Here is an 81,041-nt window from a genome sequence, read left to right on the forward strand (position 1 = left end):
TCGGCGAGTACGCCGCCGAGCAGCTCACCGCGGCCGGTACCGACCGTGCCGACACCGAGCGCCGCCACCTCGTCCACTACCGCGAACTGGCCCGCACCTCAGAGCCGCTGCTGCGCGGCCGGGGCCAGCGCGCGGCCGCAGACCGGCTGGCCTCCGAGTACGAGAACCTGCGCACCGCCCTGCGCCGAGCCGTCGCCGCCCGGGACGCCGACGAGGTGCTGTGCCTCGTCCACTCCCTCGGCTGGTACTGGCACATGCACGACCTGCGCGCCGAGTCCCGGCACTGGGCCGAGGCCGCCGCGGCCCTCGGACCCGACCCGTTCCTGCCGCCCTTCGTCCCCGCCGAGCCCGTGTACGAGCGGCTCGTGGACAGCCCGCCCCCGTACAGCGGCGAGCTGCTCGCCGAGGCCTGGCGCGCGGTCCACCTGGTCCGGCTGGCCGCCCGCGACCAGACCAACGAGAACTGGAACACACCGGAGGTGCGGGCCCTGGTCGAAGGGGTGATCGCCGTCTACCGGCCCGGACTCCCGCAGACCTGCCGGACCCCCGCATCCCTCTGGATCTACGCGGTCATGATCCTGGGGGATCCGGGGTTGCTCAAACGGGTCATCGACGAGACCGTCGAGGCCGCCCGCGCGCTCGGCTACGGCTGGGAGCTCGGCTCGGCCCTCCAGTTGCGCGCCAACGTCCTCGCCAACCGCGCCGACTGGGCCGGCGACGCCTCCCGCGACGCCGAGGAGAGCCTGGCCGTCTTCCGGGAACTCGGCGACGACTGGGGCTGCGCCGAGGCACTTTCCGCGCGGGCCGAGGCCCGCGAGAAACGCGGCCAGTACGACCTGGCCACCCAGGACTACCGGGCGGCGATCGAGCACGCCGAACGGCTCGGGGCCAAGGCGCAGGTGACGGTGCTGCGGGTGCGGATGGCCGGGAACCTCGCCGAGATGGGCCGGCTGGAGGAGGCCGAGACCATCCTCGGCGGGATCGTCGCCGCCGTGCAGGACTACGGCAACGAGGCCATGCCCGCCGCCCGGATGTTCCTCGCCGGAGTCCTCGGCCGCACCGGCCGCAGGGACGAGGCCCGCGCCCAGATCCAGACGCTGCGCGACGAGTTCGCCTTCGGCGCGTACGCCCTCTTCGACGGCTTCCTGCTCGGCACGATGGCCTGGCTGGACAACGAGGACGGCCGCCACGAGGAGGCGCTCGTCCGGCTGCGGCAGGCCTTGGCCGCGGTGCAGGACCCGCTCGCCGCGATGGTCGCCCCACAGATGAGGGCCGTCTACCTGATGACCGCGGGCCTCTCCCTGGCCTCCCTCGGCGGCCGGCGGCGCATGTACGACGCGGCCCGGCTGCTCGGCGCGTACCGGACGCACCTGCCGCCCGCGCACGTCCCCGTCACCACGGAACGCGCCGACGCCGCCCGTGCCGAGGAGCTGGCACGGGCGGCGCTGGGCGATGCCGCCTACGAGTCGGCGTACGCCGAGGGCGGCGGCCTCACCCTGGAGGAAGCCGCCGCCCTGGTCTGACCCGGCCCCGGGTCAGGGGCCCGTCCGGGACGCGATCCGAACGGACCGGCCGACCCGGATCAGGTCTTCTGGCGGAACTTGCGGACCGCGAGGGGCATGGTGACCGCCGTGATGGCGAGCGACCAGCCCAGCGTCATCCACACGGAGTTGCCCACGGGAGTGCCGTTGATCAGGGCGCGCGCCGCATCGGCGAGGTTGGACAGCGGGTTGTAGTCGGTGAAGGACTGCAGCCAGCCCGGCATGGTGGTCGGCGGGGCGAAGATCGAGCTGCCGAACTGCAGCGGCATCAGGACCAGCATCGCCATGCCCTGGACGGCCTGGGCCGTCTTCATCGTGAGACCGAGCAGGATGAAGATCCACATCAGCGAGGCGCCGAAGACGGCGGACAGGCCGATGGAGTAGAAGAGGTCCAGCACCGAGCCCTTGATCGACAGGCCCAGGATGAAGCCCACGGTCAGCAGGATCGCGATGGCGACCAGCATCCGGCCGACCTCGACGACGATCTTCGCGAGGAGCACGGACGACCGGGCGATCGGCATGGACCGGAAGCGGTCCATGACCCCCTTCTTGAAGTCGTCGTTGACGCCGGTGCCGACCGCCATCGAGATGTTCATGCCCATCATGGCCATCAGGCCCGGGATGACGTAGTTGACGTACGCCTCCTGGTTGCCCTTGCCGGAGATCGCACCGCCGAAGACGAACACGAAGAGCAGGGTGAAGATGATCGGCATGAGCACGGCGTCGAACATCGACTCCGGGTCCTGCTTGATCTGGAGCGCGTTGCGGCGCACGAGCGCGCCGATGTGGCGCAGGTTGGCCCGCAGGCCGATCCGGCCCTCTCCGGGCAGGGCGGCCGCACCGGCCGCCGGGGCGGTCGCGGCGTCGGCCGGCTTCGTCGTGGTTACGGTGCTCATGCCGCGACCTCCTCGGGGGTCTCGATGGTGGGCTTCTGGCCGGTGATCGACAGGAACACCTCGTCCAGACTGGGCAGGTACGTGCCGAGGTCGGCGATCGCGTACCCGCGGGCGGCCAGCAGGCCGACCACGGCGGTCAGCTGCTCGTCGCTCAGGATCGGGACCAGCAGCACGCCCTCGTCCGGGACGGCCTGCGTGCCCGCCACCCCGTCGAGACCGGCCTCGGCCAGCGAGCGGGCCATGCCCGGCAGGTCGGCCGCGTCCACGGGACGGATCTTCAGGGTGCGGCCGCCGACCCGGGCCTTCAGCTCGTCGACCTTGCCGTTGGCGATGACCTTGCCGCGGTCGATGACCGTCAGCTCGCTCGCGAGCTGCTCGGCCTCCTCCATGTACTGGGTGGTGAGCAGGACGGTGGCCCCCTCGGCGACCATCCGCTGCACCTCGTCCCACACCTCGTTGCGGGTGCGGGGGTCCAGACCGGTGGTCGGCTCGTCCAGGTACAGCACGGCCGGGCGGCCGATCATGGAGGCGGCCAGGTCGAGCCGGCGGCGCATGCCGCCGGAGTAGTGCATGGCCGCCTTCTTCGCGGCCTCGGTGAGCGAGAAGCGCTCCAGCAGCTCGTCGGCCCGCGACCGGGCGTCCTTGCGGGACAGGTCCAGCAGCCGGCCGATCATGTAGAGGTTCTCCCAGCCGGAGAGCTTCTCGTCGACCGAGGCGTACTGGCCGGTGAGGCCGATGGTGCGGCGCAGCTGCCGCGGCTGGCGGACCACGTCGTAGCCCGCGACCGTCGCCGTGCCGGCATCCGGGGTGATCAGGGTGGACAGGCAGCGGACCAGGGTGGTCTTGCCGGCGCCGTTCGGGCCGAGGACCCCGAGGACCGTGCCCTCGCGGACGTCCAGGTCGACCCCGTCGAGCGCCTTGGTGTCGCCGTAGTGCTTCACCAGCCCCCGCACTTCGACGGCGTTGGTGTTCTTGTCGTTTCGCGTCATGTCCACCATGGGACCAGGCGCCACTGACAAAGCACCGACAGCCGACCGACAGGCGGCCGACACGAAGACGACAGCCCGCCGACGTCACGTCGGCGGGCTGTCAATTCCTCACTTCACGACGGGCACGCCCGTCAGTGGAAGGCGTGCTCCGCCTGCGGGAACGTTCCGCCGACCACGTCCTCGGCGAAGGCCTTCGCCGCGTCGTTCATGGTCTGGCGGAGGTTCGCGTACTGCTTGACGAACTTCGGCATCTTCCCGCCGGTCAGGCCCATCATGTCGGTCCACACCAGCACCTGCGCGTCGCACTCCGCGCCCGCGCCGATCCCGACCGTCGGGATGTGCAGGGACCGGGTGACCTCCGCGGCCAGCTCGGCCGGAACCAGCTCCAGCACCACCGCGAACGCACCCGCGTCCTGCGCGGCCTTCGCGTCGCGCAGCAGCTGGTGCGCGGCCTCGTCGCCGCGGCCCTGCACCCGGTAGCCCATGGCGTTGACGGACTGCGGGGTCAGGCCCAGGTGGGACATGACGGGGATGCCGGCCTGCACGATCAGCTCGGTCTGGGCCAGCGAGCGCTCGCCGCCCTCCAGCTTCACCGCTCCCACTCCGGCCTCCTTGACGAGGCGGGTGGCGCTGCGCAGTGCCTGGACGGGGCCCTCCTGGTACGAACCGAACGGCATGTCGCCGACGACCAGCGACCGGCTCGTGCCGCGCACGACGGCGGCCGACAGCATGGTCATCTGGTCCATCGTCACCGGGACGGTGGTGTCGTAGCCGAGGTGGCAGTTGCCCATCGAGTCGCCGACGAGGATCACCGGGATCCCGGCCTCGTCGAAGACGGACGCGGTCATCGCGTCGTAGGCGGTGAGCATGGGCCACTTCTCGCCGCGTTCCTTGGCGAGGGTCAGGTCGCGGACGGTGATGCGCCGGGTGCCCGTGCCTCCGTACAGGGTCGGGGAGGCCGCGGCTGCGGGTTCGCGGGCAGGCGAAACGGCGTGCGTCATTGCAACTGCTCCTTGTGTCATCTCGAGGCGCCCTTACGGCGTCCCCGGACTCACCCACCATGGTGGCATCCGCGTGGCCAAACGCGGAAGTGCCGCGGGGAGCGCGCCGTGCGCGGAGTATGCAATGTGCGCGTTTCGTGACAAGCGGAAAGAAGCGGAACCCGTGCCGCACGGCCGTTCGTCCTCCGGGACGTACGGCCGCGTCAGGCGGTCGTGACGTAGGGCACGGAAGGCTCCGGTCATCGCCTAGGGTCAAGGGGCGGGGACGGAGCGCGAGCACGGCAGTGAGGGCAGTGGCATGGCACAGGCGTACAAGACGGAGTCGGGGAACGGCGGCTCGGAGCCCGAGCCCTCCGCGTCCCGCTTCCGGCGCCGGCTGGCCGAACTGCGCAGAGACCCCGGAATCTGGCGGCGCGGCTGGGTGCTCGCCGCGATCGCGGTGCTGATCTGCCTGGTCATGGTGTTCCACGCGGAGCTCCCCAACGACGTGGGCAACCTCGGCAGCCTCACCGAGACCTTCCTGCCCTGGCTGGGGCTGGCCGTCCCGCTGCTGCTGGTCGGGGCGGTCCTGCGCAAGTCCGCGACCGCGCTGATCGCGATACTGCTGACGGCCGCGGTCTGGGTGAACCTCTTCGGCGGCCTGGTCACCGACAAGTCGGGCCCCGGCGGCAACCTCGTCGTCGCCACGCACAACGTCGACGCCGACAACCCCGACCCGCGCGGCACCGCCGAGTCGATCGCGAAGTCCGGGGCCGACGTCCTGGCCCTGACCGAGCTCAAGGGCAGCGCCGTCCCCGTCTACGAGAAGGCCCTGGCGGGCACGTACAAGTACCACTCGGTCGAGGGCACCGTCGGGGTGTGGAGCAAGTACCCGCTGTCCGCCAGCCGTCCGGTGGACATCAAGCTGGGCTGGACCCGGGCCATGCGCGTCACCGTGGACACCGCGAACGGCAAGGTGGCCGTCTTCGTCGCCCACCTGCCCTCCGTCCGGGTCAAGCTGAACGCCGGCTTCACCGCCAACCAGCGCGACAACAGCGCGGACGCGCTGGGCGCGGCGCTCGCCGCGGAACCGCTGAAGAAGGCCATCCTGCTCGGCGACCTCAACGGCACCATGAACGACCGCGCGCTGTCCGAGGTCACCTCGCAGATGCGCTCCACGCAGGGTGCCGCGGGCGACGGCTTCGGCTTCAGCTGGCCCGCCCAGTTCCCGATGGCCCGGATCGACCAGATCATGGTCCGCGGGATCGAACCGGAGGCGTCCTGGACCCTGCCGCGCACGGGCAGCGACCACCTGCCGGTCGCGGCACGGGTGACGGTCGCCCCCTAGGCCGCGGGACGACCGGGTGAGCGGTGCCGCCGCAGGCACCGCCGCCGTCCCGGCGCGGGACGGCGGACGCCCGGCCGGCAGGAGTGAGGAGGGGGCTCGCCGCCGATGCGGCAGGGCCCCCTTCCCGTCCGGGCCGGGCGCAGCGGCTACGCCTGCTCGCGCCAGCCGTTCGTGATGGGCAGCCGGCGGTCCTTGCCGAAGCCCTTCGCGGAGATCTTCGTGCCCGGCGGGTACTGGCGGCGCTTGTACTCCGCCGTGTCCACCATCCGCAGGGTCCTGGCGACCAGCTCCCGGTCGAAGCCGGCCGCCACGATCGCCTCCATGCCCTGGTCGCGGTCCACGTACAGCGCCAGGATCGCGTCGAGCACCGGGTAGTCCGGCAGCGAGTCCGTGTCCACCTGGCCCGGGCGCAGTTCGGCGCTCGGCGGCTTCACGATCGAGTTCTCCGGGATCGGCGGGGTCTCGCCGCGCTCGGCGGCGGCCCGGTTGCGGTACTGCGCGAGGCGGAAGACGTCCGTCTTGTAGACGTCCTTGATCGGGCCGTACGCACCCACCGAGTCCCCGTACAGGGTGGAGTAGCCGACGGCCAGCTCCGACTTGTTGCCCGGGGCCAGCACGATGTGGCCCTCCTGGTTGGAGACCGCCATCAGCATCGTGCCGCGCAGCCGGGACTGGAGGTTCTCCTCCGCCAGACCGGTCAGGCCCAGCGCACCCATGTACGCGTCGAACATCGGCTCGATCGACACGGTCCGGAAGTTCAGGCCGGTCCGCTCGGCCAGCTCCGCGGCGTCGCCCTTGGAGTGCTCCGAGGAGTACTTCGAGGGCATCGAGATGCCGTACACGTTCTGCGCGCCGATCGCGTCGCAGGCGACGGCGGCGACCAGCGCGGAGTCGATGCCCCCGGAGAGCCCGATCAGGACGGAGCGGAAGCCGTTCTTCCTGACGTACGCGCGCAGGCCCACGACCAGCGCGTCGTAGATCTCCTCGTCGTCGTCGAGCCGGTCGGCGTAACCGCCGGTGACGACCGCCTCGGGCGCCTCCGCGGGCTCCTCGGAGAGGATCACCCGGTCGATCCGCAGCCCGTCGTCGACCACGCCCTCGGGGGCGTCGGCCCGCGCCGCGGGCAGGTCGAGGTCGATCAGCACACAGCCCTCGGAGAACTGCGGGGCGCGGGCGATGACCTCGCCGTCGGCCCCGACGACGATCGAGTCGCCGTCGAAGACCAGCTCGTCCTGGCCGCCGATCATGGCCAGGTAGGCGAGGGTGCAGCCGGCCTCCTGGGCGCGCTTGCGGACCAGTTCGAGCCGTGCGTCGTCCTTGTTGCGCTCGTACGGGGAGGCATTGATCGAGATCAGCAGCCCGGCCCCGGCGGAGCGGGTGGCCGGGACGCGGCCGCCCTCCTGCCAGAGGTCTTCGCAGATGGCCAGGGCCACGTCGACGCCGTGCACCCGGATCACCGGCTGGGTGTCGCCGGGCACGAAGTACCGGAACTCGTCGAACACGCCGTAGTTGGGGAGGTGGTGCTTGGCGAAGCGGAGGACGACCTCGCCGCGGTGCAGCACCGCGGCCGCGTTCTCCGGGGAACCGGCGGGGCGGCCGAGCCGGGGCGCGGTCCCCTCCGTACGGTCGAGGTAGCCGACGACGACCGGGAGCTCGCCGAAGCCCTCGTCCGCGAGCCGCCGCGCCAGATCGCGCAGGGCGGTGCGGGAGGCCTCGACGAAGGACTCGCGCAGGGCGAGGTCCTCGACGGGGTACCCGGTCAGCACCATCTCCGGGAACGCCACCAGGTGGGCGCCCTGCTCGGCGGAGTGCCGGGTCCAGTGGACGACCGAGTCGGCGTTGGCGGTGATGTTGCCGACGTGCGAGTCGATCTGATTCAGAGCGAGGCGAAGTTGAGGCACGGGGCCCAGTCTAATCGTCTTTCTGACGCGATGTCCTGGGTCCCGTGTGTCTTCGCGGCTCAGCCGACCGGGCCGGCGTACTTCACGGAGGTGAGGCCGATGCCCGGGGAGATGTCCGCGGTGATGTTCTTGGTGCCCTTGGGCAGCTCGAACGCCACGACGCCGCCGGCGGACTGGCCGGGCATGATGGCGCCCTTGATCAGCTTGGGCACGCCGCCGCTGCCGTCGTAGACCGTCTCCGCGGTCATGCCCTGCTCGTCGCGCACGTTGGGCATGGCGAAGAGGACCTCGTACGGCTCCGTCGAGCCGTTGGTGATGGTGAGCGTGATCTGGATCGCGTTCTCGGAGCGTTCGCGGGCGACGACGCCCTTCGGCTCGTACTCCTTCGGCGCCGAGAGGCTCACCTTCAGGCCGTTGTCGTAGGTGAAGGTCTCGCCGAAGGGCAGCGGGCTGGTCAGGCCGGGGACCTGGGAGGGCTTGGACGGCTGCGGGGTCGTCGACGGCGGCCTGCCGGGGGAGAGCCCGTCGAGGTCCCGGCGCTGCTGGCGCTGTTCCGCGCGGCGGTCGGCGGCCTTCTCGAAGACGAGGCCGGTGAGGAAGAGGCCGCCGACCGAGGCGATCAGGGCGACCACGCCGAGGACGGTGCCGACGATGGACAGCGTCTTCTGCGGGGCGCCCTTGACGGCGCGGACGATGGCGCCGATGCCCAGGCCGACGGCGACCAGGCCGAGGAGGAAGCCGGCCCAGAAGAGGAGGGGGACGAGGCCGATGAGGATGCCGAGGCCGCCGACGATCGCGGCGGAGACGGCCAGGCCGTTGCTGGTGGCGGGGGCGGGCTGCGGGTACGCCGGGTAGCCGGGCACGCCGTAGCCGGCACCGGGCTGGGCCCACGGGTTGCCGGGGAAGGCACCGGGCGCCGTGGGCGCCGTGGGCGCCGTGGGGGCGCCGAAGCCGGGGCCGGGGGGAGCGGGGGGCACGGGCATGGGCGGGGCGAACGCCGATGCGGCGGGGGCCGGGGCGGCGGGGAAGGCGGCCGGGGTCTGCTCCGGCGACGGGGGCGCGGCGGGGTTCTCGGCCGACGAGGGGCCTGCGGCCGAGGTCACCTCCGGCGACGGGGTCGTGGCCGGGGTCTTGGCCAGCGAGGGGCCTGCGGCCGGTGTCGCCTCGGGCGGGGTAGCGGCCGGAGTCTTCTCCGGCGAGGGCCCTGCGGCCGGGGTTTCCTCCGAGAGGGGCGCGGCCGGGGACGGGCCCGCGGTCGGGGGTTCCTCCGGGTGGGGGGAGGCCGGGGGCTTCTGCAGCGACAGGGCCGCAGTCCGGGGCTCCTCGGACAGGGCCGCGGCCGGGGTCGCCTCCGGCGGGGCCGTGGTCGGGGGGGTCTCGGGGGTCTTTTCGGGTGACGGTCCCGGCGCCGGGGCCGGCTCCGGTATGGGCGTCCCGGCCGGCTCGGTCGGCGTGTCGGACGGGTTCGGCGGGGTGCTCATACGGGCGGAGGCGTCCTTTTGCTCGTGTCGCGTGCAGTCGTGATCACCACAAGCCTGCCACGACCCCGGTGGCACCCCGCCACCATTTCCCGGCGCGCGGAACTCAGCGCTCGTAGCCGAGGACCGTCATCATCCCGGACTCCGAGTGGTACACGTTGTGGCAGTGCAGCATCCACAGCCCGGGATTGTCGGCGTCGAAGTCCACCGTCAGCCTCCCGCCCGACAGGATGATCGAGGTGTCCTTGCGGGCGCCCGCGTCGCCGCCCAGGGCGAAGGTGTGCCCGTGCAGGTGCACCGGGTGCCACATCGGCGTCTGGTTCCTGAACTCCAGCCGCACCCGCTCGCCCGCCTTCACCGGATGCCGCTGGTCGGGGGTGAACGGGGTCCCGTCGAAGGCCCAGTTGAAGCGGGTCATCGAGCCGGTCAGCCGGAGCGGGATCGTACGGTCCGGTGTGCGCACGGGCAGCGCCGCCGACGCGGTGGCCCTGAGCCGGTCCGCCAGCAGCGGGGCGGTGGCCAGCTCGGCCGGTCGCGTCGCGGCGGTGGGGGCCGTCCCGGACCCGGTGCGCAGCACGGCGAGCGCCGATGCCGACCCGCCCTTGCCCTCGGCCAGTGCGGTGAGCGGGAACACCCCGTCCTGCGCGGTGACCAGGACGTCGTACCGCTCGCCCATGCCCAGCAGGAGGCAGCCGGTCTTCGCGGGCTCCACCGGGTAGCCGTCGGTGTGGGTGACCGTCAGTTCGTGGCCGCCGAGGGCGATGCGGAACGGGGTGTCCCCGCCCGCGTTGACGATGCGCAGCCGGATCCGGTCCCCGGGCCGGGCGGTGAACTCGGACGGGGCGTCCGCCGCCCTGCCGTTGATCAGGTAGTACGGGTAGTCGACGTTGCCCACGTCCTTGCCGAGGACGTCGCTCTCCCCGAGCATCCGCACCCGCGAGGGCCCGGTGCCGGCGCCCCGCGAGGCGGACTGCGTGGCGGCGGGCGCGGCGGGCGTCGTGCCGGCGGGCGTCGTGCCGTGGCCCGTGTGGCCGCCCGCGGACTGGCCGTTCGCGCCGCGGAGTTCGGCGAGCACGGCGTCCGGGGTGGAGCCGTCCACCCCGTCGAGCCAGTCGTCCAGGACCACCACCCATTCCTTGTCGTACGAGAGGGGCTCGTCCGGGTCCTCGACGATCAGCGGCGCGTACAGCCCGCGGTCCTGCTGGACCCCGGTGTGCGGGTGGAACAGGTACGTCCCCGGGGTCGGCACGGCGAACCTGTACGTGAAGGAGCCGCCCGGCGCGATGTCCCGCTGGGTCAGCCCGGGAACCCCGTCCATGTCGTTGCGCATCGCCAGGCCGTGGCAGTGCAGGGAGGTGGCCTCGGGGAGGTTGTTGGCCAGGGTCAGGGAGAGGGTGCCGCCGGCGGTGGCCCGTACCTCCTTGCCGGGGACCTGGTCGCCGTACGTCCAGGAGCGGAAGACGTGTCCGCCGCCGAGGTCCACGGAGGTGGCGGTGGCGGTGATCCTCACCTCGGTCAGCGGCCCGGTGGCCTTGCGGGCGGCCTCGACGGCCTGCACCTCGGGGCCGGCCGGGTCGACGTAGTCGGCGGGGGCGGCGGCCCCGGCGGGGCCGCGGTTCGCACCGTCGCTCCCGGCGTCCCGGTCGGCGGCGGTACGGGCGCAGGCGGAGAGCAGCCCGGAGCCGGCGAGGGCGGCGGAGGCGGCGGAGGCGCCGAGAACGGCGCGGCGGGAGGGGAAAGAGCGCACGGAAGTACCTCGTTGGTGTCGTGAGGGGGAGGGGCGGACGCGTCGGCCGCCGCCCCGGGCGTGCGGGCGTGCGCGGGCATGCCGGGGCGGCGGCGGGGCCCGGCCCTAGGCGTGCGGGCAGGCCGGCCGGTCGAGGAGTGCTCGGGGTCCGCGGGGCGACGGCGGGTCGGGTCCTGCGTCGGACCGGTCCGGCACGCGGGCCGCACCCCCGAGCGGCGCGGTGTCGCGGGAGCCGGCCGGTCCGGCGTCGAGGAACAGCACGACGGGCCCGGTGGGCACGGCGGGGCACCCGGATCCGGAGTCGTCGGTCGGGGCGCCGTCGGGCTCGCCGTCCGTGGGCGGGCCGGGCGGCCCGGGTGGGCCGGACGGGCCCGCCGAGGCAACGGAGTGGGCGGCGGGTGCGTCCTCCGAGGCATGGGACTCAGTCGGATGGCCCAGGGCGTTCATGGTCACGATGCCCAGCAGGAGCGCGGCGAGCAGCAGCGGCCGGGGCCACGGGGCAGCTCGCTGGGCTCTGCTCGTCATGCCGGGAACCCTACCCCGGGTGGGTATCCGATCCACGGATCGACCCCCGGATCTGCATAGGATTAGTCACACTATGTCCACCAATGGCCCCCCTCCGCGCCGCCGGCCCGGCCCGCCGACCGGCCCTGCCCCCGCCCCCGCGCCGGGTCCCGCGCCGGGCGCCCCGTCCCGTACGTCCGGGCGGGTCTGGCCGCCGGCCCTGCTGGTGGCCGTGCTGATCGGGCTCGGCGCCGCCGCCTACACCGCGTGGGTCCTCGAAGTCGTCCTCTCCACCGGCCTCAACCCCATCGAGACGTACGTGAGCGAGCTGGCCGCCCAGGACCAGCCGCTCGGCGGCCTCTTCAGGGCCACCGACTTCTGCGCCGGCCTGCTCGCCTTCGCGGGCGGGCTGCTGGCCCTGCTGCGGCTGCTGCGCGGCATCGAGTCCCGCCGCCCGTGGGCCGTCGCCGGGTGGGCCGGGGTCACCCTCTTCGGGGCGGCCACCGCAGCCGACGCCTGGCTGCCGCTGAGCTGCACGCCCACCGCGGACCCGGTGTGCGCGGCCCGGGAGACCGCCGGGCTCGTCCCCGCCACCCATCAGGCCCACGCCGTCAGCAGCAGCCTCGCGATGACCGGGGCCCTCGTCGGGATCGTGGCCCTCACCGTGGGGGCCCGGCGCTACGGACGGCTCGCCCCGCTGGCCCGCTACGGCCCGGTCCTCGTCGTCCTGGAACTCCTCGCCACCGCGTGGACCCTGACCGCCATCGCACTGTTCACGGCCGGCCGCGGGACCTGGGCCCTGGGCGCCGGGCAGCGGCTCCAGGTGCTGTTCGTGGCGCTCTGGCTGGGCCTGCTCGCCTGCTCCGTGTACCGGGAGCGCCGCACATGAGCGGCGCTCCGGGACGCTTCGTGCGGGTGGACGGGGTACCGCTGCACGTGGTGGTCGAGGGCCGGGGGCCGGTGTGCGTGCTCAGCGCCGGGCTGGCCATGGCCTGGTTCGACTGGGACGAGGTCGCCGCGCTGCTCGTCGCCGCCGGCCGCACAGTCGTCCGCTTCGACCGCCCCGGCCACGGCCTCAGCGCCCCGGCCGCCGAGCCGCCGACCGCCGCCGGCGAGGCCCGCCGCATCGCGGGCCTCCTGCACGCGCTGAGCCCGGACGGCACCGCCGCCGGAGTCACCGTCGTCGGGCATTCCATCGCCGGATTCCACGCCGAGGCCTTCGCCCGGCTGTACCCCGAGCGCACCGCCGCCCTGGTGCTGGTCGACTCCAGCGTCGAGGAGGCCCCGCGCGCCCTGCTGCCCGCGGGCGTGCGCACCGGCGCCGCCCTGGCCCTCGGCCGGTTCCTGACCGCCGCGGGGCTGCCCGCCGCGCTGGGCCCGCTCGCCCGGCGGGCCGTCGTACGGGCCTCGCGGACCGGCGGGGGCGATCCCGCCGCACGTGACCTCGTACGCCGCTGCTACCGCACCGGCCGCGTCTGCCGGGGGGTGCTGCTGGAGAACTCCCGCTACACCGACGCCGCCGCCGAGGTCCTGGCCCTGCGCGCGACGCACCCGCTGACCGCGCCCACGACCGTCCTCGCGGGCCACGACGGCAGTACGGGCCGCGGCGCCCTGCGCTGGCTCGCCCGCCAGGCGGAGCTCGCCGACCGGCTCGGCGCCCGCTTCGAGGCCGTCGAACCCGCCGGACACCTGGTCATGCTGGACCGCCCGGACCAGGTGGCCCGGGCGGTCGTCGGGGGTGTCGCCAGAGGTGGAGCCCCGGCGCGGCCGCCGGGGCTCCGTACGGTCACCCGCAGGGATCAGCCCCGGGCGTAGACCTTCTCCGCCCAGCCGGCTATCTGCTCGTCCGACAGGTGCTTGGCCAGGTCGGCCTCGCTGATCATGCCGACCAGCTTCTTGTTCCTGATCACGGGGAGCCGGCGGATCTGGTGGCTCTGCATCTCCTCCAGCACCTCGGAGACGTCCGCGTTCGCATCGATCCAGCGCGGTGTGCCCTGTGCCATCTCACCGGCGGTGACCCTCGAGGGGTCGTGCCCCTTGGCCACGCAGCCGACCACGATGTCTCGGTCGGTCAGGATGCCGCAGAGCCGTTCCGTCTTGTCGCTGATGGGCAGTGCGCCCACGTTGAGGCGGGCCATCAGCTGAGCGGCCCGGTCCAGGGTCTCGGTGGCGGGGATCCACTGGGCCCCGGCGTGCATGATCTCTCCGGCGGTCGTCATCGCGTAAACCTCCCAAGCGCCGTGTGCGGCACGGGCGCGGGTGCCCCGCCGCGGCGTCCCCATCGTCATTCGGCCGTTCGGCCCACGCGACCCGGCACGGGGAGCGCACGCCCGTACGGGTGACAGGACGCCTCCCACCACCGTACGGGCGCGCCCCGTCACCCGCGCGGCGCGGCCCCGCGCTTCGCCAGCATGTCCGCCATGAGGGTGAGCTCCGCCTGCTGCGCGTCCACCATGCCCTGGGCCAGCTCGCGCTCGACCGGGGTCGTGCACAGCTTCGCGCAGCCCTGGGCCATCGCGACGCCGCCCTTGTGGTGGTCGGTCATCAGCTGGAGGTAGAGCACCTCGGCGTCCCGGCCCTGGGCGGCGCCCAGCTGCGCGAGCTCCTCCTTGGTGGCCATCCCCGGCATGAGCGCCCCGCCCGGCTGCACGGCCCCGTGCCCGGAGTGCCCGTCGCCGTGCCCACCGTGCCCGTCGCCGCCCATCCAGGACATCGGGGGCTCGTCGGCCAGCACCTTCGGCAGCCCCCACAGGTCCAGCCAGCCGAGGAGCATGCCCCGCTGGTTGGCCTGGGTGTTGGCGATGTCGTACGCGAGGGTGCGCACCGGCTCGTCCTGGGTGCGGTCGCGCACCACGAAGGACATCTCCACCGCCTGCTGGTGATGCACCGCCATGTCCCGGGCGAAGCCCGCGTCGGGCGAGCGCAGCCCGGGCACGGCGGCGGCCGGCGCCGCCGGGCGGTCGTCGCCGTTCGCGGCGGCGGCCATCGTGGCCACCGCCGCGAACAGCAGCGCCAGCAGCACGGCCGTGCCCGAAACCCAGTACGTGCGGGGGATCCGGGCCCTGCCGCCGGTCGTGTCCGTCACTTGGTCAGGCCGTTCGTGCAGGCGGCGCCCGGCTCGGGGGTCTGCTCGCCCTGCACGTACTTGGTGAAGAACTGCGCCACCCGGGGGTCGTCCGCGTTCTCCACCGTCAGCTGCTTGCCCCACGCGCTGAGCATGATCGCCCCGGCCTGCTCCTTGACCGGGCTCATCAGCGAGTACGGGGTCTTCTCCACCCGCGCGGTGAGCTTGTCGAGGTCGGCCTGGGCGGCCTTCTCGTTGTACGTCACCCAGACGGCGCCGTGCTCCATGGAGTGCACGGCGTTCACGTCGGGGACGGCGGCCTTGTAGACGTCGCCGTTGCAGTTCATCCAGCGGGGGTGGTGGTCGCCGCCGACCGGCGGGTTCATCTCGTACTTCACCGGGGTCTCGACGTGGGTGCGGCCCAGCTTCTTCGCGTCCCAGACCTGCTCGCCCTCGACGGGCTTCTTGCGGATCTCCTGCTGCTCCTTGAGGAGCTTCTCCGCGGCCTGTGCCTTGCGCTTCTCGGTCTGCTTCTGGTCGATCAGCACCCAGGCGCCGAAGCCGACGAGTCCGGCGACGATGACGGTGGAGACGGTGATCGCGATGGCCTTGTTGCGCCGCTCGCGCGCCTTCTCGGCACGGCGCATCTCGGCTATCCGCGCCTGGCGGGAGTTCGGGTCGGTGCTCTGGTTGGTCCTGCTGGCCATGTGCCCTGGTTCCTTTGGCTGAGGGGGGTGGATGGAGCGCGAAAAACCGGACCCGTCAGGTCCGCAGCACCTGGAGCACATGGAGGTCGGGGGAGCGCGCGAGCGGCTCGGCCGGCCGCACCCACTCCGCCCCGACGCCCCGGGCGGGGGCCTGCGGCCCGCCGCCGGCCGGCACCGCGGCGGGCGGCGGCGCGGGCAGCACGCCCGGCACCGCATGCGAGAGGGGCGAGCAGCCGGGCAGGTCGTACGGGGACTCGCAGACGGCGTGCGGCCGCGCCTCGGCCACGTGCTCGGCCCCGGGCCGCGAGCAGAGGAACAGGACCCCCACCAGCACGGCGACCACGACTCCGACCAGCACCGCGACCAGCGCGCCGGACATCGCCCGGAACGCCGCCGAAGGAGCCGCCGGACCCACGGCACGCCGAAGCGGCGGACGTCCACGACGCCCCCGCTGCGTGTACTGCCGGCCCCCCATGGGCGCAGATGGTAATGCTCATGTCGGGCCGGAGGTCAGTGCGGGGGTGTCACGACCTTTCGGGGGTGCGTAATGTGGCGGAAACCACCACTGGCGATACTGGGCCGGCCCGACTGTGTCCCGCTCCTCGAGGAAGTGGTGCACAGGCCGTCTGAACTGCGAGGATGAAGGCATGGACAAGCAGCAGGAATTCGTCCTCCGGACGCTTGAGGAGCGCGACATCCGCTTCGTGCGCCTGTGGTTCACCGATGTACTGGGCTTCCTCAAGTCCGTCGCGGTCGCCCCCGCCGAGCTGGAGCAGGCCTTCGACGAGGGCATCGGCTTCGACGGCTCCGCCATCGAGGGCTTCGCGCGGGTCTACGAGTCCGACATGATCGCCAAGCCGGACCCCAGCACCTTCCAGATACTGCCGTGGCGCGCCGAGGCCCCCGGGACCGCCCGGATGTTCTGCGACATCCTGATGCCGGACGGCTCCCCGTCCTTCGCGGACCCGCGCTTCGTGCTCAAGCGCATCCTGGCCAAGACCTCCGACCTGGGCTTCACCTTCTACACCCACCCGGAGATCGAGTTCTTCCTGCTCAAGGACAAGCCCCTGGACGGCACCCGCCCGGTGCCGGCGGACAACTCCGGCTACTTCGACCACACGCCGCAGAACGTCGGCATGGACTTCCGCCGCCAGGCCATCACGATGCTCGAATCGATGGGCATCTCGGTGGAGTTCAGCCACCACGAGGGCGCCCCCGGCCAGCAGGAGATCGACCTCCGCTACGCCGACGCGCTCTCGACGGCCGACAACATCATGACCTTCCGCCTGGTGATGAAGCAGGTCGCCCTCGAACAGGGCGTCCAGGCCACCTTCATGCCGAAGCCGTTCTCGGAGTACCCGGGCTCCGGCATGCACACCCACCTCTCCCTCTTCGAGGGCGACCGCAACGCCTTCTACGAGTCGGGCGCCGAGTACCAGCTCTCGAAGGTCGGCCGCTCCTTCATCGCGGGCCTGCTCCGCCACGCGGCGGAGACGGCGGCGGTCACCAACCAGTGGGTCAACTCCTACAAGCGCATCTGGGGCGGCTCCTCCCGCACCGCCGGCTCCGGCGGCGAGGCCCCCTCGTACATCTGCTGGGGCCACAACAACCGCTCGGCCCTGATCCGCGTCCCGATGTACAAGCCGGGCAAGACGGGCTCCTCCCGCGTCGAGGTCCGCTCGATCGACTCGGGTGCCAACCCGTACCTCACGTACGCCGTCCTCCTGGCGGCGGGCCTCAAGGGCATCGAGGAGGGCTACGAACTCCCGGCGGGCGCCGACGACGACGTCTGGGCCCTCTCCGACGCGGAACGCCGCGCGATGGGCATCGAACCCCTCCCGCAGAACCTCGGCGAGGCCATCTCCCTGATGGAACGCAGCGAACTGGTCGCCGAAACCCTCGGCGAGCACGTCTTCGACTTCTTCCTGCGCAACAAGAAGCAGGAGTGGGAGGAGTACCGCTCGGAGGTCACGGCCTTCGAGCTCCGCAAGAACCTGCCGGTGCTGTAACCCCGGCTCAGAGCCCCTTCGGGTGGCACACGAAACTCCGGGCCGGTGGTCGTCGACCACCGGCCCGGAGTCGTTTCACCGGCCCTGGGCCGCCCGTGGGCCGTCCGGCGCGTGGCCGGGGCGGTCCCGGCGTGGTGTCGCGCGGGGGCGGTTCAGCGGACCGCGCGGTGCCAGGTGGGGGTGGTCGGGGTTCTGGGGGTGGTCGTGATGTGGAGGTTCGCGTCCAGGCCCAGGACCGCCGTCGTCGCGCCCGAGAGTTCCAGGACCGCGCCCGGAGCGCCCGCGTAGAGCATGGCGGACTCCGTCCACGCCGGCGGGCCGCCGAGGCCCGTGGTGCCGATCGTGCCGGTGTCCGCGCGGCCCGAGATGAGGCGGCCCGCGACGCCGACCGCGCCGTAGCCGGCCCGGCCGCCCGCCTCCGTGACGCTGGAGACCTGGGGCTTGCCGGGGGTCGCCGTGACCAGGGCCGTGCGGACGACCCCCGAGTCCGGGCGGCGGAAGTACAGGCGGACGCCCGCGCCGTCCGGGGCCGCCGTCAGCGGGACCGTCGTCGCGGGCAGGCCCGTCTCGAAGGGGCCGACCAGCGGGGCGGCCGGGGTGGGCTGGGTCCAGGCCAGCACCGACTTCGTGGTGGTGGCGTACACGTGGCGCCGCCCGGCGGAGTCGACCGCCGTCACCGGGTCGCTCTGCAGGTCCTCGCCGCCCAGGCGGTGCCACTCGGAGAAGCCGCCGTCCGGCCGCTGGGTCGCGGAGCGCAGGGTGCGGCGGGAGTCGCGGACGTAGACGGTGACGCGCCCGTTCGCGTCGACGGTGGCCGAGGGGGAGCTGATCGAGGAGGTGCCGTCCTCGTCGGCCCGCTCGGGGGTACCGAGCGACTGCCAGGGCCCGAACGGGCCGTCGGGCGCGGACTGGACGGCGTACACGACCTCGCGCCGGTACTCGACGGGCGCAGGCCCCAGCGTCGTGCGGGTGGCCAGGACCGCGACGCGCCCGTCGGGGAGGCGGGTGGCGGTGGCGCCCGGGTCCATGCCCGTGCCGGGGAGGAGTACGGGGCCCGTCCAGGCGCCGGCCGGGGTCCGCGTCCAGTACGCGGTCTGCCCGTCGAGGGTGGCGAACGCCCAGAGCCGGCCGGGCGTGCCCTCCGTCACCCAGGAGGTGAGGTCGCCGCGGCTGTAGCGCAGCGACTGCGCCCAGTTCTTGCCGGTCGGATTGCCCGCGACCTTGCGGTCGCCGCAGCCGGAGGGGCTGCCGCAGTAGTTCTCGCCGTCCTGCCAGGCGTAGGTCTTCAGGAACGCGGTCTTCGAGTCGGCGGTCTGCGGGTCCAGCGCGTGCGGGAGGGTGCCGTTGTGGTAGCCGAGGTAGTTCTGCACGGAGAAGCGCGGACGGTCCTTGACCCGCTCGGCATAGGCGGACGCGGCGGCCTGCACGAAGCGGGCGCCGTACATGTGGTCCTGGTGGTCGGTGTACCGGCCGTTGTCCCCGTACCGGCCGGGCGTCGGGTCCTGCATCCGTATCGTCGTCGGCCTGTACTTCTCCAGGACCCCGGATATCGCCTGTATCAGCTGGTCCTTGGTGTACGTGAACTGCTGCTTGACCGGGGTTCCGGAGGTCAGCTGGGAGGCCAGCGCCGGTATCCGCCCGTTCCACAGGCCGCGCAGGCTCTCGGGGGTGTCCCCGCCGGTGCTGCGGGCCTCGCGCAGCTGCAGCCACACCAGGTTGACCTGCGGCTTCGCTATGAGGACGTCGAGCTCGGCCTGCCCGCCACCGGCCGTGGGCACGACCGTACGGCGCCATGCGCTGGTGCGGTCCCCGGTGGCCATCTGCGCGTACGCGGAGCGTATGCCGTTCTGCCGGGCCTCCGCGTAGTGGGCGCGGTCGGCGGGCTGGTCCGGGTCCTTGGCGGCGCCGCCGTTGGCCCGGTTGACGCCGTCGGCCTCGCCGGAGGTCAGGTAGGCGGTGGTGACCGGGGTGCCGGAGAGCAGCGAGCGGACGAGGTCGGGGTTCATGAAGAAGAGGTCGTCGTCGGGGTGGGCGACGATCTGGACGACCGATCCGGCGGTGACGCTCGCGGGCAGCACGACGGCGGAACCCTTGTCCTGGGTGGCCTCGGCCGGCGTCTGCTGGGCGGCGGTCACGGCGAACACGCCGGTGGTGCCCGCGGTGAGCACCGCGAGCGCGGCCGCGAAACGGCGACGGGTGATGGGCATCGGTCACGCCTTGGGGGGTCAGGTCCGGGCGGAAGAACCGCTGATCAGTCAGAGAGAGTCCAAATCGGGGGACTTGGTTCACCGATTCCGGGAATGACTGCCACTTTCCGAAGACGACCGGACGCGATTGCCCCTTGTGTAAGCTTTCGCACCCCTATGTGACCTCAATGCGGACGCCGTTGTTCCATCCTGCGGGTCAATTGGTGTGGTTGATATGCGTTGTTGATCGGGTTTTCGTGACGGAATCGCCCGGAGTCAGGGTTCTGTCGCCATCGGGTGATTCCTACGGAGCCGTGTTGCGCGGACCCACCGGCTGCCACGGCGCCAGCCGCGCGTCCGGGGCGTCCGCCGACGAGGTCACGTACAGCCGCGCGTCGAGCCCCACCACCGCCAGGCTCACCATGTTCCTGCCGGTCATCGTCGAGGACGGCGCGCCCACGAACATCAGCGGCGACCGCTCCCACGGCCGGCCCCACCCGACGTCCGAGCCCAGCTGTCCGCCCGCCGAGCGGCCCGCCAGCACGTTCCCGCTCGCCGTGACCGCCCCGAAGCCCTGGAGCCCGCCGAGGTCGGTGAGGTTGTTCACCTTCAGCCCGCCGTCCCCGGTGACGAGCGCCGTGCGGACGTTGCCCGACCCGGGCTTGCGGAACCACAGCCGCACCCCGCCCTCGCGGCCCGCCGCCGTCAGCGGGAGCGTGGTGTCCGGCAGGCCGGTGGCCGTGGCCGGGCCCAGCGGGGCGCCCGGCTTGGGCTGCGCCCAGCCCAGCACCGTCTTGGAGGTCGTGGCGAACACCATGCGCCGCCCGGCGCCGTCGGTCGCGGTGGCCGGGGTGCCGTGCAGGTCGGCGCCGCCGTACCTCTCCCACGGGCCCCAGCTGCCGTCCGCCCGCTGCACCCTGCCGCGCAGGGTGCCCGCGCCGTCGCGGACGTACGCGGCCGGCCGCCCGGTGCCGTCGACCGAGACGGCGGGGGCGCTGATGTCGGAGGTCCACGTCTCGTCGGCGGTCTCCGGTGTGCCCAGCGACTGCCACTCCCCGAACTCCTCGGAGCCCGGCGCGCGTTGGACGGCGTACACGACCTCGCGCCGGTAGTCGGCCGGCTTCGTGCCGAAGGAGGTGCGGGTGCCGAAGGCGGATATCCGGCCGTCCTGGAGGGTGACGGTGGACATGCCCGGGTCCATGCCGGTGCCGGGCAGCAGGGTCGGGCCGGTCCAGGGGCCGACGAGGCCGGCGCGGTGCCAGACCGCGACCTGCCCGTCGAGCACCTTGAAGGCCCACAGTCCGTGGTCCTGGTCGGAGGTCAGCCAGGAAGTGCTGTTGCCGCGGGCGTAGTTGACGGTCTCCGTCCACCGGTTGCCCGCCGGCCGGTCGGCGACCTTGAGGTCGCCGCAGCCGGCGGTGCTGCCGCAGTGGTTCTGCCGGTCGAGCCAGGCGTACGTGCCCAGGATGTCCAGCTTCTCCTTCGCCTCGCCGGGGTCCAGGGCGCTGGGGAGGGAGCCGTTGAAGTAGCCGATGTAGTTCTGCACGGCGAAGTGCGGGCGGTCCTTGACGTCCTTCGCGTACGCGGCGGTGGCGAGCTGCACGAAGCGGGTGCCGTAGAAGTGGTCCTGGTGGTCCGTGTACCGCTTGGTGTCGGGGAAGCGGCCGGGGGTCGGGTCCTGGGCGCGGACGGTCGTCGGCTTGTACTGCTCGAGCACGCCGACGAGGGTCTGGACGACCTGCTCCTTCGTGTACGTGAACCGCTGCTTGACCGGGGTGCCGGAGGCGAGCATCGACTCCAGGCGGGGGACCGTGCCGTCCCACAGGCCGTGGAGGCTGTCGGCGACGGGGTCGTAGACGCTGCCCGCCTCGCGCAACTGCAGCCAGACGAGGTTGACGTGGGGCTTGGCGACGAGGACGTCGACCTCGGCGTGGGCGCCGCCCCTGGTCGGCACGACGGTGCGCTTCCAGGCGCTGGTGCGGTCGCCGGTCGCCATCTGGGCGTAGGCGGCGCGGATGCCGTTCTGGCGGGCCTCGGCGTAGGCGGGCTTGTCGGGGCGGGTGCTCTTCTCCTTGGCGGCGCCGGCGTTGATGCCGTCGGCTTCGCCGGAGGTGAGGTAGACCGAGGTCACGGGGTGGCCGGCGGTTATGGAATAGCGCAGGTCCGGGTTCATGAAATAGAGGTCGTCGTCGGGGTGGGCGACGATCTGGAGCACCCGCCCGGGATCGGGCGCGTCGGCCGGCGCCGCGGGGGCGACGGCCCTGCCGTCGGACGGGGTGGGGTGGTCGAGCCGGTCGAGGGCGTCGTTGCCGCGGAGCACGAGCATGCTGCCGGCGAGGGTGGCGGCGACGAACACGACGACCTTGACGAGGCCGGCCCAGCGGTGCCGGTGGGGGCGCTCGCCCCCGACGGGCCCGCGGCCTGCGTGCCCGCGGGCGTCCCTGCCGCCGCGCCCGCTGCGGTTCCCGCCACTGCGGACGTGAGCATGATCACTGGCGTGCGACGCCGCGGGCTCGCCCCCGCGACGGGCGGCCCGGCGCCCGCGGGGCGCCGCCGTCGTCCTGCCCTTCGCCCGCCGCCCGCGAGGGGGTTCGGCACCGGCGCGGCCCGCCGACGCCTCGGAGTGCCGGGAACCGGCCACCGCCCCTGCGTCGTATTCGGAGTACGGGCCGGCAGCCGGACGCTCGTGCACAGGGCTCCTCCTGGCCTGGTGGCGGGGAGCGGGCCCCAAGTGGAACTAAACATTCAGATAATCAGATAAGTCGCCCCATGATACGTCCGCGATCTTCCCGTGCCCCGAACGCCGCTCCGGCTAGGCTCGCCCCAGGCAGACGGCGGCAGGCAGCGGCAGCGGCAGCGGCGGCAGCGACGACCCAGGAGGCGGCGGGATGACAGTCCCGGGACGCAGGAGCAGCACCTTCATCCAGCTGCTGCGCAGCGGTTTCACCGACCCCCAGAGCGCCGCCCGGCTGCTGGAGGACGACGCGCTGGCATCCGTACGCTCCGATCCGGTGCTCCTCGACGCACTGGGAGCGACCGCCGACCCCGACCTCGCGCTCCTCGGACTCGTCCGGCTCGCCGAGGCGCAGACCCCCGACGAGCGGCCCCTGCTCCTCGACACCCTCGTCGCCGCGAAACCCCTGCGCGACCGGCTCCTCGGCGTCCTCGGCGCCTCCGAGGCGCTCGGCGACCACCTCGCCCGCCACCCCCGCGACTGGCAGGCCCTGGTCACGTACGAGGCCGCCGACCTGCACCCCGGGCTCGCCGACTTCGAGCGCGGGCTGGCCGACGCCCACGACCCCGTCGGCCTGCGCGTGGCCTACCGCCGCTGCCTGCTCTCCATCGCCGCCCGCGACGTCTGCGGCACCATCGACGTCGCCGAGACCGCCGCCGAGCTCGCCGACCTCGCCACCGCCACCCTCCGCGCGGCCCTGCGCATCGCGAGCGCCGCCGCACCCGAGGACGCCGCCCAGTGCCGGCTGGCCGTCATCGCGATGGGCAAGTGCGGCGGCAACGAACTCAATTACGTCTCCGACGTGGACGTGATCTTCGTCGGAGAGGCCGTCAACGGCACCGATGAGCACAAGGCCCTCCAGGCCGCCACCCGCCTCGCCTCCCACCTCATGAGGATCTGCTCGGAGACCACCGTCGAGGGCACCATCTGGCCCGTCGACGCCAACCTCCGCCCCGAGGGCCGCAACGGCCCCCTCGTCCGTACCCTCTCCTCCCACCTGGCCTACTACCAGCGCTGGGCCAAGACCTGGGAGTTCCAGGCCCTCCTCAAGGCCCGCGCCGTCGCCGGCGACCCCGACCTGGGTGCCGAGTACGTCGACGCCATAAGCCCCCTGGTCTGGCAGGCCGCCGAACGCGAGAACTTCGTCGCCGACGTCCAGAAGATGCGCCGCCGCGTCGTCGACAACATCCCCGCCGCCCAGGTCGACCGCGAGCTCAAACTCGGCCCCGGCGGCCTGCGCGACGTCGAGTTCGCCGTCCAGCTCCTCCAGCTCGTCCACGGCCGCCACGACGCCACCCTGCACTCCGGCACCACCCTCGACGCCCTCCACGCCCTCGCCGCCGGCGGCTACGTCGGCCGCGCCGACGCCGCCCAGCTGCACGACGCGTACCGCTTCCTTCGCGCCATGGAGCACCGCATCCAGCTCTACCGGCTGCGCCGCACCCACCTCGTCCCCGAGGACGAGAACGACCTGCGCCGCCTCGGCCGCTCGCTCGGCCTGCGCACCGAACCCGTCGCCGAACTCAACAAGGCCTGGAAGCGGCACGCCTCCGTGGTCCGCCGCCTGCACGAGAAGCTCTTCTACCGGCCGCTGCTCGACGCCGTCGCCCAGCTCACCCCCGGCGAGACCAGGCTCTCCCCGCTCGCCGCCGGCCAGCGCCTCGAAGCCCTCGGGTACGCGGATCCGGCCGCCGCCCTGCGCCACCTCGAAGCCCTCGCCTCCGGCGTCACCCGCAAGGCCGCCATCCAGCGCACCCTCCTGCCCGTGCTCCTCGGCTGGTTCGCCGACTCCGCCGACCCGGACGCCGGCCTGCTCGGCTTCCGCAAGGTCTCCGACGCCCTCGGCAAGACCCCCTGGTACCTGCGCCTCCTGCGCGACGAGGGCGCGGCCGCCGAGAACCTCGCCCGGGTCCTGTCCGCCGGACGCCTCGCCCCCGACCTGCTGATGCGCGCCCCCGAGGCCGTCGCCCTGCTCGGCGACCCCGAAGGCCTGCAACCCCGTACCCGCGAGGCCCTGGAGCAGGAGGTCATGGCCGCCGTGGGCCGCGCCGACAGCGCCGAGGCCGCCGTCACCGCCGTGCGCGGGGTCCGCCGCCGCGAGCTCTTCCGCACCACCGCCGCCGACATCATCGGCTCGTACGGTACGGAGGACAGCCCGGCCGAGGAGGACCACGGAGCCCTCGTCGACCGGGTCGGCGGAGCCGTCTCCGACCTCACCGCGGCCACCATCGCCGGGGCCCTGCGCGCCGCCGTCCAGGACCAGTGGGGCGACACCCTGCCCACCCGCTTCGCCGTCATCGGCGTCGGCCGCTTCGGCGGGCACGAACTGGGCTACGGCTCCGACGCCGACGTCCTCTTCGTCCACGAACCGCGCGAGGGCGTCGACGAGCAGGAAGCGGCGAAGGCCGCCCAGAGCGTCATCGCCGAAATGCGCCGCCTGCTCCAGCTCCCCACCGCGGACCCGCCACTGCTCATCGACGCCGACCTGCGCCCGGAGGGCCGCTCCGGCCCCCTGGTCCGCACCCTGTCCTCGTACGCCGCCTACTACCGCCGCTGGTCCCTGACCTGGGAGAGCCAGGCCCTGCTCCGGGCCGAACCGGTCGCCGGCGACGCCGACCTGGGCGCCCGCTTCATCGACCTCATCGACCCGCTGCGCTACCCGATGGAGGGGCTCGGCGAGGACGCCGTACGCGAGATCCGCCGCCTCAAGGCCCGCATGGAATCGGAACGCCTGCCGCGCGGAGCCGACCCCACCCTCCACACCAAACTCGGCCGCGGCGGCCTCAGCGACGTCGAGTGGACCGTCCAGCTCCTCCAGATGCGGCACGCCTGGTCCGAACCGGGCCTGCGCACCACCCGCACCCGCCGGGCCCTGGCCGCCGCCCACGCGGCCGGCCTGATCCCGACCGAGGAGGCCCAGATCCTCGACGAGGCCTGGGTCCTGGCCACCCGGGTCCGCAACGCGGTGATGCTGGTCCGCGGCCGCGCGGGGGACACCTTCCCCTCGGAAGCCCGTGAACTGTCGGCGGTCGGCCGCTACCTCGGCTACGCGGAGGGCACGGTCGGCGAAATGCTGGACGACTACCGCCGCATCACCCGCCGGGCCCGCGCGGTGGTGGACGACCTCTTCTACGGGGCGTAGCACAGGTCACGCGCCTGAGGGCGCTCCGACACGCGCCACCCTGTGTAGCCTCCACGGGTGAAACCGATCGAACGCACAGCCGACGGACGTCGTGCGTCGGCCGCTGCGCAGAGCGGCCCCGCCGCGACCGCGTCGCGGCTCGGCTGGCTGGACGCCCTGCGGGGCATCGCTGCCCTGTCCGTCGCGATGCACCACCTGAAGCTGCCGCTCCGCTGGGTGCCCCACGGCACCCAGGTGCCGTACTACCTGGATCCGGGCGTCTTCGGCGTCCTGCTGTTCTTCCTGGTCAGCGGCTACATCATCCCGGCCTCGCTGGAGCGGCGCGGCGACGTGCGGGGGTTCTGGATCGGCCGTGCCTTCCGGATCTACCCGGTCGTCATCGTCACCTTCGTCGCCGCCCTGCTGATCCTGCCCCGCAAGTACGGGGTGGTGGCGGGCTGGGCGTTCGACCATCCGCTGCTCTCGGTCGCGGCGAACGGGCTCATGCTGCAGGACCTCATGGGCGTCCCCAACGCCCTCGGCGTGCTGTGGACCCTCACGTACGAGATGGTCTTCTACTACTTCGTCACGGCACTCTTCGTGCTCGGCTGGCACCGCAGGAGCGCGCCCATCGCCGTCGGCTTCGCGGCGGTGGCGCTGGTGCTGGGCGGCTGGATCGCCCTCGGCACGCTCTCCGTCGACCTGTCGGCCACCCGGCACCTGGTCCTCGCCTGCGCGACCGTCGTGGTGATGGCGATGGCCTGCATCATGACCGGCAGGCAGGCCCTCATCAAGGGCGGCGGGCTGCTCCTCGGAGCCCTCGGCCTGGTGCTGATCATCCTCAACAGCCGCTCCGCGGCGTTCGAGACCATGATGATCTTCGCGACGATGTTCTCCGGCACCGTGCTGTACCGGCTGGAGCACGGCCAGATCGAACGCACCCAGGCTCTCCTGTCCTGCGGCTTCGTCGTCGTCTGCGGCTTCCTCACCGGCTACATGTACAACCACGGCTGGGCGCACGCGCAGACCTGGACCGACTCCTGGATGGCGTGGTCGTTCGCCTACCTCGCCGCGTGGGCGGTCTTCGCCGCGGGCATGCTGCTCCGCAAGCGCCGCTTCCCACGCTGGCTCAGCTGGTTCGGCGCGATCAGCTATTCGCTCTACCTGCTGCACAACCCCGTGATCCACGCGATGAACTGGATGCTGGCGGGACACGGCCCCGTCCAGAGCTGGACGGGCCGGGCCCTGCTGCTGACGGCGTTCACGGCCGCACTGACGGCTCTGAGCTGGCTCGGCTACCGCCTGGTGGAGCTGCCCTTCCAGAACCTGGGCCGCCGCGTACTGAAGGCGGTGGCGCGCCGGGCCCCGCTGGAGGCGCCCGCACCGGCCGAGGACCGGACCGCTACGCCATTGGCCGCAGTGCCTGCCCAGGCGTCACGGGTGAGTGAAAACGAGCCGGTCCTTTCCGGACGGGACTGATCCGCAGACGGGTGGGGCGGGCCCTCGCCGCCGACCCCTGTGCGGCGGCGAGGGCCCGAGTCCCGGCTGTGGGTCCGGCTACGGGATGGGCTTGTCGTAGTACTTGTCGCTGTCCGAGTCGTAGATCTCTTTGCCCTGGGCGTCGTAGCCCTTGATCTGGGGGGCCCGGGTGACGCGCTGTTCCAGGGTTCCGGTGGCGGCGAACCAGCCGTGGTCGAGGGCGGCTTCAGCGGTGGCGTCGCCGTAGGTGACCGTGACGCGGGCGACGCGGGAGTCGACCGTGCCGATGCTGCCCCAGCGGTAGGGGAGCTTCCAGGGGCCCTCCGTGCTCAGGCGCTGGAGGTAGAGCTTGCCGCCGTTCATGTCCGGGACGACGGGCCGGTCCCCGGGAGTGCCGTCCTTGCCGACGGAGGTGTTCAGGCCGCTCGCCTTGTCGTCCTTGATGGTGCAGATGAGGCGGATGGGCACCGGGGTGTCCTTGACCGCGACGATGAAGCGGCCGTCGCCGGGGCTGTTGTCGTTGCCGGTGCTGCGGTGTGCGAGCAGGATCCGGTAGTCGGCGGCCTTGCCCAGGTCCTGCCGCGGCGCCCCCTGCGGACTGGGGTGCTCCGCGTCCATGGCGAGGCACTGCTCCAGCCCGGTGGCCGCGTCCTGGAGGGTGATGCCGTCGGCGAGCTGGCCGGGGGTGGCGGGCGCGGCCGGACCGGCGGGCGGCGCGGGGGACGCGGGCGGTGTGGCCGGCGCAGGGCCGCTGTCCGCCACCGCCGCCCGGTCCGACGGGCCGCTGCCGGTGAGGGCGAGGGCCGTGGCCGGTACGAGGGCCAGCACGAACAGGGCCGCCCCGGCGACGGCCAGCCGGCGCCGGCGCTGCTCCGCGCGGCCCTGCCGGACGATCTCCGGATACGGGACGGTGCCGGGGCGCACGGCTTCCGCGTCCAGGGCCATCCGGTCCCGCAGGTTCAGTTCGAAGTCACCGTGGCCGTTCACAGGACCGCCCTCTCCTTCGTCGTGGTGTGTGTGGCGAACTGGTCCAGGCCGGGGCAGGCGCGCAGTTTCGCCAGGGCCTTGGAGGCCTGGCTCTTGACGGTGCCGGGAGAGCACCCCAGGGCGTCGGCGGTCTCGGCCTCGGAGAGGTCCTCCCAGTACCGCATCACCACGACCGCCCGCTGCCGCGCGGGCAGCCCCGCCAGGGCGTCCATCAGCACGCTGCGCTCGTCGGCCCAGGCCACGGCGTTGTCGCGCACCGACGTGTCCGGCACGCTGTCCGTGAGCCGCTCCGCGACCCGGCGCTTGCGGAACCTGTCGCTGTTGCAGCTGACCAGCATCCGGCGCACGTACGCCTCCGGACTGTCCATGCGCGACACCCGCCGCCACGACCGGTACGCCTTCGCGAGCGCGGTCTGCGTCACGTCCTCCGCGTCGTGCGGATCACCGGTCAGCAAGTACGCGGTGCGCACGAGGTGAGTCCAGCGTGCGGCCACGAACGACTGGAAATGAGCTTCTTGCTCGGCGTGCATCGCCACCCCCTTCGCCCTCTTGACCACCTCCTGCTCGGATTCGGTTGCCCGGAGGGGCGGAGAGATCCGGGTGTCTCGCGGAACCTCTGCGTCAGTCTGCGTGTAGCAGGCACAATTCCTGCTGACCGCTGGACAGCCTCCGCACCACCCTCACCCCATGGAGCAGTTGGTGTCGTCGCAGGAAATCGAGATAACGATCACCGCGCAGCAGGCCCGCTTCGGCGTGATCCTCCAACACACCTTGCCGACGGGCCCGGCCCGCCTCCGCATCCCGCCCTGCCGGGACGGCGAGCTGGTCCGGGTCAGGGTCGGGAGTGAGGAGCTGCCACTGCGGATCCGGGTAGCCGGGGCACGGGCGGCAGAAGCGGCCGGGGCGCGGGCGCAGCAGCCGCCGACCGTGGCCACGCCCGTGGTGAGCGGCCCGGCGGCGTCCGGGCCGCCCGCCGTGCCTCCCGGGCAGACGCCCAAGTCCGGGGCGCGCGGGTGCCTGGTGGCACTGGGGGCGGCAGCGGCCCTGCTCGTCGGCTACGCCCTGCTGAACAGCGCCTTCGGGGGCGTGGACGGGGGCGACGGGAAGGCGGCCTCCGGTACCCGGACGCCCTCGTACTCGCCCTCGTATTCGCCCTCGTATTCGCCTTCGTACGCTCCCTCGTATGCGGCGAGTCCCGACCCCACCTACCCCGCCACCCCCACGTACCGGGAGACCGAACCGGCCGCCCCCGCCTCCCCGACCGACGCCGCCCCCAGCCCCTTCGACCGGGGAACCTGCCTCAACGGGGAACTGCCGGACTCGACGACGGCCCAGCGCGTCAGCGGCGTGGAGGAGGTCTCCTGCTCGGCGTCCGACGCGCACTACCGGGTGATCGAGAGCATCCCGATGACCTCGGACCTGAACCGCTGCAACGACAACCCGAAGACGGAGTACGCGTTCTCCTACCGCTACACCCTGAACGGCAGCGTCATCAACCAGTACGTCTACTGCCTCGTCGGGATCGGCTCGTACGCCCGGTGACTACTGCGCGGACTCCGGCCGGTACGTGCACACGTGCACGCCGGTGCCGCTGACGACGGTCGAGACGAGCTCGAACGCGCGGAGCAGACCGTCGGCCGGGTAGATCGTCTTGCCGCCGCCGAGGAGCACCGGCACGATCATCAGCCGGAGTTCGTCGACCAGCCCCTCGGCCAGCAGGGTCCGGGTGAGGGACGCGCTCCCCATGACCACCAGGTCGCGCCCGTCGGAGTCGCGGAGCTTCCTGATCTGCTCCAGCGCCTGGTCGCCGGGGACGAGCGTGGTGTTGTTCCACGTCAGCTCGTCCTCGCGGAGGGTGCTGGACACGACGTACTTGGTGACGCCGTTCATGTGGTCGGCGAACGGGTCGCCGGCCCGGTCGGGCCATGCCGCCGCCATGCCCTGCCAGGTGCGGCGGCCGAACAGCAGGGCGTCGGTCTCGGCCGACCACTCGGCCAGGGTGCCGCCCATCACCTCCGGGTCGAAGAACGGGTGGGACCAGCCGCCGTGGGCGAACCCGCCGTCCTGGTCCTCCTCCGGGTGGCCGGGAGCCTGCACGACGCCGTCCAGGCTGATGAATTCACCGATCGCCACACGCATGGATGTCTCGCTTCCTGACCTGTCGAGCTCGTTCGCGACATGGGAAAAGCTATGTTGCGTTCAGCGGTTGGGCAATCAAACTGCCGCCCAATGGGGCAGTCAATGCAGGTAGATTGGTTGGGATTGTTGCAATGGGCTTGCCGTTGAATGCAAAGCCGGAGAGACGGGCTTTGCAATGACCCTGATGTGAACGCATGCTGTCAGCCTGAAACCGGAGCGTTGCAGGAGGTGCACCCCCGTGCCCGGAGGCAGGCTTACTCAGGAGGACCGGCGGCAGATCGCCGCCGGACTGGCAGAAGACCTCTCGTACAACGAGATCGCCAAGCGGCTCGGCCGGCCGGCGTCGACGGTCACCCGCGAGGTGATGCGCAACGGCGGCCCCAACGACTACCGGGCCGACCGGGCGCAGCACGCGACCGCGCGACGGGCCCGCAGGCGCAGGCAGCTGACGGCCTCCCACGCGGTGCAGGCCGCCGCGCCGTCCGATCCGTACGGGCGCGACCCGGAGACCCTGCGCGACTTCGAGCAGCGGTTCAGGGAACTGCTCGTCGACACAGGGCTGCCGCGGATGACGGCCGGCGTGCTCGGCTGCCTCTACACCACGGACACCGGCAGCCTCACGGCCGGCGAACTGGCCGAGCGGCTGCGCGTCAGCCCGGCGTCGGTCTCCAAGGCCGTCGGCTACCTCGCGGCGCAGGGCCTGATCAGGCGCGAACGCGACGCCGGAGGCCGGCGCGACCGGTACGTCATCGACGAGGAGATCTGGTTCCACTCGCTGGAGGAGAGCTCCCGCCTGAACTCCGCACTCGCCGCCGTGGCGCGGGAGGGCGCGGGCCTCCTCGGAGCCGACACCCCGGCGGGCGGGCGGCTCGACTGCATGGGCCGGTTCCTCGGCCATGTCGGGGAGGACATGGGGAGGGCGGCGCAGCACTGGCGGCAGGTGTTCGCCGCGCGGCGGTCCACTGACCCGGTGTGAGTCCGTGGACCGCCCTTGCCCGTTCCGGTGGGCCTACTCGGCGTCGTCCTCGGCCCGGGTGTGGGCGACCAGGGCGTTGGCATGGCCGTGGCCCAGGCCGTGCTCGGACTTGAGCCAGCCGACGAGCTCCATGTGCCTGGTCAACGGGGAGGAGCGGATGAGCTCCTTCCATTCCGAGATCGGACGGCCGTACTTCTTCTCGATGGAGGGGAAGTACGCGGCGCCCTGCAGTGAGTCCGACATGTCGTCCGTGTCTTTCGTTCGGTGTGCGTGGGTGCGTGCGTGCGTATGCGTATGCGTGTGGGTGCCGGTACGGCTACCGGTGCGTCAGCCGGGCGGTCACCGCGGCGAGTCCGACGAGGCCGAGGGCCGCTCCCGCCGTGAAGGACAGTACGGAGGCGGCCGACCCGGCGAAGCCGGCGAGGACGGCCACCGGGAGCGCGCGGCAGGCGATCGCCCAGCCCCGCTGCCGCCCGGCGGCGAAGCGGCGGGCCAGGACGAGGAAGGCGGCGCACAGCGCGAGGTAGCCGATCACGCCGCCGACCATGTGGACCGCGCCGTGCGCGCTCAGCGAGGGGGTCGCGGAGTCGGGCGTGCCGACCGGGAAGCCGGCTCCGGGGTCGGCCGGGAACACCGCGCTGACCAGGAACGAGGCCCGAACACCCCGACCAGCCAGGGCGCCGCACGATGGCCGGGGCCCGCGGTGAGCGAGCGCCGCATCCCGATGGCGCCGGTGATCAGCAGGGTGCCTGCGACGAGGAAGTCGGCGATCTGGATCCAGCCCGGGTCGCCGAGGCTCAGCTGGCTGATGGCGTTGCGCGTGAAGTCGAAGCCCTCCCGCGCGAGGCCGTGGGTGATCCCCACGGCCAGGAACAACGGGCCCGCCACCGCCGCGCACGCGAGCAGCCCCCGCGCCGCGGTGCCGGTGCCGGTGGCGGCCGCGGAGGTGGCGGCCGCGGAGGCGGAGGGGCTGATCGTGTGGGTCATGGCATGCCTTCCTCGGTCGCCGCTCCCGCCCGGTGGCCGGGCGTGCGGCGCTGGAGTCTCGTCGCATGTATGACCGGACGGTCCCGCCGAACTCATCGACCCGTGGAAGTGACGTGGGTCACGTAGCAGGGGGTGTCGCCGTGAGCGGTGGTGCGGCGGCGGGCCCGAGGTGCGGCGCAGTGGAGGCCGGTCCGACCGGTAGGCCGCGGGCCGGCGTCTCAGAGGCCGTTGCCGCAGGCGGCGGTGCCGCAGCTGCTCTCCGTTCCGCAGCTGCCCGTGCTGTCGCAGGTGCTGCTGTCGGAGCTGCCCCAGTCGAGCTGGCGGGCGGCGGCGCGGTCCCTGCCGGACGCGGCGACGAAGGCCGCGACGCCCGCCGCGACGCCGACGACGGTCAACGCGACTGTCTTCTTCTGCTGCAGGGTCATGCCGACCTCCAGGGCGGGTTCGGGGTACCCAGCACCCTGCCCCGCCCCGGAGGTCCCGACACGTCCTACTCGCCGCGCAGCGCCGCGAAGACGGCCCGGGTCGGCGTGCCGTCCCGGTCCCGCCACACGGCCGTGACATGGGTGGCCGCCGGGGCCGCCGGGGCGTGCGGGTTCAGGACGCGGGTGACGGAGAGGGCCGGGCCGTCCTCGCCCGGGGCCACCAGGACCGTCAGGTCCGGGGTGTCGCTCGCGCTCTGCGCCTGGGCGACCGCCCCGCCCCGCAGCAGCGCCCGGAGTTGGGCCCGCAGGACCGGGTCCCGGGTGCCGTCGTAGATCCAGCGGGTGCCCAGCACGCCGTGCTCCGAGGTGCCTACCAGGGCCGCTTCGCCGCCGGGCAGCGGGGCGCCGCGGTAGGTCAGGGGGACGTGGTACGTGACCGGGGCGGCCGGGTCCGCCGTGTCGGTGACCACCATGAAGTCGATGCCGACCTCGCCCTCCGGGTCGTCGAGCCGGAAGCCGCCCGCCTTCGCCAACTCGGGTGCCCGGCCCGGCCGTCCCGCGTACCAGGGCTGCAACGGCAGCCAGGAGGCCAGGAGTTCCAGCTTGCCGGGGTTCATGGTGGTGCGGTGGACGACAGCCATGCGGACGGGCCTCCAGGGGAACCGGAAAGATCGTTCCCCGCACCCTACGACTCCGCGGCGCCGCCCTGCAGGGTGCGCGCGTACGAGAGGAACGCCGCCAGGCCGACTTCGAAGGCCGCGTCCGCCCGCCGCCCCGGGCCCACCGCCGCCAGGGCCCCGGCCAGCAGCGGGGTCTGCGCCGTCGGCTCCCACATGGCCTCGGGGGCCGCGAGGTCCAGCGCCGAGCCCAGGACCAGGTTCTCCAGGGCGGTCAGCAGCGGCATCACGTCCGGCTCGGCGAAGCCGGCGCCCCGCAGCAGGGCCACCGCGTGCTCGTACTGGGCGAGCACCCTCGGGGCCCGCACCGGGTTGGTCATCAGCAGCGGGATGGCCCGGGGGTAGGCGGCGAAGGCGGCCCGGTAGGAGCGTGCCCACCCCTCCAGGGCGTGATCCCAAGGGGACAGGGCCAGGGCGTCGTCGGCGATCCGGTCGCACACCAGCTCCCGTATCAGCTCGATCACCCCCGCCCGGCCGTCCACGTGGTGGTAGACCGAGCCGGTCTGCACGCCGAGCGCCCGCGCGATCTGCGGAACGCTGAACTCGCCCTGTTCCGAGACGAGTTGCAGGGCCGTCGTGGCGATCCGCTGCCGGTCGAGCAAGGGGGTGCGCGGCCGTGCCATCGGTTTTCTCCCACCGTGAGGTCGTCAGGTCTTCCCGTACTCCGGAAACGGAGGCTACATTGCCGAAAACCGAAAGCCTTTAGGTTTCTGCCTCCCCAGCAGAAGGGCCCCGCCTTGCCCGAAAGCACCTCCCCGCCCGAGCTCCGCAGCGCCGCGCTCGGCACCGCCGACATCTCCTTCTTCGTCGTCTCCGCCGCAGCCCCCCTCACCGTCATGGCCGGCGTGGCCCCCGTCGCTATCCTCCTCGGCGGCATCGGCGCCCCCGCCGGGTACCTCCTCGCCGGGATCACCCTCGCCGTCTTCGCCGTCGGCTTCACCACCATGAGCCGCCACGTCCGCAGCGGCGGCGCCTTCTACGCGTACATCACCCGCGGCCTCGGCCAGCACGCCGGCATCGGCGCCGCCCTGCTCGCGCTGATCGGCTACAACGGCATGGAGATCGGCGTCTACGGCCTCCTCGGCACGACCACCGCCGACACCGGCCGCGCCCTGTTCGGCCTCGACGTCCCCTGGCTGCCCGTGTCCCTCGCCGGGCTCGCCCTCATCTGGTACGGCGGCTTCCGCTCCATCGACTTCGGCGCGAAGCTGCTCGGGATCCTGCTCGTCGCCGAGACCGGGTACTCGTCCGGCTCCCTCGCACCTGGCGCGGTCCGCGCCGCTTGGCGCGATGCTCGCCACTCTCTGCTACCGTATGAACACCCGGCAGCGACAACCAAGTTGCCGGAGTACGGCAGGTCACCGACCTGCCCGGCGGTCGGGAGGATCGTCGCAGGACGGACGCAAGTGCTGTCACACCTGCCGGGGCAACCCAGGTGGGAATCTCCCCTCTTATGGGTGGGAGAGAACTCCAAGCCTTCATCGTCTGGACAGCATCAGACTCTTGGCGTCGTGGGGGTCCTGCGGTCGACCGCAGACCCCAGCGGCCTTCTTCACCGCGATCACCACCTACGTCGGCGCCTGGGCGGCGGACCTGATGCACGTCTTCATCGTCACCAGCGTCATCGCCTCCCTCCTCGCCTTCCACAACGCCATCAACCGCTACGCCCTCGCCCTCGCCGAGGAGGGCGTCCTGCCCGCCGCCCTCGGCCGCGTCCACCCCCGCCACCGCTCCCCGTACCGGGCGGGCATCGCGCAGACCGTCCTCGGCGCGGTGGTCGTCCTCGGTTTCGCGCTCGCCGGCGCCGACCCGTACCAGCAGCTCCTGCTCTGGGTGAACACCCCCGGCATGATCGCCCTCATGGCGCTGATGCTGCTCGCGGCCGTCGCCGTACCCGTCTACTTCCGCCGCACCGCGCACACCGAGGGGCCCTGGCGGACCGTGGTCGCGCCCGTCGCCGCCGCGGTCCTGCTCGCCGTGGCCATCTTCCTGGTCGTCTCCAAGGTGGAGCTCTTCACCGCGGCCTCCGCCACCGTCGACACCGTCCTCGTCGCCCTCGTCCCCGCCGTGTTCCTCCTCGGCCTGGCCCTCGCCCAGCGGCTGAAGACCCGCCGCCCCGAGGTCTACGCCCGCTTCGCCGAAGAACCCCCCACCACCGAAGGAGCAGAGCAGTGCCCGCTGCCGACACCGTCCTCACCGGAGCCCGCGTCCGCACCCTCGACCCCGCCCGCCCCGAAGCCGGTGCCGTAGCCGTCCTCGGCGGCGAGATCGTGGCCGTCGGCGAGGACTCCGACGTACGGGACTGGCGCGGCCCCGGCACCGAGGTGATCGACCTCGGCGGCGCCACCCTCACCCCAGGCCTCACCGACGCCCACAGCCACCCCGTCTGGGGCCTCGAGATGGCCACCGGCACCGACCTGTCCTCCGTACGGGACCTCGACCAGCTCCGCGCCGCCCTGCGCGGCGCCGAACGCAACAAGGGCTGGGTCGTCGGCCACGGCCTCGACCACAACGCCTTCGGCGGCCGCCCCGTCGACCGGGCCCTCGTCGAGGACGCCCTGGACGGCGCCCCCGCCTTCCTGCGGCTCTACGACGGCCACTCCGCGCTCGCCTCCGGCGCGGCCCTCGCCGCCGCGGGCATCACCGGGCCCCGCGCCTTCGCCCAGCGTTCCGAGATCGTCTGCGACGCCGGGGGCCGCCCCACCGGCCACCTCGTCGAGCACGCCGCGATGGAACTGGTCAGCCGCCTGGTGCCCAAGCCCTCCAGCGCGCAGCGCCGCGCCGGACTGGTCGGACTGCTCGGCGACATGGCCGCCACCGGCCTCACCGCCGCCCACGTCATGGACCTCGGCGACGGAGACGTCCCGGCACTCCTGTCGACCGTCGAGTACGAGGGCCACCTGCCGCTGCGCCTGAAACTGGCCCCCTGGTGCATGCCGGGCGCCGACGACGACGCACTCGACGAGCTGATCTCGCTCCAGCGCCTCCAGGGCCGCAACTGGCAGGTCGGCGGCGTGAAGTTCTTCATGGACGGCACCGTCGAGGGAGGCACCGCCTGGCTGGAGCACGCCGACTGCCACGGCCAGGGCACCGACGCCTTCTGGCCCGACCCCGAGGCCTACGCCCGCGCGGTACGGGTCCTGGACGCCGCCGGAGTTCGTACGGCCACCCACGCCATCGGCGACGCGGCGGTCCGGCACGTCCTGGACACCGTGGAGGGCATCGGCGCCCGGGCCCGGATGCGGCACCGGATCGAGCACATCGAGACCGTCCCCGACGACCAGCTGAACCGCTTCGCGGAGCTCGGGGTCATCGCCTCGATGCAGCCGCCGCACGCCGGGTACACCCGGGCCGACCACACAGACGAGTGGTCGAAGCGGCTGGGGGAGGAGCGGGCCGCACGGGCCTGGCGCTGCCGGGACCTGCGCGACGCGGGAGCCGTCCTCGCGCTGGGCTCGGACTGGCCGATCGCCGACTTCGACGCCCGCCAGGTGCTGGCCACCGCCCGCAGCCCGCTCGGCGCGGCCTCGGCGGGCCGGGCCCTGACCGGACTGATGGCCCTCGAGGGCATGACCTCGCACGCGGCGCTCGCGGCGGGGGAGGAGGAGGTGGCGGGCCGGATCGCGGCCGGCTTCCGGGCCGACCTGACGGCGTTCTGGCCGGACCCGGTCACCGCCGACCCGCAGGAGCTGGCGGAGACGCCGATCCGGCTCACGATGTCCGGCGGGCGCATCACCCACCGCTGAGCGTCAGCGGGCGCTTCCGAAGTCCTGGGTCCAGTAGGAGTTCGGCTGGGCCAGGCCGATGCCGATCTCCTTGAAGGAGCAGTTCAGGATGTTCGCCCGGTGGCCGGGGCTGTTCATCCAGCCCTCCATGACCTTCTCGGGGGTGCTGTAGCCGTAGGCGACGTTCTCCCCGTACGAGCTCCAGGCGTATCCGGCGCGGGTGATGCGCGCGCCCGGGTCGGATCCGTCGGAGCCGGTGTGGGACATGTTGGAGTGGGCGGCCATGTCCGCGCTGTGAGCCTGTGCCGCCTGCGTGAGCTTGGAGTTGAGGGTGAGGGCCGGGCATCCGGCGGCGGCGCGCTCCTGGTTGACGAGCGCGAGGACCTGGCCGGTGGCGCCGGAAGGAGCCGGGGCCGAGGTCTTCGGGGGCGCGGGGGCGGGTGCCGGCTGCCGGGTCACGGTGGGCGGCTTCGTCGGATCCGGCTTCGGCTTCGGGGCCGCGGGCGGGGTCGTCTGTACGACGGGCTGCGACGCGGACGCCGTGGGGCTGGGCGAGGCGGAGGCGCTCGGCGAGCTGCTCGGGAGCGGAAGGTCCACGGGCGCGGCGGAACCGGGGGTGGCCGAGGGCGTCGCGTACTGCCACGAGCCCCCGTCGTGCTGGCTCCCGGCCCGGGTCCGGCCGGAGTCCTGCATGTCCCAGCACGCATAGGCGACGGTGGGAACACCCACGATTCCCAGTACGCCGACGGCTATGACCGCTTTCCTGAAGGGCTTCTTCTTCCGATGCTTCTGCATGCCGTGACCTCACTCGTGGGGCTGGAGGAGCCGCCATTCTTAAAAGGCCGCCAACGGCCTGGCAAGTTTCCGTTCCCGCACCACCCGGAGCATGCGAATCGCGGCTTGAAACGAGCCGGTGATCGTGCATGGTCACGATCTGATCACTGCCCCAACCGCCTGATGGATTCTCAGAAATACCCGTGACCAGGCAGGTCGGGGGAGAGCCCGCCGGTACCGCAGATTCCGTTCCCGCAGGAGAGGGGAATGTCAATTCCAAACGGGACAAACGATGAAATGTCGATGGCGTGGAACCGTTCGCGGGGGCGCCGCGTCGACGTGTGCGCCGTGACGCATGTCACGCAGGGATGCGGAACCGTCAGTGCATCGCGGGCAAGGTCATCGAGCCGCTTCCACGACTCGTGAAGGGGCCGAACCGGTCAGCGCGAGGTCCCGACGCTGTAGACCCAGACGGGGAATGGGTCGCTCTCCGGCTCGCTGTCGGCCAGAAACCCCTCGACGACCGGACGGAGATCGTCGCAGGCGGCGTAATTCCCACGGAACGGCAATGCATCGGGGGCCACGGAACCAGTCGAGCACCGCAGCTGCCCGGCCTGCTCGTCGTGCCATACGTAGAAAGTGGCCACCCCGGCAAACCCCAGTTCGCGAACACGGCCCCGGATGGCGGCGGCAGTCCGCTCGAAGGCGGCCACCACCTCGGAAACGGACAGCGACTCCCTGTCGCCTTCCGCCGCGCTCAGCCACCAGGTGTTGGTGTCCAACTCCATCTGCCGGTCAGCCGGCTCGAGCACCAGGGGTTCGTCCGCCACTTCGGCGATCCACGTCAACAGCATCACAGCAGTATCGACGGCCTCGACCCGCACACCCGTTGTCGGCGGTGGCCGCTACCGTCACCCCGGAATCGATCAAGAAGGCCGGACGGGGTGTGGCAGGGGTGGACATGGAAGCCGAAGGCGTCGGCGTCGTCGATGTCGTGGAGGTGCTGTACTGCGAGGGCTGGGATCCGGAGGCGAGGGCGGCCGTCGCCCCCCTCGCGGAGGCCGAGGCCCGTCGGCGGGACGGGAACGGCGAACCGTACGCGGTCTTGCTGTCCCACCAGGGGCGGCCGAAGGCCCTGTTCCAGGTGGACTGGCGGCACGCGTACCTCGGGCTGTTCCTCTTCGACGCCCACGGGCGGCGCACCGTCGCATACGAGTACCGGCAGCTGGAGCCGGGCCGGCTGCACCTGAACCGCTTCCGGCAGTGGGGACACAGCAACGACACCGAGCCCGAGTTCCCGAAGCCCGGTGTGCGGTTCGAGCTGACGGTCCGCCCGGACGGCAGGGGCCGCCGCACTCTGGACACCGGAGCTTCGCTGCAGATGGGCACCGACGTCCCGGCCGAGCACCGCACGGTGGCCAAGTCCGAGTTCGGCGCCTGGACGGCGTACATCGACCTGCGGGCGCTGGGGCCGGGCAGTCCGTCCGTCGTGGTGTCGGAGCCGTCGAGTGCGGATGCTCCTGCGCCCGGGGACGGGGACGGAGCCGGAGCCGGGGCCCTGTGGTCGGCCCCGATGCCCTTGCGGCCGGAGGGCCTCGAGGAGCTCTTCACCCCCGGCGTCCGCCTGGCCTGTGGCGAGGACCGCACCGCGCTGATCGGGGAACCCGCCCCGGCGGGCCTGCTCCACCTGCCCACGGGTTCGCTGGCCGCGAGGGACCCGGGCGTCCGGATCTGGGGCGAGGACGACCTGGGGTTCACCGTCACGGTGCCGCCCGGCGACTACCCCGTCCTCGTCTCCACGATGCGCTGGGAGCAGGAGGACTGGGACGGCGAGACCCCGGCCGCGATGGTGCGGATCCTCGACGAGCCGACCGTCGGCTGGGAGCTCGCACTGATGGAGGGGCAGGACGGCCGTCTCCTGGGCGAGGGGCAGTTCTACGGGTTCGGCGTCGACACGGGCACGGCCTGCTTCATGGACGCCTCCGGCCGTGACGCGCTGCCGGAGCTCTACGAAGGGGCGGAGCCGGCGTTCGAGGAAGGCGTCCACTCGTGCACGGTGGCCGATCCGGCGAGCGGTACCAACCTGATCGCCTTCCCGAGCGGCTTCGGGGACGGGAGCTACCCCGTGTGGATCGGCCGCGCTGCCTCGGGAGCCGTCACCTGCTTCGTGGCCGACATGCTCGTCCTCCACGGAGCCGAGCCCCTGCCGCCGACGGTCCGGACGCCCGCCCCCTACTCCCCGCCGTTCCAGGGCCTGATCGACGACCGGCGGGAGGCCCCGTTCACGGACCCCGGCGCCACCAGCGAGTTCATCGCGGGACTGATCGGCGAACTCGTCCGCTTCCGCCGCGAACGGGACGCGGTCCGATAAGCCCGGGGACGGGGGCCTGTCCGGCGGTTCTCGCCGGACAGGCCCCCGTCCCGACGGGGGAGCTCAGCGCTTGAGCGTGAAGGTGAAGTCGCCGGAGAGCCTGCCGCTCAGCCGGACCGCCGAAACGAGCTTCCCCTCCTCGATCAGCCTCTCGACCTCGGCCCGCGGCAGGCCGAAACCGTCGGCGATCAGCCGCACCGGCCGGACGGGAATCCGCGCCGCGAAGCGGACCGACACGTCGGCCACCTCACGGTCCAGATGATCCGATCCGCCCGTGTCGAGGCGCCAGGCCCCGTCCCAGTCGAGGGCGATGCGATTGCGGCGCTGCACGACCGGATCCCGGAGCAGCTCGGCAGCCAGGCCGGGGTCGTTGGCGTGCATCCGGTCCAGCAGCTCGGGACGTACGGAGCGCACGTTCGTGCGCTCGAAGACCGTGAGCTTCGCCGTGTCCCCGCACCCCGTGCAGAGCACGAGGAGCCAGGCGTCGAGGAGCTTGTGGTTCGCGTTGACGCGGAACTTTCCGTTCGCGCGGAATCGCTCGGACGCGCCGCACGTGTGGCAGCGGCGGAGGACGAGCGGCAGGCAGGTGGGTATGACAACCCAGTTGTTGAGCACAGAAGTACACCGGTTTCAGTGAGAAATCCGCAGCAAGAAGCAGCACGGCGCACAGGTGCGACGCGCGACCAATCAGCACTTGGGGTTTCACACGGTGTACAACGGCACGTCCTTGCCCAGACGACTCGGTCCCGCAGCACGGTAGGGCGTGCAGCGGCACCGTTCCACTGGTTTTCGCGGGCTCCGATTTCGATCGGCTACCGCCGGGCCGGGACGTCCTTCAGGCGACGGCGGTCTCGGAGGCGCAGTCGGCGCAGTGGGCCGGGGTGGTGGAGCGGATGCCGCGCCCGCAGTCCTCGCACGCACGGAGCGGGAGGATCGCGCGGTCCGGCCGCACCGCGCCCCCGGCCGGGGAGTCCGGCAGGCGGGGCGGTACGAGTTCCCGCAGGCGGTGGGCGAGCAGCGCCGCCGGGGAGTGGATCGGCGTCAGCGGCAGCGAGTTCGTGAGCGCGGCAGCCACCGCGCTCGGGACGAGCCCCCGCTCCAGCCACACGGCCGCGGCGGGCGCCAGCCGCACCGTGTCCCGCTCGGACAGCACCAGCCGCGGATCGCGCAGCCGCAGCCGGGCCAGCAACTCCCGTGCTTCGAGCTCTGCCTGCGGTACGGGGGCGTCGGGGTCCGGGTCCGGGGCCGGTTCGGGCTCCGGGTCCGGAGTCGGGACCGGCTCGGACGCCCGGGCCGCCGGAACGCGCAGCGCGCGGGCAGCCTCCGCGAACCTCGCGGGCGGGTTGTTGTACGAGACCGTGCAGGTCACGACACGCCCGGATGGGAGCCGCTCCCGAAACCGCGCCAGGTAGCCGTGCTCCTCCAGCTCGCGCAGGGCGGCGGCGATGCGGACCTCGCCCTCCGGGAAGCGGGCGGCGAGGGCCTTGATGGTCACGTTGGCGCCCGGCGGCAGCGACTGGATGTGCGCGGCCAGCCCGATCGCCGTCAGGCTCAGCCGGCGGTGCTGGGCGAGATGGTTGCCGATCTTGACGTACGCGCGGTGATGGGCGTGGTTGATGTGTCGGATGCCCGACGGGACGCGCGAGGGCGCGCTAAGCTCCTGGTCAGCCATGGAAGGGTGTTGTCCTTCTCGATGGTCAGGCCCTCGGCGGGATTGCAGTCCCGCGCGGGGGCCGAACGCGTTTTAAGGTGTGTTGAGAGTCAGACTGCCCGGCGAATTGTCATATGCGCCAGCCCGGTTGGGGTGATTCACCCGACCGGGTGAGAGGGGAGGGGGAGGTGTGGAGAGGTCATTTCCCCCGGTTATTTAGTCCTTATGCGTCGTGCATGACCGGGCCTCGGCCCACCGGGTCGTGGAAACCTCGATCCGGTGAAATCGGACTCCCCAAAGCCATTTCCGCCCATACGGTTTTCAGCGGCGCGGGCCCGTGGTCGGTGCCCCAGCACATCGCCAAGGCGGACACCAAGCGCCAGCCCCCGCCCCGACTCGGCCTCGTCCTCCGGCACTTCGGCCAGTGCGGGCGGTCCGGCCTCCCGCCGGGTGTCCGACACCTCGATACGGAGCGTAGGCCCGGGCGCGAGGACCAGCGCCAGCCGGAAGTCCAGCCCGCGCACCCTCCCGTGCGTCACCGCATTCGCGGCGAGTTCGGCGACGACCTGTGCGGCGTCTTCGAACGGAAGCCGATGTTCTGCGAGTTGGGCCACCGCGAGCGCACGGGCGGCGCGTGCTCCGCGCGGGGTGGAGGGGAGCGTGGCGACGAGGCAGATTTCCTGATTCACGTGACTCAGCGTGGCCATCCGTGCGTAACCTGAACAGAGTTGAGGGTGCTGTGTACGACGGTTGTCCAAGCGGGTCCCGCGGTGTCCTCCCGGTCCATACGGAGGTGGCATGAACAATGACGGCGCCGACGAGTCGAGCTGGGAACTCGACCCGGACGACGAATCCGGGGCGGTCATCGCCACGGTGGGACGCCAGCTGAAAATGTGGCGTGAGGCGGCCGACCTCGACCGTTCCAAGTTCGGAGAACGGATGGGTTACGGTCCGAACCTGATCTACAAGATCGAGCGCGGCGCGCGGATTCCGCGTCCGGAGTTCCTGGAAAAGGCGGACGAGATCCTGGAGGCGGGTGGGAAAATCGCCGCCATGAAGGCGGATATCCAGCGGGCGCGGTATCCGAAGAAGGTCCGGGATCTGGCCAAGCTTGAGGCCGACTCGGTTGAGCTGGGGGCCTACGGGAACCACAACCTGCACGGGTTGCTGCAGACCGAGGAGTACGCGCGGGCGCTGTACGAGATGCGGAGGCCCGCCTACTCGCGGGACGAGGTGGAGCGGTACGTGGCGGCCCGAATGGCTCGCCAGGAGATCTTCCACCGGCAGCCGTCACCGGCGCTGAGTTTCGTGCTGGAGCAGGTCACACTGGAGCGGACGCTCGGCGGGCGGGACATACTCCGCAGGCAGTTGGAGCACCTGCTGGACGTGGGCAGACTGCGCAACGTCGAGATTCAGGTGATGCCGACGGACGCCGAAGACCATGCAGGCATGGGGGGCCACCTTCAGGTGCTGAAACTGCGGGACGGATCGGCGGTTGGTTACGTCGAAGCGCAGCTGCCGAGCCGCTTGATCACCAGTGTCAATGAGATCCAACTCCTCGAACTCCGGTATGGGATCATCCGTTCACAGGCTCTCAGCCCACGGCAGTCGAGAGTCTTCATCGAGAAAGTGCTGGGAGAGACATGAGCATCAAGCCCTCGGTCGGCGGCCCTTCCGCACTGGAGTGGGTGAAGAGCAGCTACAGCGCCAGTGACAGCAACGAGTGCGTCGAGGTCGCCTGGACCAAGAGCAGCTACAGCACCAACGACGGCCCCGACTGCGTGGAAGTCGCCCGGACGGCCGGGTCGGTCCTCGTCCGCGACTCCAAGCGTCCCGAGGCCGCCCGCCTGGCCCTCACCCCCGCCGCCTGGACCGGCTTCGTCGCCCACGCAGCGTTCGCGCACTGACACGACCGGGCACCGGCGAGCTCACGGCCGGGCCTGCTCGCGTACGTAGGCCTCCGTGAGGAGGTCGCAGGTGCACCAGTCGCCGCTGCACGGGTTCGCGTGCTCCGAGCCGTACGGGCCGAGTCCGGCCATGAGGTCGAGGATCTCGGCGCGCTCGGTGGAGGTGAGGGCGGGGGTGTCTGTCAGCCGCTGCCAGTCCGCCGGTACGTCGTCCAGGTCGGCCACGTGCCGGCCGCCGACGAAGAGGGTGAGGAGCGGATGCTCGGGGAAGTCGTTGAGACGCAGGACCCACCACCGTCCCTCGACCCGTGCCGCGTGGGGGAAGACTCCCGAGCCGGTGGAGTGCCAGGGGACTCCCGGCGGGAGCCGGAGCGGGGATGCGTTCGACATGCGGACCGTCCTCCCCGCGCCTACCGCCGCACCACGCGCGCGCAGGCGACGGCCAGGGCCTCGACCCGTCCGCCCGGCTCGGCGCGGGTGGCGCTGCGTACCAGGTGCAGCACGTCTTCGTGGCCAGGAGAGGGCTTCCGGTCCCGCCCGTACGTCGTCCACACGGCTGTGTGATCCATGGGCCGGATCCTCGCAGCCTCAGGCCCGGGTGCGGAAGCGGTTCAGGAGTTCCGAGGCCGGGTGCGGGCCCGCGTGCTCGGGGTGGCGGGGCAGACGGTGCGGGAGCGAGCCGTACCAGGCCCGCGAGACGAGGTAGCCGAAGGTGAGGCAGAGCATGCCGCCCACCGCGTCGAGCCAGAAGTGGTTGGCGGTGGCCACGATGACGACGAGCGTCGCCGCCGGGTAGAGCAGGCCCAGGATCCGGGCCCAGGGGGCCGAGGCGACCGCGAAGATCGTCAGCCCGCACCAGAGCGACCACCCTATGTGCATCGAGGGCATGGCGGCGTACTGGTTCGACATCTGCTTGAGGTTGCCGGAGGCCATCGAGCCCCAGGTGTGGTGGACCACGACCGTGTCGACGAAGTCCTGCCCGCTCATCAGCCGCGGCGGCGCGAGCGGGAAGAAGTAGTAGCCGAGCAGCGCCACGCCCGTGGTGGCGAAGAGGATCAGGCGCGTGGCCGCGTAACGCCCCGGATGGAAGCGGTAGATCCACACCAGTACGCCGATGGTCACGATGAAGTGGAGCGTGGCGTAGTAGTAGTTCATGCCGACGATCAGCCACGTCACCGAATCGACGGCGTGGTTGACGGACTTCTCCACGGCGATGCCGAGATCGTGCTCGACGCGCCAGATCCAGTCGGCGTTCGCGAGGGCGGCCGCCTTCTGCTCGGGCACCGCGTTGCGGATCAGCGAGTACGTCCAGTAGCTGACCGCGATGAGCAGGACCTCGAACCAGATCCGCGGCCGGCGCGGTGACCGCAGCCGGGTGAGCAGGGCGCGGTCGGACCCCGGGCGGGTCTCACTCTCGGTCACGTTGGGTGACGAGACATCCGTCCGGGTTTCCAGTGTCTTCACGCTCGCTTCACCCATGGGATAGGAGTCTGCCAGATGCGCTCTCGCCTCCGATCATCCCTCGGGACGGTCTTGGCCGCAGCCTCTCCGCCCTAGGGACGACCCCGCCCCCGGGCCTGTCCCGGACCGGAGGCCGTGGAGCCGCGCACCACAAGCTCCGGGAGGAAGACGAATTCGCTGTGCGGGGCCGGCGTACCGCCGATCTCCTCCAGCAGCGTCCGGACCGCGGCCTGCCCCATGGCCTGCACGGGCTGCCGGATGGTGGTCAGCGGCGGGTCGGTGAACGCTATGAGGGGGGAGTCGTCGAAGCCGACCACCGACACGTCCTGCGGGACCCGCAGGCCCTGTTGCCGGGCGGCCCGGATCGCGCCGAGCGCCATCATGTCGCTCGCGCACACGACCGCCGTGCAGCCCCGCGAGATCAGCGCGGAGGCGGCGGCCTGGCCGCCCTCCAGGGTGTAGAGGGAGTGCTGGATCAGCTCCTCCACCTCGGCCTCGTCGAGCCCGAGCCGCTCCTTCATCCCGAGCCGGAAGCCCTCGATCTTGCGGAGCACCGGCACGAACCGCTTCGGTCCCACCGCCAGCCCGATCCGGGTGTGGCCGAGCGCGGTCAGGTGGGTGACGGCGAGCTGCATCGCGGCCCGGTCGTCGGGGGAGACGAAGGGCGCCTGCACCTTGTCGGAGAAGCCGTTGATGAGGACGTACGGGACGCCCTGCCCGCGGAGTTGGTCGTAGCGGCCCATGTCGGCAGTGGTGTCGGCGTGCAGACCGGAGACGAAGATGATCCCGGAGACCCCGCGGTCGACCAGCATCTCGGTCAGCTCGTCCTCGGTGGATCCGCCGGGCGTCTGCGTGGCCAGGACCGGGGTGTACCCCTGCCGGGTCAGGGCCTGGCCGATGACCTGGGCGAGCGCCGGGAAGATGGGGTTGTCCAGTTCGGGGGTTATCAGCCCGACGAGCCCCGCGCTGCGCTGGCGCAGCTTCACGGGCCGCTCGTAGCCGAGCACGTCGAGCGCGGCCAGCACGGACTCACGGGTGCCCGCGGCCACACCGGGCTTGCCGTTGAGCACGCGGCTGACTGTGGCTTCGCTGACCCCCGCCTGGGCTGCGATGTCGGCTAGCCGTGCGGTCACGGGATTGGACTGTACCGGCTCCCACCTCACAAAGCCCACCACGTGCACGAATCCAGGGGAAGACGGACCGTGCGGCCGTCCGTCTCGACCGGGGCGCTGGACAGTACGGGCCGTCCGGGCGCCGGCAGTTCCACGGGCTCCGGGCGGGTGTTGAGGGTGCACGCGAAGCCGGGCCGGGTGAAGAGGAGCACGCCCTCCGGCGCGGGCAGCCAGGTCAGCGGGCCGGCCTCCGGTGCGCCGAGGCCCGGCAGGGCGCGGCGCAGTTCCAGGGCCGCGCGGTAGAGCTCCAGGGTGGAGTGCGGGTCGCCGGTCTGGGCGGCCACGCCCAGGCCGCCCCAGCCGGCGGGCTGCGGCAGCCATGCGCCGCCGGGCCCGAACCCGTACGGAGGTTCCGTACCGGCCCACGGCAGCGGCACCCGGCAGCCGTCGCGCAGCCCGTCCTGTCCGGCGGCTTCCGCCTCCGGCGAGGTCCCCGAGCGTCGCCCGGGTGCCCGCGGGGTGCCGTCGGGCTCCGGGCGGAGCCCGGTTCCGGCGTGGGCCCCGCCCTCCGGGCCCGACCCCGGTTCCTGCCGACGGCGCCCGCGGCGGAAGGCCGGGTCCCGGCGGGCCTCGTCCGGGAGGTCCGTGACCTCGGGCAGGCCGAGCTCCTCGCCCTGGTAGACGTACGCCGATCCGGGCAGGGCCAGCATCAGCAGGGCGGCGGCCCGGGCCCGGTCGAGGCTGCCGTAGCGGGTGCGGTGGCGTACGACGTCGTGGTTGGACAGCACCCAGGTGGTCGGGGCGCCGACCGAGGAGGTGGCGGCCAGGGACTCGTCGATGACGGTGCGCATCGCGGCCGGGTCCCACGGGCAGTTCAGGAAGCGGAAGTTGAAGGCCTGGTGCAGCTCGTCGGGGCGGACGTAGAGGGCGAGCCGCTCGGAGGTGGGGGCCCAGGCCTCGGCGACCCCGATGCGCCCGCCCCCGTAGGAGTCGAGGAGGCGGCGCCAGGAGCGGTGGATCTCGTGGACCCCGTCCTGGTCGAAGAAGGGGAGCGGCTCGGTGCCGATGAGGGTGGCCTGGGCGCCGCGGCCGATGTCGGGCATGCCCGGGGCCTTGACCATGCCGTGGGCGACGTCGACGCGGAAGCCGTCGATGCCGAGGTCGAGCCAGAACCGCAGGACGGAGTCGAACTCCTCCGCGACCTCGGGGTGCTCCCAGTTCAGGTCGGGCTGCTCGGGGGCGAAGAGGTGCAGGTACCACTCGCCGTCCGGCAGCCGGGTCCAGGCGGGGCCGCCGAAGACGGACTCCCAGTCGTTGGGCGGGAGCTCGCCGGAGGCTCCCCGGCCCGGGCGGAAGTGGTAGCGGGCGCGGGCACCGTCCCCCGGCCCGGCGCGCAGGGCCTCCCGGAACCAGGGGTGCTCGGCGGAGGTGTGGTTCGGGACCACGTCCACGATCACCCGCAGCCCGAGCGCGTGCGCGGCCGCGATGAGCGCGTCGGCGTCGGAGAGGTCCCCGAAGAGCGGGTCGACGGCCCGGTAGTCGGCGACGTCGTAGCCGCCGTCCGCCTGCGGGGAGACGTAGAAGGGGGTCAGCCACACCGCGTCGACCCCGAGGCGGGCCAGGTGCGGGAGGCGCTCGCGGACCCCGCGCAGGTCCCCGATGCCGTCCCCGTCGCTGTCGGCGAAGGAGCGTACGTAGACCTGGTAGATGACGGCATCGCGCCACCAGCCGCCGTCGGCGGCCGTATCCGCGGTCGCCTTGCTGGAAGCACTTGCAAGCCGGGAGGCGGTCAGCTCATGGGTCATATCGGGGTCAACGCGAGTACACGCCCCGTGGTTGCGGGCCCGGAGGCTCGAAGGTGACTCGAACTAACAGCAAGCAGAGGCAACCGTACGGACACACGGATGTAACGATCAGCTCGTCTTGCAGAAAATTGCCGCAAGCTCTTTCGGACGGCTTTCAGGCTTGTTACGTTCCCTGCAACTCGGGACCGCACGGGCGCGGCCGGGATCCATCGAAGGAGTTCATATGCGGCGTGGCATAGCGGCCACCGCGCTGGTCGCGACCCTGGCGCTCGCGGCTACGGCTTGCGGCGGCGACACCAAGGGCGACGGTGGCGAGACCAAGGCCGGCGGAGAGCTGTCCGGCACGGTCACCTGGTGGGACACCTCGAACGAGGCCGAGAAGGCCAGCTTCCAGAAGATCGCCGAGGCGTTCACCGCGAAGCACCCGAAGGTCACCGTCAAGTACGTCAACGTCCCCTACGGCGACGCGCAGAACAAGATCAAGAACGCCTTCAGCAGCGGTTCCGACGCCCCCGACGTGATCCGCGCCGACGTCGGCTGGGTCGCCGACTTCGCCTCCCTCAGCTACCTCGACGAGGTCCCGGCCGACACCGCCAAGAAGGTCGACGCCGAGTTCCTGAAGCAGGCCGCGGCCAGCGGCAAGTTCGAGGGCAAGACCTACGCCGTGCCGCAGGTCATCGACACCCTCGGCCTCTTCTACAACAAGAAGATGCTCGCCGACGCCGGCGTCCAGCCCCCCACCACCCTGGAGGAGCTGAAGACCGCCGCCGCCGCGATCAAGGGCAAGACCGGCAAGGCCGGCCTCTACCTGCGCGGCGACGACTCCTACTGGTTCCTCCCGCTGATCTACGGCGAGGGCGGCGACCTCGTCGACGCCAAGAACAAGACCGTCACGGTCGACAACGCGGCGGGCGTCAAGGCCTTCAAGACCGCCCGCGACCTCGTCACCTCGGGAGCGGCGCTCACCAACGCCACCGACGGCTGGACGAACATGCAGACCGCCTTCAAGACCGGGGAGGTGGCGATGATGATCAACGGTCCGTGGGCCGTCGCCGACACCTACGCCGGCGACCAGTTCAAGGACAAGGCCAACCTCGGCATCGCCGCCGTCCCGGCCGGCTCCGTCAAGGCCGGCGCCCCGCAGGGCGGCCACGACCTCGCCGTCTACGCCGGTTCCAAGAACCGCGAGGCCGCGCACGCCTTCGTCGAGTACATGACCTCGCAGGACGTGCAGGTGCAGTCCGCCAAGGAGCTCAGCCTGCTCCCCACCCGCACCGCCGCCTACGACCAGCCGGACGTGAAGGCCAGCGAGATGGTCGCCTTCTTCAAGCCGGCCGTGGACAAGGCCGTCGAGCGCGCCTGGATCCCGGAGAACGGCTCCCTCTTCGAGCCGCTGAAGGTCGAATACACCAAGGCGATCACCGGGGCGTCCAGCCCGGAGGACGCGGCCAAGGCGGCCGGCGTCGAGTTCCGCAAGATCCTCAAGGGTTGGAAGTAGTAGATACAGATGGCTGCTCACACCAGCCAGTCGGTGGCGAAGGCCGCGGGCGACGAGATCGGGAACACCGACGTCGCCCGCGGCCGGAGCCGCAGGACTGACAGCAGGAACACAGGTGGTCTGGGGCGCGCCCTCGCCACCCACTGGTACGCCTGGGCCATGGTCGCCCCGGTGGTGCTCGTCCTCGGCGTGATCATCGGCTGGCCGCTGGTCAATGGCATCTACCTGTCGCTGACCAACGCCAACGAGCGCAACGTCTCCCGCACCATCGGCGTCCGCCACATCGAGGCCTCGTACGAGTTCGTCGGCCTCGACAACTACACGGCCGTCCTCAGCGACCCGGTGTTCCTGCAGCGGCTGGTGTGGACCGTGCTGTGGACCGTCGGCTGCGTGTCGATCACCTTCGCGCTCGGCCTGGTGCTGGCCAACATGCTCAACCGGGAGTTCCGCGGCCGCGCCGCCTACCGGATGGCGCTGATTCTGCCCTGGGCCGTCCCCGGCTTCGTCTCCGTCTTCGCCTGGCGGTTCCTCTTCAACCGCGACAACGGCATCCTCAACAAGGTCCTCGACGGCGGCGGCATCGCCGCGATCCCGTGGCTCGACGACCCGACCTGGGCCAAGTTCTCGGTCATCGCCGTCAACGTCTGGCTCGGCGTCCCCTTCATGATGGTCGCCCTCCTCGGCGGACTGCAGTCCATCCCCGGCGAACTCTACGAAGCCGCCGAGATGGACGGGGCCTCCGCCTGGCAGCGGTTCCGGCACATCACCCTGCCCGGGCTGCGCGCGGTGAGCATGACGGTGATCCTGCTCTCCACCATCTGGACCTTCAACATGTTCCCGGTGATCTTCCTGCTCACCCGGGGCGGACCGGGCGACTCCACCGAGATCCTGGTGACCCAGGCCTTCCGCGAGGCCTTCATCACGAGCCCCCGCGACTTCGCCGTCTCCGCGACCTGGGGCGTGCTGATCCTCCTGCTGCTCATGATCTTCGCGCTGGTCTACCGGCGCTCGCTGCGCAAGCAGGGAGAGGTGTGGTGACCGTGACCACGAAGTCCACCGCCGGGACCGCGGCCCCGGCCGCCCAGACGTCTTCGGCTGCGAAGCCCGGCCCGACGAACCCCGCCACCGCCCGGGGCCGGGGCCGCCGGTCCCCCCTCGCCTCCGTCGGCCTGCACGCGACCCTCGTCGTCGCCTCCGTCATCGCCGTCTTCCCGGTGCTGTGGATCCTGCTGACCTCCCTCAAGCCCGCCAAGCACGCGATCAGCACGGACTTCGTCAAGGAACCCACGCTCGCCAACTACCGGTACCTGCTGGAGTCGAGCCACTTCCTGAGCTGGTTCGGCAACTCGGTCCTCGTCGCCGGCGTCACCACCGTCCTCGGCGTGTTCATCGCCGCCACCACCGGATACGCGGTCAGCCGCTTCAAGTTCCCCGGCATGAAGCCCCTGATGTGGACCCTGCTCATCACGCAGATGTTCCCGATGGCGATCCTCATCGTCCCGCTCTACAACCTGATGGGCGACCTCGGGCTGCTCAACCAGCCCCTCGGGCTGATCATCACCTACCTCACCATCGCCGTGCCGTTCTGCGCCTGGATGATGAAGGGCTTCTTCGACACCATCCCGGTCGAGATCGACGAATCCGGCCGCGTCGACGGACTCAACCCCTTCGGCACCTTCTGGCGGCTCATCCTGCCGCTCGCCAAGCCCGGCCTCGCCGTCACCGGCTTCTACGCCTTCATCACCGCCTGGGGCGAAGTCGCCTACGCCTCCGCCTTCATGGTCGGCGACGAAAACCTCACCCTGGCCGGCGGACTGCAGACCTTCGTCACGCAGTACACCTCCAACTGGGGCGCCATGAGCGCGGCCTCCGTACTCATCGCGATCCCCGCAGCGATCTTCTTCGTCTTCGCCCAGCGTCACCTCGTCGCCGGGATGACGGCAGGCGCCACCAAGGGCTGACCACCCTGCCTGCCCCGTCGTACCGGCCCGATCTCTTCAAGGACACCATGACCCAGCACCTCGCCGACGCGCTCCCCACCTCCACCGGCACCCAGCCCGGCTGGTGGAGAGAAGCGGTGATCTACCAGGTCTATCCGCGCAGCTTCGCCGACTCCAACGGGGACGGCATGGGGGACCTCGAAGGCATCCGCAGCCGACTGCCCTACCTCAAGGACCTGGGCGTCGACGCCGTCTGGCTCAGCCCCTTCTACGCCTCCCCGCAGGCCGACGCCGGCTACGACGTCGCCGACTACCGGGCCATCGACCCCATGTTCGGCACCCTGCACGACGCCGACGCCGTGATCCGCGAAGCCCACGCACTGGGCCTGCGCATCATCGTCGACCTCGTCCCCAACCACTGCTCCGACCAGCACGAATGGTTCAAGCAGGCCCTGCGCGAAGGACCCGGGACGCCGCTGCGCGAGCGCTTCCACTTCCGCCCGGGCCGCGGGGCGGACGGCAGCGAACCCCCGAACGACTGGGAGTCCATCTTCGGCGGCCCGGCCTGGACGCGGGCCGCCGACGGCGAGTGGTACCTGCACCTCTTCGCCCCCGAACAGCCCGACTTCAACTGGGAACACCCCGCCGTCCAGGACGAGTTCCGCTCCATCCTGCGCTTCTGGCTGGACCTCGGCGCCGACGGCTTCCGCATCGACGTCGCCCACGGCCTGGTCAAGGCCCCCGGCCTGCCCGACCTCGGCCGCGGCGAGCAGCTCAAGCTCCTCGGCAACCAGGTGCTGCCCTTCTTCGACCAGGACGGCGTCCACGAGATCTACCGCTCCTGGCGCCTCGTCCTCGACGAGTACGCCGGCGACCGCATCGGCGTCGCCGAGGCCTGGACGCCCAGCGCGGACCGCACCGCCATGTACCTGCGCCCCGACGAGCTCCACCAGGCCTTCAACTTCCACTACCTGAACACCGGCTGGGACGCCGAGGCGCTGCGCGCCACCATCGACGAGTCCCTCGACGCGATGCGCCCGGTCGGCGCCCCGACCACCTGGGTGCTCTCCAACCACGACGTCGTACGCCACCGCACCCGCTTCGGCAGCCTCGACCGCGCCCGCGCAGCCGCCCTGCTGATGCTGGCCCTGCCCGGATCGGCGTACGTCTACCAGGGCGAGGAACTCGGCCTGCCCGAGGTCACGGACCTCCCGGACGAGGTGCGCCAGGACCCCTCCTTCTTCAAGGCCAACGGCCAGGACGGGCTCCGCGACGGCTGCCGCGTACCGATCCCGTGGTCGGGCGACCAGGCCCCGTACGGCTTCGGCACCGGCGGCAGCTGGCTGCCCCAGCCCGCCGAATGGGCAGGACTGAGCGTGGCCGCCCAGACCGGCGACCCGGACTCCACCCTGGAGCTGTACCGCGCCGCCCTGCGCCTGCGGCGCGAGCACCCGGAACTGGGCGCGGGCGAGGGCGTGGAGTGGCTGGAGGCCCCGCAGGGGGTGCTGGCCTTCCGCCGCGGCGGCTTCGTGTGCACGGCCAACACCACGGACGCGGCCGTCCGCATGCCGGCGGCGCCCGGTGCCCGGGTGCTGCTGGCCAGCACCGACGTGGCGGACGCGGACGTGCTGCCCGCCGACAGCACGGTGTGGTGGCAGGTGTGACGTCCCCGCTGCGGCTGACGGACATCGCCTCGCAGGCCCAGGTCAGCGAGGCGACCGTCAGCCGCGTGCTCAACGGCAAAGCGGGCGTCGCGGCCGGCACCCGCCACAAGGTGCTGGCCGCGCTCGACCTGCTGGGCTACGAGCGTCCCGTACGGCTCAAACGGCGCAGCAACGGGCTGGTCGGGCTGCTGATCCCGGAGCTCACCAACCCGATCTTCCCGGCGTTCGCGCAGGTCATCGAGCAGGCGCTGGCCGGGCACGGCTACACGCCGGTGCTGTGCACGCAGACACCGGGCGGGGCGACCGAGGACGAGCTGGTCGAACAGCTGGAGGAGCGCGGGGTCACGGGCATCGTGTTCCTGTCGGGCCTCCACGCGGACTCCGCCGCGGACCCGTCCCGCTACCAGCGGCTCGCGGCCCGCGGCGTCCCCTTCGTCCTGATCAACGGCTTCAACGAAGCCGTCAACGCCCCCTTCATCTCCCCGGACGACCGGGCGGCGGCCGAGATGGCCGTACGGCACCTGGAAGACCTGGGCCACCGGCGGATCGGCCTCGCGATAGGGCCCACCCGGTACGTGCCGTCGGCGCGCAAGGAGCAGGGCTTCCTGGCCGCTGTTCCCGGTGCCGCCGCCGAAGGCCTCGTCCAGCGCACGCTGTTCACGGTCGAGGGCGGCCACGCCGCGGGCATGGCCCTGCTCGAACGGGGCTGCACCGGCATCGTCTGCGGCAGCGACCCGATGGCCCTCGGCGTCATCCGCGCGGCCCGCGCGCGGGGGCTGCGGGTGCCGGAGGACGTATCGGTGGTCGGCTTCGACGACTCCCCGCTGATCGCCTTCACGGACCCCCCGCTCACCACGGTCCGCCAGCCCGTCCGCGCCATGGCGACGGCCGCGGTGGGCGCCCTCCTGGAAGCGGTGTCGGGCACCCCGGTCCAGCGCACGGAGTACGTCTTCCAGCCGGAACTGGTGGTACGGGGGTCCACGGGGCAGGCGCCTTAGGGGGAGGGGGGTACGGGTTCCCGCGCGAGCGGGACTTCACCCCCCCTTGAGCCCCCTCCCGGAGCCGCGTTTGCCCACCCGCCCCCGGGTGCGGGTGGGGGGACGCCGGCGCCTGCACGGGAGGGGGTTTTGCCTGTTCGGGCCCCGCTCGGGGGAGTTCTCGCGAGCCGCCTCCCCGGGTGGGCGGGGCCGCGGGAAGGCGGGACTTGCACCGGGCGGAATCAGAGAGGCCTTGGGGGGTTCCCGGCTGTCCCATCGTCCTTCCGGTTCGGGCCGGTCCCTCAAGAGCGCTCCTTCGTCGCGTCGCTTCGCGATCGCCTTCGGCGACCCTTGACCGACCGTCTCGCCCCGGAAAGACAAAGGACAGCCGGGAACCCCCCAAAAGGACGGGCCGGTCCGAGGACAAAACACGGCTGTGTCGACGATGCCCGACCCCGCTCCGGTGCGGCGCGCCCGGCCCCGGCCCCTCCAGAGCTCGGCCCGAGCCGGGCAGGCGGCCACCCTCCGCCAAACCTCGGCCACAAGGCCCTCGGGCCCTGCCAGGCGCCTCAAATCGCTACGCGCTCCTCGACGACGGCGTCTGCGACCCGTCTGGGGCTGGGCAGACGCGCCAGATCGGTATGCGCTTCTCCTTCTCGGCGTCCGACGGCCGTCTCGGGCCGATACCTGCACCGGATGGTGACCAGGGAAGTGCGGGAACCGTACGGGCGGGGTTGTTTAGCGTCTGCGGGCCTTCTGCGGCTGGTAACCGGCCGGTTCGACGTTGTCGACTGCCGTGGTGAACTCGCGGCCAGAGGCGCCACGGATGTACGCGAGCTTCATCCAGTGTTCGTGCGCAACGGAGTCTGAGACGTTCTCGTTGATCACGGCCATCAACTCGCCTTCGGTGCCGGAAGCGATGTCACGGACACGGCGGCGCAGCAGTCGATGGGGCACGTACTCGTACCGTTCAGTCATCCGACGGCTCCTCGATGGAGGCGATGAAACGCTGCCAGCCGACGTGGGCACGGTCGATGAGTTCCTGGCTGGGCCCGGGCTGCAGGTGCGACCAGGGGTCGTCAGGGGCTTCGCAAGCATCGAGAGTCATGGCGGGGGCCTCCGATTCCGGGCAGTGGACCGGCCACCGGTTTGGTGGCACGTCGACAGGATCTGGTGACAGTGCGTACGGGCTCGATATCCGGACGGCAATCTCACGGTGGGATGACTTCCCATCTCGCAGGCGGATGACGGGAGTGATCGACCGTGACCACACCGCTCGTGCCGTCCCTGCCTGACTGGGCGTGGGAGCGGGCAGATGTACGCCAGGCTCTTCGCGCGCGCGATGTCGGTGCGGTATTCCGGTACGTGCAGCAGTACAGCGGTGCCAGCCAGGCACGCATTGCTGCGGCGGTCGGCATGACCCAGGCCCGGGTGAACGAGATCATCAACCGGCGTCGTGAGGTGTCCCGCCTCGATGTGCACGAGCGGATCGCTGACGGTTTGAACATGCCGGACGGTGCTCGGCACCTTCTCGGACTGGCGGCCAGTCGTGAGCACCCTTCCGGAGGGGCGGCGTTCGACCTGGCGGCGTTCCCAGAGGTGGTACGGGTGTACTCGGCGCAGGCCGTCGCGCAGGAGGAGATTCAGCAGCAGGTGCGGCGCGCGAAGGAGTTGGACGTCCTCGCGGTGCGCGGCCTCGGCTTGATCGGTCTCAAAGATTCGATGCTGCGTGCTCACCTCAGAGGGCTCAGGGTGAGGGTGCTCCTGCTCGACCCGGAAGCGCCGGTGTACGGCATGCTGCCCACGTGGCGGTTGATCCGGGCTGACTCCACCCTGTTCGTCGGAGCTTTCGATGCAGGTTGGGAAGGACACGAGTCCGCCACTTACAAGGTGATGGAGACTCCGCACGGGCCGCTGTTCAGGGGGTTTCGGCGCATGTTCGACGCAGTCGCCCGAGGTGCCCAACGTACGGTTTGAGAGGGGATGTGCAGATGATCGAAGCGGAGCTGAAGGCGTATGTACACGCGCCGGAAGAGACGCTGCGGCGGCTGGACGAGCGCGCCGAGGGCCGGGCAGAGGTGTACCAGGACACCTACTACGACACTCCGGACGGCGCGTTGGAGGCTCGGGACGAGGAGCTTCGGGTTCGGACCGTGCACGGTTCGGACGAAACTCGCACGATCCTCACGTACAAGGGCGCCCGAGTGGACGAGGAGTCCGGGTCGAAGCCCGAGTACGAGACCCGAGTTGAGGACGCCGAGGCGGTGCACGCGACGTTGCGGGGCCTCGGCTATGAGCCGGCCATCGCCTTCGAGAAGAGGTGCCGGAACTACGCCTTCGAGGCGCAGGGCCGTCAGATGCTCGCGACACTGGTCCGCGTTCCCGAGGTGGACGGCACGTTCCTGGAGCTCGAGACCCTGGTGGACGAGCGTGAGTTGGCCGGGGCGCTGGACGACGTGCGCCAGGTTCTCACAGAGCTCGGCATCGGCGCCCAGGATCTGACGCGTGAGCAGTACACCGCCGCAGTCAAAGCCCGTCGTCTGAGCGGAACCGCAGGTCGGTGACCGTGTTCCTTTGCTCGCGTGGAAGTCACATACCGCGTTCCGGGCCTTACACCTCGGGGGTCCGCTTGTCCGGTGCTGTGGGGAGGTACTCCAGGAGGACGGGGCCGGGGTAGAGGGCAGCACTGCCCCAACCGGCCATCTCTTCGCCGATCAGGTAGCGGTACAGCCATTCGGTGAAGTTCACGGGGTGGCCGACCCAATCGCCCTCCGAGCCCTGGACCACCACCCCGTCGGGGAACCCGTGGACCTCGGGCGCCAGGAAGACGGCGGCCCCCTGGTCAGTTCCGGCAAGGGGTATGAGTCCTGTTCCAGGCGAAGCCAGGCATCAGGATCGTCGTAGCGGTTCCCCGCCGGGCCGAGCATGTCGAATACGGCTTGCAGGTAGTCGGTCACGGCTGCTCACTGGTGCTGGTCGGGGCGTGTCCAGGGCAGCATCCACCACGTGGCGTCGGTCGACCCCTCTCCGAGGTATCGGCCCGGGACGGTCGGTGGACGCTGAGAAATGAGGAGCGCGTAGCGATCTGTCGCGTCCAGATGAGCCCAAGACGGGAGCCGGACGCCGTCGTTGAGGAGCGCGTAGCGATTTGCTGCGCCTGTCGGGGGCTGAGGGTCTTGTCGCCGAGGTTGGGGGATGAGTGGCCGCCTGCCCGGTCCGGATGGTGGCCTGGGAGGGCCCGAGGCCGGGCCCGGCCCCTGCGGAGCGGGGTCGGACATCGCTGATCGACCCGGTTTTCTGTCTTCCGCCCGGCCCGTTCTTTTGGGGGTTTCCCGGCAGTCCTTGTCTTTCCGGGGCGGGACGGTCTGTCAAGGGTCGCCGTAGGCGATCGCGAAGCGACGCGACGACGAAGGAGGAGCGCCCTTGACAGGCCGGCCCGACACGGAAGGACCATGGGACTGACGGGAAAGCCCCAAGCCCTCTCTGATTCCGGCCGACGCAGACCCGGCCATCGCCCCGACCCCGCCGCACAGGACGGCCCGGTGCTTCCCGACGCGGCGGGGGCGGGTGGGCAAACGCGGGCCCGCGGGCGGGGCTCGAGGGGGAGAAGTCCCGCCCGCGTAGGATTCGTACCCCTAAGCCCCCGCCCCTTCCTGCACGCCTCGTTTGACGTTGCAGGGATATCGGCGGCCGTAGGGGCGCCGCCGCAGCGCGCCGGTCGTGCCCGGGGGACCCACTCCTTGAGCCCAGTTCGGCAGCATTTCGGCAGGAATTGAAAGCCGATTACCGGCGCCGCCCCGGACGTGCGGGACGCGGGGGCGGCCGACGGCGGAGCCCGGGGTCGTCGGGCGGGGCGGCCGCGGCCCGGACCGGGACGGCGTCGCGGGGGTGTGCCGAGGGGTGAACTCGCCGCGGCGGGGCCGTAGTCCAGGGGGCTGTCCAGCAGGACACACCTCGGAAACAATTCTGCAATCTCTTGCGCAAACTCTTGCAGTGCCCCTACCTGGCACCTACGGTCGCTCCAATCCCCACCTCTCCCGCCAGGAGGCCCTCGCATGCCTGCCAGAGCCGTCAGAGCTGCAACCCTTTTCAGTGCCACCTCCGCTCTCGCCGCCACAGCCCTCGCCGCCGCCGTGCTGACGGCCGTCGCCCCACCGGCGACCGCCACGCCCCCCGGTGAGAAGGACGTGACCGCCGTCCTCTTCGAGTGGCGCTTCGACTCCGTGGCCAAGGCCTGCACCGACTCCCTCGGACCCGCCGGATACGGCTACGTGCAGGTGTCGCCGCCCCAGGAGCACGTGCAGGGGTCGCAGTGGTGGACCTCGTACCAGCCCGTCAGCTACAAGATCGCCGGTCGGCTCGGTGACCGGACCGCCTTCAAGAACATGGTCGACACCTGCCACGCCGCCGGGGTGAAGGTCGTCGCCGACTCGGTGATCAACCACATGGCCGGCCCGGCGGACGCCGGCGCCACCTTCACCGGAACCGGCGGCTCCACCTATACGAAGTACAACTATCCGGGCACCTACTCCGGCTCCGACATGGACGACTGCCGGGCGACGATCTCCAACTACCAGGACAAGGCGAACGTCCAGAACTGCGAGCTCGTGCAGCTCGCCGACCTCGACACCGGCGAGGAGTACGTGCGGGGCCGGATCGCCGGGTATCTGAACGATCTGCTGTCGCTGGGGGTGGACGGCTTGCGGATCGACGCCGCGAAGCACATGCCCGCCGCCGACCTGGCGAACATCAAGTCCCGGCTGGCGAATCCGTCGGTGTACTGGAAGCAGGAGGCGATCCACGGCGCCGGTGAGGCCGTGTCGCCCTCCGAGTACCTCGGCAACGGCGACGTGCAGGAGTTCCGGTACGCCCGCGACCTCAAGCGCGTCTTCCAGAACGAGAACCTCGCCTACCTGAAGAACTTCGGCGAGGCATGGGGCTACATGCCGAGCGCGCAGTCCGGCGTCTTCGTCGACAACCACGACACCGAGCGCGGCGGCGACACCCTCACCTACAAGGACGGCTCCGCCTACACCCTCGCCAGCGTGTTCATGCTGGCCTGGCCCTACGGATCCCCCGACGTCCACTCCGGCTACGAGTGGACCGACAAGGACGCCGGTCCGCCGAACGGCGGCACGGTCAACGCCTGTTACACCGACGGGTGGAAGTGCCAGCACGCCTGGCGGGAGATCTCCTCCATGGTCGCCTTCCGCAACACCGCCCGCGGGCAGGCCGTCACCGACTGGTGGGACAACGGCGGCGACCAGATCGCCTTCGGGCGCGGCTCCAAGGCGTACGTGGCGATCAACCACGAGGCGAGCGCGCTGACCCGGACCTTCCAGACCTCCCTCCCGGCCGGCGACTACTGCGACGTGCAGAGCGGGCGCGCGGTCACCGTGGACTCCGGCGGCCGGTTCGCCGCCACCCTCGGGGCGGGGACCGCCGTCGCCCTGCACGTGGGCGCCCGCACCTGCTCCGGTGCCCCGGCCACGGTGGCGGCCGGCGCCGCCTTCGCCGTCAACGCCACCACCGTCCTCGGTCAGAACGTCTACGTCGTCGGCGACCGCGCCGAGCTCGGTGCCTGGAACACCGGCAGCGCGCTGAAGCTCGACCCGGCCGCCTACCCCGTCTGGAAGCTCGACGTCACGCTCCCGGCCGGCACGTCCTTCGCGTACAAGTACGTCCGCAAGGACGCCTCCGGCAACGTCACCTGGGAGAGCGGCGCGAACCGCACCGCCACCGTCCCCGCGAGCGGCAAGGTCACGCTGAACGACACCTGGCGCAGCTGAACCGCCCGCCCCACAGACCAGGGCCGCCCGGCACCATCCTCCCCGCCACCGCCGGGCGGCCCTCATCCATGCGATGCCATGCGCTGTCCATGCGCTGTCCGTGCGATACGTACACAAGGAGATCCGCCTTGATACGCCCTGCCGCAGGAGCCCTCGCCGCCGCCCTGGCCGTGACCCTCCTGCCCGCGCTCCCGGCCGCGGCCGCCACAGCCCTGCCCCCCGCCCCGCCCCCGGACGCGAAACTCGCCGCCGAACCGGCCCGGCACGACCTGACCCGGGAGCAGTTCTACTTCGTCCTCCCGGACCGGTTCGCGAACGGCGACCCGCGCAACGACCGCGGCGGACTGACCGGCAGCCGGCTGGAGACCGGACTGGACCCGACGGACAAGGGCTTCTACCAGGGCGGCGACCTCAAGGGGCTCACCGACCGGCTCGACTACATCAAGGGGCTCGGCACCACCGCCATCTGGATGGCGCCGATCTTCAAGAACCAGCCGGTGCAGGGCAAGGGGAACGACGTCTCGGCCGGCTACCACGGCTACTGGATCACCGACTTCACCCAGGTCGACCCGCACTTCGGGACCAACGCCGATCTGGAGCGGCTGATCGAGAAGGCGCACGGGAAGGGGATGAAGGTCTTCTTCGACGTCATCACCAACCACACCGCCGACGTCGTCGACTACCGGGAGGCCTCGTACTCGTACCTGTCGAAGGGTGCCTTCCCGTACCTGACGAAGGACGGGGTGCCGTTCGACGATTCCGACTACGCCGACGGGAAGGGGAAGTTCCCCAAGGTCGACGGGGAGTCCTTCCCGCGGACCCCGTTCGTGCCCGAGGCCAAGAAGAACCTCAAGGCGCCCGCCTGGCTCAACGACCCGACGATGTACCACAACCGCGGCGACTCCACCTTCGCCGGGGAGTCCTCCGAGCAGGGCGACTTCTTCGGCCTCGACGACCTGTGGACCGAGCGTCCCGAGGTCGTCAGCGGGATGGAGAAGATCTACGAGAAGTGGGTCGACGACTTCGACATCGACGGCTTCCGGATCGACACCGTCAAGCACGTCGACACCGGGTTCTGGACCCAGTGGGCGACCGCCCTCGACAAGTACGCGGCCAAGCGCGGCCGGGACGACTTCTTCATGTTCGGCGAGGTCTACTCCGCCGACACCGCCGTCACCTCCCCGTACGTGACGCGCGGACGGCTCGACGCCACCCTCGACTTCCCGCTCCAGGACGCGATCCGCGCGTACGCCTCCCAGGGCGCGGGCGCCGCGCGGCTGGCCGCCGTGCTCGGGGACGACTACCGGTACACCACCGACAAGGCCAACGCCTACGAGCAGGTGACCTTCCTCGGCAACCACGACATGGGCCGCTTCGGGACCTTCCTGAAGCAGGACCGGCCGGCGGCGGGGGAGCAGGAACTGCTCGACCGCTACCGGCTCGCCAACGAGCTGATGTTCTTCTCCCGGGGCAACCCGGTGATCTACTCCGGTGACGAGCAGGGCTTCACGGGCGCCGGAGGCGACAAGGACGCCCGGCAGCCGCTGTTCGCGACGAAGGTCGCCGACTACCTCGACGACGACCAACTCGGAACGGCGCGCACGCACGCGAGCGATGCCTACGATCAAGGCCACCCGCTCTACAAGCAGATCAGTGCTCTCTCGAAGCTGGTGAAGGACCACCCCGCCCTGCGCGACGGCATCCAGAGCGAGCGCCTCGCCGACGGATCGGTCTACGCCTTCGCCCGGACCGACGCGCGCACCCGCACCGAGTACCTCGTCGCCGCCAACAACGGGCCCGAGGCCAGGACCGTCGAGATCGGCGCCCCGGCCGGTGCCCAGTACCGCGCCCTGTACGGCGGCGCCGGCACCTCCGCGGTCTGGGCCTCCGCCGCCGGCCGGCTCACCGTCTCCGTCCCCGCCTTCGGATCCGTGGTGCTCCAGGGCGCCACCCCCCTCCCCGCCCCCGCCGCCAAGCCCGCCCTCACCCTCAAGGCCCCGGCCCCCGGCGCCACCGGAACCGTCGAGCTCTCCGCCGACGTGACCGGCGACGGCCCCGGCGCCCTCGCCCGGGTCGTCTTCGCGGCCCAGACCGGCAACGGCAGGTGGCAGGTCCTCGGCTCCGCGGACCACGCCCCCTACAAGGTCACCCAGTCCGTCGACGCCACGACGCCCGCCGGTACCGCCCTGCGCTACAAGGCCGTCGCCGTCGACTCCGCCGGCCGCACCGCGAGCGCGCTCGCCGAGTCGGTCACCGGCCAGGCCCCGCCCGCCCCGGTGCCCACCGCCACCCAGCGCGATTACGCCGTCGTCCACTACAACCGGCCCGACGGCGACTACACGAACTGGCGGCTCTACGCCTGGGGCGACATCGCCGACGGCGAGCAGACCCCCTGGCCCGCCGGCCACGGCTTCACCGGCCGCGACGCCTACGGGGCCTTCGCCTACGTGCGCCTCAAGCCCGGCGCCTCCTCCGTCGGCTACCTCGTCATCGACAAGGACGGCAACAAGGACGTCTCCGCCGACCGCACCATCGACGTCACGAAGACCGGCGAGATCTGGCTGGAGCAGGGCAAGGAACCCGCCCGCACCGACCGGCCCGCCTACCCGCCCCAGGACACCGCCAAGGCCGTCCTGCACTACCAGCGCCCCGACGGCGCCTACGACGGCTGGGGCCTGCACGTCTGGGCGGGCGCGGCGAACCCCACCGACTGGTCCAAGCCGCTGATGCCCGTCCGCACCGACTCCTACGGCGCGGTGTACGAGGTGCCGCTCGGGGCCGGTGCGACCTCCCTGAGCTACATCCTCCACAAGGGCGACGAGAAGGACCTCCCCTCCGACCAGTCCCTGGACCTGAAGGCCAACGGCCACGAGGTCTGGATGCTCGGCGGCAAGGAGAAGTACCTCCTCCCGCAGCCCGCGGGCTCCTCCGCCGCCCTGGACCTCACCAAGGCCCAGGCCGTGTGGATCGACCGCGACACCCTCGCCTGGAACGCCCCCGCCTCCGCGGCCTCCGTGCAGCTCCTCGCCTCCCGCGAAGGCGCGGTCAAGGCCGCGAACGGAACCCTGCAGGAGGGCGGCGCCCAGTGGCTGCGCCTCACGAAGGCCGAGCTCACCGCCGCGCAGAAGCAGAAGTTCCCGCACCTGGCCTCGTACGCCGCCTTCACCGTCGACCCCCGCGACCGGGACCGCGTGCGCGACGCCCTGCGCGGGCAGCTCGTCGCGAGCGCCCGCGCCGCGAACGGGGCCGCCCTGGCCGCGACCGGCGTGCAGCTCGCCGGGGTACTGGACGACCTGTACGCCAACACGGCCCCCCTCGGGCCGGTCTTCAAGGACGGGCGCCCCACCCTCTCCGTGTGGGCCCCCACCGCCCGCCAGGTCTCCCTGGAACTCGACGGCGGCTCCCGTACCGTCGCCATGCACCGCGACGACGCCACCGGCGTCTGGTCCGTGCGCGGCGACCGCGACTGGACCGGCAAGCGCTACCGCTACGCCGTCACCGTGTGGGCCCCCAGCACCGGCCAGGTCGTCCGCAACCTGGTCACCGACCCCTACTCCACCGCCCTCACCGCGGACTCCACCCACAGCCTGGTCGTCGACCTCGCCGACCCGAAGCTCGCCCCGCCCGGCTGGAAGCAGCTGCGCAAGCCAGCACCCGTCCCCTTCTCCTCCGCGCAGATCCAGGAGCTCCACATCCGCGACTTCTCCGTCGCGGACCGCACCACCGGCCACCCCGGCCAGTACCTGGCCTTCACCGACAGCGGCTCGGCGGGCATGCGGCACCTGCGCGACCTGGCCGGCGCCGGGACCTCGTACGTCCACCTCCTGCCGGCCTTCGACATCGGGACCATCCCCGAGAAGGCCGCCGACCGCACCGAACCGGCCTGCGACCTCAAGGTGTACGCGCCCGACTCCGACCAGCAGCAGGCCTGCGTGGCCGCCGCGGCCGCCAAGGACGCCTACAACTGGGGCTACGACCCGCTGCACTACACGGTCCCCGAGGGCTCCTACGCGAGCGACCCGAACGGCACGGCCCGCACCGTCGAGTTCCGCCGCATGGTGCAGTCCCTGAACGGGGCCGGGCTGCGCACCGTCATGGACGTCGTCTACAACCACACCGTGGCCGCGGGACAGTCCGACAAGTCGGTCCTCGACCGCATCGTCCCCGGCTACTACCAGCGCCTGCTGGCCGACGGCAGCGTCGCCAACTCCACCTGCTGCGCCAACACCGCCCCCGAGAACGCCATGATGGGCCGCCTCGTCGTCGACTCCGTCGTCACCTGGGCGAAGGAGTACAAGGTCGACGGCTTCCGCTTCGACCTCATGGGCCACCACCCGAAGGCCAACATCCTCGCCGTCCGGGAAGCCCTCGACGCCCTCACCCCCGCCAAGGACGGGGTCGACGGCAAGAAGATCGTCCTCTACGGGGAGGGCTGGAACTTCGGCGAGGTCGCCGACGACGCCCGCTTCGTGCAGGCCACGCAGAAGAACATGGCCGGCACCGGCATCGCCACCTTCTCCGACCGGGCGCGCGACGCGGTCCGCGGCGGCGGCCCCTTCGACGAGGACCCGCGCGTGCAGGGCTTCGCCTCGGGCCTGTTCACCGACCCGAACGCGTCCCCCGCCAACGGCACCCCCGCCGAGCAGAAGGCCCGGCTCCTGCACGACCAGGACCTGATCAAGGTGGGGCTGTCCGGCAACCTCGCCCCGTACGCCTTCACCGACACCACCGGCCGCCGGATCAAGGGCTCCGAGCTGGACTACAACGGCGCCCCGGCCGGCTATGCGGCCGCCCCCGGCGACGCCCTCGCCTACGCGGACGCCCACGACAACGAGTCCCTGTACGACGCCCTCGCCTACAAGCTGCCCACCGGCACCAGCACCGCCGACCGGGCCCGCATGCAGGTCCTCGCCATGGCGACGGCCGCCCTCTCCCAGGGCCCGGCCCTCTCCCAGGCGGGCACGGACCTGCTCCGCTCCAAGTCCCTGGACCGCAACTCCTACGACAGCGGCGACTGGTTCAACGCCGTCCACTGGGACTGCCGCGACGGCAACGGCTTCGGCCGCGGGCTGCCCCCGGCCGCCGACAACGCCTCGAAGTGGGTCCACGCCAAGCCGCTCCTCACGGCACCGGCACCGGGCTGCCCGGACATCACCGCCGCCTCGGCGGCCTACCGGGACCTGCTGAGGATCCGTACGACGGAACCCGCCTTCGCCCTCACCACGGCGGAGGCCGTCCAGAGCCGGCTCGCCTTCCCGCTGTCCGGCAAGGACGAGACCCCGGGCGTGATCACCATGGCCCTCGGGGACCTCGTGGTGGTGTTCAACGCCACCCCCGCCGCGCAGCCCCAGCGCGTCCCCGGCCTCGCGGGGACCGCCTACACCCTGCACCCCGTCCAGGCCGCCGGCTCCGACGCCACGGCCAAGCGGTCCGCGTACGACACGAAGACAGGAGAGTTCACCGTCCCCGCCCGCACCGTCGCGGTCTTCACACGGCGGTGAGCCGGTCCAGCCGCTTCTCCAGCAGGATCACCCCGTAGACCCTGCCGTCCTTCCCCTCCTTGTGGGGGAACTCCCCGACCACCCGGTAGCCCGCGCCCTGGTAGTACGCGAGCAGCCGGGGGTTGGTGGAGACGCAGTCCAGCCGCGCCCGCTCCCGTCCGGTCCCCGCGATCCGCCGCTCGGCGTGTTCGAGCATGCGGCGCCCGGATCCGGCGGGCGCGGCCTCGCGTTCCACCATCAGCCGGTGCACGTAGCCCGCCACGGGCGGCTGCACGCCCCAGGCCTCCTCGTCGGACCACCACAGCTCGTACGCGCCGATCACCCGCCCGTCGGAGTCCCCGGCGAGCCACACCTCCCCGTCGCGCATCCGCGCGCGGAAGTGGTCGGCGTCCTTGTCGCCGGGCTTCCACTGGTCGATCCCGTTGGCCCGCATCCACCGCGCCGCCCGGTCGTACAGGGCAACCAGGGTGCCGGCGTCCTTCTCCACGGCCTGCCGGAACAAGATCCCGTCGTCAATGATCACGCGGGCATTATCGGTGGAAAGGGAGGGGACTCCACAAGATCATCACGGGGCGGGTGTGCCCGGAACCAGCAGCGCCAGGCGCCCGACCAGCTCCCCGAAGGGCCCGTCGGCCGGTTCGTCCGCCAGGATCCGTACGAGGATCCCCGCCATCTCCGCGTCGTACGCGGCGCTCACCGCGGCCAGCGCGGCGAAATCGTGCACCAGCTGCAACTCCAGCTCGGCGCGCGGGATACGGCGCCCGTCCAGCCAGATCAGCGCGGTGGACTCGGCGAGCGACACCCAGGACCGCACGACGAGTTCGAGGCGGGCCGGCGGATCCTCGACCCCGATGCCCAGATGGGTCAGGATCTGCTCGTACGCGGCCTGCCGGACCTCGTCGATCATGGCGTTGGTGCGGCTGCTCCCGGCCGCGGGACCGCCCCGCATCAGCGCCGAGAAACCCGGCCCGTGCTCGTCGACGAAGGCGAAGAACCGCCCCATCACCCGCAGCAGCCGGGCCCCGAGCGGCCCCTCCCGGGGCTCGTCGAAGCGCGCCGCCAGGTCGTCGGCGGCCCGGCGCAGCGCGGCCTCGTACAGGCTCAGCTTGCCGGGGAAATAGTGGTAGACGAGCGGCCGGGATATCCCCGCGGCCGCCGCGATCTCGTCTATGGACACGTCGTCGGGCGAGCGGAGGCTGAACAGCTCCAGGGCAACCCCGATCAGCTGCTGCCGCCGCTCCTCGACACCCATCCTGCGCCGCACGCCGGTTGTCATGCGGGACACCCTACTTCGGACCGGTCAGAGGTCCAGGACGAGGCGGTCCCCCTCGGCGCGCGAAACGCAGAGCAGCATCGAGTCCTCGCGCTCGCCGTCGGTGAGGAGCTCGTCGCGGTGCTCCACCTCGCCCGCCAGCACCCGGTGTTGGCAGGTGCCGCAGAACCCCTGCTCGCAGGAGTAGGGGGTGGCGGGCAGCTCCCGGCGGACCGCGGCCAGGGCCGACTCGTCCGCGCCGACCTCGATCTCGCGCCCCGAGCGGTGCAGTTCGACCGTGAAGGCCTTCGCGGGACCGGGCGCCGCCGCCGGGGCGAAGCGCTCCAGGTGCACCGCCGCCGGCTCCGGGGCCGCCGCCGTGACGGCCGCCATCAGGGGCTCGGGGCCGCAGCAGTAGACGAGCGTGCCGGGCCGGATGCCGGCGAGCACCGACAGGTCGGGCAGGCCCGTCTCGTCCTGCGGGGCGAGCGTGACCCGGTCCCCGTACGCCGCCAGTTCGGCCAGGAACGGCATCGAGGCGCGCGAGCGGCCCCCGTAGAGCAGGGTCCAGTCGGCGCCCGCTGCGGTGGCCGCCCGGAGCATCGGGAGGATCGGGGTGATCCCGATGCCGCCCGCGACGAACGCGTACGAGGCCGCCGGGACCAGCTCGAACCGGTTGCGCGGCGGGCGCAGTTCCAGCTCGGCGCCCTCCACCAGCTGGGCGTGCGCCTCGCGGGAGCCGCCCCGGCCGTCCTCGACGAGCCGGATCGCGATCGTGTACCGGCCCGGGTCCGCCGGGTCCCCGCACAGGGAGTACTGGCGCACCAGCCCCGACGGCAGGGTGACGTCCACGTGGGCGCCGGGGGCCCAGGCTGGCAGCTCGGGCGACTCCAGGGTGAGGCGCAGCACGCCCGCGGCCGGTTCGCTGCGGGCGACGATCAGCGCGCGCAGTGCCCGGCGCGGGGAGTAGCCGGAGACGGGGGTCTCCAGGGCGGGCAGCGGCCAGAGCGGGGACTTCCCGATCCGCCGGTGCAGCGCGCGCTTGGCGGCCCAGGCGGCGCCGGCGACGGCGGTGACGGCGAGGGCGCGCCTCATGCGGTCACCCCGGCGGGCGCGGCCTGCGGGGCGCGGCCGCCGTTGGCTCCGGGGGAGGAGGCGAGGTAGGCCACCGCCTGCGCCGTCGAGCCTTCCTGCGAGGGGTGGTACGTACGCGAGAGGTACTTCGGGATCGACTTCAGCATGGCGCCCGTGGAGGGCAGCACGCCCTGCTGGCCGGCCCGGAAGAACTGGCCGAAGGAGGCCTTGCCGTCGGCCAGGTGGGGGTCGTTCTCCATGAAGAAGCGCACCCCGCGCTGCCACAGGAAGACCAGCGCCGAGAAGGCGGTGGCCCAGGTTCGGGCCCGGCGACGGTAGTTGCCGTCGACGTGCATGAAGAGGTCGAAGGCCACCGAGCGGTGCTCGACCTCCTCCGCCCCGTGCCAGCGCAGCAGGTCGAGCATCATCGGGTCGGCGCCCCGCCGGTCCAGCTCGTCCGCGTTCAGCACCCAGTCGCCGAGGAACGCGGTGTAGTGCTCGATCGCCGCGATCATCGCGACCCGCTCCATCAGCCACCAGTGGCGCGCCTTGCCCGGGGGCAGGGTCCGGTCGCCCAGCAGCTTCTCGAAGAGCCAGTCCACCTGCGCGGTGTACGGGGTCGGGTCCAGGTCCAGCCGCTTGAGGTGGGGGAGTACGTCGTCGTGGGCGGCGGCGTGCATGGCCTCCTGGCCGATGAAGCCGATGACGTCCGCGCGCAGCCGCTCGTCCGTGATGTGCGGGAGCACCTGCTTGTAGACGTGGACGAACCACCGCTCGCCGGCGGGCAGCAGCAGGTGCAGCACGTTGATCATGTGCCCGGCGAAGGGGTCGTTCGGCAGCCAGTGGAGCGGGGTGTCCTCCCAGCGGAAGGCCACGTTCCGGGGATTCAGGTCTATGTGTTCCGACGCCACGGGGGCGGGCGCGAGCGGCGTATTAGACATGGCGTCAATGTACTGATGGGTAGCGGAGAGGAAAAGCCCTCTGCGCCCACTTCCTGCGGGCGGAGCCGGGCGGTTGACGCGGGCGTGACGTAAGACCGGCACCTTCGTTGGTCCCGGCATGAAGATCAAGAACATGCTGGTGACCGGCTTCGCGACCGCTGCCGCCCTGGCCGCCATCGCCCCCGTGGCCTCCGCCGACACGGGCACGGGTGCGGCCCCGCAGAAGACCGGCGCGGCGACCGCAACGGCCGACGTCTTCGGGCAGGCGCACCACGACCTCGGCCTCGACCGCATCGGGGACCACGGGAACGTCGAGGCCCTGAAGGCCTCCCCGCTCACCGTCGGGGTGGCCGACGGCATCGAGGAGTCCCCCGAGACCGTGTCCGCCCTCGCCGGCCCGGTCGACGGCCTGAGCGGCACCGGGGAGCTGGTACTGCCCACCGGCTCCTGACCGACGCGCAGTTCCCCGGCCGCTCCCCGCCACCGGTCCCTCCTCCCGGCAGCAGCCGGGGGGAGGGACCCTTCTCCGCAGGGCGTCCCCCGGGGGCGCCCTAGCGCAGCACTCCCGCCTTCGACCCGTCCGTCAGCTTGCCCGACAGGTCCACCTGCGCACCCTCCTTGGCCTTCACCGCCAGCCGGTTGCCGTTCGCGGAACCGCTCACCCCGCTGCCGGACACCGACAGGGACGCGAACTGGGCGCTGCCCGCGGCCAGTACGTACCACTGCCCCGCACGGGACTTCCACAGCACGCCCGCCAGCACCCGCGGCTCCCGCGGTCCGCACGCCGCCGACCCCTCCGCCTTGGCCGCCTGCGCGGCGAGCGTGGCCCCCGGGGTCAGGAACTGCGCCTGCACCCGGTCCGCTGCGCCCTGCCAGGTCTCGGCCCGCGTGCACAGCCAGGTCGCCGTGCCGTCGCCCTCCGGCAGCGGCTGCTTCGCGTACGTCCAGGCGTTGACCGTACGGACCCCGTGCGAGCGGACCGAGGGCAGCAGGCAGGCGATCCGCGACCAGTCCGCGAGCTCCGCGCCCTCCGTCACGTCGCGCTCCGCGCCCGGTGCGCCCGAGGTCAGCCGGGCCGGGGTCAGCTCGCCGAGGTCGGTGATCAGCCGGGTGGCGCCGTCGCCGGTCAGGGACAGCGCGTTCCAGCTCGTACAGCTGCCCGCGGGGGCGGGGCCCGGCACCGGCGGGGTCACCCCGTCCGGGGCCCGCTTCAGCGTCACCGGGGCCTCGCCCGGCTTGAGCAGGTCCCGCAGGGCCGCGCCGGTGACCCAGGGCGCCGTCAGGTAGCGGACGTTGCCGTCGACCCGGCTGAGCACCAGCGCGGTCGCGGTGTCCGCCGAGGCCCCGTCGGTCCGGGCGAAGTCCAGGGCGGCGCCCGCGGACCCCGTGCGCGGCTCGGCGTAGCGGACCACGCGCAGGCCGTCGTAGAGCAGGACCACCACGGCCTGGTCGACGGCGCCCGCGAACAGCAGCTGCGCCGGGCCCATCGGCGGCCCGGCGGGCGTGCCCGGGGTGGCCGAGACGACGACGGTGGACCCGGGCCGGGCCCAGACGGCCAGCGCCCGCCGCAGCAGCGCGGAGTCCGCGGCGCGGTCGCCGCGGGCGGGCCAGGTGGAGAAGTCCGTACGGGAGGAGGTCCGCCAGAGCGCGGGATCGGCCCGGACCAGCTTCGCCGGGTCCAGGGCCTGCTCGGCCGCGGCGTTGCGGGAGTACAGGGGGGCGGCCGCGCCGTCCGCGCCCCAGCCCCCGCCGGGCAGCGCGAGCAGCGCCCCGCACACCGCGAGCGCGGCCCCGGCGGCGAGCGCGGCCCGCACCAGCCGGCGTCGGCGCAGCAGGTCGGTGGGCCGGGCCTGGAGCACGCACGGGTCGAACTCGGGCGAGGCGAAGAGGGCGTCGTTCGCCGGGTCCCCCGACTCCGCGACCGCGGCGGCCGGGTCCGCGACCCCGGCCTCGGTGAGCACCCGCAGCACCTCCGGCTCCGGCAGCCGCTCCAGCGCCCGCAGCGCGCAGGCGGCCCGCCCGGGCCCGTTCAGGGTGGCCAGCCACTGGTCGAGGGCGAGCTCCTCGGCCCCGCCGGAGCGGGGGAACAGGCGCAGCCCCCACACCTGGGGGAGCAGCGGCGGGAGCTGCGCGCGGCGCGGGAGGGCGCGGAAGGTCAGCGGGATCCCGGCTTCGAGGGCGGCGCGCAGCACGCGCAGCCGTACGTACGCGTACCCCGCGTCGCCCGGCCCGCCGTTCCGCTGCCCGGGGACCCCGCCCTGCACGGCCGCGGCGGCCGCCACCGCGTCCCGCCGCCCGCGCGGCAGCGCCCGCTGGGCCAGCGAGTGGGCGGTGAGCACCCGCCGGTTGCGGCCGAGGGCGGGGGGCAGCACCAGGTAGGCGAGCCGCACCAGCCGCGGATAGTGCTCGACGATGGCGGCCTCGGCCTGCTCGACGTCGGGCGGCACGGGAGACGGGGGGCGGGTGGCGGTATCCGGCGCAGTCACGTTCAGCAGAACGAGCGAATGGTCGGATGGTCACCCGCGGGCGGGGCGCCACGGGGCGCCCGGTCCGCGGCGCCCCGCCCCGGGGATCCACGGGCCCGGGCCGCCGCCGGGAGGCAGTGAGGCACCCCCGGGGTGCGCTTGCGTCGTCAGGCGATCAGCCGGGCGCGCAGCGCCTCGACCTTCTCGTCGGAGATGCCGAGTCCCTCGCGCACGTACTTCTCCATGGAGCCGTAGCGCGTCTCGACCTCGTCCAGCGCCGCCTCCAGGTACGAGGGGAAGACGCCTATCAGGGCGAGCGCTATGTCCGGGTTGCCGCCGGCCGCGGTGAAGCCCTCGATCATCGGGGCGAAGGCCTGCTTGACCGCCGAGCTCACGGAGAGGTACTCGGCCATCAGCGTCTCGTCGTCCGCGCCGAGCAGCGACAGGATGACGGTGGCGCCCCAGCCCGTGCGGTCCTTGCCGGCTGTGCAGTGGAAGAGCAGCGGGCCCGCCTGCGGGTCGGCGAGCTCCTCGAGCAGCATCCGGTACGAGGCCTGCGCCGAGGCCGTGGTGACGAAGGACCGGTACACGTCGGCGAACAGGGCCTGCGCCTTGCCGCCGCCGAGCTGCTCCTCGGCGACCACCGGGTCCGACAGCAGGTGCTTGAGCTGTACGGCCGCAGGCATCTTGCCGGAGTTCATCTTGTCCGCCAGCACGTCGCTGATCAGCACCCGCGCCCCGGCCGGAACCCGGTCGGGGTGGTCGGCGCGCTCGCCGGAGGTGCGGAAGTCGATGACGGTGGTCAGGCCGAGGGACGCCACCGCGGTGTCGGCGTCGAGGTCGAGCCGGTCGAGCTGGCCGGAGCGCAGGACCAGGCCGGAGCGTACGGTGCGGCCGCCGGACAGCGGGGTGCCACCGAGGTCGCGGAGGTTGGCGACGGTGGTGGAGGGCAAGGCGGTCATCGTGGCGGCTCCGGCGGTGGCGGTATGCGGTTGGTTCGTGCGGTGGGCACCGTGCGCGTGTGCATGTGCGCGTGTGGTGCACGCGGTGCGCACGGCTCGGGTGGCACGTGTGGCTCACGTGGTCACCTCGCTTATGAGGTGATTCGTGTAATTTTCCGATGTTTCGCGTCGGAAAGACAATCGAGGACCAGCGAGATCCCGACGCCGATCCCCAGCGCCGCCAGATGCCCGGCGTCCGTGAAGGTCCGGCCGCGCCTGATCACGGGCGCCGCCGCGAGGGCCAGCAGCCCGGCCCGGGCGGTCGTGCGCACCGCTCCGCGCGGCAGGGCCGAGGTCAGCGCACCGAGTACGGCGTTGAATCCGTAGCTGGTCCCCACGTCCAGGGCGCTCCGGGTGTGCGGATCGGTCGTCCTGCGCAGGGCGCCGTACACGAGGAGGGTCGCCGCGGCGTGTCCGAACAGGAACACCGCCGCCGTCCACCAGGCGCCGTACGCGTACTCGGCGTATCCGAGCACCGCGACGAGCAGCAGCGCGTACGGCAGCGGCATGGGCTCCTCGACGACGAGCGCGCTGGTCATCAGCGTTTCCCAGCGTCCGGCCGCGAGGTTGTCGACATTCGTCGAGCAGTCCCGGAGCAGCCGCTCCCGCTCGGCCGGTTCCAGTCGGTCCAGGGCGTGCGCCCCGAGCTGGACGCCGCCGGAGTACACCACTCCCAGGGGAATCGGATTCACCGCTCCATGATCGGATACAGCCCTCCCGCGGCCGCCACCGGGCCCCGTGCGAACATGTCCCGGCCATGTTCATGACCTCCGCGCCGATGCGCGCCACACGAGCCGCGACATTCGCGGCGATGTGCGTCGCTTTGGGTGCAGTGGGGCATTCGTACATGTCCGGCACGGACGTCCCCCTCACGGGACTCCTGGCTGCCTTCGCGGTGACCGGCGCCCTCGCCTGGCCGGCCACCGGACGGCGTCGGGGTCCCGCCGGGATCAGCGCGGCGCTGCTCGCCGTGCAGGGCGTGCTGCACCTCGTCTTCTCCGGGAGCCGGGCGGCGGAGCCCGCTCCCGCGCCGGCCCCTGCCGCGGCTCCTGTTCCCGCCCCCGTGCACCACCACATGCCGCACATGAGCATGAACATGGGCGCGGACACGGGCACCGGCTTGGCCGACGGCACGGGGGCGATGGGCTCCGCAGCCCACGGCGTCGCCGACATGAGCGCCGTCGCCGACGGCATGGCCGGCATGGCCGGGCACGGGGGCCTCGGGATGATCGCCGCCCACGTGCTCGCCGGGCTGCTCTGCGCCGCCTGGCTGGCCCGCGGCGAGGCCGTGGTCTTCCGGCTGGCCCGCGCCCTCGGCGCCGCCGCCCTGCACGCCGCCCGGCCGCTGGCCCGCGCGTTCGCCCTCGCGGCCACCCGCGCGGTCGCCCTGCCGGCGCTGCCCGGCCCCCGGCCCCGGCCCCGGTCCGAGCGGCCGCGCCGGCTGCGGGGCGCCCTGCACGCCCACGCCGTGGTCCGCCGGGGGCCGCCCGCGTACCGAGCGTTCAGCACCACGGCCCCCGGCCGACCCGCCCGCGCCTGACCGGCGCGCTCCTCGGCAAGGAGGAGGCGAGGCGAGACACGTCCGGGGCCGCCTTCCCCATGTCTTCGCCCAACCCTAGGACCGACATGTCCCTTGACGAGGCCCAGGACGTCCGCACCCCGGACGCCGACCCCGACACCACCGCCGTACCCAGGAGGAGCCGCAGCGGCTGGGCCGCCCTGCGGCCGCTGCTCCTGCGCATGCACTTCTACGCGGGCCTGCTGATCGCCCCGCTGCTGTTCCTCGCCGCCGCCACCGGTCTGCTGTACGCCGGTTCCTGGCAGGCCGAGAAGATCCTCTACTCCGACGAGCTGACCGTCTCCCGCGTCGGCGACAGCGCCCTGCCGCTCAGCGCCCAGGTCGAGGCGGCCAAGAGCGCCGCGCCCGGGGGCGAGGTCGTCTCCGTATGGCCCGGACCCGACGCGGAGGCCACCACCCGGGTGATCATGGAGAAGCCGGGACTCCCCGAGGGCGAGACCCTCACCGTCTTCGTCGACCCGTATACGGCCGAGGTGCGCGGACAGCTCGCCACGTCCGGCGACGCACTGCCCCTGCGGGCCTGGCTGAGCGAGTTCCACTCGAGCCTCCAGCTCGGCGAGTTCGGCCGGAACTACAGCGAGATGGCCGCGAGCTGGATGTGGGTCGTCGCCCTCGGCGGACTCGCCCTGTGGATCGGCCGTCGCCGGCGCCGCCGGGCCGAACTCGTCCTGCCGGACCGGACGGCCACCGGCCGCCGCCGCACCCTGTCCTGGCACGGGGCCGTCGGACTCTGGTCCGTCGCCGGGCTCGTCGTGCTCTCCGCCACCGGTCTGACCTGGTCGAAGTACGCCGGCGAGAACATCGGGCAGCTCCAGGACCGACTCGGCGGCGCCACCCCCAGCGTCTCCGCCAAGCTGAAGCCGGGAGCCGGTGCGGCCGACGGCGGCAGGGGGCACCTCCCAGCAGTAGCCGGGGGAGAGCACGCCGGCCACACCATGGGCCCCGGCGAGGAGATGCAGCCCGCAGCACCCACCGCGGACATCGGCCTCGACAAGGCCGTGGCCGCCGCCCGAGCCGCGGGGGTCACCGAGGAACTCCGCATCACCCTGCCCGCCAAGGGCAAGGGGTACGTGATCAAGGAGCAGGACAAGCAGGTGCCGGTGCACCTGGACGCGGTCGCCGTCGACCCCGCCGACGGCGAGGTCATCGACGAACTGCGCTTCGCCGACTACCCGCTGCTCGCCAAGATGACCCGCTTCGGCATCGACCTGCACATGGGCAGGACCTTCGGGCTCGCCAACCAGATCGCGCTGGCCGCGCTCGCCGTCGCCGTGATGTTCCTCGTCTTCTGGGGCTACCGGATGTGGTGGCTGCGCCGCCCGACGAAGGAGCGCACGCTGTCCGTCGGCCGCGCCCAGCCGCGCGGCGCCTCGCGGAAGCTGCCGGTCGCCGTGCTGCTGCCGGCGGCCGCGGTGACCGCCGTGGTCGGCTGGTTCGTCCCGCTGCTCGGCATCAGCCTGGTGGTGTTCCTCGTGATCGACGTCGCCCTGGGCCTCGTGGCGCGACGCCGGGCGGCTGCCGGGGCTGCCGGGGCCGGCGGCGCGTGAGGTAGCGGACCGTGGGCCCGTAGCCCCTCCGGATGGGAGGGGGTACGGGCCCACGCGCATGCCGCTCCGGCCCGGCAGGGCGATCGGGGCGGTCAGGGGGCGTACTTGTACCCCACCCGGCGGACCGTCTGGATCGCGTTGCGGTGGGCGGCGCCCAGCTTGCGGCGCAGGCGGGCGATGTGGACGTCCACGGTGCGGCCGTCGCCGACGTGCCCGTAGCCCCAGACCGTGGTCACCAGCTGGTCGCGGCTGTGCACCCGGTGGGGGTGCTTCACCAGGTGGGCCAGCAGCTCGAACTCCAGGTACGTCAGGTCGAGCACCTGCCCGTCGACGGCGGCCGTGCGCTGCGCCGAGTCGATGCGCACCAGGGGGTCGCCGGAGCCGCGGTCGCCGTCGGCGTCGGGGGCTTGGACGGGCGCCGGGCCCGCCACGGCGTGCGGGGCGAAGGCGACCGGCGGCTGCTGGTCGGCCGGCACGAGCACCAGGTAGCCGATCATCGGCGGCTGCCCCGGCAGGGCCGGCAGGGTGTGCTGCGGCGCGGGGAGCCAGGTGGCACCGGGCGGAAGCAGATCCGCCACGCGGGCCACCTCGTTCCGGTCCACGGCGCGCAACCGGTGGCGCGGACTGGGCGGATAGCTCAGGGGAGAGGTCGCGGCGGAGGCGGAAACGGAGGCCGGGGCGGAGACGAGGGAGCGGGTGTTAGCCATGAGTGGTCAGCTCTTTCACGCGGAGGAGTCGGCAGGGAGACGTGCGTGGTGGCGTACGTCATCGGTGTCGTTCCGCGCAGACCGAAGGCCTGGGGCAGCTCAGAAGGGAGGTCCCGGAGGCTTTAGAGGGCCGGCGCGTTCTTCGCGCGGCAACACACCCGGTCGAAATCGTGATCCTGACGGGACGGCCAGAACGGCTCGAGGTCGCTGCGACCCGACGAGGTGTACGAATGGCTGGCCATGCCCCCATTCAAGCAGACCCCCGCCCCCGGGGGCAGGCCCCGTCTCACGTAGTGGATCGGAATCTCAAATTCGGCCGCCAACATCCCATGAATTCCGGGTAAATGCCCCTCAGCCCAACTCCAGCCGCACCCAGGTCGGGCCGGCGTCCCAGCCCTTCTCCTGCCGAGCCCAGCGGGCCATCACTTCCACCACCTCGGCGGACGTGGGCAGGTGCACCTGGAAGTGGCGATCCGCCGACCCGTCCCGGTGCTCCAGTTGGTACTCCCCGCCCTCGTCGTGCCAGACCTGTATGTACCGGTCCGGATCCTCGACGATCCGCTCGACGATGACGAAGTGGTCCCCGTCCGCGCCGAGGCGCTCCACCAACGCGGACAACAGGGCGAGCGCGGGCCGCTCGTAGGACTCGCCGCGCTCCGTCTGGATCCTGATCGCCAACATGGAGACACCGTCGCACGCGCCACTGACAACGGCGCCCGCCGGGCGGCAAGGGCTCGGCGGGCGTTGTCGAAGACGGTCAGGCGGGCGGTGTCAGGGGGCCGGGGTTCAGACCAGGCCGTCCTTCTCCAGGCCGGTGCAGCAGGTGTCCACGATCAGGCGGGTCACCACGTACGGGTCCACGTTCGCGTTCGGGCGGCGGTCCTCGATGTAGCCCTTGCCGTCCTTCTCCACCTGCCACGGAATGCGGACCGAGGCGCCGCGGTCCGAGACGCCGTAGCTGAACTCGTTCCACGGGGCGGTCTCGTGCAGGCCCGTCAGGCGCTCGTCGATGCCCGCGCCGTAGTTCTTCACGTGGTCGAGCGGCTTGCTGCCCTCGCCCAGCGCCTCGCACGCGGAGATGATCGCGCGGTAGTCCTCGCGCATCGCCTTCGTGGAGAAGTTGGTGTGCGCGCCCGCGCCGTTCCAGTCGCCCTTCACCGGCTTCGGGTTCAGCGTCGCGGAGACGTTGAAGTCTTCGGCGGTGCGGTACAGCAGCCAGCGGGCGATCCACAGCTGGTCGGAGACCTCCAGCGGGCCGACCGGGCCGACCTGGAACTCCCACTGGCCGGGCATGACCTCGGCGTTGATGCCGGAGATGCTCAGGCCCGCCGCGAGACAGTGGTCCAGGTGCTTCTCGACGATGTCGCGGCCGAAGATCTCGTCCGAGCCGACACCGCAGTAGTAGCCGCCCTGAGCGGCCGGGAAGCCGCCGACCGGGAAGCCGAGCGGGCGGATGCCGTCGAAGAAGGTGTACTCCTGCTCGATGCCGAAGATCGGCTCCTGCGCGGCGAACTTCTCGGCGATCGGGCGCAGCAGCGCGCGGGTGTTCGACTCGTGCGGGGTCATGTCGATGTTCAGGACCTCGCACAGGACGAGGATGTTGTCGCCGCCGCGGATCGGGTCCGGGCAGGAGAAGACCGGGTTCAGCACGCGGTCGGAGGCGTGGCCCTCGGCCTGGTTCGTGCTCGATCCGTCGAAGCCCCAGATCGGCAGCGCGTCGCCGTCGGCCAGGATCTTCGTCTTGGAGCGAAGCTTCGCCGTCGGCTCGGTGCCGTCGATCCAGATGTACTCAGCCTTGTAGCTCACGGGCCCCATCCTCAGACTCTGCGGGTGCTGTGCCGGCCGCTGCTCTGCTTCATTGCTGCGCTGCGGTGATGACCGCAGCGTGCCCGCTCGCGATTTCCCTTCCGTTGCCCATGTGTGAACCCCGTGTTACCGAGGTTTACGCCGCAGGTCGGGTGGGCTGTGCGGGCTGCGCGCGGGTTGGCGGCGGAGCGTCCGTCCGGGTGGGGCAGACTGGGCCCGTGAGCATTTCGTCTGATTTGAGCTCGGCCGCAGGCCCCCGCCCCAGGGTTGGGCTGCTCGGCACCGGCCCCTGGGCCCGCCGCACCCACGCCCCCGCCCTCGCCGCGCACGCCGGGTCCGAGTTCGCCGGAGTGTGGGGCCGCCGGCCCGAAGCCGCCGCCGAGCTGGCGGGCGAGTACGGCGTGAAGGTGTACGAAGACCCCGACGCACTGTTCGCCGACTGTGACGCCGTGGCCTTCGCCCTGCCGCCCGACGTCCAGGCCCCGCTCGCCGTGCGGGCCGCCGCGGCCGGCTGCCACCTGCTGCTCGACAAGCCCGTCGCGACCACCCCGGAGGACGCCCGGGCCGTCGCCGATGCGGTGGCGCGGCACCGGGTCGCCTCCGTCGTCTTCCTGACGCTGCGCTTCGCCGAGCCCACCGCCGGATGGGTCGCCGAGCAGGCGGGCCGGGAAGGCTGGTTCACCGCGGCCGCCCACTGGCTCGGCGCCGTCTTCCCGCCCGACGGCACGCCGAGCGCGTACGCCGACTCGCTGTGGCGCAAGGAGAAGGGCGGGCTCTGGGACGTCGGCCCGCACGCCCTGTCCGTACTGATCCCGGTCCTCGGCGAGGTCACCGCGGTCAGCGCCACCAGGGGCCCGTCGGACGTGGTCCAACTGGCCCTGCGGCACAGCTCCGGCGCGGCCAGCACGGCCGTCCTGAGCCTGTGCGCCCCGCGCGAGGCCGCCGGGGTGGGGCTGGAACTGCGCGGCACCGAGGGCGTGCACACACTGCCGGGCTGGAGCGACGTTCCGGGCGCGTACGGCCGGGCCCTGGACGCGCTGCTCACGGCGGGCCGCACCGGGGTGCCGGATCCGCGCGGCGCGGAGTTCGGGGCGCGGCTGACGGAGATCCTGGCGGAGGCGGAGGGGCAGCTTCGCGGCTGATGGCTTGCGGAGGGGCTGGGTGAGGGCTGGGTGAGGGCTCGTCGAGTGCTGGGTGAGGGCTCGTCGAGTGCTCCCTTGGCCCTTGGCCCTTGGCCCTTGGTCTTTGGTTTCCGCCGGTTTCGGCTCCGCTATTTGATGACCGCGTTGGCGACGATGATGACGAGGCCGATCGTGGCGTCGGCCAGACCGATCAGCAGTGACGAGCCGATCCGGTAGCCGACCCGGAGCGCGACGAAGGAGCCCCAGGCGAAGAGCAGCGCGGTGTTCAGGCCGAGTCCGACGGCGGTCACCCCCGGGGAGTCCCAGTCCGCGATCCCGGCCGCGACCAGCAGCAGCACGGTGGGCAGGGTGGCCACGATCATCGGCCACTCGTTCCACAGCGCCCGGACGAGCACGTGCCACCGGTGCGCGGCGGAGCCGCGGTGATGGGTGGTCATGTGGTGCGAGTAGCCGTGCGCGAGCCCGGCCGCGGCCGCCGTCACGAGGACCCAGCTGGCGTCGTAGAAGGGGGTGTACTCCCCGCCCTGCTGGTCCAGTGCGGCGAGCAGTGCGCTGGCCAGCACGGTCCCGTACACCCCGCCGAACATCCAGTCGGCCCCGCGCCGGGGCGGGGGGAAAGGGGAGTGGGGCCGGGGGGCGGGCTGCTGCTCGGGCTCGGGCTGCGGCGGCGTGGGCGTCGGCTCGGTCACGGCGGGTCCTTTGGTGCGGTTCGTCCTTATTTGTATCCCGCCACCCTACGAGCCCCGGGGTCTCAGTTCGCGAAGTGGGCGGTCGGTACCGTTCGGATGGGTCGGATGGGCCGATGGGCCGATGGGTCGGATCGGGAGGGGGATCATGGAAGGCAATGCGAACGGACGCGTCGCAGAGTGGGCCGAGCGGATCGTGGTGCGGGACGGGGTACGGCTCTCCTGCCGGGACTGGGGCGGCGACGGGCCGGCAGTCGTCCTGCTGCACGGGCTGGCCGGGCACGCGGGTGAATGGGACGCGGCAGCCCGGCAGCTGAGCTCCCGCCACCGGGTCGTCGCCGTCGACCAGCGGGGCCACGGCGCCAGTGAACGCCACCCGGGGGACGTCTCCCGCGCCGCCTACGTCGCCGACGTCCTCGCCGTCGCCGACCAGCTCGAGCTGGGCCCCCGATTCGCCGTGGTCGGCCAGTCGCTGGGAGGGCACACGGCGATGCTCGCCGCCGCCGCGCACCCGGCGCGCGTCCGCGCCCTCGTGCTCGTCGAGGCCGGACCGGGGGAGGGGAGCCCGGACCTCCTTTCCGAGATCGGCGGGTGGTTCGACTCCTGGCCGAGGCCGTTCCCCACGCGGGAGGAGGCCGTTGCCTTCCTCGGCGGCGGCCCGGTCGGCGAGGGGTGGGCGGCCGGACTGGAAGAGCGGGACGGCGGATGGTGGCCGCGCTTCGACGCCGGCACCATGGTCCGCTCGCTGGAGGAGAACGCACGGCGCTCCTGGTGGGAGGAGTGGGAGCGGGTCGCCTGCCCGACCCTCGCCGTCATCGGCCAGAACGGCATCGTCGACGGGGCGGAAGCCGGCGAGATGCTGCGGCGACGCCCGGAGACCGTGGCCGTCAGCGTCCCGGGCGCGGGGCACGACGTCCACCTGGAACGGCCCGATGTGCTGGACGGGTTGCTGGCGGAGTTCCTGGCGCCCTGACCGGCAAGGTCCGTGGTGGCGTCCCCGTGGGCGGGGATTCGACAGCGCGGCGCAATGCGGTGGCCCCCGGGTGGCGCATGATCGGTGACATCGTTGCCGACCACGGGGGTTCCCACATGTCCGACATCCACGTCCGCGCCGCCCGGCCCGAGGACTTCGCCCAGTGGCGCGCGCTCTACCGGGGCTACGCCGACTTCTACAAGGTGGAGCAGACGGAGGAGGCCGCCGAGACGGTGTGGTCGTGGGTGAACGACCCGGGCCACGAGGTCGGGGCCCTGGTCGCCGAGGACGCGGACGGCCTGCTCCTCGGCCTGGCCCACTACCGCCCCTTCGCCCGGCCGCTGTCCGCGACGGTCGGCTGCTTCCTCGACGACCTGTTCGTGGCACCGGAACACCGCGGTTCGGGCGCCGCCGACCTGCTGCTCGGGGCCCTGCGGGAGCTGGCCGCGGAGCGGGGTTGGAGCGTGGTGCGGTGGATCACCGCGGACGACAACCACCGGGCCCGCGCCAAGTACGACCAGGTGGCGACGCGGACCATGTGGGTCACGTACGACATGGCGCCGGGTCGGGGGGAGTAGGGGCGCACGCGGGCGGGGTTTCTCCCCGCGCGGGCCGGCGGGCCGCGCGGGCGGGGTGGCGGTTGCCCGCCTGCCCTCTTGTCTGGGGGCGGGGTGGGGGTGGTGGCGGGGTCCGAGCCGGCCGGAATCGGAGAGGGCTTGGGGCTTTCCCGTCAGTCCCATGGTCCTTCCGTGTCGGGCCGGCCTGTCAAGGGCGCTCCGTAAGGTGTTGGGTGGTCCGGGAGGGCTGGGTGTGGCTGA

At 72.3% G+C, this 81,041-nt stretch carries 72 protein-coding genes and 2 pseudogenes (1 of these 74 running past the window's edge); 29 read left to right on the plus strand and 45 right to left on the minus strand.

Features of this window, described 5'->3' with window-relative positions; translation table 11 throughout:
- Window positions 1–1,523, plus strand: the end of a protein-coding gene (locus ACIGFK_RS32970; protein WP_400054733.1) for an AfsR/SARP family transcriptional regulator. The gene continues 2,104 nt to the left of window position 1, outside the view; the window shows 1,523 of its 3,627 coding nt (coding positions 2,105–3,627); the start codon falls outside the window, past its left edge; the stop codon is at window positions 1,521–1,523.
- A 59-nt stretch (window positions 1,524–1,582) separates the two neighbouring features.
- On the opposite strand, the gene ACIGFK_RS32975 is transcribed toward ACIGFK_RS32970, so the two are convergent.
- The 3 genes from ACIGFK_RS32975 to panB form a co-directional block, all read right to left on the minus strand.
- A complete protein-coding gene (locus tag ACIGFK_RS32975; RefSeq protein WP_376658917.1) occupies window positions 1,583–2,437 on the minus strand; it encodes an ABC transporter permease in 855 nt (284 codons plus the stop codon).
- Window positions 2,434–3,435: an ATP-binding cassette domain-containing protein gene (locus ACIGFK_RS32980; protein ID WP_376658918.1), complete on the minus strand. Its 1,002-nt coding sequence runs from the start codon at window positions 3,433–3,435 to the stop codon at window positions 2,434–2,436. The genes ACIGFK_RS32975 and ACIGFK_RS32980 overlap by 4 nt, the downstream gene beginning before the upstream one ends.
- A gap of 122 nt (window positions 3,436–3,557) precedes the next feature.
- A complete protein-coding gene (panB, locus tag ACIGFK_RS32985) occupies window positions 3,558–4,427 on the minus strand; it encodes a 3-methyl-2-oxobutanoate hydroxymethyltransferase (protein ID WP_386467532.1) in 870 nt (289 codons plus the stop codon).
- A gap of 298 nt (window positions 4,428–4,725) precedes the next feature.
- Here panB and ACIGFK_RS32990 point away from each other — a divergent pair, with 298 nt between their 5' ends.
- The gene (locus tag ACIGFK_RS32990; protein WP_376658920.1) at window positions 4,726–5,754 is read left to right on the plus strand and encodes an endonuclease/exonuclease/phosphatase family protein; all 1,029 of its coding nucleotides are present in this window, start codon (window positions 4,726–4,728) and stop codon (window positions 5,752–5,754) included.
- A 146-nt stretch (window positions 5,755–5,900) separates the two neighbouring features.
- Here ACIGFK_RS32990 and ACIGFK_RS32995 read toward each other — a convergent pair whose 3' ends face one another.
- The 4 genes from ACIGFK_RS32995 to ACIGFK_RS33010 all read right to left on the minus strand — a co-directional run bounded on the left by ACIGFK_RS32995 (window position 5,901) and on the right by ACIGFK_RS33010 (window position 11,405).
- Entirely contained in the window at window positions 5,901–7,655 is a 1,755-nt protein-coding gene (locus tag ACIGFK_RS32995) for an NAD+ synthase (protein WP_376658921.1), read from the minus strand.
- A 59-nt stretch (window positions 7,656–7,714) separates the two neighbouring features.
- Window positions 7,715–9,136, minus strand: coding sequence for a DUF4352 domain-containing protein (locus ACIGFK_RS33000; protein WP_400054737.1), 1,422 nt, complete (start codon window positions 9,134–9,136; stop codon window positions 7,715–7,717).
- Window positions 9,137–9,239: 103 nt separating this feature from the next.
- Complete coding sequence (locus tag ACIGFK_RS33005) at window positions 9,240–10,880, minus strand: multicopper oxidase family protein (protein WP_376658923.1); 1,641 nt, start codon at window positions 10,878–10,880, stop codon at window positions 9,240–9,242.
- A gap of 105 nt (window positions 10,881–10,985) precedes the next feature.
- The gene (locus tag ACIGFK_RS33010) at window positions 10,986–11,405 is read right to left on the minus strand and encodes a hypothetical protein (RefSeq protein WP_376658924.1); all 420 of its coding nucleotides are present in this window, start codon (window positions 11,403–11,405) and stop codon (window positions 10,986–10,988) included.
- 73 nt (window positions 11,406–11,478) lie between these two features.
- Between ACIGFK_RS33010 and ACIGFK_RS33015 the strand changes: the two genes are divergently transcribed.
- The gene (locus tag ACIGFK_RS33015) at window positions 11,479–12,273 is read left to right on the plus strand and encodes a DUF998 domain-containing protein (protein WP_376658925.1); all 795 of its coding nucleotides are present in this window, start codon (window positions 11,479–11,481) and stop codon (window positions 12,271–12,273) included.
- Window positions 12,270–13,199: an alpha/beta fold hydrolase gene (locus tag ACIGFK_RS33020; RefSeq protein ID WP_400054740.1), complete on the plus strand. Its 930-nt coding sequence runs from the start codon at window positions 12,270–12,272 to the stop codon at window positions 13,197–13,199. Before ACIGFK_RS33015 ends, ACIGFK_RS33020 begins: the two co-directional genes overlap by 4 nt.
- Here ACIGFK_RS33020 and ACIGFK_RS33025 read toward each other — a convergent pair.
- The 4 genes from ACIGFK_RS33025 to ACIGFK_RS33040 all read right to left on the minus strand — a co-directional run bounded on the left by ACIGFK_RS33025 (window position 13,184) and on the right by ACIGFK_RS33040 (window position 15,534).
- Window positions 13,184–13,603 carry a CBS domain-containing protein gene (locus ACIGFK_RS33025; protein ID WP_376658927.1) on the minus strand — a complete coding sequence of 140 codons (420 nt, stop codon included), beginning with the start codon at window positions 13,601–13,603 and terminating at the stop codon, window positions 13,184–13,186. The genes ACIGFK_RS33020 and ACIGFK_RS33025 overlap by 16 nt on opposite strands.
- 158 nt (window positions 13,604–13,761) lie before the next feature.
- On the minus strand, window positions 13,762–14,370 hold the full coding sequence (locus tag ACIGFK_RS33030; protein WP_376658931.1) for a DUF305 domain-containing protein: 609 nt from the start codon (window positions 14,368–14,370) through the stop codon (window positions 13,762–13,764).
- A gap of 95 nt (window positions 14,371–14,465) precedes the next feature.
- The gene (locus ACIGFK_RS33035; protein WP_376658928.1) at window positions 14,466–15,155 is read right to left on the minus strand and encodes a DUF3105 domain-containing protein; all 690 of its coding nucleotides are present in this window, start codon (window positions 15,153–15,155) and stop codon (window positions 14,466–14,468) included.
- Between the two features lie 55 nt (window positions 15,156–15,210).
- Window positions 15,211–15,534: a hypothetical protein gene (locus ACIGFK_RS33040; RefSeq protein WP_400054743.1), complete on the minus strand. Its 324-nt coding sequence runs from the start codon at window positions 15,532–15,534 to the stop codon at window positions 15,211–15,213.
- A gap of 268 nt (window positions 15,535–15,802) precedes the next feature.
- Here ACIGFK_RS33040 and ACIGFK_RS33045 point away from each other — a divergent pair, with 268 nt between their 5' ends.
- Window positions 15,803–17,164, plus strand: coding sequence for a glutamine synthetase family protein (locus ACIGFK_RS33045; RefSeq protein WP_376658930.1), 1,362 nt, complete (start codon window positions 15,803–15,805; stop codon window positions 17,162–17,164).
- 152 nt (window positions 17,165–17,316) lie between these two features.
- Here the strand turns inward: ACIGFK_RS33045 and ACIGFK_RS33050 are convergent, their stop codons facing one another.
- Both ACIGFK_RS33050 and ACIGFK_RS33055 read right to left on the minus strand, forming a co-directional pair.
- Window positions 17,317–19,371: a PIG-L family deacetylase gene (locus tag ACIGFK_RS33050; protein WP_376661721.1), complete on the minus strand. Its 2,055-nt coding sequence runs from the start codon at window positions 19,369–19,371 to the stop codon at window positions 17,317–17,319.
- Between the two features lie 283 nt (window positions 19,372–19,654).
- Window positions 19,655–22,042 carry a PIG-L family deacetylase gene (locus tag ACIGFK_RS33055; RefSeq protein ID WP_400054746.1) on the minus strand — a complete coding sequence of 796 codons (2,388 nt, stop codon included), beginning with the start codon at window positions 22,040–22,042 and terminating at the stop codon, window positions 19,655–19,657.
- A gap of 196 nt (window positions 22,043–22,238) precedes the next feature.
- On the opposite strand from ACIGFK_RS33055, the gene ACIGFK_RS33060 reads away from it, so the two are divergent.
- Window positions 22,239–25,226: a bifunctional [glutamine synthetase] adenylyltransferase/[glutamine synthetase]-adenylyl-L-tyrosine phosphorylase gene (locus tag ACIGFK_RS33060; protein ID WP_376661719.1), complete on the plus strand. Its 2,988-nt coding sequence runs from the start codon at window positions 22,239–22,241 to the stop codon at window positions 25,224–25,226.
- A gap of 57 nt (window positions 25,227–25,283) precedes the next feature.
- Window positions 25,284–26,684: an acyltransferase family protein gene (locus tag ACIGFK_RS33065; protein WP_376661718.1), complete on the plus strand. Its 1,401-nt coding sequence runs from the start codon at window positions 25,284–25,286 to the stop codon at window positions 26,682–26,684.
- 78 nt (window positions 26,685–26,762) lie between these two features.
- On the opposite strand, the gene ACIGFK_RS33070 is transcribed toward ACIGFK_RS33065, so the two are convergent.
- Complete coding sequence (locus tag ACIGFK_RS33070) at window positions 26,763–27,671, minus strand: hypothetical protein (protein ID WP_400054748.1); 909 nt, start codon at window positions 27,669–27,671, stop codon at window positions 26,763–26,765.
- Window positions 27,668–28,201 carry a SigE family RNA polymerase sigma factor gene (locus ACIGFK_RS33075; RefSeq protein ID WP_376659045.1) on the minus strand — a complete coding sequence of 178 codons (534 nt, stop codon included), beginning with the start codon at window positions 28,199–28,201 and terminating at the stop codon, window positions 27,668–27,670. The genes ACIGFK_RS33070 and ACIGFK_RS33075 overlap by 4 nt, the downstream gene beginning before the upstream one ends.
- Before the next feature lie 157 nt (window positions 28,202–28,358).
- Here ACIGFK_RS33075 and ACIGFK_RS33080 point away from each other — a divergent pair, with 157 nt between their 5' ends.
- Window positions 28,359–29,213: a hypothetical protein gene (locus ACIGFK_RS33080; protein WP_400054750.1), complete on the plus strand. Its 855-nt coding sequence runs from the start codon at window positions 28,359–28,361 to the stop codon at window positions 29,211–29,213.
- Here ACIGFK_RS33080 and ACIGFK_RS33085 read toward each other — a convergent pair whose 3' ends face one another.
- Complete coding sequence (locus ACIGFK_RS33085) at window positions 29,214–29,810, minus strand: dihydrofolate reductase family protein (protein ID WP_386467547.1); 597 nt, start codon at window positions 29,808–29,810, stop codon at window positions 29,214–29,216. It abuts the gene before it with no gap.
- Window positions 29,811–30,048: 238 nt separating this feature from the next.
- Between ACIGFK_RS33085 and ACIGFK_RS33090 the strand changes: the two genes are divergently transcribed.
- Complete coding sequence (locus ACIGFK_RS33090; RefSeq protein ID WP_386467549.1) at window positions 30,049–30,786, plus strand: MarR family transcriptional regulator; 738 nt, start codon at window positions 30,049–30,051, stop codon at window positions 30,784–30,786.
- 33 nt (window positions 30,787–30,819) lie between these two features.
- Here ACIGFK_RS33090 and ACIGFK_RS33095 read toward each other — a convergent pair whose 3' ends face one another.
- The 5 genes and pseudogenes from ACIGFK_RS33095 to ACIGFK_RS33115 form a co-directional block, all read right to left on the minus strand.
- Window positions 30,820–31,029 (minus strand): DUF4287 domain-containing protein, encoded by a 210-nt coding sequence (locus ACIGFK_RS33095; protein ID WP_376659049.1) that lies wholly within the window; start codon window positions 31,027–31,029, stop codon window positions 30,820–30,822.
- Window positions 31,030–31,102: 73 nt separating this feature from the next.
- Window positions 31,103–31,869: pseudogene (locus ACIGFK_RS33100) on the minus strand (DUF998 domain-containing protein).
- Window positions 31,870–31,991: 122 nt separating this feature from the next.
- Window positions 31,992–32,198: a hypothetical protein gene (locus tag ACIGFK_RS33105; protein ID WP_386467553.1), complete on the minus strand. Its 207-nt coding sequence runs from the start codon at window positions 32,196–32,198 to the stop codon at window positions 31,992–31,994.
- 65 nt (window positions 32,199–32,263) lie between these two features.
- The gene (locus ACIGFK_RS33110; RefSeq protein ID WP_400054753.1) at window positions 32,264–32,839 is read right to left on the minus strand and encodes a 1,4-alpha-glucan branching protein; all 576 of its coding nucleotides are present in this window, start codon (window positions 32,837–32,839) and stop codon (window positions 32,264–32,266) included.
- Between the two features lie 44 nt (window positions 32,840–32,883).
- Window positions 32,884–33,498, minus strand: a complete 615-nt coding sequence (locus ACIGFK_RS33115) for a TetR/AcrR family transcriptional regulator (protein WP_376659053.1) — start codon at window positions 33,496–33,498, stop codon at window positions 32,884–32,886.
- Window positions 33,499–33,612: 114 nt separating this feature from the next.
- On the opposite strand from ACIGFK_RS33115, the pseudogene ACIGFK_RS33120 reads away from it, so the two are divergent.
- Both ACIGFK_RS33120 and ACIGFK_RS33125 read left to right on the plus strand, forming a co-directional pair.
- A pseudogene (locus ACIGFK_RS33120) lies at window positions 33,613–35,125 on the plus strand (amino acid permease); the annotation flags it as partial.
- Window positions 35,047–36,621, plus strand: coding sequence for an amidohydrolase (locus tag ACIGFK_RS33125; protein WP_400054755.1), 1,575 nt, complete (start codon window positions 35,047–35,049; stop codon window positions 36,619–36,621). The pseudogene ACIGFK_RS33120 and the gene ACIGFK_RS33125, both read left to right, overlap by 79 nt.
- A 3-nt stretch (window positions 36,622–36,624) precedes the next feature.
- On the opposite strand, the gene ACIGFK_RS33130 is transcribed toward ACIGFK_RS33125, so the two are convergent.
- Window positions 36,625–37,395 (minus strand): CAP domain-containing protein, encoded by a 771-nt coding sequence (locus ACIGFK_RS33130; protein WP_400054757.1) that lies wholly within the window; start codon window positions 37,393–37,395, stop codon window positions 36,625–36,627.
- 419 nt (window positions 37,396–37,814) lie between these two features.
- The gene (locus ACIGFK_RS33135; RefSeq protein ID WP_400054759.1) at window positions 37,815–38,228 is read right to left on the minus strand and encodes a hypothetical protein; all 414 of its coding nucleotides are present in this window, start codon (window positions 38,226–38,228) and stop codon (window positions 37,815–37,817) included.
- A 107-nt stretch (window positions 38,229–38,335) separates the two neighbouring features.
- Here ACIGFK_RS33135 and ACIGFK_RS33140 point away from each other — a divergent pair, with 107 nt between their 5' ends.
- On the plus strand, window positions 38,336–39,745 hold the full coding sequence (locus ACIGFK_RS33140; RefSeq protein ID WP_400054760.1) for a DUF4241 domain-containing protein: 1,410 nt from the start codon (window positions 38,336–38,338) through the stop codon (window positions 39,743–39,745).
- 63 nt (window positions 39,746–39,808) lie between these two features.
- Here the strand turns inward: ACIGFK_RS33140 and ACIGFK_RS33145 are convergent, their stop codons facing one another.
- The 3 genes from ACIGFK_RS33145 to ACIGFK_RS33155 form a co-directional block, all read right to left on the minus strand.
- The gene (locus tag ACIGFK_RS33145) at window positions 39,809–40,360 is read right to left on the minus strand and encodes a DUF1062 domain-containing protein (RefSeq protein WP_400054762.1); all 552 of its coding nucleotides are present in this window, start codon (window positions 40,358–40,360) and stop codon (window positions 39,809–39,811) included.
- A gap of 220 nt (window positions 40,361–40,580) precedes the next feature.
- Window positions 40,581–41,417: a helix-turn-helix domain-containing protein gene (locus ACIGFK_RS33150; RefSeq protein ID WP_400054764.1), complete on the minus strand. Its 837-nt coding sequence runs from the start codon at window positions 41,415–41,417 to the stop codon at window positions 40,581–40,583.
- A gap of 191 nt (window positions 41,418–41,608) precedes the next feature.
- The gene (locus ACIGFK_RS33155) at window positions 41,609–42,085 is read right to left on the minus strand and encodes an ATP-binding protein (protein ID WP_400054766.1); all 477 of its coding nucleotides are present in this window, start codon (window positions 42,083–42,085) and stop codon (window positions 41,609–41,611) included.
- Window positions 42,086–42,194: 109 nt separating this feature from the next.
- Between ACIGFK_RS33155 and ACIGFK_RS33160 the strand changes: the two genes are divergently transcribed.
- Both ACIGFK_RS33160 and ACIGFK_RS33165 read left to right on the plus strand, forming a co-directional pair.
- A complete protein-coding gene (locus ACIGFK_RS33160) occupies window positions 42,195–43,043 on the plus strand; it encodes a helix-turn-helix domain-containing protein (RefSeq protein ID WP_376659061.1) in 849 nt (282 codons plus the stop codon).
- Window positions 43,040–43,303: a DUF397 domain-containing protein gene (locus ACIGFK_RS33165; protein ID WP_400054768.1), complete on the plus strand. Its 264-nt coding sequence runs from the start codon at window positions 43,040–43,042 to the stop codon at window positions 43,301–43,303. Before ACIGFK_RS33160 ends, ACIGFK_RS33165 begins: the two co-directional genes overlap by 4 nt.
- A gap of 21 nt (window positions 43,304–43,324) precedes the next feature.
- On the opposite strand, the gene ACIGFK_RS33170 is transcribed toward ACIGFK_RS33165, so the two are convergent.
- The 5 genes from ACIGFK_RS33170 to ACIGFK_RS33190 all read right to left on the minus strand — a co-directional run bounded on the left by ACIGFK_RS33170 (window position 43,325) and on the right by ACIGFK_RS33190 (window position 47,681).
- Entirely contained in the window at window positions 43,325–43,693 is a 369-nt protein-coding gene (locus ACIGFK_RS33170; RefSeq protein ID WP_376659063.1) for a hypothetical protein, read from the minus strand.
- A gap of 20 nt (window positions 43,694–43,713) precedes the next feature.
- Window positions 43,714–43,872 (minus strand): hypothetical protein, encoded by a 159-nt coding sequence (locus tag ACIGFK_RS33175; RefSeq protein WP_400054770.1) that lies wholly within the window; start codon window positions 43,870–43,872, stop codon window positions 43,714–43,716.
- A gap of 19 nt (window positions 43,873–43,891) precedes the next feature.
- The gene (locus ACIGFK_RS33180; RefSeq protein WP_400054772.1) at window positions 43,892–44,782 is read right to left on the minus strand and encodes a phosphatase PAP2 family protein; all 891 of its coding nucleotides are present in this window, start codon (window positions 44,780–44,782) and stop codon (window positions 43,892–43,894) included.
- Between the two features lie 74 nt (window positions 44,783–44,856).
- Window positions 44,857–45,897: a LacI family DNA-binding transcriptional regulator gene (locus ACIGFK_RS33185; RefSeq protein ID WP_376659066.1), complete on the minus strand. Its 1,041-nt coding sequence runs from the start codon at window positions 45,895–45,897 to the stop codon at window positions 44,857–44,859.
- A 26-nt stretch (window positions 45,898–45,923) separates the two neighbouring features.
- A complete protein-coding gene (locus ACIGFK_RS33190; protein WP_400054775.1) occupies window positions 45,924–47,681 on the minus strand; it encodes a glycoside hydrolase family 13 protein in 1,758 nt (585 codons plus the stop codon).
- Between the two features lie 223 nt (window positions 47,682–47,904).
- On the opposite strand from ACIGFK_RS33190, the gene ACIGFK_RS33195 reads away from it, so the two are divergent.
- From ACIGFK_RS33195 to ACIGFK_RS33215, 5 genes are read left to right on the plus strand one after another with little or no spacing between them, the layout of a single operon-like run.
- Window positions 47,905–49,179: an extracellular solute-binding protein gene (locus ACIGFK_RS33195; RefSeq protein WP_376659068.1), complete on the plus strand. Its 1,275-nt coding sequence runs from the start codon at window positions 47,905–47,907 to the stop codon at window positions 49,177–49,179.
- Window positions 49,180–49,188: 9 nt separating this feature from the next.
- Window positions 49,189–50,217, plus strand: a complete 1,029-nt coding sequence (locus tag ACIGFK_RS33200; RefSeq protein ID WP_400054777.1) for a carbohydrate ABC transporter permease — start codon at window positions 49,189–49,191, stop codon at window positions 50,215–50,217.
- The gene (locus tag ACIGFK_RS33205; RefSeq protein ID WP_376659070.1) at window positions 50,214–51,140 is read left to right on the plus strand and encodes a sugar ABC transporter permease; all 927 of its coding nucleotides are present in this window, start codon (window positions 50,214–50,216) and stop codon (window positions 51,138–51,140) included. Before ACIGFK_RS33200 ends, ACIGFK_RS33205 begins: the two co-directional genes overlap by 4 nt.
- Before the next feature lie 47 nt (window positions 51,141–51,187).
- Window positions 51,188–52,783, plus strand: coding sequence for a glycoside hydrolase family 13 protein (locus tag ACIGFK_RS33210; RefSeq protein WP_376659071.1), 1,596 nt, complete (start codon window positions 51,188–51,190; stop codon window positions 52,781–52,783).
- Window positions 52,771–53,781 carry a LacI family DNA-binding transcriptional regulator gene (locus tag ACIGFK_RS33215; protein ID WP_376659072.1) on the plus strand — a complete coding sequence of 337 codons (1,011 nt, stop codon included), beginning with the start codon at window positions 52,771–52,773 and terminating at the stop codon, window positions 53,779–53,781. Before ACIGFK_RS33210 ends, ACIGFK_RS33215 begins: the two co-directional genes overlap by 13 nt.
- Window positions 53,782–54,498: 717 nt before the next feature.
- On the opposite strand, the gene ACIGFK_RS33220 is transcribed toward ACIGFK_RS33215, so the two are convergent.
- Both ACIGFK_RS33220 and ACIGFK_RS33225 read right to left on the minus strand, forming a co-directional pair.
- Complete coding sequence (locus ACIGFK_RS33220; RefSeq protein ID WP_386467578.1) at window positions 54,499–54,738, minus strand: hypothetical protein; 240 nt, start codon at window positions 54,736–54,738, stop codon at window positions 54,499–54,501.
- Window positions 54,731–54,868, minus strand: coding sequence for a hypothetical protein (locus ACIGFK_RS33225; protein ID WP_386467580.1), 138 nt, complete (start codon window positions 54,866–54,868; stop codon window positions 54,731–54,733). Before ACIGFK_RS33225 ends, ACIGFK_RS33220 begins: the two co-directional genes overlap by 8 nt.
- A 155-nt stretch (window positions 54,869–55,023) precedes the next feature.
- On the opposite strand from ACIGFK_RS33225, the gene ACIGFK_RS33230 reads away from it, so the two are divergent.
- The gene (locus ACIGFK_RS33230) at window positions 55,024–55,737 is read left to right on the plus strand and encodes a helix-turn-helix domain-containing protein (RefSeq protein WP_386467582.1); all 714 of its coding nucleotides are present in this window, start codon (window positions 55,024–55,026) and stop codon (window positions 55,735–55,737) included.
- Between the two features lie 14 nt (window positions 55,738–55,751).
- Window positions 55,752–56,324 carry a class IV adenylate cyclase gene (gene cyaB / locus ACIGFK_RS33235; protein ID WP_400054781.1) on the plus strand — a complete coding sequence of 191 codons (573 nt, stop codon included), beginning with the start codon at window positions 55,752–55,754 and terminating at the stop codon, window positions 56,322–56,324.
- A gap of 46 nt (window positions 56,325–56,370) precedes the next feature.
- On the opposite strand, the gene ACIGFK_RS33240 is transcribed toward cyaB, so the two are convergent.
- On the minus strand, window positions 56,371–56,508 hold the full coding sequence (locus tag ACIGFK_RS33240) for a hypothetical protein (RefSeq protein WP_386467586.1): 138 nt from the start codon (window positions 56,506–56,508) through the stop codon (window positions 56,371–56,373).
- A gap of 1,307 nt (window positions 56,509–57,815) precedes the next feature.
- Between ACIGFK_RS33240 and ACIGFK_RS33245 the strand changes: the two genes are divergently transcribed.
- A complete protein-coding gene (locus ACIGFK_RS33245) occupies window positions 57,816–59,549 on the plus strand; it encodes a carbohydrate-binding module family 20 domain-containing protein (RefSeq protein ID WP_400054783.1) in 1,734 nt (577 codons plus the stop codon).
- Between the two features lie 89 nt (window positions 59,550–59,638).
- Window positions 59,639–65,050: a pullulanase-type alpha-1,6-glucosidase gene (pulA, locus tag ACIGFK_RS33250; protein WP_400054785.1), complete on the plus strand. Its 5,412-nt coding sequence runs from the start codon at window positions 59,639–59,641 to the stop codon at window positions 65,048–65,050.
- Here the strand turns inward: pulA and ACIGFK_RS33255 are convergent.
- The 4 genes from ACIGFK_RS33255 to ACIGFK_RS33270 are packed head-to-tail and all read right to left on the minus strand — an operon-like array spanning window position 65,037 to window position 68,317.
- Entirely contained in the window at window positions 65,037–65,573 is a 537-nt protein-coding gene (locus ACIGFK_RS33255; protein ID WP_376660376.1) for a GNAT family N-acetyltransferase, read from the minus strand. The genes pulA and ACIGFK_RS33255 overlap by 14 nt on opposite strands.
- 42 nt (window positions 65,574–65,615) lie before the next feature.
- Window positions 65,616–66,326 (minus strand): TetR/AcrR family transcriptional regulator, encoded by a 711-nt coding sequence (locus ACIGFK_RS33260; protein WP_376660377.1) that lies wholly within the window; start codon window positions 66,324–66,326, stop codon window positions 65,616–65,618.
- A 24-nt stretch (window positions 66,327–66,350) separates the two neighbouring features.
- Window positions 66,351–67,397, minus strand: a complete 1,047-nt coding sequence (locus ACIGFK_RS33265) for a PDR/VanB family oxidoreductase (RefSeq protein WP_400054787.1) — start codon at window positions 67,395–67,397, stop codon at window positions 66,351–66,353.
- Window positions 67,394–68,317 carry a metal-dependent hydrolase gene (locus ACIGFK_RS33270; RefSeq protein ID WP_376660379.1) on the minus strand — a complete coding sequence of 308 codons (924 nt, stop codon included), beginning with the start codon at window positions 68,315–68,317 and terminating at the stop codon, window positions 67,394–67,396. Before ACIGFK_RS33270 ends, ACIGFK_RS33265 begins: the two co-directional genes overlap by 4 nt.
- A 118-nt stretch (window positions 68,318–68,435) precedes the next feature.
- On the opposite strand from ACIGFK_RS33270, the gene ACIGFK_RS33275 reads away from it, so the two are divergent.
- Window positions 68,436–68,768, plus strand: a complete 333-nt coding sequence (locus ACIGFK_RS33275) for a hypothetical protein (RefSeq protein ID WP_376660380.1) — start codon at window positions 68,436–68,438, stop codon at window positions 68,766–68,768.
- Between the two features lie 100 nt (window positions 68,769–68,868).
- Here ACIGFK_RS33275 and ACIGFK_RS33280 read toward each other — a convergent pair whose 3' ends face one another.
- The 3 genes from ACIGFK_RS33280 to ACIGFK_RS33290 form a co-directional block, all read right to left on the minus strand.
- On the minus strand, window positions 68,869–70,803 hold the full coding sequence (locus tag ACIGFK_RS33280) for a hypothetical protein (protein WP_376660381.1): 1,935 nt from the start codon (window positions 70,801–70,803) through the stop codon (window positions 68,869–68,871).
- Window positions 70,804–70,949: 146 nt separating this feature from the next.
- On the minus strand, window positions 70,950–71,744 hold the full coding sequence (locus tag ACIGFK_RS33285; RefSeq protein WP_376660382.1) for a tyrosine-protein phosphatase: 795 nt from the start codon (window positions 71,742–71,744) through the stop codon (window positions 70,950–70,952).
- Window positions 71,745–71,875: 131 nt separating this feature from the next.
- Window positions 71,876–72,475, minus strand: coding sequence for a rhomboid-like protein (locus ACIGFK_RS33290; RefSeq protein ID WP_400054788.1), 600 nt, complete (start codon window positions 72,473–72,475; stop codon window positions 71,876–71,878).
- A 155-nt stretch (window positions 72,476–72,630) separates the two neighbouring features.
- Between ACIGFK_RS33290 and ACIGFK_RS33295 the strand changes: the two genes are divergently transcribed.
- A complete protein-coding gene (locus ACIGFK_RS33295) occupies window positions 72,631–73,323 on the plus strand; it encodes a hypothetical protein (RefSeq protein WP_400054789.1) in 693 nt (230 codons plus the stop codon).
- A gap of 86 nt (window positions 73,324–73,409) precedes the next feature.
- Window positions 73,410–74,909 (plus strand): PepSY-associated TM helix domain-containing protein, encoded by a 1,500-nt coding sequence (locus ACIGFK_RS33300; RefSeq protein WP_400054790.1) that lies wholly within the window; start codon window positions 73,410–73,412, stop codon window positions 74,907–74,909.
- Window positions 74,910–75,001: 92 nt separating this feature from the next.
- Here ACIGFK_RS33300 and ACIGFK_RS33305 read toward each other — a convergent pair whose 3' ends face one another.
- From ACIGFK_RS33305 to glnII, 3 genes are all read right to left on the minus strand, one after another.
- Window positions 75,002–75,616, minus strand: a complete 615-nt coding sequence (locus ACIGFK_RS33305) for a winged helix-turn-helix domain-containing protein (protein WP_386467601.1) — start codon at window positions 75,614–75,616, stop codon at window positions 75,002–75,004.
- A gap of 351 nt (window positions 75,617–75,967) precedes the next feature.
- Window positions 75,968–76,297, minus strand: coding sequence for a hypothetical protein (locus tag ACIGFK_RS33310; protein ID WP_376661900.1), 330 nt, complete (start codon window positions 76,295–76,297; stop codon window positions 75,968–75,970).
- Between the two features lie 105 nt (window positions 76,298–76,402).
- On the minus strand, window positions 76,403–77,422 hold the full coding sequence (glnII, locus tag ACIGFK_RS33315; protein WP_376661899.1) for a glutamine synthetase: 1,020 nt from the start codon (window positions 77,420–77,422) through the stop codon (window positions 76,403–76,405).
- Window positions 77,423–77,646: 224 nt separating this feature from the next.
- On the opposite strand from glnII, the gene ACIGFK_RS33320 reads away from it, so the two are divergent.
- Window positions 77,647–78,564, plus strand: a complete 918-nt coding sequence (locus tag ACIGFK_RS33320; RefSeq protein WP_400054793.1) for a Gfo/Idh/MocA family protein — start codon at window positions 77,647–77,649, stop codon at window positions 78,562–78,564.
- Between the two features lie 128 nt (window positions 78,565–78,692).
- Here ACIGFK_RS33320 and ACIGFK_RS33325 read toward each other — a convergent pair whose 3' ends face one another.
- Window positions 78,693–79,253, minus strand: coding sequence for a hypothetical protein (locus ACIGFK_RS33325; protein ID WP_376661898.1), 561 nt, complete (start codon window positions 79,251–79,253; stop codon window positions 78,693–78,695).
- Between the two features lie 145 nt (window positions 79,254–79,398).
- On the opposite strand from ACIGFK_RS33325, the gene ACIGFK_RS33330 reads away from it, so the two are divergent.
- Both ACIGFK_RS33330 and ACIGFK_RS33335 read left to right on the plus strand, forming a co-directional pair.
- The gene (locus tag ACIGFK_RS33330; RefSeq protein WP_376661897.1) at window positions 79,399–80,223 is read left to right on the plus strand and encodes an alpha/beta fold hydrolase; all 825 of its coding nucleotides are present in this window, start codon (window positions 79,399–79,401) and stop codon (window positions 80,221–80,223) included.
- Between the two features lie 116 nt (window positions 80,224–80,339).
- Window positions 80,340–80,801: a GNAT family N-acetyltransferase gene (locus ACIGFK_RS33335; protein ID WP_376661896.1), complete on the plus strand. Its 462-nt coding sequence runs from the start codon at window positions 80,340–80,342 to the stop codon at window positions 80,799–80,801.
- The last annotated feature ends 240 nt before the right edge of the window (window positions 80,802–81,041 follow it).

The organism is Streptomyces sp. NPDC085524 (assembly GCF_044541755.1).
Lineage (GTDB): Bacteria > Actinomycetota > Actinomycetes > Streptomycetales > Streptomycetaceae > Streptomyces.

Excerpts from the sequence above, each read along its gene's own strand:
- ACIGFK_RS32975 (WP_376658917.1), bottom strand. The coding sequence starts at position 2,437 with ATGAGCACCGTAACCACGACGAAGCCGGCCGACGCCGCGACCGCCCCG.
- ACIGFK_RS32980 (WP_376658918.1), bottom strand. The coding sequence starts at position 3,435 with ATGGTGGACATGACGCGAAACGACAAGAACACCAACGCCGTCGAAGTG.
- panB (WP_386467532.1), bottom strand. The coding sequence starts at position 4,427 with ATGACGCACGCCGTTTCGCCTGCCCGCGAACCCGCAGCCGCGGCCTCC.
- ACIGFK_RS32990 (WP_376658920.1), top strand. The coding sequence starts at position 4,726 with ATGGCACAGGCGTACAAGACGGAGTCGGGGAACGGCGGCTCGGAGCCC.
- ACIGFK_RS33000 (WP_400054737.1), bottom strand. The coding sequence starts at position 9,136 with ATGAGCACCCCGCCGAACCCGTCCGACACGCCGACCGAGCCGGCCGGG.
- ACIGFK_RS33010 (WP_376658924.1), bottom strand. The coding sequence starts at position 11,405 with ATGACGAGCAGAGCCCAGCGAGCTGCCCCGTGGCCCCGGCCGCTGCTG.
- ACIGFK_RS33015 (WP_376658925.1), top strand. The coding sequence starts at position 11,479 with ATGTCCACCAATGGCCCCCCTCCGCGCCGCCGGCCCGGCCCGCCGACC.
- ACIGFK_RS33020 (WP_400054740.1), top strand. The coding sequence starts at position 12,270 with ATGAGCGGCGCTCCGGGACGCTTCGTGCGGGTGGACGGGGTACCGCTG.
- ACIGFK_RS33025 (WP_376658927.1), bottom strand. The coding sequence starts at position 13,603 with ATGACGACCGCCGGAGAGATCATGCACGCCGGGGCCCAGTGGATCCCC.
- ACIGFK_RS33030 (WP_376658931.1), bottom strand. The coding sequence starts at position 14,370 with ATGGCCGCCGCCGCGAACGGCGACGACCGCCCGGCGGCGCCGGCCGCC.
- ACIGFK_RS33035 (WP_376658928.1), bottom strand. The coding sequence starts at position 15,155 with ATGGCCAGCAGGACCAACCAGAGCACCGACCCGAACTCCCGCCAGGCG.
- ACIGFK_RS33040 (WP_400054743.1), bottom strand. The coding sequence starts at position 15,534 with ATGTCCGGCGCGCTGGTCGCGGTGCTGGTCGGAGTCGTGGTCGCCGTG.
- ACIGFK_RS33045 (WP_376658930.1), top strand. The coding sequence starts at position 15,803 with ATGGACAAGCAGCAGGAATTCGTCCTCCGGACGCTTGAGGAGCGCGAC.
- ACIGFK_RS33050 (WP_376661721.1), bottom strand. The coding sequence starts at position 19,371 with ATGCCCATCACCCGTCGCCGTTTCGCGGCCGCGCTCGCGGTGCTCACC.
- ACIGFK_RS33060 (WP_376661719.1), top strand. The coding sequence starts at position 22,239 with ATGACAGTCCCGGGACGCAGGAGCAGCACCTTCATCCAGCTGCTGCGC.
- ACIGFK_RS33075 (WP_376659045.1), bottom strand. The coding sequence starts at position 28,201 with ATGCACGCCGAGCAAGAAGCTCATTTCCAGTCGTTCGTGGCCGCACGC.
- ACIGFK_RS33080 (WP_400054750.1), top strand. The coding sequence starts at position 28,359 with ATGGAGCAGTTGGTGTCGTCGCAGGAAATCGAGATAACGATCACCGCG.
- ACIGFK_RS33085 (WP_386467547.1), bottom strand. The coding sequence starts at position 29,810 with ATGCGTGTGGCGATCGGTGAATTCATCAGCCTGGACGGCGTCGTGCAG.
- ACIGFK_RS33095 (WP_376659049.1), bottom strand. The coding sequence starts at position 31,029 with ATGTCGGACTCACTGCAGGGCGCCGCGTACTTCCCCTCCATCGAGAAG.
- ACIGFK_RS33105 (WP_386467553.1), bottom strand. The coding sequence starts at position 32,198 with ATGACCCTGCAGCAGAAGAAGACAGTCGCGTTGACCGTCGTCGGCGTC.
- ACIGFK_RS33110 (WP_400054753.1), bottom strand. The coding sequence starts at position 32,839 with ATGGCTGTCGTCCACCGCACCACCATGAACCCCGGCAAGCTGGAACTC.
- ACIGFK_RS33115 (WP_376659053.1), bottom strand. The coding sequence starts at position 33,498 with ATGGCACGGCCGCGCACCCCCTTGCTCGACCGGCAGCGGATCGCCACG.
- ACIGFK_RS33130 (WP_400054757.1), bottom strand. The coding sequence starts at position 37,395 with ATGCAGAAGCATCGGAAGAAGAAGCCCTTCAGGAAAGCGGTCATAGCC.
- ACIGFK_RS33135 (WP_400054759.1), bottom strand. The coding sequence starts at position 38,228 with ATGCTGTTGACGTGGATCGCCGAAGTGGCGGACGAACCCCTGGTGCTC.
- ACIGFK_RS33140 (WP_400054760.1), top strand. The coding sequence starts at position 38,336 with ATGGAAGCCGAAGGCGTCGGCGTCGTCGATGTCGTGGAGGTGCTGTAC.
- ACIGFK_RS33150 (WP_400054764.1), bottom strand. The coding sequence starts at position 41,417 with ATGGCTGACCAGGAGCTTAGCGCGCCCTCGCGCGTCCCGTCGGGCATC.
- ACIGFK_RS33160 (WP_376659061.1), top strand. The coding sequence starts at position 42,195 with ATGAACAATGACGGCGCCGACGAGTCGAGCTGGGAACTCGACCCGGAC.
- ACIGFK_RS33165 (WP_400054768.1), top strand. The coding sequence starts at position 43,040 with ATGAGCATCAAGCCCTCGGTCGGCGGCCCTTCCGCACTGGAGTGGGTG.
- ACIGFK_RS33170 (WP_376659063.1), bottom strand. The coding sequence starts at position 43,693 with ATGTCGAACGCATCCCCGCTCCGGCTCCCGCCGGGAGTCCCCTGGCAC.
- ACIGFK_RS33175 (WP_400054770.1), bottom strand. The coding sequence starts at position 43,872 with ATGGATCACACAGCCGTGTGGACGACGTACGGGCGGGACCGGAAGCCC.
- ACIGFK_RS33180 (WP_400054772.1), bottom strand. The coding sequence starts at position 44,782 with ATGGGTGAAGCGAGCGTGAAGACACTGGAAACCCGGACGGATGTCTCG.
- ACIGFK_RS33190 (WP_400054775.1), bottom strand. The coding sequence starts at position 47,681 with ATGACCCATGAGCTGACCGCCTCCCGGCTTGCAAGTGCTTCCAGCAAG.
- ACIGFK_RS33195 (WP_376659068.1), top strand. The coding sequence starts at position 47,905 with ATGCGGCGTGGCATAGCGGCCACCGCGCTGGTCGCGACCCTGGCGCTC.
- ACIGFK_RS33200 (WP_400054777.1), top strand. The coding sequence starts at position 49,189 with ATGGCTGCTCACACCAGCCAGTCGGTGGCGAAGGCCGCGGGCGACGAG.
- ACIGFK_RS33210 (WP_376659071.1), top strand. The coding sequence starts at position 51,188 with ATGACCCAGCACCTCGCCGACGCGCTCCCCACCTCCACCGGCACCCAG.
- ACIGFK_RS33220 (WP_386467578.1), bottom strand. The coding sequence starts at position 54,738 with ATGACTGAACGGTACGAGTACGTGCCCCATCGACTGCTGCGCCGCCGT.
- ACIGFK_RS33225 (WP_386467580.1), bottom strand. The coding sequence starts at position 54,868 with ATGACTCTCGATGCTTGCGAAGCCCCTGACGACCCCTGGTCGCACCTG.
- cyaB (WP_400054781.1), top strand. The coding sequence starts at position 55,752 with ATGATCGAAGCGGAGCTGAAGGCGTATGTACACGCGCCGGAAGAGACG.
- ACIGFK_RS33245 (WP_400054783.1), top strand. The coding sequence starts at position 57,816 with ATGCCTGCCAGAGCCGTCAGAGCTGCAACCCTTTTCAGTGCCACCTCC.
- pulA (WP_400054785.1), top strand. The coding sequence starts at position 59,639 with ATGCGCTGTCCGTGCGATACGTACACAAGGAGATCCGCCTTGATACGC.
- ACIGFK_RS33260 (WP_376660377.1), bottom strand. The coding sequence starts at position 66,326 with ATGACAACCGGCGTGCGGCGCAGGATGGGTGTCGAGGAGCGGCGGCAG.
- ACIGFK_RS33265 (WP_400054787.1), bottom strand. The coding sequence starts at position 67,397 with ATGAGGCGCGCCCTCGCCGTCACCGCCGTCGCCGGCGCCGCCTGGGCC.
- ACIGFK_RS33270 (WP_376660379.1), bottom strand. The coding sequence starts at position 68,317 with ATGTCTAATACGCCGCTCGCGCCCGCCCCCGTGGCGTCGGAACACATA.
- ACIGFK_RS33275 (WP_376660380.1), top strand. The coding sequence starts at position 68,436 with ATGAAGATCAAGAACATGCTGGTGACCGGCTTCGCGACCGCTGCCGCC.
- ACIGFK_RS33285 (WP_376660382.1), bottom strand. The coding sequence starts at position 71,744 with ATGACCGCCTTGCCCTCCACCACCGTCGCCAACCTCCGCGACCTCGGT.
- ACIGFK_RS33295 (WP_400054789.1), top strand. The coding sequence starts at position 72,631 with ATGTCCGGCACGGACGTCCCCCTCACGGGACTCCTGGCTGCCTTCGCG.
- ACIGFK_RS33300 (WP_400054790.1), top strand. The coding sequence starts at position 73,410 with ATGTCCCTTGACGAGGCCCAGGACGTCCGCACCCCGGACGCCGACCCC.
- ACIGFK_RS33305 (WP_386467601.1), bottom strand. The coding sequence starts at position 75,616 with ATGGCTAACACCCGCTCCCTCGTCTCCGCCCCGGCCTCCGTTTCCGCC.
- ACIGFK_RS33310 (WP_376661900.1), bottom strand. The coding sequence starts at position 76,297 with ATGTTGGCGATCAGGATCCAGACGGAGCGCGGCGAGTCCTACGAGCGG.
- ACIGFK_RS33330 (WP_376661897.1), top strand. The coding sequence starts at position 79,399 with ATGGAAGGCAATGCGAACGGACGCGTCGCAGAGTGGGCCGAGCGGATC.
- ACIGFK_RS33335 (WP_376661896.1), top strand. The coding sequence starts at position 80,340 with ATGTCCGACATCCACGTCCGCGCCGCCCGGCCCGAGGACTTCGCCCAG.